The following is a 111,940-nucleotide window of genomic DNA, read 5'->3' as shown; positions in this document are numbered from 1 at the left end:
GCCGGGCACAGCCTGCCCCGGCTGCTGCGGCTGGTCGACGACGAGCCCGTACCCGCGGTGCGGGCGACCGCGATCGTCGCCGCCGGGCTCCTGGCCGACTCCGACACCGACGCCGTCGTCGTGGACCGGCTGCGGGCCCACCTCACCGACGGGGAGCCGGTGGTGCGCTGGGCGGCGGCCACCGCCCTCGCCCGGCTCGACCACGGCGGCGACCCCGCCGTCCTCGCCGAACTGGCCGCCACGGCGGCCGCCCCGCCCGAGCCCGGCCCGCCCGGCATCCCCTTCCACGAAGGCGACCTGCGCGGCTTCGCGACCCGTTCCCTGACCCAGCTCGCCGAGCGCTTCCCCGACGAGGCCCTGGACGCCGTGACCGACGGCCTGGCCGCCACCTCCGGCCCGGCGAGCTTCGCCGTCACCGCGGCCGCCCTCCGGCTGGCCTTCGGCCCGAAGCGCCCCGACCCGCTCCCGGCCTACGCCGACCTCGACACCCGTCGGCAGCGCCTCATACGGGTCCTCGCCGACCTGGACGAGGACACCTGGCGGTGGGGGAACTTCCTGTCCATCCTGCGCGATTGGGGCCTCCCGGCCGATCGTGAGGCCCTGCGCGCCTACGCGGGGCGGCGGCTCACAGATCGCTGAACGACCCGTGCCGCCCCGCCCCGCCCGCGAACCGGGCGGCGCCCTCCAGGCTCTCCGCCAGCACGCCCATGCCATGGCGGAGTTCCGTCCGCAGCGCCGCGCTCTCGTCGAGGCCCTCCTGGTCGAGGGCCGAGGCGCGGTCGGCGCGCAGACAGGCCTGGGGGAAGCGGGCGACGGCGGCGGCCAGCTGCTCTGCCTCGGCGCGGGCGCGGCCGGGCGGGACGAGGCGGTTGGCCAGCCCGATCCCGTATGCCTCGCGGGCCGGGACCGGGCGGCCGGTGAGAATCAGGTCCATGGCGCGGCTCGCGCCGATCAGCCGGGGCAGCCGCACCGTGCCGCCGTCGATCAGCGGCACGCCCCAGCGGCGGCAGAACACCCCGAAGACGGCGTCCTCCTCGGCGACCCGCAGATCGCACCAGAGCGCCAGCTCCAGCCCTCCGGCCACGGCATGCCCAGCGACGGCGGCGATCACCGGTTTCGACAGCCGCATGCGGGTCGGCCCCATGGGGCCGTCCCCGTCCTCCGCGACCCGGTTGGCCCGCTCCGTGCCCATCGACTTCAGGTCGGCACCCGCGCAGAACGTGCCGCCCTCGCCCCACAGCACCGCCACCCGCGCCTCGTCGTCCGCCTCGAACTCCCGGAACGCGGCGGCGAGCGCGGCGGCGGTCGGACCGTCCACCGCGTTGCGGACCTCGGGGCGGGAGAGGATCACCGTGGTGACGGGGCCCTGGCGCTCGACGCGGACCGGCATGGCGGACACTCCTTTTTCCGTACGGTGCCTTGGTGACCGAGGGAGGGGCAACACCCTAGGGGCGCGGGGCTGTGGCGACATGCGGCCACCGCCGCGTGGGCGCGACCAGCCCCGACGGTCCCGCACACGGCAGATCACCCGAACCCCCGGCTCCGACCCGGCCCTCAGATCACCTTCAGCCGCACCAGCGCCCCGAGCGTCAGCGCCCCCGGCAGCAGCGGCAGCCAGAAGGTGATGATCCGGTACCCCAGCACCACCGCCGTCGCCACCGCCGCCGGGCCGCCCGCCGCCACCAGGGCCACGATCAGCGCCGTCTCCACCGAGCCGATCCCGCCCGGCGTCGGGATCAGCGCGACCGCGACGGTCGCCGCGAGGTACGCGACCGCCATGTGCCACAGCGGCACCGGCAGCCCCAGCGCCCGCCCCACCGCGACCAGCCCGGCCGCCTGCAACGCGGGGAAGGCCAGCGAACCGCCCCACAGCGCCAGCGCCCGCGACGGGCGGCTGTGGATCGAGCGCGCCTCGCCCAGCGCGGTGCGCAGGAAGGAGCCGGCGGCCGTGCGCAGGCGCCGTACGCACAGCAGGGCCGCCGTCGCCAGCACGGCCGCCGCGCCGAGGGTGAGCAGCAGCGGGCCGACCGCGCCCTCCGGGACCAGCGAGCCGAGCCGCAGCGCGCCCGGGAAGGCGATGAGCAGGGCGGCCAGCAGACCCACCCGCCCGATGCTCTCCGCCAGCAGATAGAGCGCCAGCGCGGCCGAGGAGCGGGCGAGCGGCAGCCCGCACACGGTCATGAACCGCAGATTGACCGCGCTCGCACCCAGCCCGCTGGGCAGCAGATGGTTCGCCGCGCCCGCCGCGAACTGGGTGGCGAGCAACCGGCACCGCGGCAGCCGTTCGACGACCGCGCCCTGCCGGGTGACGGCCGCCGCCACCCAGGTCAGACAGGTCGCGCCGACGGCGGCCAGCAGCCAGGGCCAGCGGGCCGTCGCCAGATGACCGAACCCCTCGGCGAGCACGGCCCGGTGCCGCACGGCCAGCACCGCGACCAGGGCGAGCGGGAGCAGGCACAGGACCGTGCGGAGGGGGACGCGCCGGGAGAGCCGTATCGCTGTCACACCGGGAGAGGCTCTCCGTACCGCCTCAACTGCGGGTTGCGCACGCGGGGACGCCGGCTTACGGACATCCGTCCGGCCGGGTCTCGACCTCTTGACCTCAATATTGGTCGAGGTTCTACCGTCGGCCTCATGAGCATGGAGACCACGGCGTGGACGCAGTTGCACAGCGTCCTCCACGCCCAAGAGGACCGCCGCCCCTTCGCCCGCGCCACCCTGCGCCGCATCGGCGCCTTCGCCCGCCCGCACCGCCGCCGTATCGCGCTGTTCGTGCTGCTCGGCGTGGCGAGCGCGCTGCTCGCCGTCGCCACCCCCGTGCTCGCCGGGCGGGTCGTCGACGCGATCGTGTCGGACGGCGACGAGGGCACCGTCGTCCGGCTCGCCCTGCTCATCGCGCTGATCGCGGTCGTGGAGGCGGCGCTCGGCATCCTCGCCCGGAGGCTGTCGGCGACGCTCGGCGAGGGGCTGATCCTCGATCTGCGGACGGCCGTGTTCGATCATGTGCAGCGCATGCCCGTCGCGTTCTTCACACGGACCCGTACGGGAGCGCTCGTCAGCCGTCTCAACAACGACGTCATCGGCGCCCAGCGCGCGTTCAGCAACACCCTGTCCGGGGTGGTCAGCAACCTGGTCACCCTGGTGCTCACACTCGCCGTGATGCTCACCCTGTCCTGGCAGGTCACCCTGCTCGCGCTGGTGCTGCTGCCGGTGTTCGTGGTGCCGGCGCGCCGGATGGGCCGCCGGATGGCCCGGATGCAGCGGGAGGCGGCCGCGCTCAACGCGGCGATGGGCACCCGGATGACCGAGCGGTTCTCCGCGCCCGGCGCCACCCTGGTCAAGCTGTTCGGGCGCCCCGAGGAGGAGTCCCGCGAGTTCGCCGACCGGGCCCGCCGGGTCGCCGACATCGGCGTCCGCACCGCGACCGCGCAGGCCGCCTTCATCACCGCCCTGACCCTGGTCTCCGCCCTCGCGCTCGCCCTCGTCTACGGACTCGGCGGCACCCTCGCCCTGCGCGGCACCCTCGAACCCGGCGCCGTGGTCTCCCTCGCCCTGCTGCTCACCCGGCTCTACGCCCCGCTCACCGCGCTCGCCGGCGCCCGCGTGGAGGTGATGAGCGCCCTCGTCAGCTTCGAGCGGGTCTTCGAGGTGCTGGACCTGAAGCCGCTCATCGAGGACCGCCCCGACGCCCGGCCGGTGCCCGACGGACCGGTCACGGTCGAGTTCGACGACGTCCGCTTCGGCTACCCGTCCGCCGACAAGGTCTCCCTCGCCTCCCTGGAGGAGGTGGCGACCCTCGACACCCGGGGCGGCGCCGAGGTGCTGCACGGCGTCTCGTTCCGCGCCGAACCCGGCCAGACCGTCGCCCTCGTCGGCTCCTCGGGCGCCGGCAAGTCCACGATCGCCCAGCTGCTGCCCCGGCTGTACGACGTCGACGCGGGCGCCGTGCGGGTCGGCGGCGTCGACGTACGCGACCTGAGCGCCGAATCCCTGCGCGGCACGCTCGGCATGGTCACCCAGGACGGCCACCTCTTCCACGACACGGTCCGCGCCAACCTCCTCCTCGCCCGCCCGGACGCCACCGACGACGACCTGTGGGACGCCCTGCGCCGGGCCCGCCTCGACGCCCTGGTGCACTCCCTGCCCGACGGCCTGGACACGGTCGTCGGCGAGCGCGGCTACCGCCTCTCCGGCGGCGAACGCCAGCGGATGACCATCGCCCGGCTGCTGCTGGCCCGCCAGCGGGTCGTCGTCCTCGACGAGGCCACCGCCCACCTCGACAACACCTCCGAGGCGGCCGTCCAGGAGGCGCTGACCGAGGCGCTGCGGGACCGCACCGCCATCGTGATCGCCCACCGGCTGTCCACGATCCGGGCCGCCGACCAGATCCTGGTCCTGGAGGAGGGCCGCATCGTCGAGCGCGGCACCCACGAGGAACTGCTGGCGGCGGACGGCCGGTACGCGGAGCTGTACCGCACCCAGTTCAAGGAGCGCGGCCCGGTCGCGGCGGCGGCGTGAACCGCGCTCCGTTCACCATGTCGACAGGCTGCGCAGCGCCCACTCGCTGGTCGCGTACGCGACGGGGCAGTGGGCGGTGAGCGCGGCGGACGAGCCGACGTCGACGACGGCCGACCCCGGCGGCGTCAGCGGGGCCAGGTGCCGGATGCCGGGCAGCGGCCCGGTGACGCTGACGGCGTGGACGCGGGCACCCTCCCGGGCGGGCGGGTCGGCCTCGGTGGCGCCCTGCCCGCGGGCCGCGCCGGTGACGACCACGACCTTGCCACGGAGCCTCACGGCCGCTCCCGGGACCGGCGCCGTCCGGGGGCAGCGGTAGGGGGTCGACGGCCGGCACCACGGTGGTGGAGACCGTACCGATGCCCTCCACGGTGAGGGTCACCGTGTCGCCGGGCTTCAGCGGCGGCGGAGTCCGCTCTGCGCGTACGCAACCGACCGCCCGTCCAAGATGGACCGCCCGCCCGGATCACGTGTCACGTGCCGTCGGGGGCTTACGGGCGTAGCGTCCCCCTATGGGCGGCATCACTGACGAACCGGCCACGGAGCACGACGAAGCCACCGAGCACGACGAACTGGATACCGCGTTCGCGGAGACGGTCCGCCACATCGGCGCGTCCATCGGCGCCCTCTACCTCCTCGCACCGGACGAGCGGGTGCTCTGCCTGGACCTGCTCTGCGGGGCGTCGGCCGAGCTGGCCGCCCCGTGGGCGAGGGTGCCGCTCGCCGCGCCCGCCCCCGTCGCCGAGGCGGCCCGCCGGAACCGCCTGGTGTGGGTGGGCAGCCAGGAGGAGATGGTCCACTCCTACCCGCGCACCGCGATGGCGCTGCCCTATCCCCTGGCCCTGGCCGCCGCCCCGGTCACCGGCGTCCGCCGGTGGGGGACCCTGCTGCTGATGTGGCCGGCCAACCGCCCCGCGTACATGACCGGACGGGAACGCCGGTACATCCAGGCCAGCTGCCGGAAACTGGCCCGGCTGCTGGAAGAGGGCAACGAGCGGGGCAGGGCCCCGGTGCGCCGCGGCGGTCCCCGCGTGGTCCCCGCCACCGCCCGCCGCGGCTCCGCCGGCCCGGTCATGGCTGCCGCCGACTTCATCGAACGCCTGCCCGGGGGCAGCTGCTCCCTCGACCTGGAGGGGCGCTTCACCTACCTCAGCTCCGGCGCCTGCGAGCTGCTGGGCCGCGACGCCGACCAGCTGCTCGGCACCCGGCCCTGGCAGTCCCTGCGCTGGCTCGACGACCCCACCTACGAGGATCGCTACCGGGCCGCGGTGCTCAGCCGCGAACCCGTTTCGTTCGTCGCCTGCCGCCCGCCGGACACCTGGCTGGAGCTGCACCTCTACCCGGACGCCAGCGGCATCAGCGTCCGTATCGTGCCCAGCGGCGCGCAGCCCCCGCCCGCCCCGGCACCCCGCCGGTCCACCCGCACCGTCACCCCGACCCGGGTCGGCCAGCTCTACCAGCTGATGCACCTGGCCGCCGCGCTCACCGAGGTCGTCGGCGTCCAGGACGTCATCGACCTGATCGCCGACCAGATCATGCCCAACTTCGGCGCCCAGGGACTGGTGCTGTCCTCCGCCGACGCAGGCCGGCTGCGCATCACCGGCTACCGCGGCTACACCCCGGAGGCCATCCAGCAGCTCGACGCCCTGCCCCTCGACACCACCCTCACCCCGGCCGGGCGGGCCGTCGGCACCGGCATCCCCGCCTTCTTCGCCAACCAGGAGGAGATGCGGCGGACCTATCCCAATGCCCCGATGATCAGCGGCAAACACGCCTGGGCCTTCCTGCCGCTGGTGATCTCCGGCCGCCCGGTCGGCTGCTGGGTCCTGTCGTACGACCAACCGCACGAGTTCCCGGCCGAGGAACGCGCCGTCATGACCTCCCTCGCCGGGCTCGTCGCCCACGCCCTCGACCGGGCCCGGCTCTACGACACCAAGCACGAACTCGCCCACGGCCTCCAGCAGGCGCTGCTCCCGCGCACCCTGCCCGCCGTCGACGGCCTGCGGGTCGCCGCCCGCTATCTGCCCACCACCCGCGGCATGGACATCGGCGGGGACTTCTACGATCTGATCCGGCTCGGCGACACCGCCGCGGCCGCCGTCATCGGCGACGTCCAGGGCCACAACGTCGCCGCCGCCGCCCTCATGGGCCAGGTCCGCACCGGCGTCCACGCCCACGCGACCGTCGGCACCGCCCCCGACCAGGTCCTCGCCGGGACCAACCGGCTCCTCGCCGACCTCGCCCCCGACCTGTTCACCAGCTGCCTCTACGCCCACCTCGACTTCGCCGGCCGGCGCGCCACCCTGGCCAGCGCGGGCCACCCGCCCCCGCTGCTGCGCCTCCCCGACCGCACCACCCGGCCCGTCGACGTCACGCCCGGACCGCTCCTCGGCATCGACCCCGACGCCGTGTACCCGGTGACCGAGATCGCGCTCACCCCGGGCCTGATGCTGCTCTTCTACACCGACGGCCTCATCGAGAAGCCCGGCGCCGACCTCGACGACTCCATCGCCCGCCTCGCCCGCCATCTCGCCGAGGCCGACGACCGGGACCTGGACGCCCTCATCGACGAACTCCTGCGCAGAGAGGGCACCACCGGCCAACGCGCCGACGACATCGCCCTCCTCGTGCTGCACCACGGAAGCCGCTGACCGGCCACCGCTCACGCACGCCGACTCACCCGCCGCCACCGCGGCCGCGCCTCACCGCCCCGCCGCCCCGCGACGCGGCACAGCGCGGACACACCCTCCGCACCCGGTCCGCCGCGCCGCCGGGCTCGGGAGAGATGCCGTACGACGTGAGGCGTGCCATGACGGCGACGGCCCGCGGATCAGCCGGCCGGGTTGTCGACCCGCAGCCGCACCTGCTCCTCCAGCCGGCGCAGACTGCTGTCCAGGGCGTCGCGCACGACCTGCTCGCCCGGATCATGGCTGTCGTCGAAGAACGACAGGTGCACGGTCACCTCGCTGGCCCCGCTGCCGATCCCCGCGACCTGGAGCCAGCCCGCGTAGCTGCCCTGGTCACGTGTGCCCCACTCCAGCCGCATCTGCTCGGGCCGGGTCCGCAGCAGCGCGGAGGTGTCCTCGTCGGTACGGTCCTCGTGCACCGTGACCGCGGGCAGCTCCTCCGCCGCCACATGCAGCTCGGACGGCAGCCAGGTGTCCAGCTGCCCGACATTGGCGGCCTGATCGAAGACCTGCTCCGGCTGCGCGGGCATCGTGCGGGAACGTTCGTACTCGGTCATCGCGGCACCGTCCTCGGCTCGGGGTCGTACAGCGGACCGCGTGCCCGGCTTGCCCGGAAATAAGCGTGGGAGGGCCCGAGGAGACCCGAAGGTGCGGAACGCGGGCGGCGGACGCAGCATGGAAGAAGGGAGGGAGAGGGGCCGGGGGACTTCCATCCGCAGCTGAGGAGTCGTCATGCCCATGCTGCTCATCCAGGGCTTCTACGATGTCAAGGACTCGCAGCCGGACGGCGACACGGTCCATTTCACGGCCGCCGACCCGGCCGAGTGGACCCTCGTCGGCGGCGGACGCGGACGCGCGGTCGAACACAGCGCGACGGGCCGCGCCGCACTGCGGCTCGAAGCGGTCGACGCGCTGGAGACCCACTACGGCTCGAACCGTGACCACCAGCCACTTCCCTTCGCCCACGCGGCACGTGACGAGCTGTTGAGCTGGCTCGGCTTCGCCGACGTCCAGCGCCGCCCCGACGAGACGGTCACCGCCACCACACCGGCCACGGTCCCCGGCTTCGTCCTCACCCGCGGCGCCGACGTCCACGGCCGCTGTGTGGCCCTGGCGGGCCGCGGTGCGCCGCCCGGCACCAGCGGTATGGAGATCGACGTCGACGAAGGCGTCCTGCAGACGACGGTCAACCACCGCCTGGTCAGTTCCGGCCTGGCGTACCCGACGTTCTATCGCAGCCTGTTCACCAGCCTGCGCAGGGAGTTGACCAGGGTCGCCCAGGAGGCCCGGTCGGCGGGTCGGGGCCTGTTGCCGAACGATGTCACCACGACCGGAGCCAAGATCACCGGCCCGGCCTCGCTCACCGACGACGTCGTCATCCTGCCCAAGCTGTTCCGCCGGCTGGTGGACTACCTCAGGCTCGGCACCATGCCCCTCACCTGCTTCCCCGCCTACCTGGCCGGCGTGGAGGACCGCTTCTCCGTGCTGTCCACGGGCGAGCGCTGCACCGGCCTGCACCGCATCGTCGAGGTCTCCAACGGCGAGACGGTGAGGATGACCCATCGGGCCGAGGACCTGCTCTTCGAGGACGCCTGACCCCGCGCCACCCGACCTCTTCCGGAGCCGCACCATGCCCAGGGCGTACCTCCTGATCGACGTCGACCCCGCCCACCCCGACGCGGCGACCCGCCTGGCCCAGCACAGCCTGCGCAACTGCCTTCTGCTCGTCCACACCTTCCACCCGGACGAAGTCGTCGCCCACCTGGCCGCCCAGGAGGCGGCCGACCTCAACGTCGCGCTGACGGAGCTGATGTCCGAGGTGGCCGGCGTACGCCGCATCACGGTGCTCGGTCTGGCCACGCCATGAAAGAAGGGGCGTGCTGTACCGCGCACTTCGCGGGCCGGCCGACTGAGGGGCACCGATGGAGCCGTATCTGATTCCGGTCGTGTTCTTGGCGGTGGCTGCCGCTTTCACCCTCTCCGCCTCCGCGGGATTCGGCGGCAGCCTGATTCTCGTTCCCACCCTGGCGCTCGTGCTCGGCACCAAGTCCGGGGTGGCGCTGGCGGCGCTGCTGCTCGCCGCCAACAACCTGGTCAAGGTTTTCGCGTATCGGAAGACACTGCCGTTCCGGAAGGCCTTCGTCGTCATCGCGCTGGTCGCCGTGGGCACGTATCTGGGGGCCAGACTGCTGGTTTCCGCGCCCGAGCGGGCGGTGACCATCGCCGTCATCATCGGCTTCGCCGCAGCGTTCGTGGTCGAATCGCTGGATCTCACCCGCTGGCGCCGGGTGAGTTCCCCGGTCATGGCGTTCGCCGCCGGGGCGACCTCCGGGTTCAGCGGCACCTCCGGACCCCTCAAGGGGCTGGCCGTCCGCGGGCTCGGCCTGGACCGTCTGCACCTCGTCGGCGCGCTCTCCCTGACCTCTCTCGTCGGCGACGCCACCAAGACCGCCGTATGGACGGACGCCGCACTGCTGACGGGCGGCGATTACCTTGTCGCTCTGGCATGTGTGCCGCTGATGCTCTCCGCCACATTTCTCGGCAGGAGATTCAACGCGGAAATCGGCGAGCGCGGTTACACCGGACTATTCTGGACCGTGATGGTGGGATACACGGGGCGTCTGGTGGCAGGCCTTTGACGGTGGGCACCGTTGACGGCGCAATAACTGAAGCACCAACCTGTGAAATGCGAATCAATCACATATTCGCCGAAAATTTCAAAGATTTCCGCATGCCGGCGAATAGTCCAGAATTGAGGAGACGGCACATGTCGAACGAACAGCGCGGCACGGGCCCTGAGTACACCGCTCAGGACGCCTCGGTGGCCCACGCCGGACCGGCCCAGTCGCTGCCCGAGGGGCTGACGGACGAGGCGGCCGGCGAGACGCCGACCGATGAGCAGCTCGACAGGCGCGAGAAGAGGTTCACGAAGCCTCGCAAGCCGATGGGCCCCACGCAGGGCCAGGCGCCCGAGACCGTCCCCGAAGAGCCGTGACCGGCGGCCCCGCGTGACTGCGGGGCGCACCGACGCAGCTCGCCAAGGAGCGCAGCAACGATGGCGAACGTTCAACTCATCAACAACATCGGCCTCGACGACTCGGTCACCGGCACCCGGACGAGCACGGTCAACGAACCCACGGTCGCCTCGGCCAACAGCAACATCTTCTTCACCGGCAACTGGATGGCCGCCGGCAGCGCCGACGACGGCAAGAACTGGACGACCATCGACCCGTTCACCGCACTGCCGTCGGCCGCCGCGGGCTTCTGCTGCGACCAGATCGTCCTCCACGATCCCAGCCGCAACATCTGGATCTGGATCCTTCAGTACATCGCGCACCCGGGCGGCAACAACGTCTTCCGGGTCGCCGTCGCTCCCGGTACGAGTCCGACGACCTGGCACTGGTGGGACTTCAGCCCCGTCGACCTCGACCCCACCTGGACGAACCTGTGGTTCGACTACCCGGACGCGGCGTTCAGCAACAACCACCTGTACGTGACCTTCAACGTGTTCAACGCGTCCGACAGGTTCGAGCGCGCGGTGGCCTTCAAGATGCCCCTCGACGCGCTGCGCGCCGGATCCGGCCTGACGTACCAGTGGTGGACGACGGTGCAACACGGTTCCCTCCGGCTCACCCAAGGGGCCACGGACAGCATGTTCTTCGCCAGCCACGACCGGGCCAGGACGCTGCGGGTCCACGGCTGGCCGGACAACTCCAACACGGTGGGCTCCTTCGACGTCCAGGTGAGCCCGTGGAGCTCCGGTCCGTACAGCGCCCCGGGACCCGACGGCGCGGACTGGATCGCCCGCGTCGACTCGCGGATCACGGGCAGTTGGGTCAGCGGCACCCGTGCGGGCTTCCTGTGGACCGCGGCGGCCAAGACCGGCCGGCCGATGCCCTACGTCAAGGGCGCGGTCGTCGACGTCACCACCCAACTGCTGGTGGAGGAACCCGAGATCTGGAACGCGGAGTCGGCCTTCGCCTATCCCGCGGCCTGCCCGAACGCCGCGGGTGTCGTCGGTGTGTCGCTGGCCTTCGGCGGCGGCCCCCGGCATCCCTCGCACGTCGTGGGCTTCCGCGACGGCGGCGAGTGGCGCCTGGTCGTCGCGCGCGCGGGGACCGACGGCCCGGCAGACGACGCGTGGGGCGACTACGTCAGCTGTCGCCGGCACCACCCGAACTCCGCCGAATGGGTGGCCGCGGGCGTCACCCTGCAGGGCGGCAGGGACCGGCGTCACGTCGAGCCGCAGTACGTGCACTTCGGCATCAGCTGAAGCCCCCGCCCCCCGGTTTCCCGCGGCCGTCAGCTCCCCAGCCTGCGCGCGCTGACGGCCAGCCCGGCCAGCGCCGGCAGCATCCAGGCCGCCAGATACGCGAAGGCGACGGTCGGTGAGACGGCCGTCCAGAGGACCCCGGCCACCGTGGAGGCGGCGAGGTTGCCGAAGGACTGCACGGCGGCGAGCATGCCGAAGGCGGAGCCGCGCAGCCCCTCGGGGGCGAGGGCGGCGACCGCCGAGTGCTGGGCGGTCTCGACCGCGCCGATTCCGGTCCCGGCCAGGACGAACGGGACGGCCAGGAACACGACGGCGGCGGCGTCGACGGCCAGCAGGCCGTAGGAGAAGGCGAAGGCGGCCACCCCGGCGGCGAGGACCAGCACCGGGCCGCGCCGGCCCAGACGGTCGGCGAGCCGGCCGGCGGGTACGGAGGCCAGTGACGCGGCGATGTTGTACGCGGTGTAGAGGCCGAGCGCGGTCGTGGTCGCCGCCTTCGCGCCGTGCTCGGGTTCGAGCAGCTCGGAGGCGCGCAGGATCAGCAGGGTCGCGGCGACGTTGCCGAGCTCGAAGGCCGCCACCGCGGCCATCAGCCGGCCGAGGTCGCCCCTCAGCACCGGCCTGATCCGGATCCTCAGCGGCACCCGGGCCCGGCTGGTGGGGCGGGGGATCCGGCGGATCGCGTAGACGATCGCGGCAGCGGCCAGCAGGCCGGGGATGACGGAGAGGGCGATCGCCCAGGTGACGCCGAGCCAGGCGACCAGTCCGAGGGCCACCAGGGGGCCGAAGATCGCACCCAGGTTGTCCATCATCCGCTCGAAGCCATAGGCACGTCCGTACGCCCCCGCGGGGACGATGTCCGCCAGGAGCGCGTTGCGGGAGGGCACGCGCAGGCCCCGGGCGGTCCAGGCCGCCGCCCGCAGCACACCGACCTGCCAGACGGCGGTCGCCCCGGCGGTCGCGGCGCCGAACACGGCGGTGGCCGTGTACCCGCCGACGGCGACCTTGCGACGCCGCGACGGATCGTCCGCCAGCGCGCCCCCGCCGAACCTGGCCGCACCGGCCAGGGCGTCGGAGACCCCCTCGATCGCACCCAGCGCCGCCGCCGGGGCCCCGAGGGAGGTCAGCAGCGACGGCAGCAGGGCGGTGGGGATCTCGTGACCGACGTCGGCGAGCAGGCTGGCGGAGCCGATGCCCCTGACACCTGGGGTGAGCCAGCGGCTCCCGTCGGGCGGCACGATGTCGTTCATGCCCGGCAGTCTGCCGGGTCCGCCCACTCCTCCGTCACCTCGCCCCCGGCGACCGCGTGTCCGCCGATCCGCTGACCACGACGGAATCCTCGTCGGCGCCTGCCCGGGGCGATGGCCCGTGCCACCGACGCCACGACAGTGGTGCGCACCGCCGCCGAGCGGCCGAGAGCCGTCCTTCGACGTGGACGATCTCGACGGAGAGGAGAAGCGAGCGCTCTCCCTGGGCGCGACGTGCTGGAGCGGACGGACCAGCTCCGCCCGGAGGCCAACTGGCGGGTCTACGCGGACCCGGCCGGCCATCCGTTCTACCTCTGCCTCCACTGAGTCCATCGCGGGCGAACCGCCCGCCGGCGGGGGCCAGCGGTGGCGGCGCGCCGATCCGCGACCTCGGCACCCGTCCGGGCCGCCCGGCGAAGAAGCCCGCAGGACCGCTGAGGCCCGCAAGATCGCGGCGGCGCGTGCCGCGGCCCGGGTACGCAGGGGCCGCTGAACAGGTCGGTGGATCACCGCTTGCCGCTCTCCGAGGCACGGCTGCGCAGGACGTGTGTGGCGGCCAGTTCGCGGTAAGCCGGGCTCGTGGCGAGAAGTTCGTCGTGCCGGCCGGAGGCCACCGTACGGCCGTCCTCCAGGACGACGATCCGGTCGGCGTGCTGCACGGTGGAGAGGCGGTGCGCGATGACGAGGACCGCGCAGTCCTGGGTGACGGCGCTCAACGCCTGGGTGAGCGCCTTCTCGTTGACGGCGTCCAGATGCGAGGTGTGCTCGTCGAGAAGGAGCAGCCGTGGACGGGCGAGCAGGGCGCGGGCCAGGGCGACGCGCTGGCGTTCCCCCGCGGAGAGGGTGCCGCCGTGGTCGCCCAGTCTGCCGTCCAGGCCGCCGGGCAACCGCTGCACCACGTGGTCGAGCCGGGTCAGCCGTACGACGCGGAGGATGTCGTCATCGGTGGCGTCGAGGGCGGCGTAGGTGATGTTCTCCCGGAGTGTGCCCTCCAGTACGTGGGTGTTCTGGTCCACGAGGGCGATGCCCGCGCGGCACTCCTGGCGGCTCAGGGTTGTCGCCGGGCGGCCGTCGAACCGGATGGTCCCGGCGTCGGGGTCGTAGAGACGGGCGACCAGTGAGAAGAGTGTGCTCTTGCCGGCTCCTGAGCGGCCGACGATGGCCACGAGTCCGTGGCGTGGCACGGTGAGGGTCGCCCCGCGCAGGACGGGCCGGTTCGGTACGTAGGCGAAGCGGATGTCCGTCAGTTCCAGCGCGGGCGCCGGACGTTGCCGCGTGGCCGGCGATGTGCCGGGGACCGCGTGGCGGGGCTGCTGTGCGGGTTCCTCGGGGAGGGCGAGGGCTTCCTCGATCCTCAGGTACGCGCCCGTGCCGCGCTGGATCAGGCCGATGGCGCGGAACACCGACGACAGGGGCATGACCAGGTACGACGCGTACAGCAGGAAGGCGACGAGGTCCCCGAGGGAGTCCGTTCCCCCGCTCCCCACCCGCATGCCCCCGACGACCAGGACGAGCAGGAACGAGCCCTGGACCGCGAGTTCGACGGCGCTGCTCATGACCGCGGCCAGCTTCGCGGCCCGTACGCCCGACCGGTAGGCCGAGTCCACCCGCTCGCCGATGCGGCGCGCCTCACGTTCCTCGGCCCGGTACACCCGTACCACGGGCAGTGCGCCGAGGGCTCGCTCCAGTTCCGCGGCGATGGCGCCCACGGAGGACTGCATGTGCTCCGACGCCACCCGCATGCCTTTCAGGAGGGTGGTGACGACGGCTGCGGCGAGGGCGACCGTCGCGACGACGAGGAGCAGCAGCAGTGGGTCCAGCCACAGCATCAGCAGCAGCGCCCCGGCCGAGACGAGACAGCCGGTGAGGAGGTCGACGAGTGCCTGCGACACGACGTCCCGCAGCAGGGTGGTGTCCGCGGTGACGCGGGAGACCAGGTCGCCGCGGCGGCGCCGGTCCACCTCGCGCATCTCCAGCCGCAGCAGCCGCGAGACGAGTCCGTGACGCACCATGCGGACCACGCCCTCGCCCATGCGGTCCAGCAGGAACCGGCCGGTCGCTCCCGCGGCGGCCTCGGCGACGAAGAGTCCGGACAGCAACAGCAGGAACGGCCACAGCACCTCACCGCGGGCGCTGGAGTCCACGACGTGCTTGGCGACGAGCGGCTGGGCGAGTCCCAGAGCCGACGCGGCCAGGGTCAGCCCGGTTGCCACGGCGATGCTGGGCCGGTGGCCGGACGTCAGACGGAACAGGGCGGCGACCGAACCTCCCGTCGTCCGCTCCGCGGGCGGTACGGGCCGCCCCGCTTCGTCGCCCGGCCGGATACCGGCCGGGGTGTCGTCCGAGATGACCGTGTCGCTCACGTCCCCGCCCGCCGCGCCGGGGCCACCGTCACCAGCCGCGCGAAGTAGTCGTCCGGGACGCCTTCCCCCACGGGGCGGCCGTCGGCCTCGATCCAGGCATGGGCGGAGAACGGCGGTACTTTGCGCACCCCGGTGCACCAGGTGGGCCAGGCACCGTACATCCGGCACAGCAGGGCGGCCCCCAGCGAGCGCGGCAGGCAGCCGCGTGGCCCCGCGCAGCGCAGGCTGACCGCGCACATCGCCTCACGGGCTGCCGCGGCTTGTGCGGGGGTGGCGGGCCGAGCGCCGCGGCGTGCCAGCTCCAGTACGGCACGGATGTGACGCGGCGGCAGGAACGACAGGGCCAGCGCGGGTACCAGGACGAGGCGGGCAGCCAGCCGCCGGGCGAGGGGGACTCCGGTGGGCCGGTCCAGGGCACTGGGCGTGGTCATGAGATCAGCCCCGCGTCCCGGAGGTCACGTACCAGTGCCGTCACGTCCTGTGCCGCGCGGTCGCGGTCGATGTCGAACTGCGCGACGAGCGCGGCGACGGCGGCTGTCTCGTCGCCGCCGTCCATGAGTGTCCTCACCACCAGCGCGCCCGTGGGGTTGAGTTCCCAGTACTCGCCGGTGCGTTGGTCGAGCAGTACCGTTCCGTACTGGGTGTCCGCGGTGGAGACGTCGGAGTTGAATCGGAGCTTCATACGGTCGGCGCCTTTCTGCTGTCGTCCGTCATCCGACGGCGGATCCCGGTTGCGGTGCGCGGTCCCGGGAGCGCAGCCACACCTCGCACGCGATGGTCGAGTAGAGGATCGCGTCGCGCAGGCCGGGGGCGGAGGGCCGCTGCGCGAGCCGGCGCAGTTCCTCGCCGTCCACCAGGCCGAGGCGTTCGAGCCGGGAGTCGGTCCACAGGGTCATCAGGTCGCCCCGGTGGCGACGCAGCCCGTCCGACGCGTCCATCGACGCCTCGGCCTTGTTGGCACGCCGCAGGCACTCGTCCGGGACGACTCCGCGCATCGCCTCGGTGAGCAACGGTTTGTACTGCCACGGGGTGACGCGTTCGTCCGGACGGACCGCCAGGCACGCCTCGATCACCCGGTCGTCGAGGTACGGCGACGCCATCGGAAGTCCCGCTCGGGTCGCCATCCGCTCCCACTGACGGATGATGCGCGTGCAGGTGCGGATCAGCTCCAGGTCGGTGTGCAGGCCACGGTCCGGGTGCAGCGGCTCGGCTTGCGCGGCCGAGTCCAGCAGGGCTTGGCGGGCCAGCCGTTCCGTCTCGGGGGTCATCCAGGGAAACAGGCGGGGCGACATCCCCCAGCCGAGGCTCCCGGTCACCGAGGACGCCGGCATCGGAGTGCGCAGATGGTGGACGGAGTGCGCCAGCCAGTCCCGGTACGTGCGGGAATCGGCGAGGGCACGCGCCGTCGCGCCGAGCGGCCAGTTCCACAGGGCGCGGAAGCCGCGCAGTTGGCGCAGTGCGAACAGCGGGTGGGTGCGCAGCAGCCGGTGGTAGTACGCCTCCGAGCACCAGGCGACGTGGTCGCCGCCGATGCCGGTGAGGTGCACCCGGCTGCCGCGTTCGGCCAGCCAGGGCAGGTGCTGCAGGACACGGGAGCGGTCCATCACCCCGATGGTCGGCTCGTCGAGCAGGTCGTCGATGCCGAGCAGGTCCGAGTAGACCAGGGCCGACGCGTCCGCGTCCCAGACGACGTGGTCGACCTTGGGCAAGTGGTCCGCCGCCTGCCGGGCCCAGGCCAGGTCGGTGTCCGCGGGGTCCCGTCCGGGCCAGGTCGCCGCCACTACGGAGGCGGTGGAGCGGGCGGCCAGGAAGCAGACGGAGGTGGAGTCCAGTCCGCCGGACAGGTCGCAGCTGACCACGCCGCCCTGCCGGGTCCGGACGTCCACGGCCTCGGCCAGTGCTTCGCGCACGGCCGGCGCGCCCTGTGTGAGGGTGCGGGTCGGCTCCGGGGGCTGCCACCAGCGTGATCTGCGGACCCGGTGTCCGTCCGCCGAGATGAGCAGGGCGTCCTCCGGGGAGACCGCGTCGACTGCCTGCCAGACCGAGGTCTCGTACAGCGGATGCGGCACGGGCCACAGGAGCCGGACGGCCAATTGGCCGGTGTCCGGCCTGCTCCCCAGGGCCGTGGCGAGCAGGTCCGCGCTCGTCGCGGCCACGTGGACACCGCCGATCCGCGCGTGGAAGACCAGCCGCAGACCGGAGGCGGTGCCCTGCACCCTGAGCTGCCCGTCGTGGGTGGCGACCAGGTGGAAACTGCCCGGCAGGGACCGGGCCAGGACGTCGAGTTCGGAGAGGTCACGCATGCGGGCGGCCTGGCGTTCGAGCTGCCGCCGGTCGGCCGCACACCAGCCGATGGCGGCGAGGGCCGTTGTGCCGGCCCGGACCGTGGTCATCTCCGTGCCGGACCAACGGCCGATGAGCCAGGGCCGGCCCGAGGCGTGGGCCAGGACGCGGGTACCGGGGTGGCGGAAGAAGCGGGCCGCGGCGGCCGCCTCCGCGCAGTCGGGAAAGACCGCGAAGTGGGCGTCGCCACGGCCCGGTTCCGCGCTCTCATGCATTCCGGACATGGAGTCGCGTCACGTGCCGGTCGCCGTCAGTTCTTGCTGAGGATCAGACGGTCGTTGCCGCTGCGCTGCAGCAGCCCGGTCTTCTCGCGGAACGACCCCAGCCGGACGAGCGTCGGGGCCTCATACGCCTTCTTCATGTCATCACCTCGATGTGAGCGGTGCCGTCGGCCTCCTTGCGGCCGGCGGCTGTGTCACCAGCTAGCGGGGCGGCACGTGACACGAGCAAGACGCGCGGCATAAGTCATATCAGCAGACCTTATGGGCTTGATGTGGCGACATTCGCCCTGCCGGAGGCCTCTGTCGCATGCGAAGGGGGGTGGCGTAGGGAGGCGATTGAGCAGCGGAGACCTTCTGACCTGCACAGGCGGTCGGCGTACCGGCCAGGGTGGTGGAGGGCCGTGCACCCTCGGTGTGAGGGCGCCGCCCGGCGCACTGCATGCCGGGAATGCAACAGCCCGCAGGGCGCGGGTGCAGTGCGTCGGTGCCGCAGGGGGAGGCGAGCGCCGCCTCCTGCTGCGGTGCAGCTGCGCTCGGTCGGCGGAGCGGTCAACGACACACCACCCATGGCCTTCGCAGGCCGTGGTCGGCCGACCACGGGACCGACCGGGTCAGTCGTGATCTCCTGGCGCGGATCGAGGCGGCGGAGTGACGAGAGCAGCCTTCACGGGTGTCGCCGGTCCATGGTCCGCCCCCCTCACCCACTGGGCCCGCGCCGAATTGCCCACGCAGCCTCCGCGGCGAGACGCTGAAGGAGTTCCGGCACGGCGCCGAGTCCGCGTGACATCAAAAGGGCGGCCGCCCGGAGGCCTGCATGCCGCGCCTTCCGCACGGCCGGGTACGCACCGACTGCCGCCGATTCGGAGCTCCACCCACCGGAACGCCGCGCAAGGACACGTGGCGCCCCAAGTGATCAGCGAAGGACTGCCATGAACCTCAGCACCTCAGCGACCGGCGTACTGGGGCCGGACGAGGGCGAAGCACTCTGGGCCTTCGGATGCCTGCTGACCTTCAAGGCGACGGCGGGGCAGACCGGAACGCACGCCATCGTGGAACTGCTCGGCCGCCCGGTGTTCAACACGCCGCTGCATATCGCACCGCAGGACCCCGCCAGCGTCTACGTAACCCAGGGAGTCCTCACGTGCGTCGTCGGGGACCAGCCGCCGCGTGCCATGCCGGCCGGCTCGTTCGTCCACATTCCCGCCGGGGTGCCCCACGCCCTCCGTGTCGAGCCGGACACGGCACGAGTGCTCATCGTGTGCACGCCGCAGCACGAGAAGTTCTACCGCGCCGCAGGAGAACCCGCGCCGGCCCGCACACTCCCTCCCCTCGACGACCCGCGAAGCCAGATGGACATGGAGCGGGTCGGCAAAGCCGCGGAGCAGTACGGAGTCGAGATCATCGGGCCGCCCATCAGCTGACCGCCTCGCCCGCGCCCCGCCACCTGTGGGTCGTATGACGTGGCGAGCGTCACGAAGGTCTGCCAGGGCAGTTGCGTACGCTGGTCCCGGCCGTTCGCGAGGGCAGCCCGCTGGGCGTGAGGACGTCATCGAGCACCGCAGCTGCCCGGACACGCCACTCGCTGTAAGGTGTGGAAACAGCCCTTGACCTGCAAAAACGCAGGCAGGGAGCCTAGATCCGGGAGTATCTCGATGCTGCGCACCATGTTCAAGTCCAAGATCCACCGCGCCACCGTCACCCAGGCCGACCTGCACTACGTGGGATCGGTGACCATAGACGCGGATCTCCTCGACGCCGCCGACCTGCTCCCCGGTGAGCTGGTGCACATCGTCGACATCACCAACGGCGCCCGGCTGGAGACGTACGTCATCGAGGGCGAGCGCGGCTCGGGGGTCGTCGGGATCAACGGGGCCGCGGCCCACCTCGTCCATCCCGGAGACCTGGTGATCATCATCAGTTACGCTCAGGTCACCGACGCCGAGGCGCGGGCGCTGAAGCCCCGGGTGGTGCACGTGGACCGCGACAACCGGATCGTGGACCTCGGCAGCGACCCGGGGGAGCCGGTGCCGGGCTCGGACCAGCAGCGCAGCCCGCAGGCCGTACGGGCCTGACGGCCTGACCGAGGACCAGGAGCGTGCCCATGGGTGACATCGAGATCCGCGACGACCGGGCGGCGGGCCGCCTGGAGGCCCTCGGGGAGGGCGAGGTCGTCGGGCATATCGAGTACTTCGTCCTCGACGCGCCGGCGCGCGCCCTGGTCCCCGTCCACACCATCGTGGAACCGGCCCACGAGGGGAAGGGCATCGCGGGCTCGCTGGCGCGTGAGCTGTACGTCATTGCCGCCCGCGAGGGCGTTCCCGTCGCCCCCCTCTGCCCGTACGTCGTGAAGTGGGCCGAACGCCACCCCGACGAGGCGCCCCCGGCCGACCCCGAGCTGCTGCACGCGGCGAAGAAGTGGCTGGCGGCGCACCCCGAGCGGTTCTGAGCCGGGGCAGCCGTCACGTGCTCGCTCTGCTGCACACCTCGCCCGTCCACGTCCCGGTCTTCGACGCCCTGCGCGACGCCGACCGGCCGGGGCTGGAGCTGCGCCACCTGGTCCGCGAGGACCTGCTGGACCGGGCCCGGCGGGACGGCCCCGCGGCGGTGGCCGACGAGGTGCGGGACGTGGTGGCGCGGGCCGCCGGTGACGGGGCCCGCGCCGTGCTGTGCACCTGCTCGACCATCGGCGGCGTCGCGGAGGCGGCCGCCGCCGGGGCCGGGGTGCCGGTGCTGCGGGTCGACCGGCCGATGGCGGCCGCCGCGGTGGCCGCCGGCCCGCGCGTCGTGGTGCTCGCCGCACTCGAGAGCACGTTGCGGCCGACCGCCGAGCTGATCGAGGAGGAGGCTCGCCGCGCCGGACGTCCCGTCGCGGTGCGGACCGTGCTCGTCGACGGCGCCTGGGAACGCTTCGAGGCCGGCGACACCGACGGCTACGTACGACGGGTGGCGGCCGCAGCCGACGCGCTGACCCCCGCCGACGCCGACGCGATCGTCCTCGCCCAGGCCTCCATGGCACCGGCCGAGCGGCTGACGGCGACCTCCGTGCCGGTCCTGTCCAGCCCCCGTCCGGGCCTCGTCGCGGCCGCCGAGGCGGCGCTCGCCGGGTGAGGCCACCTGGACCGGCCTATTGACGCCCCTGGGTGAGTGCCGGACCGGACGCCGGGTAGGTGGGGGAGTAGTCCAGAGCCACCGTTCACCGACTGGCTGGAGGACACCGTGACAAACCCCTACCCGGATCCCGTACAGCCCCCGCCGACCCCGGGCCCGGATCCCACGCACCCGGAGCCGCCCCCCAACCCGGTGCCGACCCCCGAGCCGCCGCCCGGCCCGGAGCCGACCCCTCCGCCGCCGGCCCCCGGACCGCCGCCGGGACCCAGCCCCGTCCCCGAACCCAACCCCTCCCCGATCCCTCCAGGCCCGGAGCCGGTCCCGAACCCGGAGCCCGGCCCTCCCCTGAGCTGAGCAAGAGAGACGAAAGCGGTGGGCACGTCCTGAAGGACACGCCCACCGCACCCACCTCAGGCTAGGCGGACACCTCCGACCGATCCCCACCCCACAGCGTGTGGAACGAACCCTCCCGATCCGTCCGCCGATACGTGTGCGCCCCGAAGAAGTCCCGCTGCCCCTGCGTCAGCGCCGCGGGCAACCGCTCCGCGCGCAGCGCGTCGTAGTACGCCAGCGCCGCCGCGAACCCGGGCGTCGGCACGCCCTGCCGGGTCGCGGCGACCAGCACGTCCCGCCAGTCGTCCTGCGCCGCCGCGATCTCCTGCGCGAACGTCTCGTCGGAGAGCAGGCTCGGCAGGTCGGGACGGGCGTCGTAGGCGGCGCGGATCCGGTCCAGGAACGCCGCGCGGATGATGCAGCCGCCCCGCCAGATGGAGGCGACCTGGCCGAGGTCGATGCTCCAGCCGTACTCCTCGCTGCCCGCGGCGATCTCGTGGAAGCCCTGGGTGTACGACACGATCTTCGAGGCGTAGAGGGCCTGCTCCACCCGGTCCGCGAAGGCCGCCGCCTCCGCCTCGCCCAGCGGCGACGGCGTCGGGCCCGCCAGCCCGCGCGAGGCCTCGCGCAGCGCCCCGTGGCCGGACAGGGACCGCGCGAAGACCGCCTCCGCGATGCCGGAGACCGGGACGCCCAGGTCGAGGGCGATCTGGACCGTCCAGCGGCCGGTGCCCTTCTGCTCCGCCTGGTCCACCACCACGTCCACGAACGGCTTGCCCGTCGCCGCGTCCACGTGCGACAGCACCTCGGCGGTGATCTCGATCAGGTAGGAGTCCAGGCGGCCGGTGTTCCAGGTGCGGAAGATCTCCGCGATCTGCGCGGGGGAGTACCCGGCGACATCGCGCAGCAGCTGGTACGCCTCGCCGATCAGCTGCATGTCGGCGTACTCGATGCCGTTGTGCACCATCTTCACGAAGTGCCCGGCGCCGTCGGGACCGACGTGCGTCACGCAGGGCGCCCCGTCCGCCGCCTTGGCGGAGATCTTCTCCAGCATGGGGCCCAGGGACTCGTACGACTCCTTCGAGCCGCCCGGCATGATGCTCGGGCCGAGGAGCGCGCCCTCTTCGCCGCCGGAGATGCCGGTGCCGACGAAGTGGATGCCCCGCTCGCGCAGTTCGCGTTCCCGGCGCCGGGTGTCGGCGAAGTGCGCGTTGCCGCCGTCGATGATCATGTCGCCCGGCTCGAGGAGCGGGGCGAACTCCTGGATCACGGCGTCGGTCGGCTCACCGGCCTTCACCATGATGACGAGACGGCGGGGCCGCTCCAGCGCCGCCACGAACTCCTTGGCGGTCTCGGCCGCGATGAACTCACCCTCGCCTCCGAACTCCTCCACCAGCGCGTGGGTGCGCGCCGAGGTCCGGTTGTGCACCGCGACCGTGTAGCCGTTGCGCGCGAAGTTGCGGGCGAGGTTGCGGCCCATGACCGCGAGTCCCGTGACGCCGATCTGGGCTGACGTGCTCATACGCTTGGCTCCTAGCTGTCCGGATATCGGGTGGTGCCGGTTGTGCTCGGCGTGGTGCCTGCGGCCATCCTGACGTGCCGGTCCGTCGATCGCACACCCGGGTTCCCCGTGCAGGGGGTGTCGGCAGATACGGGCGGGGAGGGCGGGGTGCTCAGTTCGCCGGGGCGGCGGCCGGCCAGACACTCTCTGACGTCCTGTCAACGTCCTTTCATCCGGGGTCACAAGCCCGGCGCGAGGCGGCTGATTGCTGTCTTGTCATGGCCTGTTCCGCGCGCTTACTTTTGGCCCTCCTGACGCATGTCGAGGGGGCTCTTCATGGCCGTACGCGGCCGGCACCGCCGGTATCAGCCGAACAGGATCAACCGCGCCTCACTCACCGTCACGGCGGGCGGGGCCGGGATGGCCCTCCCGTTCGTCGGTACCGGTGCCGCCCAGGCGGCCGACGTGGCGACCTGGGACAAGGTCGCCGCCTGCGAGTCGAGCAACGACTGGAACATCAACACCGGCAACGGCTACTACGGCGGACTCCAGTTCAGCCGGTCCACCTGGGAGGCCTACGGCGGCACGGCCTACGCGCCGCGCGCGGATCTGGCCACCAAGGACCAGCAGATCGCCGTCGCCGAGAAGGTGCTCGACGGGCAGGGCCCCGGGGCCTGGCCGGTCTGCTCGCAGGAGGCCGGGCTCAGCCGGGGCGGCGACAGCCCCGGCGTCCGGCCGGACGCCGGCACGTCGGCCCAGCCCGCTCAGGCCCAGCCCGCTCAGACCCGGCCCGCGCAGCGCCCGGTCGCGGACGTCCAGCCGCAGACCACACCCCAGTCCCGGGCCGGCCAGGCCGAGATGTACACCGTGGTGCGCGGCGACACGCTCTCCGCGATCGCCGAGGAGCAGCGCGTCAAGGGCGGCTGGCAGGGCCTGTACGCGGCGAACCGCACGACCATCGGGGCGGATCCCGACCTGATCATTCCCGGGCAGCGGCTCAGCCTGCGCGGCAAGCCGTCCGGCACCACGACGACGACCGCGTCCGAGCCGAAGAAGGAGCCCGAGGCGGCGTCCTCCGGCGCGACGTCCGGTTCCCACACCGCCGCCCCGGAGCGGGACGAGGACACGCTGGTCGCCCCCGTGAGCGGGTCCCTCGGCACGCCGTACCGGGCCACGGGCTCCAGCTGGTCCAAGGGCTACCACACCGGTGTCGACTTCCCGGTGCCCACGGGGACCTCGGTGAAGGCCGTCGCGCCGGGCCGGGTGGTCAGCGCGGGCTGGGGCGGCTCGTTCGGCTACGAGGTGGTCATCCGGCACGGCGACGGCCGCTACACCCAGTACGCCCATCTGTCGGCGATCGCCGTCAAGGCCGGGCAGACCGTGGGCGGCGGCCAGCGCATCGGCCGCGCGGGCTCCACCGGAAACAGCTCGGGCCCGCACCTGCACTTCGAGGTGCGGACCGGGCCGGGGTTCGGCACGGACGTCGACCCGGTCGCCTATCTCCGGGCCGGCGGCGTCAGGATCTGACCCGCGCGCGGTGCCGGTCCAGGACGGGCAGCGGCACGTAGGAGGCGCCGTACAGGGCGGTGTGGTACGGCGTGTACGGGAGCGGACCCACGCCGGCCGGCGCCCGGTTCTCGTGCCCGCCCTCCGTCCCGGACACCGTCTCTTCCCGGAGAGGCGCGGGCTCGTCGGGGAGGCCGGTGCGCGGCTTCGGCACGGGCACCGGGGCCGCAGGGGCGGGCTCGGGCACCGGTGCGGGCACGATCGCCTCGGGAGCGGGCATCCCGGCAGCCTCGGGCAGCGCCTCGATGCGGGTCTCGTCGTGGGCGATGCGCTCGGTGGTCAGCAGGATCAGGCCGCCCGCCGCGACCACACCGCAGCTCAGGGCGAGCACGGTGCCCGTGGTGCCGTAGCGGAAGGTTTCGCCGAACATCGTGATGCCGACCGCGGCGGCCACCACCGGGTTCACCACCGTCAGCGTGGCCAGCGGGGCGGCGAGCCCGGCGCCCCGGTAGGCGGCCTGGGACAGCAGCAGACCGGCCGTGGCGAGCACGCCGATCGCGGCCAGGGACGGCACATCCGCCGCCGACACCCCGCCGGTCCAGTCGACCGCGACCGTCTTGGTGAAGACCGAGGAGATGCCGAACGCGATACCGGACGCGGTCGCGAGGAGCATCGCGCGCACCGCCGGGTGCCGGTGCGCGGCGCGGCCCGCGATCATCAGGGCGACCACCGCGCCGGAGGTCACCAGGAAGACGGCGAGCTGCTGCGGCCCGCCCAGCGACTGGGTGTCGGCCGCGCCCACCAGGGACAGCAGTCCGGCCAGACCCACGGTCGCCATGACGGCGCCCCGCCAGGCGGTCGCCCCGGCCCTGCGGCCCACGAACAGCGCCGCCATGGGCAGCGCGAAGACGATGGTGAGCGCGCCGAGCGGCTGCACCAGGCTCAGCGGGCCGTAGGCCAGCGCCACCACGTGCAGCAGCCCGCCCAGGCCGTTCAGCGCCACCGCCGCCCACCAGCCCGGCCGGCGCAGCGGCGCGTACTGCTGCCCGCCCGGCGAGGACACCGCGACGCGCTCCTGCACGATCGCCCCGCCCGCGTAGGCGACGGCGGACACGAGCGAGAGCAGGACGGACAACGCGAGGGCGCTCATGAGCTGCTCCTCTGCGTGAGGCGGGGGCGCGGGGCCCGGCGCGGCAAGCGGTCGGCTTCCATGCCAACACGATGCCCCGCCGACCTGTTCCGCGTCGTCGTACTTGAGCACGCAATGCGTACTACTGCCGATGGAGTACGCACCGCGCGCAGTCATCCCCAAGGGGGGCGCCGACCGGCGGGGCCCCCGGGAGCGCATCCCCGGGGGGCTTGGTAGTACTGCTCCTCGTGGACCTCGACCCCGGACTCGCCGCCCTCCGCCCGCTCGGCGGCTTCTTCCTCCTGCGTGCCGCCGTGGCCCCGCCCCGACCGCTGCCGACCCTCGCGGAGGTATACGCCGGCGGGGCCTCGGACGTTCACGGCGATCCCCTGGAGTTCCGCGTCCGGAAGGTCGCCGGAGCGCTGCGCGCCCCCGAGCCGCGGATCGCCGCCTCCGTGGCCCACCTGGGGCTCGCCGCCCGCCTCTGGTCCGCCGCCCTCGGCTGCGCCGCGCTGTACGGCCGCCTCCCCGACCTCGACCCGGGGCTGCTCCACTGGGACCCCGACGGCAGCGCCCCGGACGACCTGTGGCTCCCCGAGGTCCGCCCGGCGGAGCGGGCGGCCGACGCGACCGCACTCGCCGACGCCGTGCTGCACGGGCACCTCGTCCCGCTGGCCGCCGCCCTGCGCGCCCGGCACCGGCTCGCACCCGGCCTGCTGCGCGGCAACGCCGCCTCGGCGCTGGCCGGCGCCGCCCGTACGCTGGACCGGTGGGCGGGGGAGCGCGGCCGTACGGACGCCGCCGACCGGGCCCGCGCCCTGACCGCCGAGCTGTTCGCCCACCCGTTCCTCGCGGACACCGGCACCCTCACCGGCACCGCCTTCCGGCGCCGCAGCTGCTGCCTCTACTACCGGGTGCCCGGCGCCGGAGTCTGCGGCGACTGCTGCTTCACCCGGCCCCCGCGGTCTTCCCCGCGCGCCGCATCTGGGTGACCATGAGGGAACCAGCCGCTGAGACAGGGGGTCGCGGGTGCGTGTGGGACTGCTGACCCGGGAGTACCCGCCGGACGTCTACGGCGGCGCGGGCGTCCATGTGGAGTTCCTGGCCCGGGAGTTGCGGTCCCTGGTCGACCTGGAGGTGCACTGCTGGGGCGAGGTCTCCCGCGCGGAGCGGGCGGCGGGCGTCGTACGCCACCGCCCCTGGTCCGCCCTCGACGGCGCCAACGACGCGCTGCGCACCTTCTCCGTGGACCTCGCCGTCGCCGCCGCGCTGGAAGGCCGCGACCTCGTCCACTCCCACACCTGGTACGCCAACCTGGCCGGCCACCTCGCCAAGCTCCAGTACGGCGTCCCGCACGTGCTCACCGCCCACTCCCTGGAGCCGCTGCGGCCCTGGAAGGCCGAGCAACTGGGCGGCGGATACGCCCTGTCGAGCTGGGCCGAGCGCACCGCGATCGAGGCCGCCGACGCGGTGATCGCCGTCTCCGGCGCCATGCGCGAGGACGTCCTCGCCTGCTATCCGGCGCTGGACCCGGCCCGGGTGCACGTGGTCCACAACGGCATCGACACCGAGCTGTACCGGCCCGACCCCGGCACCGACGTGCTGCACCGCCTGGGCGTGGATCCCGCCCACCCCTATGTGCTCTTCGTCGGCCGCATCACCCGTCAGAAGGGCGTGCCCCACCTGCTGCGCGCGGTCCGGGACATCGACCCGGCCGCCCAGGTCGTGCTGTGCGCGGGCGCGCCGGACACCCCCGAGATCGAGCGGGAGTTCCGCGAGCTGTACCAGGAGCTGAGCCGGGCGCGCGAGGGCGTGCACTGGATCCCGCGGATGCTGCCGCGCCCGGAGGTGATCCAACTCCTCACCCACGCCGCCGTGTTCGTCTGTCCGTCGGTCTACGAGCCGCTCGGCATCGTCAACCTGGAGGCGATGGCCTGCGGCACGCCCGTCGTGGCCTCCCGGGTCGGTGGTATCCCGGAGGTCGTGGCGGACGGCAGGACCGGCCTCCTGGTGCCCGTGGACGACGACTTCGAAGGGGGCCTCGCCCGGGCCCTGGACGGGGTGCTCGGCGATCCGGAGGGCGCCCGGCGGATGGGCGAGGCGGGGCGGGAGCGTGCGGTCGGCGAGTTCGGCTGGGACACGGTCGCCCGGCGCACGGTCCGGCTCTACGAGCGGGTCGTCGACGGGACGTAGTACGCCGGAACGATCCTCCAACAGGATTGTTCCGATCAGTGCACGGGCAGGCATGCGGCAACCAGCGTGAGGGGAGCGGCCATGCGTCGTGGGGGACCTTCGGTGCTCGGAATCGTCCTGGCGGGCGGCGAGGGCAAGCGCCTGATGCCGCTGACCGCGGACCGCGCGAAACCCGCGGTCACCTTCGGCGGGACCTACCGCCTCGTCGACTTCGTGCTGTCCAACCTCGTCAACGCCGACATCCTGCGCATCTGTGTGCTGACGCAGTACAAGTCGCACTCCCTGGACCGGCACATCACCACCACCTGGCGGATGTCCAGCCTGCTCGGCAACTACGTCACCCCGGTCCCCGCCCAGCAGCGCCTCGGCCCGCGCTGGTACCTGGGTAGCGCGGACGCCATCCTGCAGTCCCTGAACCTGGTGTACGACGAACGGCCCGAGTACGTCGCGGTGTTCGGCGCCGACCACGTGTACCGCATGGACCCGCGGCAGATGCTCGCCCAGCACATCGAGTCCGGGGCCGGTGTCACGGTCGCGGGGATCCGTATCCCGCGCGCCGAGTCGTCGTCCTTCGGCGTGATCACGCCCGGCTCGGACGGCCGGACCGTGGAGCGGTTCCTGGAGAAGCCGGCCGACCCGCCCGGCCTGCCGGACCGCCCCGACTGCGTCTTCGCCTCGATGGGCAACTACATCTTCACCACCAAGGCCCTGATCGAGGCCCTCCAGCGGGACGCCGAGGACGAGAACTCCGTGCACGACATGGGCGGTTCGATCCTGCCCCAGCTCACCGAGCGCGGCGAGGCGCGGCTGTACGACTTCGGCGACAACCACGTGCCCGGCGAGACCAGCCGCGACCAGGGCTACTGGCGGGACGTCGGCACCCTCGACGCGTACTACGACGCGCACATGGACCTGATCGCCGAGCGGCCCGCGTTCAACCTCTACAACCGCAGCTGGCCCATCTACACCCACTCCAACCAGCTCTCCCCGGCCCGCTTCAACGCGGGTGGCATCGCCGGCGAGTCGATCATCAGTGCCGGCTGCCTGATCCGCGGGCAGGTCACCCGGTCGGTGCTCTCGCCGGGTGTGGTGGTCGACCCGGGGGCGGTGGTGCAGGGGTCGGTGCTGCACGACAACGTGCACATCGGCCGGGGCGCGGTGGTGCGCGGGGCCGTCCTGGACAAGAACGTCGAGGTGCCGCCGGGCGCCACGATCGGGGTCAACCCGGACCGCGACGCCGAGCTGTACACCGTGTCCAAAGGCGGGGTGATCGCGCTGGGCAAGGGGCAGCGGGTTTCGTAACTTAATCCGCTGTTAACTGAGCGTAATCCGGCAATCCTTGACCGTAATCGTTCACGGAGGATTGACTGCTTGCCCACCCGTCGTCGACGCGAGGCAAGCCATTGACTTCTGACGACCTGCTCGCACCCCTCGACCTGGCGTTCTGGAACATCGAGTCCGAGCGGCACCCCATGCACCTGGGCGCCCTCGGCGTCTTCACCGCGCACTCGCCCACCGCGGGCGCCCACGCCGCGGACCTGCTCGCCGCCCGGGCCGCGGCCGTGCCCGGACTGCGCATGCGGATCCGGGACGTGTGGGGGCCGCTCGACGTGAGCCGGCCCTTCCCCCTCGACCTCAGACGGTCCCTGGCCTTCGGCGGCGCCGCCCGCGAGCCCGACCCCGGCTTCGACCCGCTGCACCACGTCCGGCTGCACGCCCCCACCGCCGACTTCCAGGCCGCGGCCGGCCGGCTCATGGAGCGGCCCCTGGAGCGCGGCCGGCCGCCCTGGGAGGCCCATGTGCTGCCCGGCGAGGACGGGGTCTCCTTCGCCGTGCTGTTCAAGTTCCACCACGCCCTGGCCGACGGGCTGCGGGCGCTCACCCTGGCCGCGGCGGTGCTGGATCCGATGGACCTGCCCCCGTCCCGGCCCCGCCGCCCCGAGCCCCCGCGCGGCCCGCTGCCGGACGTCCGCCGGCTGCCCGCACTCCTGCGCGGCGCCCTGTCCGGCGCGAGCCGGGCCGTCGGCATCGGCGCCTCGGTCGCCCGCTCCGGTCTGAACGTCCGCTCCTCCCCGGCCCTGGCCGCCGCGCCCTCCGGCACCCGCCGCACCGCCGGAGCGGTCGTCGACCTCGACGACGTGCACCGGGTCCGCAAGGCCGTCGGCGGCACCGTCAACGACGTACTGATCGCCGTCGTCGCGGGCGCCCTGCGGCGCTGGCTCGACGAACGCGGCGACGGCAGCGAGGGCCTCGCGCCCCGCGCCCTGATCCCCGTCTCCACCCGCCGCCCGCGCACCGCGTCCCCGCAGGGCAACCGGCTCTCCGGCTATGTGATACGTCTCCCCGTCGGCGAGGCCGACCCGCTGTGCCGGCTCGGCGCGGTCCGCACCGCCATGGACCGCAACAAGGACGCCGGACCCCACCGCGGCGCGGGCGCCGTCGCCCTGCTCGCCGACCATGTGCCGGCCCTCGGCCACCGGCTCGGCGGCCCGCTGGCCGCGCAAGCCGCCCGGCTCTGGTTCGACATCCTGGTCACCAGCGTGCCGCTGCCCTCGCTCGGCCTGAAGCTCGGCGGCGCCCCGCTCGCCGAGGTCTACCCCTACGCCCCGCTGGCCCACGGACAGTCCCTCGCGGTCGCCGTCTCCACCTACCGGGGCACCGTCCACTACGGGCTCGTCGCCGACGCCGAGGCCGTCCCCGACCTCGACCGGCTCGCCCAGGCCCTCACCGACGAGGTGCGGACGCTGATCACGGCCTGTACGCCCTGATCGGGACGGGTTTGGCGAGGGGGCCCGGCGCTCCGTAAAATCCGACGTTCGAATGCGGGCGCGAGTCGGAGCGCCGCCAGGGCAGAAACAGGGAACGCAGCGGCGATGACGGTCACACAGGACGGCACCCAGACCCCGGACGAGGTGGTCTACGGGCCCGGCATCGACCCCGAGCGTCTGGCGATCTGCCTCAGCGTGCTCGAAGAGCTGGACAAGCTCGAGGTCGACCACCCCGACGCGATCAAGGTGCGCCGGGCCACCTCGCACATCTACCGGACGGTCAAGCAGCGCCGCCGCCAGGAGCGCCGCGCCGCCAAGACCGCCCACGACCGGCAGGTCACCGAGGCCACCGCGACCGGCTCCGCCGAGCGCATCGACGACGAGACCGAGGGCATCCTGCCCTCCTCCAAGATCGAGGCGGGCCGGATCGCCGGGATACTCCAGCGGCCGCGCTCCTGCTACGTCTGCAAGACGCGGTACGTCGAGGTCGACTACTTCTACCACCAGCTCTGCCCGGACTGCGCCGCCGAGAACCGGGCCAAGCGCGACGCCCGCGCCGACCTCACCGGCAGGCGCGCGCTGCTCACCGGAGGCCGCGCCAAGATCGGCATGTACATCGCGCTGCGGCTGCTGCGCGACGGCGCGCACACCACGATCACCACCCGGTTCCCCAAGGACGCCATCCGCCGCTTCAAGGCCATGGACGACTCGGCGGACTGGATCCACCGCCTGGAGGTCGTCGGCATCGACCTGCGCGACCCCGCCCAGGCCGTGGCCCTCGCGGACCAGGTCGCCGAGGCCGGCCCCCTCGACATCCTGATCAACAACGCGACGCAGACCGTGCGCCGCCTGCCCTCCGCCTACGCCGCCCTGGTCGAGGGCGAGAGCGCCCCGCTGCCCGCCGGCGAACTGCCCGCCCATCAGGTCATCGGCGCCTTCAACTCCGGCGCGGTCGACGGTCTCGCCGCGCTGCCCGTCGGCGTCAGCGGGCTCGACGCGCAGAAGGTGGCCGACCTCGCCCTGGTCGCGGGCAACGCCAGCGTCGCCCGCCACCTCGACGGCACGGCCATCGACGCCGGCGGCCTGGTGCCGGACGTCGTCGACACCAACACCTGGGTGCAGACCATCGAACAGATCTCCCCGGTGGAGCTGCTCGAGACCCAGCTGTGCAACTACACCGCGCCCTTCATCCTGATCAGCAAGTTGCGGTCGGCGATGGCCGAGGCCGCCCGGAAGGCGCCCAGCGGGCGCTCCTACGTCGTCAACGTCTCGGCGATGGAAGGCGTCTTCAGCCGCGGCTACAAGGGTGCGGGGCACCCGAACACCAACGCCGCGAAGGCCGCGATGAACATGGTGACGCGGACCAGCGCCCAGGAGATGTTCGAGACCGACCGCATCCTCATGACCTCGGTCGACACCGGCTGGATCACCGACGAGCGTCCGCACTTCGACAAGCTGCGCCTGGCCGAGGAGGGCTTCCACGCCCCGCTCGACCTGGTCGACGGCGCCGCCCGCGTCTACGACCCGATCGTGCGCGGCGAGGCGGGCGAGGACCTGTACGGCGTCTTCCTGAAGGACTACGCGCCGGGCAAGTGGTAGTCGTCCGCACATCAGTTCAGCCGGATAGGCCGAGCGGGTGAATCGCGAACGGCGCATCACGGAGCAAACGGGTGCAAGGGGTTGTGCGGTGCAGGCGGGGTGACTTGGCAGAGTCACCCCTAATCTCCCCCTAGTTCCAAACCCCATCGAGCGGAGGCCCGCTCATTTGGTTAGTCTGGAGCGGACGGACAGCAGCACGGGTCCCTACCCACACCCACCGTCCGTCCCGGGATGAGCCGGTGCACAACGGCCTGCCCTCCCGCGAGTTGTCGACGCCACCGCGTCCGGACGGTTTTCGACCCAGACCCGAGTGTGCGTCGCGCCGCGGACCGCGGACCGGCCGGCGAGCCCGAGGGTGACCCGACACATAAGGAGTGCGCGGTGACACCGGAGAAGAAGAATCGCGATCAGCGCCCCAAGGAACGCAGCGAGCGCGCGGGCCGGCGCCCCGGAGAGATCGGCAGCCTCGACGTGTGGGCCCGTTCGGCCCCGATCCGCCTGGCGGGCTACGAGGACGACCTCGCCGAGCCGCACATCCTCCCCAGCGTGGACTGACCCCCCGGGCGGTCCGCCGCGATCAGGTCAGCTGGGCGTGCGAGACTCACGCCCATGCTGATCAGAGAAGCCACCGCCGACGACTGGCCGCGCATCTGGCCCTTCTGGCATCGCATCGTCGCCGCCGCCGAGACCTACGCCTGGGATCCCGACACCGGCGAGGAAGCGGCCCGCGCCCTCTGGATGAGCCCGGCCAAGCGCGTCTACGTCGCCGAGGACGCCTCGGGAGCCGTCGTCGGCTCCGCCTATCTCACGCCCAACTACGGCGGCCCCGCCGCGGGTATCGCCAACGCCGGCTTCATGGTCGACCCCGACCAGGGCGGCCGGGGCATCGGCCGCGCCCTCGCCGAGCACATCCTCGCCGAGGCCGCCGCGCACGGCTACCGGGGCATGGTGTTCAACGCGGTCGTCGAGACCAACCCGGCGGTGAAGCTCTGGACGTCCCTCGGCTTCACGATCCTCGGCACGGTGCCGGAGGCCTTCGACCACCCCCGGCACGGACGCGTCGGCCTGCACATCATGTACAAGGCCCTCCAACCGGCCGAGCAGGCGCCCTAGTCGAGCGGCGCGGTCCGCTCCCACGGGCGCAGCCGCTCCAACTGCCCGGCCAGTTCCAGCAGTTCCGCCTCCGACCCCGGCCGCCCCACCAGCTGTACGGCGCACGGGGCGCCCGACGGCAGTGTGCCGAGCGGGACGGCCATCGCGGGCCAGCCGGTCAGGTTCCACGGCGGAGTCATCGGCGAATAGGCCGAGTTGGCCGCGATGTTGCGCAGCCAGCCTCGCTCGTGCCATGGCACCGACCGCGGCGAGCGGCGGGCCAGCGCCGGCGTGAGCAGCACGTCGTATTCGGCGAAGAACGGCTCCAGCCGCCGGCGCAGCGCCTCCCGGCTCGCCCCGGCGCGCACCCGCCCGACGAACCGCCGTCCGACGGCCGCGTGGACGCGGGTGCGCCGGGTCAGCAGTCGCGCGTCGAGGCCCTGCGCGTCGACCGACGTGCCGGCCGTCCAGTGCGTCAGCGCGGTGACGCCCAGCGACTGCGGATACGGCGGGTCGGCGCGCCGCACCTGGTGCCCCGCCTTGATCAGCAGCCCGGCCGCCTCCCGCGCGGCCGCGGTGTACGGCTTGCTGAGGGGCACTCCGGCGAGCGGGCTGCGCAGCGACAGGGCGACCTTGCGGGTGGCGGAGGCGTCCGGCCGTACGGCGTCGATCTCCCGGTCCGCGAGGACGGACAGCATCAGCCGCGCGTCCGCCACGGTCGTGGCGAGCGGGCCGTTCTCCGCCATGCCGAACCAGTCGCCCTCGCCGATGCCCGCCGGGACCACCCCGTGGCCCGGCTTGATGGTGACCAGGCCGCAGTTGGCCGCCGGGATGCGCAGCGACCCCATGCCGTCGTTGCCGAGCGCGATCGGCACCATCCCGGCGGCCACGGCGGCGGCGCTGCCGCCCGACGAGCCGCCCGCCGTACGGGAGGTGTCCCACGGGTTGCGGGACGTGCCGTGCACCCCCTCCGTCGTACCGAAGACACACAGCTCCGGCACGTTCGTCAGCCCCACCACCACCGCGCCCGCCGCCCGCAGCCGGGCCACGGTGACATGGTCGTGTTCGGCCCGTGTGTCCGAGGTCGCCGCCGAGCCGTTCCGGGTGGACTCGCCGCGTACCGCCAGATTGTCCTTGACGGCCACGGGCACCCCGGCGAGCGGCAGTTCGCCCAGATCCCCGCGCGCCCCGACCTCGTCGGCCTCCCGCAGCGCCGCCTCCGCCCGGACCGTACGGAAGGCGCCGATCCGCCCGTCCAGCCGCTCGATCCGCGCCAGATGCTCCGCCACCACCTCCCGTGGCGTGACCTGCTTCTCCCGCACGGCGACGGCGATCTCGACGGCGGTCCGTCCGACCCAGTTGGTCACGGGCGCTCCTCGGCGATGAGTGGGCTACTGGCGAGTACGTAGGGAGCACTCTGCCCAACGGAACGGGGGCGCGTCGAGAGGCACGGAACAGGCATGGTTCGAACCGGCCGCCGCAGGGGAGCTGTATCCCATGCATGACGACCGCAGCCTCGTCGAAGGGCGTCTGAGGCGCGTCCTCGACGAACGCGTCCGGCCCGCCGTGTACCCCGAGACCGTGCCGCTGGAGGTGACCGTGTGGCACGCCCCCGACGAGCCGGTGCCGGTCGAGGAGGGGCTGGCGGCCGAGGGGCAGCCGATCGCGGCGGGGGAGCGGTGGGGCGCGCCCTGGGGGACCAGCTGGTTCCGGGTCACCGGGACCGTACCGGAGGAATGGGCCGGGCGGACCGTCGAGGCGGTGCTCGATCTCGGTTTCGAGGCCGGGCTGCCCGGCTTCCAGTGCGAGGGACTGGTCTACCGGCCCGACGGCACCCCGGTGAAGGGCCTGCACCCGCAGAACCAGTGGGTGCGGATCGGCGCGCCCGTGACCGGCGGGGAGGAGGTGCGGCTGCACATCGAGGCCGCCTCCAACCCCGTCGTCCTCGGCTTCCCGCCCTTCCGGCCGACCCCGCTCGGCGACAAGAAGACCGCCGGGCGCGAGCCGCAGTACACGCTCGGGCGGATGGAGCTGGCCGTCTTCGACAAGCCGGTGTGGCAGCTGGTGCTCGACCTGGAGGTGCTCGGCGAGCTGATGGCCGAGCTGCCGGTGGAGTCGGCGCGCCGCTGGGACATCCTGCGAGCCGTGGAGCGGGCCCTCGACGCCGTCGACCTCCAGGACGTTGGGGGTACGGCGGAGCGGGCGCGGGCCTGCCTCACGGACGTCCTCGCCGCGCCCGCCGCCCCCTCCGCGCACCGGATCAGCGCGGTCGGGCACGCCCACATCGACTCGGCGTGGCTGTGGCCGCTGCGCGAGACGGTGCGCAAGGTGGCCCGCACGGCCGCGAACATGACGGCGCTGATCGACGACGAGCCGGAGTTCGTCTTCGCCATGTCCCAGGCCCAGCAGTGGGCGTGGATCAAGGAGCACCGGCCCGAGGTGTGGGCCAGGGTGAAGAAGGCCGTGGCCGACGGGCGGTTCGTGCCGGCCGGCGGGATGTGGGTGGAGTCGGACACCAACATGCCGGGCTCGGAGGCGATGGCCCGCCAGTTCACCCACGGCAAGCGCTTCTTCCTCGACGAGTTCGGCATCGAGAACGAGGAGGTCTGGCTGCCCGACACCTTCGGCTTCGCCGCCGGGCTCCCGCAGATCGTCAGGGCGGCCGGCGCCAGGTACCTGCTGACGCAGAAGATCTCCTGGTCCCGTACGAACGCCTTCCCGCACCACACCTTCCGCTGGGAGGGCATCGACGGCACCCGGATCTTCACCCACTTCCCGCCCGTCGACACGTACAACTGCGCCATGCGCGGCGCCGAACTCGCCCACGCCGCCCGCAACTTCCGCGAGAAGGGCCGCGCCCGCCACTCCCTCGCCCCCACCGGCTTCGGCGACGGAGGCGGCGGGACCACCCGCGAGATGGTCGCCCGCGCCGCCCGGCTGCGCGACCTCGAAGGCTCCCCGACGGTCCGGTGGGAGACCCCGGCGGCGTTCTTCGCCCGCGCCGAGGCCGAGTACCCCGAGCCGCCCGTCTGGGTCGGCGAGCTGTACCTCGAACTCCATCGCGCCACCCTCACCAGCCAGGCCGGCACCAAACAGGGCACCGCCGCAGCGAACACCTGCTGCGCGAGGCCGAGCTGTGGGCGGCGACGGCCGCCGTACGGACCGGATTCCCCTACCCCTACGAGGAGTTGGACCGCCTCTGGAAGACGGTGCTGCTGCACCAGTTCCACGACATCCTGCCGGGGTCCTCCATCGCCTGGGTGCACCGGGAGGCGCGGCAGACGTACGAGCGGGTGGCGCGCGAGCTGAACGACATCATCGGCGCGGCTCAGCGGGCGCTGGCCGGGGAGGGGGAGCGGGAGCTGGTGTTCAACTCCGCGCCGCACCGCCGGCACGGGGTCCCCGCGGGCGGGGCGGGCCCGGCGGACCTGCCGCGCCCCGCCCGGCTGTCGCCGCGCGCCGACGGCGGATTCGTCCTGGACAACGGCCTGCTCCGGGTCGAGATCGACGCCCGCGGTCTCGTCGTCTCCGCCCACGACCTCGAGGCCGACCGCGAGACCGTCGCGCCGGGCCGGGCCGCGAACCTCCTCCAGCTGCACCCCGACTTCCCGAACATGTGGGACGCCTGGGACGTCGACGAGTTCTACCGCAACACCGTCACCGACCTGACCGACGCCGACGAGGTCGCCGTCGGCGAGGACGGCGTCTCGGTCCGCGTCGTCCGTACCTTCGGCGCCTCCCGCGTCACCCAGCTGCTGACGCTCGCGCCGGGGGAGCGGCGGCTGGTGCTGGACACGGAGGTCGACTGGCACGAGACGGAGAAGTTCCTCAAGCTGGCCTTCCCGCTCGACTTGCACGCCGAGCGGTACGCCTCGGAGACCCAGTTCGGCCACCTCTTCCGCCCCACGCACGCCAACACCTCCTGGGACGCCGCCAGGTTCGAGGCCTGCAACCACCGCTTCGTCCACCTGGCGGAGCCCGGCTGGGGCGTCGCGCTCGTCAACGACTCGACGTACGGCCACGACGTGACCCGGACCGTCCGCACCGGCCCCGACGCCGGTACGACCACCACGGTCCGCGTCTCCCTGCTGCGCGCCCCGCGCTTCCCCGACCCCGAGACCGACCAGGGCGTCCACCGCTTCCGGCACGCCCTGGTGCCGGGCGCGGACATCGGCGACGCGGTGCGCGAGGGCTGGTGGATCAACCTTCCGGAGCGGCGGCTGAGGGGCGCGCGGGAGGTCGCCCCGCTGCTCTTCGTCGACCACGACGCCGTGGTCGTCACGGCAGTGAAACTGGCCGACGACGGCAGCGGCGACGTCGTCGTCCGCTTCCACGAGGCCCACGGCGGCCGGGCCCGCGCGACCCTGACGGCCGGTTTCGCGGTCGCCGGGGTCACGGTCACCGACCTGCTGGAACGCCCGCTGCCGGACGCCCCGGCGCCGATGGTCGACGGCGAGCGGATCGCCGTACGGCTGCGGCCGTTCGAGCTGATGACGCTCCGGTTGCGGCGGGCCTGACGGCGGGGCCGGGCGCGGCACGGGCGAGGGTGGTCACGCCGGGGTGGTGGCGCGTCCGTCCCAGTGCCGCTCCCACCAGCGCAGCAGCTGGGGGTACACGACGAGATACCGGAACGGCTTGATCGCGGCCATGTAGGCGCTGCCCCAGCGGCCGTTGGGCCGGACCAGGACGGCCATCTGGCCGCGATACCCGCCGTGGCCGTCGGGCACCCAGGCGAGGTGCAGGATGCCGTGCACCGTCCGGTTGGCCATCTCGGCGGCCCACTCGTTCTCCCGCCTGTACAGCGTCGAGAAGGGCGGGCCCGCCTCCGGCACCGTGGGAAGGTCCCGCGCCTCGGCGGGGAGCCGGTCGCGCAGGGTTCGCACCCGGGTGCCCAGACCGTCCTTGTCCTTGTCCCAGCCGAGCAGCGCGCCCAGCTTCCAGCGCGCCGCCCACAGGAACCGCGTGGGGAGGTTGGCCTGGCTGACGAAGTCCCGCTCGGAGAAGGTCGAGAGCAGGCGCGGGAAGTCGTCGGGGCCGCCCGGTGTGGGCAGGGCCCATACGTCTTCCAGGCGGAAGTCGTGGGAGATGGCGTGGAGGAGCCAGTCCTGGGAGGTGTGTGCGGTCCGGGGCAGCTTCATGAGGAAGGCCTCGCTTCCATACGCTGGTGTATGGATGACAGCGTAGCCCCTTCCATACGGCGGCGTATAGAAAATCCATACGGTCGCGTATGGACGATGTGGAACAGAAGGAGACCGACCGTGGCCCAGGCCCGCACCCCGCGCGGCAAGTGGATCGAGGAGGGCCTGCGCGCACTCGCGGCCGGCGGCCCCGACGCGGTCCGCGTCGAACCGCTCGCGCAGTCGCTCGGCGTCAGCAAGGGCGGCTTCTACTGGCACTTCGGGGACCGGGAGACCCTGCTCGGCGAACTCCTCGACACCTGGGAGCGCGACGTCACGGAGCAGGTCATCGAGCGCGTCGAGAGCGAGGGCGGGGACGCCCGGGAGCGGCTGCGGAGGCTGCCGGAGGCCATCGTGCCCAAGGTGACCACCGACATCCGCACCGACCTCGCGATCCGCGAGTGGGCGCGACGCGACGAGCGGGTCGCCGAACGGCTGCGGCGGGTGGACACCCGGCGCATGGACTATCTGCGGTCGCTGTTCGCCGCGTTCTGCGAGGACGACGACGAGGCCGAGGCCCGCGCCATGCTCGCCTTCTCGGTGTGGCTGGGCGGCCATCTCATCGCCGCCGACCACCACGGCCGCGACCGCGAGGAGGTACGGGAACTGGTGTGGCGGCGGCTGCTCCGGTGAGACCCGGCTACCGCCCGAGCCGCCCCCGCAGCCACTGCTCCACCTCGCCCACGTGCGCGGCCGCCGCCGCGCGGGCCGCCTCCGGGTCGCGGGCGGCCAGGGCGCGGTGGATGGCGGCGTGTTCGCGGCGGGTGCGGGCGATCGCGTCCTCCTCCTGGTAGCCGCGCCAGACCCGGGCGCGGAAGGTCCGCGTCGACAGGCCTTCCAGGATGGCGGCCATCGTCTCGTTGCCGGCCGCGACGGCGATCACCCGGTGAAAGGCCAGATCGTGGGCGAGGATCCGGTCCGGGTCGTCGGTGGCCTCCATCGCCGCCAGGTGCTCCTCGACCTCCGCCAGCTGCTCAGCCGTGATGCGCGCGGCGGCCAGCGCCGTCGCCGTCGACTCCAGGACGCGGCGGATCTCGAGGAGTTCGACCAGCCGCTCGCCCTGGGAGAGGTCGGCCACCACGCCGAAGGTCTCCAGCAGATCGGCGGCCTGGAGCCGGGTGACGTAGATGCCGGAACCGTGCCGTGCCTCCAGCACGCCGAGCACGGTCAGCGCGCGGATCGCCTCGCGCATGGAACTGCGGGAGATGCCCAGGCCGGCCGCGAGTTCGCGTTCGGTCGGCAGCCGCTGGCCGGGTTCCAGTCGCCCCTCGGCGATCATCGCCTTGATCCGCTCGATGGCGCGCTGCGTCACCGTGCCCTTCTGCGGGGCCGCTTCCGTCTCCGTCACGCCGTCGCTCCCCTCCTCGGTGCGCCGCAGTCTAGCCAGCGAAGTGGTCCGACCACATTGGGTCAATCGGCCGTCATGGCCGTGCACAGGGGTGTCGGTGCGGCCAAGTGGTCTGATAAATAAGCGACATGGCGTCCCAGACTCCCGCCCGCGTCACCGTCCTCGACACCTACGACATCCGCTTCCCCACCTCGCGCGAGCTGGACGGCTCCGACGCGATGAACCCCGACCCGGACTACTCGGCCGCCTATGTGGTGCTGCGCACCGACGCCGCCGACGGACACGAGGGCCACGGGTTCGCCTTCACCATCGGCCGGGGCAACGACGTCCAGGTCGCGGCGATCGAGGCGCTGCGCGGACACGTGGTCGGACGCTCCGTCGACGCGCTGTGCGCCGACCCCGGCACGCTCAGCCGGGACCTCGTCGGCGACAGCCAACTGCGCTGGCTGGGTCCGGAGAAGGGCGTGATGCACATGGCGATCGGCGCCGTCGTCAACGCCGTCTGGGACCTCGCGGCCCGGCGCGCCCGCAAGCCGCTGTGGCGGCTGCTCGCCGACGCCGACCCCGAGTGGCTGGTCGGCCAGATCGACTTCCGGTACCTCACCGACGCCCTCACCCCCGAGGAGGCGCTGGACCTGCTGCGCCGCGGCCGCGAGGGCGCAGAGGAGCGGCGGGCCCGGCTGCTGGCGGGCGGCTACCCCGCCTACACCACCTCCCCGGGCTGGCTCGGCTACGACGACGAGAAGCTCACCCGGCTCGCCCGCCAGGCCGTCGCCGACGGCTTCACCCAGATCAAGCTGAAGGTCGGCGCCGACCTCGACGACGACATCCGCCGCTGCCGGACCGCCCGCGCCGCCATCGGACCGGACATCCGCCTGGCCGTCGACGCCAACCAGCGCTGGGACGTCGACGAGGCGATCCGCTGGACCACGGCCCTCGCCGCGTTCGACCCGTACTGGATCGAGGAGCCCACCAGCCCCGACGACATCCTCGGCCACGCGGCGATCCGCCGGGCCGTCGCCCCGGTCAAGGTCGCCACCGGCGAGCACGCCCAGAACCGGATCGTCGTCAAGCAACTGCTCCAGGCCGGCGCCATCGACGTCCTCCAGCTCGACGCGGCCCGGGTCGGCGGCGTCAACGAGAACCTGGCGATCCTGCTGCTCGCCGCCCGGTTCGGCGTCCCGGTCTGCCCACATGCGGGCGGCGTCGGACTGTGCGAACTCGTCCAGCACCTCGCGATGTTCGACTATCTGACGGTCTCCGGGACCACCGACGACCGGGTGATCGAGTACGTCGACCACCTCCACGACCACTTCCTCGACCCGGTGGTGATCCGGGACGGGCACTACACCGCACCCACCGCGCCCGGCTTCTCGGCCGCCCTGCGCCCGGAGTCGATCGCGCGGTACACGTTCCCCGGCGGCACCTTCTGGGCCGCCGACCTCGCCGAGCGCACGCGGAAGGGGCAGGCGGAATGGGCGACTTCGAGGGACTGAGGGCCCTGGTGACGGGCGGGGCCTCCGGGATCGGCCGGGCCACCGCGGAGCTGCTGGCCGAGCGCGGCGCCCGGGTCGCCGTCCTCGACCTGGACCCCACGACGGTCGAGAAGCCGCTGCTCGGCTACCGCGCGGACGTCACCGACGACACCTCCGTACGCCGGGCGGTCTCGGCCGCCGCGGACGACCTCGGCGGACTCGACATCCTCGTCAACAACGCCGGCATCGGCGCCCAGGGCACCGTCGAGGACAACGACGACGCCGAATGGCACCGCGTCCTCGACGTCAACGTCGTCGGCATGGTCCGCACCGCCCGCGCCGCACTGCCGTACCTGCGCCGATCCGCGCACGCCGCCATCGTCAACACCTGCTCCATCGCGGCCACCGCGGGCCTGCCGCAGCGCGCGCTCTACAGCGCGACCAAGGGTGCCGTGTACTCCCTCACCCTCGCCATGGCCGCCGACCACGTCCGCGAGGGCATCCGCGTCAACTGCGTCAACCCCGGCACCGCGGACACCCCGTGGATCGGCCGCCTCCTCGACGCCGCCGCCGACCCGGCCGCCGAACGCGCCGCCCTGGAGGCCCGCCAGCCCACCGGCCGCCTGGTCGGCGCCGCCGAAGTCGCGGGCGCCATCGCCTACCTGGCGAGCCCCCTGTCCGGCGCCACCACCGGCACCGCGCTCGCCGTCGACGGCGGCATGCAGGGCCTGCGGCTGCGCCCGGCGGCCCGGTGAGCGCCGCCCTCGCCTTCGGCGCCGCCGCCCTCGGCAACCTCTACACCGAGGTCGGCGACGAGCAGGCGTACGCCGCCGTGGCCGCCGCCTGGCGGCAGGGCATCCGCGCCTTCGACACCGCGCCCCACTACGGCCTCGGCCTGTCCGAACGCCGCCTCGGCGCCGCCCTGCGCGCACACCCCCGCACCGCGTACACCGTCTCCACCAAGGTCGGCCGCCGCCTGGAACCCGCCGACGGCACCGGCGACGACCTCGCGCACGGCTTCGCCGTCCCCGCCACCCACCGCCGCGTGTGGGACTTCACCGCCGACGGCATCCGCCGCACACTCGACGCCAGCCTCGAACGGCTCGGCCTCGACCACGTCGACACCGTCTACCTCCACGACCCCGACGACCACGCCGAACAGGCCTTCCGTGAGGGCTATCCGGCGCTGGAGCGACTGCGCGCGGAAGGCGTGGTCGGCGCGATCGGCGCGGGCATGAACCAGACCGCGATGCTCACCCGGTTCGTCCGGGACACCGACGTGGACGTGGTGCTGTGCGCCGGCCGCTACACCCTCCTCGACCAGAGCGCCCTCACCGACCTCCTGCCCGCCGCGGTCGAACGCGGCACGGCCGTCGTCCTCGGCGGCCCCTTCAATTCCGGCCTGCTGGCCGACCCGAAGCCGACGGCGACCTACGACTACGCCCAGGCGCCCCCGGAACTGCTGGAGCGCGCCCTGCGCCTGAAGACGCTCGCCGAGGAGCACGGTGCCACCCTGCGCGCCGCCGCCCTGGCCTTCTGCGCCGCCCACCCGGCCGTCACCGCCGTCCTCGTCGGCGCCCGCTCCGCCGCCGAGGTCGACGACTGCGCCGCGCAGTTCCGCAGCCCCGTACCGGCGGCCTACTGGCAGGAGCTGCGGGACACCGGCCTGCTGCCCGCCGACGCCCCCCTGCCCGCCGAGGACCGGCCGTGATCGTCGACGCCCACCACCACGTCTGGGACCTGTCCATACGCGACCAGGACTGGATCACCGGTCCCGAACTCGCCCCGCTGCGCCGCGACTTCACCGTCGACGACCTCCGGCCGGAGACCGAGGCCGTCGGAGTCGGCCGCACGGTGCTCGTCCAGACGGTCACGGTCCCTGAGGAGACCCCCGAGTTCCTGGCCCTCGCCGACCGCCACGACCTGATCGCGGGCGTCGTCGGCTGGACCGACCTCACCCGCCCCGGCGTCGCCGACGAACTCGCCCGGCTGCGCGCCCTCCCCGGCGGCCGTCACCTCAAGGGCATCCGCCACCAGGTCCAGGGCGAACCCGACCCGGAGTGGCTGCTGCGTCCGGTCGTACGCCGCGGCCTGGCCGCCGTCGCCGACGCGGGGCTCGTCTACGACCTCGTCGTCCGGCCCCACCAGCTCCCCGCCTGCCTCCGGGCCGCCGCCGAGCACCCCGGGCTCACCTTCGTCCTCGATCACCTCGGCAAACCGCCCATCGCCACCGGCGACCTGGAACCGTGGACGACGTCGATCCGGGCCCTCGCCGCCCTGCCCAACACGGTGTGCAAGCTGTCCGGCATGGTCACGGAGGCCGACCTGACGTCCTGGACGGTCGACGACCTGCGCCCGTACGCCGACGTCGTCCTGGACGCCTTCGGACCGCACCGGCTGATGTTCGGCTCCGACTGGCCGGTGTGCACACTGGCGGCGACCTACGGCGAGGTGCTCACCGCCGCCGCCGAACTGACCTCGGGGCTGAGCGAGGCCGAACGCACCGAGGTCTTCCAGGGGACCGCCACCCGCGTCTACGACCTCTGAACCGCCTCCGCCAGCCGCGTCGGCGGCATGTAGTCGCGGACGTACGTCCGGTGCCAGCACGCCCCGGTCTCGCGCAGCTCCCGCCAGGTGGTGTAGCGGTAGCGGAACAGACGGGCGCGGATGTGGCGGGGCGGCTCGTCGGGTGGGAAGGGGGAGCGGCGGAGCAGTTTCAGGGTGTCGCGGTCGTTCTCCAGGAGCCGCTCCACCAGCGCGCCGAACCAGGACCCCGCGTAGGCCGGCGACAGCGCGGCGAACCACATCAGCCAGTCGAGCCGCAGATGGTACGGCGCGAACTGGCGCGGCCAGTGCCGGGGATCGCCGGGTTTGCCCTTGAACTCGTACTCCCGCCAGTCGGAGTCCTGGCGCGGCACGGCCTCCGCGGTGCCCTCGATCACCACCTCGTACCGCACCCGGCTGATGCTGCCGAACGCGCCGTAGGTGTTGACCAGGTGGAGCGGGTCGAAGGAGCGGTTCATGATCTGGCGGCGGGAGACCATGTTCGCCACCGGGCGGTAGCTGAGGAACAGCAGCAGCGCGGCCACCGCGAGCACCACGACCACGTACCAGAGCGGGGCGTCGGGCACCGACGGCGGGTCGGCGGGGAACCGGACCGCGGACAGGGCCAGCACGATGGTGATCCAGTTCAGCCAGGAGAAGTTGCCGGACAGCACCAGCCACAGCTGAGTGACGATCATCAGCGAGGCGGCGGCGGTGGCGATCGGCTGCGGGGTGAACAGGAGCACCGGCACCGCGAGCTGGGTGACGTGGTTGGCGGCGACCTCCGCCCGGTGCAGCGGCTTCGGCAGATGGTGGAAGAACCAGCTGAGCGGGCCCGGCATCGGCTGGGTCTCGTGGTGGTAGTCCAGGCAGGTCAGTTTCCGCCAGCAGGCGTCGCCGCGCAGTTTGATCAGACCCGCGCCGAACTCGACCCGGAACAGGATCCAGCGCAGCAGGAACAGCACGACGATCGGCGGGGCCACCTCGTCGTTGCCGAGGAAGACGGCGAGGAATCCGGTCTCCAGCAGCAGGGACTCCCAGCCGAAGCCGTACCAGGTCTGGCCGACGTTGACGATCGACAGATACAGCAGCCACGGGACGAGCCAGAGCAGCATCGCCGCCCACAGCGGCAGCCACCCGTCGAGCCCCGCGAGTAGCGCCGCCGACACCGCGACGCCCGTCCAGGCGCATCCGGCGAAGAAGCGGTCCGAGTAGTGCAGATGGAACAGGCTGGGCGCCTGCCGGAAGGGCACGCGCGCGACGAAGCGGGGGATCGGCAGCATCCCGCGCGTGCCGAGCAGCGCCCGGAACTGGAGGGCCGCGGTGAGAAACGCGACCAGGTAGACGGCTGCCAGCGCTCGTTGGAAGACCAGCCGGCTCAGCCAGTAGTCGGATGCGGTGAACCAGTCCACGGCCGTTGCACTCCTCTCCCTCCATTCTGACGTCGGAGGCGATGGCGACCTTCCGTAGTCACCTGCTCCGCTTGCGTAACCCATGTGAGTGAAGCAGACAATGGTGCACGAGTTGCCCCGAACAGGGTCATGGGCCCGGACAAGGCGGGAGAACGTGGTGCGCAGATCCACCGGAACCCTCGCCACGGCCTGTGCGCTCTCGGCGGCGCTCCTCGTCGCCGGCTGCGGCGGCGACGGCGGCACGGACAGCGGGGCCGGCGACGAGCTCGTGCTCCGTCCGGCCGCGGCCCGGGGGCCGGACCCCTTCACCGCGTCCACCGTGGCCTCCACGACCACGGCACCGCCCGTCACCCGAACGCCGGACACCGCCCCGGCCGCACCCGGCCCGCGCGCCTACCCCGGCTCCACGCCCGGCCTGTACGGCGGCACCCAGCGCCGGGGCAGCTGCGACGTCGAGCGGCAGATCGGATACTTCCAGGCCGACCGGACCAGGGCGGATGCCTTCGCCCGCATCGCCGGCGTCTCCCGGGACGCCGTCCCGGCCTATCTGCGCGGGCTGACCTCGGTCGTGCTGCGCGCCGACACCCGGGTCACCAACCACGGCTACCGGGACGGGCGGGCCACCGGCTACCAGTCCGTGCTCCAGGCGGGCACCGCCGTCCTGGTCGACGACCGGGGCGTGCCCCGGGTCCGCTGCGCCTGCGGCAACCCGCTCGCCCCGCCCGCACAACCGCGCGGCACGGTCCGCCACAGCGGCACGGCGTGGTCCGGCTACCGGCCCGCCGAGGTGGTCGTCGTGACCCCGGCGCCCCAGGTGATCACCAGCATCACGATCGTCAACGTCGGCGACCGCACCTGGATCGAGCGGCGGATCGGTCACGACGCCCGCCACGACAAGGCCGTTCCGCGCCCAGACAAGCCTGACAAGGGAGACAAGTGGACGAAGGTGCCCGCGCCGGCGAGCGAGAGCCCTTCCAGCGCGTCTCCGTCCACGCTGTCGAGCAAGAACCCCTCGCTCGCCCCGTCCGCGCCGTCGGGCAAGAACCCCTCGCCCGCCCCGTCCACGCCGTCGGGCAAGAGCCCCTCGAAGCCCAGCCCGGACGGCAGCGAGCCCGGTGCCCTGCCGCACGAGCACACCGCCGCACCGCACGAGCACACCACCGCGCCGTACAAGGACCCCGCCGCACCGGACACCGCAGCGCCGGACAAGGACACCGCTGCCACACCGGGCGAGTCCACCCGCGAGGAGTCCTCGCCCGAGGACCCGTCCCCCGCCTGCGCCACCCCGACCGTGACGGTCACCCCGAGTCCCGACCCGGAGGCGGGCAGGCCCGGCTCCGCCCGCTGCCCCTCCGGCACCGTCACGGCGAGCCCGCCCACCGTGGGGTCGGAACCCGAGTCGCCCCTCGACTCCTCGGAGGCCGCCGAGAGCATCTTCGGCAGCCCGACGGACGTGTTCCTGAGCTGAAGTCGAAGAATCGGTCGATTCCTGGCAAGGTGGGCCCATGGCTGATCGGGGAGCGAGCGCCCTTTCACTCCCGGACGACTGGCCCTCCCACCCGGATGCGATCCTGGCGCTCAACCGCATGGGCAGCTTCGACTGGGACCTGGACTCCGGTCTGTTCCACATGGACGCCCAGGCCCACGAGATCTTCGACGTGCGCCCCGACGAATACGACGGCCACCCCGAGTCGCTGGGCATCCGGGTCCCGCCGGACGAGGGGCGGCGCCTCGACACCCTGGTCGCCCAGGCCATCAAGGACGGCAGCGAGAACTACGGCGCCTACTTCCGCATCCGCCGCCGCGACGGCCGTCTGCGCTGGACCCACACCCAGGGCTACATCCGGCGCGACGCGACGGGCCGCCCGCGCCGGATCGTCGGCATCGTCCGCGACGCCACCCAGGAGCTGAACGAGATCGAGGCCCGGGGCGCGCAGGGCGGACCGGAGGACGGGCCGCGCGACCAGGGCAGCGTCGTCCAGTCCACCACCGCCGCCCTCGCGCACGCCCGCACCGTCCAGGACGTCATCGACGTGCTCAAGGACTCCGACGGCGTCACCCATCTCGGCGCGACCAGCCTGGTGATGGGCCTGGTCGAGGCCGGCCGCATCCGGCTGATCGCCGAGGGTCCCAAGGGCAGCCGGGTGCCCGGCACCGACATCACCCGGATCGACGAGCCCTACCCGATGAGCGAGGTCGTGCGCACCCTCAGCCCCCGCTTCATCGAGTCCCCGGAGGAGTTCGCGTCCGGCTACCCCATCCTCTGGCCGCACATCACCGACCTCGGCATCACCTCGGCCGCCTATCTCCCGCTCATCGTCCAGGCCCGGCCCATCGGTGCCATGGGCCTGCTCTACGACGACCGGCGCGGCTTCAGCAGCGAGGAAAGGGACATCCTCGTCGCACTCGGCAGCAGCATCGCGCAGAGCCTGCAACGGGCCATGTTCTATGAGCAGGAGAAGGACCTCGCCACCGGCCTTCAGCAGGCCATGCTGCCGCGCACCATCCCCAGCGTCCCCGGCGCGGACGTCGCCGTGCGCTACCGCTCCGGCAGCGCCACCGGCACCCTCGGCCGGGACATCGGCGGCGACTGGTACGACCTGATCCCGCTGCCGGGCGGCCGGGTCGGCGCCGTCATCGGCGACGTCCAGGGCCACGACACCCACGCCGCCGCCGTCATGGGCCAGCTGCGGATCGTGCTGCGCGCCTACGCCGCCGAGGGCCACACCCCGGCCACGGTGATGGCCCGCGCCTCCGTCTTCCTGCACGAACTGGACACCGACCGCTTCGCCACCTGCCTGTACGCCGAGGCCGACCTGGCCACCGGCGTCGTCCAGGTGGTGCGCGCCGGGCATATCGACCCGGTGCTGCGGTCCGCCGACGGCAGCTGCCGCCGGGTCAGCGTGGAGGGCGGCCTGCCGCTGGGCCTGTCCGCCGAGTTCGGCAGCCTCGACTACCCCGTCGGCACCCTCGAACTCGACCCCGGCCACACCCTGCTGCTGCTCACCGACGGTCTCGTCGAGACGCCCGGCGCCGACCTCGACGACGGAATGCAGGCCCTCACCGGGATGATCGCCTCCGGCCCCTCGGACGTGTGGAAACTCGCAGACCGGCTGATCGAGGTGGCCGAGCAGCGCGGCGGCGACGACGACGTGGCCCTGCTCCTGCTGCGCCGCCGCGGTATGGACGCCCCCAAGACCGGGGGCCGCCTCCAGCAGCACGTCGCGCCCGGCGACCCCGAGGCCCTGACCGGCGCCCGGCACATGATCCGCGCCGCCGTCCGCGCCTGGGGCGCCGGGGACCGCGCCGACGAGATCGAACTGGTCGCCGACGAGCTGATCACCAACGCCCTGATGCACACCGAGGGCGCCGCGATCGTCACCCTCAGGGTCCTCACCGGGCCGGAGCGCCGGCTGCGGGTCGAGGTCGAGGACTCCTCCAGCGCCCTCCCGCGCCGCCGCGAGGCCGGCGAGTCCGGTGTCTCCGGCCGCGGCCTGCTCCTGGTCGACCTGCTCTCCGAGGTGTGGGGCGTGGAGGCGCGGGGCGGCGGCAAGTGCGTGTGGTGCGAGTTCTCCGTGCCCGAGCGGGCCGAGGCGGCCGCGCGGAGCTGATCCGGGGTGAGGCTGTCAGTGCCGGGTGGCAGTCTGGACGTATGCCGGAACTGCCCGAGGTCGAAGCGCTCAAGGACTTCCTGACCGACAACCTCGTCGGACACGAGATCGTCCGGGTGCTGCCCGTCGCGATCAGTGTCCTGAAGACGTACGACCCTCCCCTCTCCGCCGTCGAGGGCCACGAGGTCACCGCCGTGCGGCGGTACGGCAAGTTCCTCGCCCTCGCCACGGACGGCGGCCCGCATCTCGTCACCCATCTGGCCCGCGCGGGCTGGCTCCAGTGGAAGGACCGCCTGCCCGACGGCCCGCCCCGCCCCGGCAAGGGGCCCCTGGCGCTGCGGGTGGCCCTGGAGACGGGCGCCGGCTTCGATCTGACGGAGGCGGGCACCCAGAAGCGGCTCGCGGTGTACGTGGTCCGCGATCCGCAGGAGGTCCCCGGCGTGGCCCGGCTCGGCCCGGACCCGCTCGCCGACGACTTCGACGAGGCCCGCCTGGCCGCCCTGCTGGCCGGCGAGCGGCGGCAGCTCAAGGGCGCGCTGCGCGACCAGAGCCTGATCGCCGGCATCGGCAACGCCTACAGCGACGAGATCCTGCACGCGGCGAAGATGTCCCCGTTCAAACTGGCCGGGGCCCTCACCGCCCAGGAGACCACCCGGCTGTACGAGGCGCTGCGCACCACCCTCACCGAGGCGGTCGAGCGCTCCCGGGGCCTGGCCGCCGGCCGCCTGAAGGCCGAGAAGAAGAGCGGCCTGCGGGTCCACGGCCGCACCGGTGAGCCGTGCCCCGTGTGCGGCGACACCATCCGCGAGGTCTCCTTCAGCGACTCCTCGCTCCAGTACTGCCCGACCTGCCAGACGGGCGGAAAGCCCCTGGCGGACCGCAGGCTCTCCCGCCTGCTGAAGTAGACCTGCCGAAGGAGCGGGCGGGCGCCGGGCTCAGCCGGTCGGCGGCCACCACTCGATCAGCACGATCGTCGCGTCGTCCCGCAGCCGCCCCGGCTGGGCGTCGAGGATCGAGTGGATCAGCCGGCGCAGCGTCTCGGGCGCCAGCTCGCCCGCGGCGGTGGCGCGGATGACCTCGTCGACGAAGCGCTCCAGGCCGAACTCCTCGCCGTCCCGGGTGCGCGCCTCGGTGACCCCGTCCGTGTACAGCAGCACCCGGTCGCCGGGATGCAGGTCGATCTCGTGGGTGAGCCGTGACCGCTCCGCGAGGAGTGACGGCAGTCCCATCGGCGGATCCGGCTCCCGCTCCATCGCGTCGACCAGCAGTCGCTGGTCCCGGATGAGCAGCGGCGTGGGATGCCCGCAGTTGCACCAGCGCAGCGCACCGCTCGCCAGGTCGAGCTGGGTGAGCACCCCGGTGCAGAACTGGTCCGGCAGCCAGTGCGACAGCGCGTCGTCGACGCACTTCACCAGCTCCGGCAGATCGGCGCCGGTGCGCCGGGCGTTGCGGCACGCGGCCAGCGTCACCGCCGTGGTCAGCCCGGAGGCGAGGTTGTGGCCCATGGCGTCGAGGACGGACGCGTGCAGTGTGCTCTCGGTGAGCGAGTGGTCGAAGGCGTCGCCGCCGATCTCGTACGCGGGCTCCAGCACGGCCGTGGACACCACGTGCGTGGTGCCGATGGTGCGGGGCGGCAGGAAGGCGCGCAGCATCTCCGCGGGCAGCCGCATCGGCTCGGTCCTGGTCCGCCGTACGAAGGAGTCCTTGTAGGCCCGCTTCGAGGTGACCATCATCGCCAGCAGGGTCGCGAGGCTGCGGCTGCGGCGCAGGGTGACGGGGGTGAGCGCGGGCTGGTGCACCGCGAGGACGCCCAGCCGCTCGGCGCCGTCCACCAGCGGCAGCCAGGCCGTCATCCCGCCGGTGTCGGACTCCTCCACGCGCAGCGACTGGGTGCGGTAGGTCCAGCCGGCCAGCGACTCGTCGATGGGCAGGGCGGAGACGACGTCGGTCAGCGGGACGAGCTGGCGCTGCTGGAGGTCGGCGAGATAGACCACGGAGTGCTGGAGGCCGAGCGCCTTGGAGCAGCGGGCCACCGCGGTGGACAGGTCCAGTGCCGGGGTCTCCGGGTCGGAGAGGAACTCCTCCAGCAGACCGTCACCGGTCTCTGCCGTCGCCAACCGTCTCTCCCCTCGTCGGGACCGCGGGAGCGGTCGTCTCGCCTCCCTCAGCAGTCTCACACCGTGGCCCGCGGCCCGCCCGGCGGCCGGGGAGGCGGGACCGACGGCACCGCCGCACGGGTGAGAGGTCCCCTACATAAAGGGCCGAAAGTCCCGAATACGGCAGAGCGGACAGAGGGCACGTACCAGGGCAGAACATCTGACCGAGCCGACGTCGAGGACATCGACCATGCCGACCGAAGCCATCGCACGGACGGACCGCACCGCCCGCCCCGCTCCCGTCACCCCGCACGAGCCCGCGTACCCTTCGCACCCCGCACACCCCTCCCACCCCGACGCTCCCGACACCACCGCCGGTTTCCGCCTGCTGGTCACGCTGCCGGACGGGCCGGAGCGGGAGCGGGTGCAGGAGGAGGTGCTGCGGGCGTGGCTGCCGATGGCGCACCGGCTCGCGGGGCGGTTCCGCGACAAGGGGGAGAGCGTGGAGGATCTGCGCCAGGTGGCCGCGCTGGGACTGGTGAAGGCGATCCGCCGGTTCGACCCGGCGCGGGGACCGTTCGAGCCGTTCGCGATCCCCACGATCAGGGGCGAGCTGCGCCGCCACTTCCGGGACCGGATGTGGGACGTGCGGGTGCCGCGCCGGGTGCAGGACCTGCGCAACAAGGTCCGTACGGCCTGTGTGGAGCTGGCCCACACGCCGGGCAGCCCCCGCCCCACCGTGGACCGCCTCACCCGGCACACCGGACTCTCCGCTGCCGAGGTCCGCGAAGGCCTGGAGGCCCTGGAGAGCTACCGCGCCCTGTCCCTGGACGCCCAGAACGCCGAGCCCGACGCCGACGGCACCAGCCTGGCGGACCTCCTCGGCGAACCGGACCACGGCTTCCAGCTCGTGGTGGACCGCGAGAGCGTCAAGGAGGCGGTGCGTCGACTGCCCCACCGCGAGCGGGCCATCCTCTACCTGCGCTTCTTCGAGGACTGGTCGCAGGCCCGGATCGCCGAGCGCCTCGGCATCTCCCAGATGCACGTCTCCCGGCTGCTCGCCCGGACCTGTGACCGGCTGCGCCACGAGACCCTGCACCCGGGGGCGCGGGAGACGGGTCACGGCGGGTCGAGCACCACCAGCCGTTCACCGGTGGCCGCGCGCACCTCGTAGCGGTCGATCTGGTCGGGGTGCAGGGCCGCCGAGCCCTCCACGGTGGTCTCGCGGGCGTCGTGCCGGGGGACGGCCCAGGTGGCCAGGGTCTCCTCCGAGCCGTCGTGACCGACGGCGACGAGCCGGCAGACGCGGGGCCCCGCCCCGTGCCTGACCCTCAGCTCCACCCGGCTGCCCGACGCCGCGTCCTCGGCGGTGACCTGCGCCCACACCCCGGACCGCGCGTCGGTCGCCGCGATCCGCGCCGGGGTGTCCCCGCCCTGGGCCGCGAGCGTGATCCACGGGCCGGCCACGGCCGCCGCGACCGTCGCCGCGACGGCGAACAGCAGGCGCCGGCGCCGGGCGCGGTGCCGGGCCCGCACCTCGCCGAGCAGCCGGTCCAGCAGGCGCGGACCGGGCCGGGCCGCCGGGTGCACCGAGCGCGGGGTCGCCCGCCGGTAGAGCATCAACTGCCGTGTCACCGGCCCGAACTCGGTGACATGGGACGTACAGCGGGGGCATTCCATGAGGTGGTCCTCGAAGTGGAAGGCCTCCGCCTCGTCCAGCACGCCGAGCGCGTACGCGCCGGCGTCGCGATGCCTCTCCAGGGACATGCCGCATCCTCGTGCCGTGGGGTGGGGGTGGGGTCACTCCGTGCACCCACCGGTACGCACAGCGCGGCCGAATCACTCAAGCCAGGCCGCAATCGCGGCCGAGTGATTCGGAGCCGCCGGGCCCGAGGATTGGTCGGACCGGAAAAAAATCCGGAAGTCGAGAAGAGGCGCGCGCCCAGACCGAAGTCGAGAACAGGCGCAGGCCCGGAACAGGACGAGAGGTGCAGCTCCGGAACGAGGACGAGCAGAGGCGCAGCTCCGGAACGAGGACGAGAAGGAGGCGCAGCCCCGGAACGACGGCTAGAACAGGTGGATGGCGAGATGCCCCAGCGGCAGCCCCAGCTGCCACGCCGGCGTCCACACCTTCGGCCCGTCGTCCTCGCCCATCACCGGCACGCCGCCCGGCACCGCGTCCAGATCCGGCGCGAGGAGTTCGGTCTCCTCCAGCCAGCGCCAGGCCGCCCGCGCCAGCTCCAGGTCCGGTGCCGGCCCGCCCGCCTCGGCGGCCTCCGCGGCGAGCTGCGCCATGCGCTCGCGCACCCAGTCCTGCCAGGGCTGGTCGTACGCCGTGAGGGACAGCCAGGTGTCCAGCTGGGAGACGACCCGGATGCCGGACAGCTCGCGGCCGGTGTCGGCCAGGAAGACGGTCAGCGCCAGCGCGTCCCGGCCCGCCCGGAACTCGAAGGACGTCGGCGGCATCAGATCGCCGCTGCGCAGCAGTTCGTCGGCGATGTACTCGGCGTACAACCAGGCCATGGGGACGGTCAGTTCACCGCCGTCGGCGCCGTCCGTGCTCTGATGACCTCTGTGCAGCATCCCTTCCTGCCTTCCTCCGGTGCGTGCGCGTCGCCCGACCCCGGGCCCGGGGGACCTTTCCCCGTCCGGAAGCACGGATGAGGACAGCCGATTACTCAACGGGGGTCATCGGCAAGGCGCTTTACGGAGGTTTGACTCGGCCGTCGGTTTCACCGCAGGTCGGGTGCGTATCCCGGAAGCACCCGACGCAGGGCGCGCAGCGCGTAGTACGCGCGGGACTTCACGGTACCGGGCGGAATCCCCAGCGTTTCCGCCGCTTCCGCCACACTCGCCCCCTGGAAGTACACGAGCACCAGGACTTCACGGTGTTCCGGAGTGAGTGTCTTCACAGCCTCGCGGACGTCGAGCATCGCCGCGGCCCGCTCGGCGTGATCGGAGATCACCCGGGCGTTCTCCAGGACCGCGTCCCCGACCTCCGCCGGGCGCGCCTGCCGGGCCCGCCGGGCGTCGATCGCGAGCCGCCGGGCCACGGTCAGCAGCCAGGGCCGTACGGAGTCGAAGTCGGCGGCGCGCAGTGCCTCGGGATGCTGCCAGGCGCGCACCAGCGTCTCCTGGACCAGGTCCTCGGCGCGCTGCCGGTCGCCGTCGCAGAGCCGGAGCAGCAGCGCGAAGAGGGGCCGGCCGTGCTCCCGCTGCAGTGCGGCGAGCTCGTGCTCGGCGGTCGTCGTCCCGTGGGTGAGGGTGGTTCCGGCCGTCATGGCCGTATGGCATCGCAGGGCGCCGCCGCGGGACAGGGCACGCACACGGATCTGCGACGGACGGTCGAACCCGTCGGCGAACGGTACGACGAACGGTCCGCGGCCGCCGATCGCGCACACCGGACGGGTTAAAGGGACCCCTGGGGCTGTTTGCCGTCCCGTACAGCTTCGTACCTATTTGTGGGTAAATGCGACCGCACTGGGGAAGCTGATGATCGTACGCATCGCATGCAGACGGCTGGTGGCCCTGGCCCTGACGGCCCTTCTCGCCGCGGCCGCCGCCTGGCAGGCCCAGCAGCATCAGGAACAGCAGACGCGGTCCGACCGCCCCGCGCGCACCGCCGCCGCCCCCCGCGGATTCACCCTTGTCGCCTCCGGGGGCGTCGTGCCGCACGGCTCGATCACCGACCGGGCACGGTTCGACGCGGGCGGCCGGGGATACGACTTCGGGCCCATGCTCTCCGGCATCCGCCCCGTCGTCGTCGGCGCCGATCTGGCGCTGTGTCACATGGAGACCGTCTACGGCGCGAACGACGGCTCCTCGACCCACCCCGCCTTCACGTCCCCGCCCGAGATGGCCCAGGGCCTCGCCGTCACCGGCTACGACGGCTGCTCCACCGCCTCCGACCACAGCCTCGACGACGGCGCCGAGGGCATCCGCCGCACCCTGGACGCCCTCGACATGGCGGGCGTACGGCACGCCGGGTCGGCGCGCACCGAGGGCGAGGCGCGCACCGTCACGATCCTGTACGCCGGTGCGGCGAAGGTCGCCCATCTCGCCTACACGCAGGGCACCGACGGCCGTCCGCTGCCCGCCGGGCAGCCCTGGGCGGTGGACCTGATCGACAAGGGCCGGATCCTGGCCGACGCGCGGGCCGCCCGCGAGGCGGGCGCCGACGTGGTCGTCGTGTCCCTGCACTGGGGGACCGAAGAGCAGGAGGCACCTGACCGGCAGCAGCTCTCGCTGGCCGAGTCGCTCACCGCGTCCGCCACCCGGGGCCGCCCCGACATCGACCTGATCCTCGGCACCCACGCCCATGTCCCGCAGGCGTACGAGAAGGTCAACGGCACCTGGGTGGTCTACGGCCTGGGCACCCAGATCGCCGGCCAGATGTACGACCGCGAGGGCACCCCCGACCCGCGCGGCAACCAGTCCACCCTCGGCCGCTTCACCTTCACGCCGCCCGCCCGGCCCGGCGAGCGCTGGAAGGTGACCCGGGCCGAGTTCGTCCCCCTGCTATTCGACCTCGACGCCGGCCGGGTGGTCGACCTCAACCAGGCCCTCGCCCAGGGCGCCGACGTGCGCGGGGTGCGCGACCGCATCCGGGACGTGGTGCTCAGCCGGGGCGCCGCCGAGGACGGGCTGGTGATGGGGGAGTAGGCCCCCGCGGTCCGCTCAGTTCACGTCCACGTGATCGAAGACTTTCAGCATCTCGCCGAGCACGCGCAGGCACGCCGCCACCTCGGCCTCGGTCAGATCGCCGCCGACCTCCCGCAGCACCGTGTGCTCGCGGCCGAGGACGGCGGTGATCGCCGCACGGCCCTCGTCCGTGAGCCGGATCAGTGACGACCGCTGGTGCGCGGGGTTGGGGATGCTCTCCACCAGGCCGCGCGCCGCCGCGTCGTTGACCATGCGCTGCACGAACTGCCGGCTGATCGCCTGCGCGCGGCCCATCTGGGGGACGGTCATGGGCCCGTGCTTGTGCAGCAGGTCCAGCACGGCCCGGACGCCGACGGAGAGGCCCTCGATGGCCTCGCCGTGCTCGACCTTGCGCTGCACACGCCGGTACAGCGGGCCGACCAGATCGAACACCTCGGTGAGGCGACGGCCGAGTTCGTCGGGCGGAAGTGGCTTGCCGGTGTCGTTCACCCACCCATCATGACATCTCGGTTGTCAAATTCTCGCGAAGATGACACCTTGGTTGTCATGAATGCTCCTGCGGACCTCCGCTTCTTCCCGTCTGCCGACGGCGACCTCGCCTACCTCGACACGGGCTCCGGGGAACCCGTCGTCCTGATCCACTGCGGGTTCGTCGACCACCGCTACTGGGAGGCCCAGCTCCCGGTTCTCGCCGCCGAATACCGGGTCATCGCCCCCGACGTACGCGGCCACGGCTGGTCCGCCAACGCCACCCAGCCGTTCCGCTGGGCCGACGACCTCGCCGCCCTGCTGCGCCACCTCGACACCGGCCCCGCGGTCCTGGTCGGTGTGTCGATGGGCGGGGTGGTCGCCACCGACACCCTGCTGGAATACCCGGAACTCGTCCGCGCGGCGGTCGTCAGCGGCTCCGCGACCGGCGACTGGCAGTACACCGACCCCTGGCACCAGGACATCCAGGCGGAGTACGCCCGCACGCTGGGCGCCGGCGACATCGAGGGCTGGCTCGACGCCTTCCTGCGGGTCGCGCACGGCGAGCACCGGACCGCCGACGACATCGACCCGGACATCCGGCGCCGGTTGCGCGAGATGGCCCTGCACACGATCTCGAAGCACACGCCCGACGAGAAGGACTGGCACGTCCACTCCACCGACAACTGGTCCCGCGTACCCGGAATCCGCGTCCCGGTGCTCACCGTCAACGGCAGCCTGGAGCCCGCCGACCTGCTCGCCGCGGCGGAACGGCTCGCCGGTGCCGCACCCGGCGGCCGTTCCGTGACCATCGAGGGCGTCGACCACTACCCGAACCTGGAGAAGCCGGAGGAGTACAACCGCGTCCTGCTCGACTTCCTGCGCGCCCTCTAGGCCCCGCGACGCCGGCATGATCCGGAAGGGAGGCCCTAGCGACGGCCGAGCACCGAGTGCCGGTATGAGTAGGCGAAGTAGATCACGAGCCCGAGCGCGAACCACACGGCGAACCGCGCCCAGGTCTGCCACTGGAGGAACGTGATCAGCCAGATGGAGAAGACCACGCCCACGGCCGGCACGAACGGCATCCAGGGCGTACGGAAGGTGCGGGGCAGCTCGGGCTGCCGGTAACGCAGCACGATCACCGCCACGCACACCACCACGAAGGCCAGCAGAATCCCGATGTTGGTCAGCTCGGCCGCCTCGCCGATGGGCAGGAACCCGGCGATGGCGGCCGACGCCACCCCCACGATCCAGGTCACCCGGGTCGGCACGTGCCGGGTCGGGTGCGTCTTGGCGAACCACGGCGGAAGCAGCCCGTCGCGGGACATGGCGAACCACACCCGGGTGACGCCGAGCATGAACGTGAACATCACGGTGAGGATGCCGATGATCGCACCCACCGCGATCACATCCGCCAGCCCGCTCAGCCCCACCGACTTGAACGCGGTGGAGAAGCCGCTCTCCTTGTCGATCTCGCTGTAGTGCTGCATCCCGGTCAGCACCAGACAGGCCGCCACGTACAGCACCATCGAGATCACCAGCGAGTAGATGATCGCCTTCGGCATGTGCCGCTGGGCGTCCTTCGACTCCTCGGCCGCGGTCGACATCGCGTCGTAGCCGAACACCGCGAAGAACACGGTCGCCGCACCGGTGAACGCGCCGCTGATCCCGTAGGGGAAGAACGGGTCGTAGTTGGCGGTGTTGATGTGGAACACGCCGACGCCGATGACCAGCAGCACCACCAGCACCTTGAGGACCACGACCACCGTCTCGAACCGGGCCGCGTTCCTGATGCCCAGGGTGAGCAGATACGCGATCAGCAGACACAGCAGCGCCGCGAACAGGTCGATCCGGTGGCCCTCACCGGTGCCGGGCGCCCCCAGCATCCAGTCCGGCAGATCGGCGCCCATCTCGCCGACGAGGAAGCTGAAGTAGCCGGAGATGCCGATCGCGACCACCGCCACGATCGCCGTGTACTCCAGCAGCAGGTCCCAGCCGATGAACCAGCCCGCCAGCTCGCCCAGCACCGCGTAGCCGTAGGTGTAGGCGGAGCCCGCCTTCGGGATCAGACCCGCGAACTCCGCGTACGACAGCGCCGCCGCGGCACTCGCCACACCGGCGATGAGGAAGGAGACGAGGACCGCCGGTCCCGCCGTACCGTTGGCCACCGTTCCGGCGAGGGTGAAGATACCCGCGCCGATGATGCCGCCGACCCCGATCGCGGTCAGCTGCCCCAGGCCGAGGGAGCGGTCCAGGCGGGTGCCTTCAACGACCTCCGTCTCCTCGATGTGTTCGATGGGTTTGCGGCGGAGAATCCCTTCGCCCGCCCGGAGCCCGGCCATGCGCCTCACCTCTTCGCGATCAGCAAACGGCTGACGGCGGATCATGATGGCCCAGCCGGAGGGCCGAGGGAAGACGCCACGCACAGAGCGCGGTGGGGAGGGCCTGTCGTTTGGATCAGGCGGGCCCGGACACCACCGTCACCGGCCGGCGCCCCGCCCTCACCGGGACCGGCTGCCGGCCGCAGGGCAGCCACCATTCTCGAACGTGCGTCCAGCTCCGGAAAATCACCCGCACCAAGAATTACCTCCTGTCTTTCCGGCGGAATTGGCGGTGTTCAGGCCGTGGCGATCTCCAAGACCCTGATGCTACGCTCACGCCGTTGCCCGAGGCGGCCCTATTCATAAAAGCAGGGGGCGGGGTCCATGAAGGTCGGCGTGACACTGCCCCTGGCGGAATATCCTCGTAAACAGCCCTCATACGAAGAGATCAGAGCCCTGGCCCGGCAGGCGGAAACCTCCGGATTCGACTCGGTATGGTGCTTCGACCACCTGCTCTTCCGGGAAGGTGACGGCCCCGCCGAGGGTATCTGGGAATGCTGGACGGTCCTCTCCGCGCTCGCCGAGGCAACCTCCCGGATCCAATTGGGCACGCTCGTCCTGTGCACCTCCTTCCGGAATCCTGCCGTCCTCGCGAAAATGGCGGTCACGCTGGATTCCGTCAGCAACGGGCGACTCATTCTCGGCCTGGGTGCGGGCTGGCACCGCCCGGAATTCGAGGCATTCGGCCTGGATTTCGGTCACCGGGTGGCCCGCTTCGAGGAGGACCTGCACATCATCGCGTCCCTGCTGCGCACCGGAAAGGCGGAATTCGACGGCCGGCACTCCTGGGTGCACGGCGGGGAACTGCGGCCGCGCGGCGTCCGCGCCTCGGGGCCGCCCCTGCTGGTGGGCGCGTTCGGGCCGCGCATGCTGCGGGCGGCCGCCCGCCACGCCGACCTGTGGAACGGCTGCTGGTTCGGCCCGCCCGCCGGCTTCGCGGACGCCCTCGACCGGGTGCGGGCCGTCTGCGCCGACGTCGGCCGCGACCCGGCGACGCTGAAGCCGACCGCCGGAGTGAACGTCGTGACCCCCGTCCAGGCGGCCGCACGGGACCCGCGCCGGCCGGCGCTCTGCGGCACCCCCGCCGAGATCGCCGAGGGCTTCGCCGGCTACCGCGACCTCGGCGTCGACCACCTCGTGTGCAACCTCAACCCCCACCACGCGGCCGCACAGCGCGAACTGGCCGAAGCCCTCCGGCTCTACCGCACCTACTTCGACCCGACCGGGGAGGGGACCCTCCGATGACCTGGACGATCGACGAGGCCCGTGTGATGCCCTTTCTCAAGGCGGCGCAACGCCGGGACATCCTCGCCCGGCTGTTGCGGCCGATACCCCCCGAGCCCACCGCTGTCCCGGCCGGGACCGTCGGCGCGCCGCACGTGCCGGACGTCCACGCCAAGAGCTTCAAGGACTTCAAGGACGGCAAAGACGGCAAGGACTCGAAGGACGGCAAGGACTTCAAGGACAGCAAGGACTACAAGGACAACAAAGATTTCAAAGACGGCAAGGACATCAAGGACTTCAAGGACTACAAAGACACCAAGGACTTCAAGGACGGCAAGGACGGCCCCGACGGCGCCTGGACACCCCCCGCTCCGGCCGCCCCCCTCGCCGCACGGCCGACCGACCAGGCGGGCCCCGCCGCACCGGACGGCCCAGCGACCGCCGCCGGAGAGGACGACGTCCTGGCCGTGCTGCGCGGCTCCCGCGCGAGCCGCTTCATCAAGGAGCGCGGACTTGTCATCTGACGCTCCGGCACCGGCCGCCGAAACCCTCGCCGCCTCCGGCCGGCCGGAGGCGTTCTCCGCCCCGGCCGACCTCGTCGTGGTCGCCGACCCACAGGACCCCGTGGCCGTCGAACTCGCCGACTATGTGCGCGAACAGGGCCGCTCCGTGGCGGTCCTCGACGTCTTCGACGCGGCGCAGCTGTTCACCGTGTCCGTCCGCGAGGGCACGGCCACCGTCGACCCGGTCGTCCCGCTCGTCCTGCTGCTGCCGCCCCCGCCCGCCCGCCGGATCGGATTCGACGCGGAGTTCCAGCTGGGGGAGTGCCTGGCCCAGCTGTGGGCCGCCGCGGCGCTGATGCCGGCACCCGTCGTCAACCGCCCTGCGGCCGCCCTCGTGGCCGGCCGCACCGCACGCTCAGCCGCGCTGACCGAGCACCGCGCCGGCGAGGCGGGCGGCTGCGAACTCTTCGCCTCCGCCTACCCGCAGCCACCGGACCGACCGCCGTCCGGCAGCCCGGAGGGCGACACCTTCTGGGTGGAGGACCTCGGCACACTCCGCACCCGCCCCTGGCCCGAGCGGCCGCCCGGCGACGGCCCCTACCGGGCCCGCTGGTCGGACGCCGACCCGGCGACGGAGACCGTCGTCGTCCTCGGCGACCAGGCCTGGCGCTGCACCTTCGCCGACCTCGGCCACCTGGACCTGGAGGCCCGCAGCATCGCCGCGGCCGCCGCGCTCGAGCTGGACCTGGCCGCCCTGGTCTGGCGGGTCACCGAGGACGCTGCCGAGGCACGCCTGGTGCACGTCGAACCCTTCCCCGCCGTGGAGCAGTTGCGCATGGTCTGGCTCGGCCTCGGGCCCCGGCTCATGGAGGTGTTGTTCCCGTGATCTACGCGGTCGGGGTCGGCGCGGACGGCACGCTCGACCACTTCGTGACCGAGGCCGGCGCCGACCGGTCCGCCGCGGTCACCCTCATCGACCTCGGCGACCTGGTCGACACCGGCTCCTGGCGCTTCGCCGTCCCCGACAACGGCGACAGCTGGGTGGTCGTCGGCGACCAGCGCCATGACCTCAGCCCCGGCGACGGCTGGTTCTGCCGGCTGGCCGACCTGTCGGCCCTGGAGGAGGACCCCGCCCGCGGCCTGCGCTGGCAGGGCCTGATGGCCGCGCTCCACGCCTGGCTCGACCGGGTGCCCGGCCCCGTGGTGAACCGGCCCGGGGCGCAGAGCGACAACGGGACCAAGCCGCTGCACGAACTCACCCTCGCCCGGCACGGATTCGACGTCCCGGAGAGCCTCATCGGCTCCGCCCCGGGCCGGCTGCGCGCGTTCGCCGCCGCCGGACCCACCATCGTCAAGGCGCTGTCGGGCGTGCGCGCCGACACCCGGCTCGTCGACCCCGCCGAGTTCGACGACTTCATCCCCTGGCAGGGTCCCGTGCACCTCCAGCGGTACGTCGCCGGCAGCGACGTCCGCGTCCACGTCTGCGGAACCGAGGTGCACGCCGAGGAGGCGGTGTCCTCCGCGGTCGACTACCGCACCGCACCCCAGGACGAGGTGACGTACCGCCCCCACGAACTGCCCGCCGCCCTGGCCGAGCGGATCGTCGCCTGCACCCGCGACCAGGGGCTGGCCTTCGCCGGCTGGGACCTCAAACGGGACGCCGACGGCACCTACTGGTGCCTGGAGGCCAACCCGATGCCCGGCTACGACTGGTACGACCGCCGGGCCGGCGGTGCCATCACGGCATCGCTTCTCCGCCTGCTGACGGGAGCGACGGCATGATCACCGAACTGCCCCTGCTCACCGCCGACGACAGCGCCGGCCTGCGGGAGCGCGTGTACGCCCTGCGAGAGCACTGGATCGCCCGCGGCGGCGAGCCGCCCGCCTTCCTCACCCTCGGCACACCGAGCTACCTCGACGTGGCCGAGCGGCCCGAGACCGGCACGTACGAGCGGCACGGCGTGGCCGCCCGGCCGCTGCTGTGGGAGCACTTCCGCGACCTGTACGACCTGGTCTCCAAGACGCTCGAGGACCACCTGGGCGCTCCGGTCCGCTACGCCGACCATCTGGCGCTGCCCGGCTTCCACATCTGGCTGGAGGCCGCCATCTTCACCAAGCCGCAGGCACCCATCCACTTCGACCTCCAGTACCAGGCGTTCGACTGGCCGCCCGGCACCGACACCGACCGGCTGCTGTCGTTCACCCTGCCGCTGCGGGTGCCGGCGGCCGGCGGCGGACTCAACCTGTGGGACGTGACGTACCAGGAGTTCCGCCTCGCCATCGACCGGGGCTGGGCGGAGAGCGCGGCCGACCTCCAGCGGTTCCACGCCCGGCAGTACGTCCCTTACACGCCCGGCCGCATGTACGTGCACTCCGGGCACACCCTGCACCAGGTCGCCCCCAGCAGCAGCGTGCAGCCGGGCGACGAACGCCTCACCCTCCAAGGCCACGGCGTCTGGTGCGACGGCCACTGGCTGCTGTACTGGTGATCCGATGACGGTCCTCGGTCGCAGCGACCTGGAGCACTTCACCGACCGCGGCTACTGCGTGCTGCGCGGCGCCTTCGACGAGCGACGTGCGGCCAAGGTCCGCGACCTCGTCTGGCGGCGCATGCACGAGAAGGCCGGCATCGACCGCGACGACCCCGCCACCTGGCCCGCCGTGTACGACATCGAGGAGCGCGTGGACACCCCCGAGGTGCGCGCCTGCTTCCCCGACGTGCTCGCCCGCGCCGTCGAGGAACTGGTGGGCGAGGGCCGCTGGCGCGGCGACCGGACCTGGGGGTTCTGGCCGGTCAACTTCTCCCACGGCGCCGACCGGCCGCCCGGCACCCTCAGCCGGGACGGCTGGCACATCGACGGCAACTGGTTCCGCCACACCCTCGACGCGCCCCACCAGGGGCTGCTGCTGATCGGCCTGTTCTCCGACATCGCCCCGGGCGGGGGCGGCACCCTCCTCGCCGAGGGCAGCCACCGCCGCACCGCACACGTCCTCGCCCGGCACCCCGAAGGGCTCCACCACCGCCGGCTCTTCGACCTGGTGCTGGCGGAGCCGCTGGGCGACATCACCGAACTCACCGGCCAGGCCGGGGACGTGGTCCTCGCCCACCCCTTCCTCTTCCACACCCGTGGCTTCAAGCACAACGGGCCGCCCCGCTTCATCAGCAACACAGAGGCCGGGCTCACCGCGCCGCTGCGCCTGGACCGCGCGGACGGCAGCGCCCGCTCGGTGCTCGAGGAATCCGTCCTCGCGGCCCTGGCGCAGCCTCCGCCGGTCTATGCCTCACCCCTCCGGTGCCGCTTCTGAAGCCGGGCGGGCACCGGGTACCCGACGTACGTGACCGGCCCGAGGTGCCGCGGCGACTTGGACAGGGACCGGAGCGGCTACGGCACCACCGTCACCGGCCAGCGCCCCGCCTTCACCAGACGGACCGCGACCGAGCCGACGAGCCGGTGGCCCGCCTGCTCGGAGGCGCCGACGACCACCGCGTCGGCCTTGAGTTCGTCCGCGGCCTTCACCAGGCCGTTGTACGGGTCGCCGCGGAACGTGTGGAACTCCCACCGGACGTCGAATATCCCCTTGACCCGTTCGGCCGCCTCCCGGATCTGCGCCACCAGGTCCTCGGCGATCTCCTCGGTCGTCCCGGCGACCGGCGCCCCGAGCACCGCGCCCGCCGCCAGCACCGGCTGCACGTACACCACGGCCAGCAGCGCGTGCTGCCGCCGGGCCAGACCGCCGGCGTAGGCCGCGGCCCGCAGCGACGAGTCGGAGCCGTCGACGCCGACCAGGATGACCTTCGGCCCGTCCGTCCCGCGTTCGAACCGGTGCGCGTGCTGTTCCGTCACGGCCCGAGGCTATCGGAACCGGCGGTTCCCGCCGCCGGCCGCGGGGCCGCCTGACCGACGGCCGTCCGTCTGGGCCGCACGGGTGGATTCGTGCCTCCGCACCGGTGTCGCTGTGGTGCGTCGGGGCCGGGGCGGGCGACTGATGAGTCATGAAGAAGGATCAGTTGCTCACCCGGCGCGGGGCGTTGCTCGCCGGTGCCGCCGCCGTGGGCGCGGCCGGCACCGCCGGACTGTTCACTCTGGGCCCGGGCGAGAAGGCCGTCCGCTCCGCCGCTCCCACCCCGGCCGCCGGCCCCGCGGCCCGCCGCCCGCTGAAGCCCTCCGCCTACCGCCTCCAGCCCCTGACCGGCTACGGCCCGCCGCGGGCAGCCCCCGGCCGCACCCCGGTCCGGCGCAGGCCGCTGCTCAGCGTCTCCGGCCTCGGCCGCACCATGGTGCTGACCTTCGACGACGGACCCGACCCCCGCTACACCCCGGACATCCTGAACACCCTGCGCGCCTACGACGTCCGCGCGATGTTCTTCGTCTGCGGCGAGATGGCCGCCGCCCACCCCGACCTGCTCGAGCGGATGGCCGACGAGGGACATGTCGTCGGCAACCACACCTGGTCCCACCCCCTGCTCACCGGGCTCAGCCGGTCCGGGATCCGCTCCGAGATGGAACGTACCTGCGAGATCATCGAGGAGACCTACGGCGACTGGCCCCGCTGGTTCCGCGCCCCCTACGGCGCCTGGAACCGCGCGGCCTTCCGGATCGGCGCCGAACTCGGCATGGAACCCCTCGCCTGGACCCTCGACACCCTCGACTGGACCGAGCCCGGCACCGGCACCATCGTCGACCGGGTGCAGGACGGCGCCGCCCCCGGCGTCGTGGTGCTCTCCCACGACGCCGGGGGCGACCGTTCGCAGAGCGTGCGGGCGCTGCGCCGCTATCTGCCGGACCTGCTGGACGCCGGCTACCACCTCACCGTGCCCCGCCGCCACCAGGTGTGACAGCCCGCCGCCCGCCGGGCCGGGGCCCGTTCAGCGGACCTCGACCAGGCGGGCGAAGGCCACGACGTTCCCGTCGTAGCCGTTCTGCCGGGAGAAACCGCCTCCGCAGGTGATGACCCGCAGTTCCGGGGCGCCCTTGGAGGCGTACACGCGGTCTCCGGGGAAGTTGTTCTTGTCGAAGACCTCGATGCCGTAGACCTCGAATACGGCCGTCTTTCCGTCCGCCCGCGCGATATCGACGCGATTTCCCTTCTTCAGCGCGCCGAGCCCGTAGAAGACGGCGGGCCCCTGCTGGTTGTCGACATGGCCGACGACGACGGCGGTGCCCTTCTCGCCGGGCGTGACCGCGCCGGTGAACCAGCCCGCCAGATTCGGGTCCGCCGCGGGCGGCGCGTCCACCCAGCCCTCGGCGTCCAGGCCGACCGGGACCACCGGTGCGTCCACCTGGATCGCCGGGATCCGCACCCGGTCCGGCACGGCGTACGGCAGCGGCTGCACGGCCTGGCCGAAGACGCCGCCCGTGGCGGAGCTGTCCGCGGCCGCCGCCGACGCTGGCTGCGGCGGGCCCACGTCGAACTCCCCCGAACCATTGCGAATGAGCGCGAGACCGGTCAGCAGAACAAGCGCTATCACGCCCCAGGGGGCGCGCTTTCTGCGCCGCTCCTCCTCTTCCGCCAGCTCGGACAGCTCGGATGCAAACATTCGCCATCCCCTCTCGACGCGGCCGTCGCCACGTCAATCGCGCATATGAGAACGCTAAATGCCGTCCGCGCAACCGGCGACGGGGGCAGTGGCGAACGGGTGGCCCGCGAGAAGGGCCGGTGCGCCATCCGTGTTGCCGTGACCAGGAAATTTTCCGACGGTCCGTGACCTGCGGCAATATCCGATTGTGTGGTTTTCGCCCGGCGTGTTGCCTCACCAGGACGGACCATCGCCGACATGCGCGCACGGGCAGCGCCACTGAGGGTCTATTCCGGGAGGCGCTTTCTCGCCGATCGACCGGGGACGGGCTCCGGGGCGTCTTCCGCGGAGGATCACATGCGCAACTATCGTGCCCTGGCGGTCTCCGCCGCCGCGGTCGCCGCCCTCGGCCTCGCCGCCCCCGCGGCCGTCGCCCGGGATGGCATGGGCGGCAATGGCGACCTGGGCCTCATTCAAGGGGGCGACGGCCAGGGCTTCGTTCTGGGGGGCAACGGCCACCAGGGCTTCAACCAGGGGGGCAACGGTCAACAAGGCTTCGGTCAAGGGGGCAACGGCCACCAAGGTGGGGGCGGTGGGGGGAATGGCAATCAGGGCGGGAACGGGAACGGTCAGGGCTGGAACTGGAACAACCAGGGCGGCAACGGGAACGGGAACGGGAACGGTCAGGGCGGAAACGGCAACAACCAAGGCTGGGGCGGGAACAACCAGGGCGGCAACGGGAACGGAAACGGGAACGGTCAGGGCGGAAACGGCAACAACCAGGGCGGGAACGGAAACGGGAATCAGGGGGGCAATGGTCACCAGGGCGGCAATGGTGGCGGAAACGGCAACCAGGGCGGGAACGGGAACGGCCAGGGCGGGAACGGCAACAACCAGGGCGGAAACGGCAACCAAGGGGGCAACGGCCACCAAGGCGGGAACGCCAACCAGGGCGGCAACGGCCAGTTCGGCGGCACCGCGAGCAACATCGTCGCGGTGCCCAGTGTGATCGCCCGCGGCGGACAGAACACGATCACCGTCGACGGCTGCCCCAACGGAGGCACGGCCTCGTCGGGCGCGTTCCGGACGATCAGGCTCACCCCGGTCAGCGGAGCCAACCAGACGGCCAGGGGCACGGTCGTGATCGACAGCAACGCCCGCCCCGGCCAGTACGACATCACGGTCAACTGCAACGGCAGGCCCCTGACGCGTCCCGCCGCCTTCACCGTCCTCGGCGGAGTGCGCGGCGGCATCGGCGGCAGCAGCTCCACCGGCGCCACGCCGGCCGACATCGCCATCGGCGGCGGACTCGTCGCCGCGGCCGTCATCGGCGGCGGGGTGTTCTGGATGCGGCGTCGATCCGAGAAGCGGATCTGATCCGGGCAGCGGGTCCGGCCGCCGTCCCCTCGGCCGGCACCGCCCGGACAGCGCGCATGTGCACAGGCCTTCGCCCCGGTCCCTGAGGGATCCGGGGCGAAGGCCTTGAGCTGTGCAAGCGTGTGGGCCGCTCAGGGGACGGCGGTGTTCCCGCCGTCCCCTGGTCCCGGGCCGTTGCGGGGCCGTCAGCCCTTGGCGTCGGGGAAGAGGGCCAGGAACGGGTCCGCCGTCGCCGTGATGCCCCGGCTGTACGGCGCGTCGAAGTCCCAGATGAGGAAGAGCAGGAAGGCGATCAGCGCGGAGAACAGCACCGCGAGGACCAGCTCCCGGGGGGTACGCCGGATCTGGAGGGCGAGGATCATGCCGATGGTGATCACGGCCCCGATGATCAGCCCGAACCACACCACGCCCGGCATGGTCGGCGCGGTCGCGTCCGCGCGCGCGTTGCGCGCCTGGTCGGCGGTGGCGACCTGGTCGAGGAGCGGCTGGTAGGCCTGGGCCTCGAAGTCGCTCCGCGGCTCGTAGTCGGTGACGTCCGCGCGGATGCGCCGCAGCAGCTCGTCGCCGCGCTCGGTCATCTTGCCCTGGTCGGACATCGCCTTCCACTCGGTGGTGACGACGTGTCCGACGTAGGTGTTGACATCCTCCCGGATCCGGTCGCGGATCTCGGGCGGATAGACCCGCACCCGCTCCGAGATCTCGTGCAGTGCCTGGGCCTCGGCGCGGACGTGATCCTGCGCGGCGCCGCGCGCCTCCCAGACCCCCGCGATGGCCAGGCCGAGGACGATGGCGTAGACCACACCGATCCACATCGTCATGTACTCGATGACGTCCGGGGTCTCGGTGGGGTCCTCCTCGTCGCTGGCGGTGCGATCGCGGAGGAGGGTGATGATGACCACCACCACGCAGGCGGCCACCATCGCGAGGGTGAGAACAAGCCATTCCGGCAACGGATTCCTCCAGGGATCAGCGCGGACGCAGCGCGGCGACGGCGACCACCGCGGGGACGGTGATGAGCAGGACGTAGGTGACCGGCCTGGGAGCGTGCCGGGTCTGCCGCGGGCGCGGCTTGGTGCGGTACTCCGGGTAGCTCACCGGGGTCGCCGAGGGACGCGGGGTGGGCGTCGGGGTCGGAGTGGGGGTGGGCGGGGGAGGGGGTGCCGGAGCCGGAGTGGCGCGGGGAGGCGCGGGCCTGGGGGCAGGCGGTGGCGGTGGTGGCGGGGGCTCCGGGGTGGGCGTCGGCTTCGGAGGCGGCTTCGGGGCGGGCTCCGGAGGCGGACTGGGGGTGGGGGTCGGCTTCGGCGGGGGCGGCGTGGGGGTGGGTGTCGGAGTGGGCGTGGGGGTCGGGGTGGGTGTCGGTGTCGGGCACGTGAGACTTCCCGCGACCGACACCGCCTCCGTGCCGCCCGGCCCGGTCGAGGCCCAGGCGCAGGCATCGGCGACCACCACGCCGGCCGGTGCGCCGACGAGGGCCCACGTCAGTGCCGTGAGGGTCAACACCCTTGCGGCCACGGGGAAATGGGTCGGTTCGGATCCATGCACGCCGAAGATCATGAGCTCTGCTCGCAGCCGACACGCCCGAGCACCGGGGGAATGCCCCGAAGGAGGGAACCGCCCGCGCCCAGGTTTGATCCCCGACCCCACCGCACGTTCGAACCCCTCGAATCCCCCGAACGCCGCGCCGCCTGTCCAGGCGGGGGGACGTCACACGTACGGTTCGGCCCACCTCCTCCGGGGTGCTGCGTGCCCCCCCCCGCAAAGAAATCCGTCCCCCGTTGAACACACCCCCCACCCCCGCCCGTACCCCTTGTCGAGCGGCGGCGCAGCAGAGAGCTGTGGCTGCAACAGCCTTGTATGTATGGGGAGTTGACGATGAAGACCTCCTGGCGGAGCGCCTCACTCGCGGTGGGTGCCGTGGTCGTGCTGGCGTTGACGACGGCGTGCGGCCAGGACGGCGGCGGTACTCAGCCGGCCAGCCAGAACGTGGGCGCCACGGCCGCGGCCGGTGACTACGGCGGCACGGGCATCGGGAACGGCGCGGCGGGTGCCGGAGCGGAGGCGGGGGCGCCGGAGCAGCAGGACGCCGCCGCCCAGGCCGCACCCGCCGGCAAGCTCGGCGTCACCGTCAACGCGGAGCTCGGCCGCGTCCTCACCGACGCCGACGGCCGCACCCTGTACCGCTTCGACGAGGACACCGCCGAACCCCCCAAGTCCAACTGCGACGGCGACTGCGCCACCGCCTGGCCCCCGGTCCCGGCGAACGACGCCTCGGCCGGCGCGGGCATCGACAAGAAGCTGCTCGGCGAGGTCACCCGCACCGACGGCACCAAGCAGCTGACGATCGGCGGCTGGCCCGCGTACCGCTACGCCAAGGACGTCAACGCCGGTGACACCAAGGGCCAGGGCGTCGGCGGCACCTGGTACGCCCTCGCCCCCGACGGCAAGAAGGCCACCCTCGCCGATCTGCCCGGACTGTCCACCCGTGAGGACCCCAAGCTCGGCGAGATCGTCGTCGACAAGAACGGCATGACCGTCTACCGCTTCATGAAGGACGAGGCCTGGCCCAAGCCGGTCTCCAACTGCACCGGCGCCTGTCTGCAGAACTGGCCGGTCGTCTCGCCGGTCGAGGCCGACGACACGGAAGGCGTGCAGAAGAAGGGGCTGATGAGCTTCACCCGCCCGGACGGGACCAAGCAGCAGACCGTCAACTGCTGGCCCATCTACACCTTCAGCGGTGACAACGCCCCCGGCGACACCAACGGCCAGGGCGTCGGCGGCACCTGGTTCGCCGTGGCACCCGACGGAAAGCCGGTCGGCGCCCCGGAGAAGGAGTAGCCGCACCGGCTCCCCCGGGAGCACGTCCGCCCCCTTCCGCTCCTCGCGGCAGGGGGCGGACCGGTTTGCCTCGGAACTCTCCGGAATGCCGTCGATACGTCGCGTAGAGGATTGCGGGCCCCCAACGGCCCCAATTCGGCACGTGCCGCTGGCAGTGACCGGGAACGGATGCTCAATTTCCGTTTCGGCTCGCTCCTTTGGCGGGCGATCAGTAGCCTCAGCTCGAACACCGGATCGCCTATGCCTTGGAGAGATAGATGGAGCGTCCCGCCTGGGCCCCACGGAGCATCGACATCTCGGTGCCGAGCGTTTCGCGAATCTACGACTACTACCTGGGCGGTTCGCACAACTTCGAGGTCGACCGGGAAGCGGCCCGCCGGGCCATGGAGTTCATGCCGGGACTCCCCAAGATCATGCAGGCGAACCGCGCCTTCATGCGCCGCGCGGTCCGCTACGCCGTGGACCAGGGCATCACCCAGTTCCTGGACATCGGCTCCGGCATCCCGACCTTCGGCAACGTCCACGAGGTCGCCCAGGCGGCCAGCCCCGGCGCCCGCGTCGTCTACGTCGACCACGACCCGGTGGCCGTCGCGCACAGCCAGGCGGTGCTGGAGGGCAACGCGCACGCGGACGTGGTCGCCGCGGACCTGCGCAAGCCGCAGGACATCCTGACCAGTCCCGAGGTCTCCCGGCTGCTGGACCTCGACCGCCCGGTGGCCCTGCTCCTCGTCGCCATACTCCACTTCGTGGAGGACACGGACGACCCGTACGGCGCGGTGGCGCAGTTGAGCGACGCACTGGCGCCCGGCAGCCTGCTGGTACTGACGCATGCCTCGTACGAGGGAATCCCGCTGTCACCGGAGCGGGCCGGGGGCGCGGTGGACGTATACAAGGACATTCGCAACCCGCTGATCATGCGCTCGCGCGAGGAGATCGCGCGGTTCTTCGAGGGGTACGACATGGTGGAACCCGGACTGGTGCCGATGCCGCACTGGCGGCCGGACACCGCACCGGAGGACGAGGATCCGTATGCCTTCTCCGGTTTCGCCGGCGTGGGGCGTACGGCGTGAGCGCGGAGCCGGACGGGCCGGAGGACAGACTGCGCCGGTTCGCCACGATCTGGAGCCGGGCGGTCTTCCCCGTGACCGTGACGTCCCTGACCCGACCGGAGTTCGAGGCGCAACTGCTGCCGCTCGCCCGGCGGCTGAGCCGGGCACTGCGGGCCAGGACCTTCGACGCGGCCGAGGGCCGGGCGGTCGGCGCCGCGCTCGTCGCCGCGCACTGCACCGACCCGGAGACGCTGAGCCGCACGCTGGACTGCGTGGACGCCTACCTGGTGCTCTACTGCGGCGAGGGCGGCGACCGGGAGGATCTGCGGGCCCGCTCGTCGCGGCTCCAGCACGCCATGGCCGCCGGGTTCGCCCAGGCGCTGCGCGAACGCACCCTTGCCGAGCAGGAGTCCATCGCCCAGGCCGCGCTGCGCGCCCAGGGCGTGGTCGCGCAGGCCCTGCACGCCAGCGAGGCCCGGTTCCGCGCGGTGTTCGAAGGGGCCGCCATAGGCATCGGCATCGCCGACCTGGACGGCAACGTCCTGGAGGTCAACGGCGCCCTGCTGCGGATGTTCGGCGGCGGCGAGCAGAACGTGCGCGGCCGCAACGTCCGCGACTGGACGCACGCCGAGGACGCGCCCCAGGTGTGGCGGCTCTACGAGGAGCTGGTGCGCGGCGAACGCGAGCACTACCACGTGGAGAAGGCCTTCTACCGGCCCGACGGAACGGTCCTGTGGACCAACCTCACGGTCTCCCTGCTGCGCGACGCCGACGGCAACCCGCAGTACCAGCTCGCGCTGATGGAGGACACCACCGAGCGCCGGCTGCTCAATCTGCGGCTGCGCTACGAGGCCACGCACGACGCCCTCACCGGCCTGCCCAACCGCACGCTGTTCTTCGAACGCCTGGAGAAGGTGCTGAACTCGGGCCCCGGCCAGCGTTTCGGTCTGTGCTATCTGGACCTGGACGGCTTCAAGACCATCAACGACAGCCTCGGCCACGCGGCCGGTGACCGGCTGCTCGTCGAGGTCGCCGACCGGCTCCAGTCCTGCGCCACGGCGCCCGGCGAGATGGTCGCCCGGCTCGGCGGGGACGAGTTCGTGGCGCTGACCACCGGCCCCGACACCCAGCGCGAGGTCGACGAGCTGGCCTCCCGGATCATGAACGCGCTGGTCGCCCCGATCAGCATCGACGGCCGGGAGCTGACCGTACGCGGCAGCATCGGCATCGTCGAGGGCCCGGCGGGGGAGCGCAGCGCCGCGGAGGTGCTGCGCAGTGCCGACATCACCATGTACCGGGCGAAGTCGGCGGGCGGCAACCGCTTCGAGCTGGCCGACGCCGAGGCCGACGCCCGCGCCATCACCCGCCACGGGCTCACCACGGCGCTCCCGACCGCCCTGGAACGCGGCGAGTTCTTCATCGAGTACCAGCCACTGGTCCACCTCGGTGACGGCAGCGTGCGCGGCGCCGAGGCCCTGGTGCGCTGGCTGCACCCGCAGCACGGCGTGCTCGGCCCCGACCGGTTCATCCCGCTCGCCGAGCACACCGGCCTGATCGTCCCGCTGGGCCGCTGGGTCCTGGAGCAGTCCGTACGGCAGGCCAAGGAGTGGCGCGAACGCTACGCCGGCACCACGACCGCCCCCCTGCGGATCAACGTCAACCTGTCACCCTGCCAGCTCACGCACCCCGGTCTGGTCCAGGACACCGTGGACATCCTGGAGGCGGCCGGCGTCGACCCGGACGCGCTCTGCCTGGAGGTCACCGAGTCCGCCCTGATCGGCGCCGACGACGACCTGCTCAAGCCGCTCCGACGGCTCGCCGAGATGGGCGTCGACATCGCCCTGGACGACTTCGGCACGGGCTACTCCAACCTCGCCAACCTGCGCCGCCTCCCGGTGAGCATCCTCAAACTGGACCGCTCCTTCACCCAGAGCATGCAGCAGTTCCCGGCGGACCCCGTCGACCTCAAGATCGTCGAGGGCATCGTCTCCCTGGCCCACAGCCTGAACCTCGCGGTCACGGTCGAGGGCGTGGAGACGGCCGCCCAGGCCGAACAACTCCGCATACTCGGCTGCGACACGGCCCAGGGCTGGTACTACGCCCGTCCGGGCCCGCCGGAGAGGCTGCACGAACTGGCGCTGGCGGACGCGACGTCCTGAGTCATGCCTTCGTGACGCGGCCGGCGGCAGGTTGTCTGCTGGGGTGGACATGGGCTGGGCGTACGCCCTGACCGCCGGCCGACACCGCAGGTGAAGAGCTGGGCCGTACTCATCGGATCATGCCTGGAACCAGGGCCGCGGCGCGGAGGGGGACACGTGGGATGCCTCTCCCGTCATGATCGCCGCCACCTGTCAAGTCCCGAGATGCAGCGGCGTGACGCCCCTCGCCTGCCCGGGGCTTACTTGAGACGTGGGTTCACGCAGAACCGGTGGCCGCTGAATCGCCCGGAACAGTTGCCGGCGGTCCACATTCACCGGTCAGGCGCCCCACTCTCCAAGGCCCGTGACTCGTCGGCCGACACCCTTCGCCCTTCACCTCAGAGGAGAATTCCCATGCACACCACCTCCCCCACCACTCGCAAGCGGCGTGTTCTGATGCTCGTGGCCTCGACCGCCCTGGCCGCAGGAGGCGCACTGGTGCCCACCGGCGCATTCGCCGCCTCGGCGACGCCACACACGGCAACCACCATCACAGCCGACTGGGACGACCGAGATCACGAGGACAGTGACAGCACGGACGAGGGCTCCGAGACCGCCCCCGAGTCCACGGACGGCACCGAGACCGCCCCCGAGTCCGGTGTGGTCCCGGAGAGCTACTGCAGCGACCCGATGCGGGCTCCGGGACTGTGTGTCGACGGCAAGCCGCTCCCGAAGGGCGACGGCACTGTCGTGGTCCCGCAGGGAACACTCGTGCAGAGCCCCACCGGCAGCCCGACCGCTGAGCTCGCAGTGTGACCTGCCCGCCTCACCGCTCCAGCAGCATCCGCTGAAGCTCGCGCGCGGCCCGAGGCGGCGCCACATCACTGCGATGCGCCAACGCGATCGTCCGATGCAGTCCGGGCCGGGCCAGCGGAGTGACCCGCAGGCCCCGCCCGGACCGCGCGGCGACCATGCGCGGGACGACGGCGACCCCCAGCCCAGCCCGGACGAACCCCAGCACCGCGTCCATCTCCCCGCCCTCCACCGCGAAATCCGGCTCGAACCCCGCGGAGCGACACGCCGCGACGGTCAGCTCCCGCAGGTCGTATCCGTGCCGGAACATCACCAGGCGTTCGCCCTCCAGATCGGCGACGCGCACGGTGCGCCGGCCGTTCCCCGGCCGGGGCGCCTCCGGGGAGGAGACCACGACCAGGTCCTCTCGCAGCAGCTCCACCGTGGTCAGCGCCGGGGACGGCGTCGGCAGCGGCAGCACGACCAGGGCGAGGTCGAGGGCGCCGCGGGCGAGGTGGCGTACGAGATCGTGGGAGCCGCCCTCCTCGATCAGCAGCTGAATGCCCGGGTAGCGGTCGTGGAAGGCCCGCAGCACGTCCGGCAGCAGACCCGTGCACAGGCTCGGCGTCGCGCCCAGCCGCACCCGGCCGCGCCGCAACTGCACCAGCTCCTGCACTTCGTGCCGCGCCGTGTCCGCGTCGGCGAGGATGCGCCGGGCCAGCGGCAGCAGGGCCTCCCCGGCGTCGGTGAGGGTGATGTTGCCCCGGGCGCGCAGGAACAGATCCGCACCCAGCTCCCGCTCCAGCGCCCTGATCTGCTGCGACAGCGAGGGCTGGGCGACATGCACGAGATCGGCGGCCCGGGTGAAGTGCCGGGTCTCCGCGACGGCCACGAAGTACTGGAGCTGCTGGAACTGCACAGGGGAATCATAGGCGTGCCCTATGGAAACGAGCCGGACCATGTCTTGGACCGATGAGGGGTGGCGCGCCTAGCGTGCTGTGACATGGCTCTGGCAACGCGGACGGACCGACGGCCGTCCATGGCACGCACGATGTGGGACAGCTCCGTCGGCAAGAAGACAGTGATGGCCGTCAGCGGCGTGATCATGCTGCTGTACCTGGTCGCCCATGTGATCGGCAATCTGAAGATCTTCTTCGGCCCGGAGGAGTTCAACCGCTACGGCCACTGGCTGCGCACGGTCGGCGAGCCGTTCATGCACTACGAGTGGACGCTCTGGCTGATCCGCGTCGTGCTGCTCGCCGCGGTCGTCGCTCACGCCGTCTCCGCGTACCAGCTCAGCCGCCGCGACATCAGGGCGCGGCCCAGCAAGTACGTGCACAAGAAGCCGCGCGCCTCCTACGCCACGCGCACCATGCGCTGGGGCGGGATCATCCTCGGCCTGTTCATCGTCTGGCACGTCCTGGACCTGACCACCGGCCACACCCACCCGGGCGGCTTCCAGGAGGGCCACCCCTACGAGAACGTCGTCGACACCTTCTCCACCTGGTACGGCAACGTCATCTACATCGTCGCGATGCTCGCCCTCGGGCTGCACATCCGGCACGGCTTCTGGAGCGCCGCCCAGACCCTCGGCGTCGGCAGCCGTACCCGTGACCGCGCCCTGAAGACCATCGCGAACGTCCTCGCGCTGCTGCTCACGGTCGGCTTCATCGCCGTACCCGTGGGCGTCATGACCGGAGTGGTGAGCTGACATGACAACCTACGCCGACTACACGACCGGAGCGCCGGTCACCGACACCAAGGCCCCGGCCGGGCCGGTCCACGAGCGCTGGGACAAGCGCCGCTTCGAGGCCAAGTTGGTCAACCCCGCCAACCGGCGCAAGCACACCGTGATCGTCGTGGGCACCGGTCTCGCGGGCGGCTCCGCCGGCGCCACCCTCGCCGAACAGGGCTACCACGTCGTCCAGTTCTGCTATCAGGACTCCCCGCGCCGCGCCCACTCCATCGCCGCGCAGGGCGGCATCAACGCCGCGAAGAACTACCGCAACGACGGCGACTCCATCCACCGGCTGTTCTACGACACCGTCAAGGGCGGCGACTTCCGCGCCCGCGAGTCCAACGTGCACCGCCTCGCGCAGATCTCCGTCGAGATCATCGACCAGTGCGTGGCGCAGGGCGTGCCCTTCGCCCGCGAGTACGGCGGTCTGCTCGACACCCGATCGTTCGGCGGCGTCCAGGTGTCCCGTACGTTCTACGCCCGTGGCCAGACGGGCCAGCAGCTGCTGCTCGGCGCCTACCAGGCGCTCAGCCGGCAGATCGCGGCGGGCAACGTCGAGATGCACCCGCGCACCGAGATGCTGGACCTGATCGTCGTCGACGGGCGGGCGCGCGGCATCGTCGCCCGGGACCTGATCACCGGGAAGATCGACACGTACTTCGCGGACGCCGTCGTGCTCGCCTCCGGCGGCTACGGCAACGTCTTCTATCTGTCGACGAACGCCATGAACTCCAACGCGACCGCCATCTGGCGGGCACACCGGCGCGGCGCCTACTTCGCCAACCCGTGCTTCACCCAGATCCACCCCACCTGCATCCCGCGCACCGGCGACCACCAGTCCAAGCTGACGCTGATGAGCGAGTCGCTGCGCAACGACGGCCGGATCTGGGTGCCCAAGGCCAAGGGCGACACCCGGCCGCCGCACCGGATCCCCGAGGACGAGCGCGACTACTACCTGGAGCGCATCTACCCGTCCTTCGGCAACCTGGTCCCGCGTGACATCGCCTCGCGTGCCGCGAAGAACGTCTGCGACGAGGGGCGGGGCGTCGGCCCCGGCGGACAGGGCGTCTACCTCGACTTCGCAGACGCCATCAAGCGGATGGGCCGCAAGGCCGTCGAGGCCAAGTACGGCAACCTCTTCGACATGTACCAGCGGATCACCGACGAGGATCCGTACGAGGTGCCGATGCGGATCTACCCCGCCGTGCACTACACGATGGGCGGTCTGTGGGTCGACTACGACCTCCAGACCACCATCCCCGGCCTGTTCGCCATCGGCGAGGCCAACTTCTCCGACCACGGCGCGAACCGGCTCGGCGCCTCCGCCCTGATGCAGGGCCTGGCCGACGGCTACTTCGTGCTGCCCGCCACCCTCAACGACTACCTGGCCCGCAACCCGCACCAGGAGCCGCTGACCGACGGCCACCCCGCCGTGCGCGAGGTGCTGACGGAGACCCGGGACCGGCTGGAGCGGCTGCTCTCCGTCGACGGCGACCGCACCCCCGACTCCTTCCACCGCGAGGTCGGCGAACTCATGTGGGAGTTCTGCGGCATGGCCCGCAGCGACGCCGGGCTGCGCAAAGCGCTGGAGCGGCTCCCGCAGATCCGCGAGGAGTTCTGGCGGCGGATCAAGGTGCCCGGCACCGGCGAGGAGTTCAACCAGTCGCTGGAGAAGGCCAACCGCGTCGTCGACTACCTGGAGCTCGCCGAGCTGATGTGCCTCGACGCGCTGCACCGCACCGAGTCCTGCGGCGGCCACTTCCGCGAGGAGTCCCAGACCCCGGACGGCGAGGCCGCCCGCAAGGACGACGAGTTCGCCTACGCCGCGGCCTGGGAGTTCACCGGCACCGGCGAGGCGCCCGTCCTGCACAAGGAAGACCTGGTCTTCGAGTACGTCCACCCCACCCAGCGGAGCTACGCATGAAGCTCACCCTGCGCGTCTGGCGGCAGAAGAACGCCGACGCCGACGGCGCCATGTCCACGTACGAGGTGGACGGCATCTCGCCCGACATGTCCTTCCTGGAGATGCTGGACACCCTCAACGAGGAGCTCATCCTCAAGGGCGAGGATCCCGTCGCCTTCGACCACGACTGCCGCGAGGGCATCTGCGGCGCGTGCAGCCTGGTGATCAACGGGGATGCGCACGGACCGGAGCGCACCACGACCTGCCAGCTGCACATGCGGTCCTTCCAGGACGGCGACACGATCGACATCGAGCCGTGGCGGGCGTCGGCCTTCCCGGTGATCAAGGATCTCGTGGTGGACCGGTCGGCGTTCGACCGGATCATCCAGGCCGGCGGTTACATCACCGCGCCGACCGGTTCCGCGCCGGAGGCGCACGCCACGCCGGTGCCGAAGCCGGACGCCGACTACGCCTTCGAGCACGCGGAGTGCATCGGGTGCGGGGCGTGTGTGGCGGCCTGTCCCAACGGCGCGGCGATGCTTTTCGCGTCCGCGAAGATCAACCACCTCAACGTGCTGCCGCAGGGGGCGCCCGAGCGGGAGACTCGGGTGCTGGACATGGTGGCGCAGATGGACGAGGAGGGGTTCGGGGGGTGCACACTGACCGGTGAGTGTGCGACTGCCTGTCCGAAGGGTATTCCGCTGATGTCGATCACCAGTATGAACAAGGAGTGGTTGCGGGCTGTGCGGAAGGTGAAGCGGTAGCGCCGTGGGGGGGCTCTGCCGTCGGGCGGCTGCGGGAGCGTCGTGGTTGATCGCGCAGTTCCCCGCGCCCCTCGAGGGAGTCCCCACGCCCGGCATTCAACAGTTCTGCACTCTCGCTCCTGGTGGCGGTCACTCACTCGCCAACCGGCGTCGGAAGAAACGGGGGGTACCGCCTCCGTCCCCCTTCCGGCCGTACCAGGAGTGAGCCATGACCGGCGTGTCCACCCTCGACCGTCCCCCGCAGCCCGCGGCACCCACCCGCTACACCGTCGCCCTCGCCCGCGACGAGGACGACGTGCGTGCCGCGCAGCGGCTGCGGCACGACGTGTTCGCGGGGGAGATGGGCGCCCTGTTGACCAGCCCGCAGCCCGGCCTGGACATCGACGCCTTCGACGCGTACTGCGACCACCTGCTGGTCCGCGACACGCTGACCGACCAGGTCGTCGGCACCTACCGGCTGCTGCCGCCCGAGCGGGCCGCGGTGGCGGGCCGACTGTACTCGGAGGGCGAGTTCGACCTCGCTCCGCTGGACGCGATCCGGCCGGGGCTGGTCGAGGTCGGCCGGTCGTGTGTGCACCCGGACCACCGCGACGGCGCCGTCATCGGGCTGATCTGGGCCGGGATCGCCCGCTACATGGTCGACCGGGGCCACGAGTGGCTGGCGGGCTGCTGCTCGATCCCGCTGGCCGACGGCGGCGCCCTCGCGGCGGCCACCTGGGACCGGGTGCGGGAGCGCAACCTGGCCCCCGAGGAGTACCGGGTGCGCCCGCTGCTGCCGTGGCGCTCCGAGGGCGTGGACCGGCCCGCCGGGCGCACCGAGCTGCCGGCGCTGCTGCGCGGCTACGTCCGCCTCGGCGCCTGGGTGTGCGGGGAGCCCGCGCACGACGCGGACTTCGGCGTCGCGGACCTGTACGTGCTGCTGTCGATGCGCCGGGTCAACCCGCGCTATCTGCGGCACTTCCTCTCCCTCGTCCCGGCCTGATGAGCGCCTGGCTGCCCAGCGCGCCCTGCACCCCGCGGGCCTGCGTGGAGGCGACGGCCCACGCCCGTGCCGTACCGAGGGCCGTGCTGCGGCTCACGGCGGTCACGGTGCTGCTGCTCGCCGGGATCGTGCTGTCGCCGCTCGGCGGCCGGATCCCGGCGGACCTGGTGCGCCGGTGGTGCCGGGCGATCGTACGGGCCGCGGGGGTGCGGGTCCGGATCACGGGGGCCGCACCGCCCGACGGCGGGGTGCTGCTGGTCGCCAACCACATCTCCTGGCTGGACATCCCGCTGCTGGCCGCCGTCCGTCCGGCCCGGATGCTCGCCAAGACCGAGATACGGCGCTGGCCGGTCGCCGGGCCGCTGGTCGCGCGCGGTGGGGCGCTGTTCATCGAACGGGACCGGCTGCGCGCGCTGCCGGAGACGGTGGCCCACATCGCGGGGGCACTGCGGGCCGGCGCGGCGGTCGGGGTCTTCCCCGAGGGCAGCACCTGGTGCGGGCGGGCGCAGGGCGAGTTCCGGCGGGCCGTCTTCCAGGCCGCGCTGGACGCGGGCGTGCCGGTGCAGCCGGTCCGCCTCCGCTACCGCCTGGCCGACGGCTCCGCCGGCACCGCCGCCGCCTTCGTCGGCGACGACTCGCTCCTCGCGTCGCTGTGGCGGGTGGCGTCGGCCCGGCATCTGGTCGCCGAGGTGGACATACGTCCCCTCATCCCGCCCGGCACCCATCGCGACCGCCGCAGCCTGGCCCGGGCCGCCCAGCCGACCCGCACCCCGGAGCCGTGCTGGACACACGCAGCCCTGGTGGCCTGAGGAGGCCTTACGACAGGGCGCGGGCCAGATAGGGCGCCGTCCGGCTCTCCGTGGCCCGCGCCACCTCGGCCGGCGGACCCGCCGCCACGATCCGTCCGCCCTCCGCCCCGCCGCCGGGGCCCAGGTCGATCACCCAGTCCGCGCCCGCGACCACCGACATGTCGTGCTCGACGACGATCACGGTGTGCCCGGCGTCCACCAGGCCGTGCAGTTGCCGCAGCAGGACCTCGACGTCGGCCGGGTGGAGCCCGGTCGTCGGCTCGTCCAGCAGGTACACGGTGTGGGCGCGGCGCCCGCGCTGCAGCTCGCTCGCCAGCTTGATGCGCTGGGCCTCCCCGCCGGACAGCTCGGTCGCGGGCTGCCCCAGCCGGAGGTAGCCGAGGCCGACGTCGAGCAGGGTGCCGAGACTGCGGGCCACGGCCGGGGTGTCGGCGAAGAAGTCCGCCGCCGACTCGACGGTCAGGTCCAGTACCTCGGCGATGGTGCGGCCCCGGTAGGTCACCTCGAGCGTCTCGGCGTTGTAGCGGGCCCCGCCGCAGTCGGGGCACGGCGCGTACGTGCTCGGCAGGAACAGCAGCTCCACGCTGACGAAGCCCTCGCCCTGGCAGGTCTCACAGCGTCCTCCCGCCACGTTGAAGGAGAACCGGCCGACGCCGTACCCCCGCTCCCGCGCCGCGTCCGTCGCCGCGAACACCTTGCGCACCACGTCGAAGAGCCCGGTGTAGGTGGCCAGGTTGGAGCGCGGGGTGCGGCCGATCGGCTTCTGGTCGACCGACACGAGACGCCCGACGTCCGGCAGCTCCTGGGTGATCTCGCCGATCAGCGTGGACTTGCCGGACCCGGAGACCCCGGTGACCGCCGTGAACACCCCGAGCGGGAACTCGGCCGTGACCCCGCGCAGGTTGTGCCGGGTGACCGGCCCGACCTTCAACTGCCCGCGCGGCTCCCGCACGTCGCGCGCCGGGACCGGGGAGCCGTCGAAGAGGAAGCGGGCCGTCGCCGAGCCGGTGACCCGCGCCAGCCCGGCCACCGGGCCGCTGTACAGCACCCGGCCGCCGTGCTCGCCCGCCCGCGGACCCACGTCCACGATCCAGTCGGCGCCCCGCACCACGTCCAGATGGTGCTCGACCACGAACACCGAGTTCCCGGCCGCCTTCAGTCGCTCCAGCACCGTGAGCAGGGACTCCGTGTCCGCCGGGTGCAGTCCCGCGGAGGGTTCGTCCAGGACGTACACCACCCCGAACAGCCCCGAACGCAGCTGGGTGGCGAGCCGCAGCCGCTGCAGCTCGCCCGCCGAGAGGGTGGGCGTCGCGCGGTCCAGGCTCAGATAGCCGAGGCCCAGCTCGACGACGGGTGCGATCCGCGCCTTGAGATCGTCGGTGAGCACCCGCGCGGTCTCCGTGGTGCCGTCGAGCACGTCCGCCAGCTCCGCGAGCGGCAGTGCCGCCAGCTCGGCGATGGTGCGGCCCGCGAAGGTCACCGCCAGCGCCTCCGGGCGCAGCCGGCTGCCCCCGCACCCGGGGCAGGGCGCACTGGTCAGGAACCGCTCCGCCCTGGCCCGCAGGGTGGGGCTCTTGGAGTCCGCGAAGGTCTTCATGACGTACCGGCGGGCGCTCGTGTACGTGCCCTGGTACGGCCGTTGGATCCGGTCCGCGTCCCGCACCGGGTGCACCGTGACCACCGGCTGCTCGTCGGTGAACAGGATCCACTCCCGCTGCTCGGCGGGCAGTTCGCGCCACGGCCGGTCGACGTCGTAGCCGAGCGTGTCGAGGATGTCCCGCAGGTTCTTCCCCTGCCAGGCGCCCGGCCAGGCGGCGATCGCGCCCTCGCGGACCGACAGCGAGGGATCGGGGACCAGCAGCTCCTCGGTCGTACGGTGGACCCGCCCCAGGCCATGGCACTCCGGGCACGCCCCGGCCGCCGTGTTGGGGGAGAAGGCGTCGGAGTCCAGCCGCTCGGCGCCCGGCGGATAGTCGCCCGCCCGGGAGAACAGCATCCGCAGGGAGTTGGACAGATTGGTGACCGTGCCGACCGAGGAGCGCGAGGTGGGCGCCGAACGGCGCTGCTCCAGCGACACGGCCGGCGGCAGACCGGTGATCTCGCCGACCTTTGGCGCGCCGACCTGGTGGATCAGCCGGCGGGCGTACGGGGCGACCGACTCGAAGTAGCGCCGCTGCGCCTCCGCGTAGACCGTGCCGAACGCCAGCGACGACTTCCCCGAGCCCGACACGCCCGTGAACACCGCCACCACGTCCCGGGGGATGTCGACGTCGACACCCTTGAGGTTGTGCTCGCGGGCACCGCGGACGCGGACGTACGGGTCGTGCGGGCTGGTCGGATTGGTCGGGCTGGTCGGGCTGGTCGGGCTGGTCATGCGGGGAACTCCGGGGCTGCGACCGAGGGCGGACAAACCCCGCGATTCTACGCCGGTGCCAGCCCCGCGATCCGCGCCAGCCGCCGGTAGGAGTCCAGCAGCGCCGTACGGTCGTACGTACTGGTCGTGACCAGCACCTCCTGTGCGCCGGTCTCCTTCAGCACCGTCTCCAGCTCGTGCGCGACCTCCTCCTCGGTGCCCGCGAGCTGCCCGGTGAGCCCGGACTCGTAGAAGCCGCGCTCCTTCTCCGTCATCGCCAGCGACTCCACCCGCTCGGCGGGCGGCAGCGGCGGGAAGGTGCCGTGGGTGCGGGAGTACGCCATGGACCAGGCCTCCGGGACCAGTAGCCGCCGGGCCGCCTCGCGGGTCGCGGCGACCGCGATCGTGCCGGAGATCACCACGTACGGCTCGCTCGCCCACGGGGAGGGGCGGAAGTGGGCGCGGTAGTGGTCGACGCCGCGCCGCATCTTCTCCCGGTCGCGCAGATCGCCGATGACCATCGGCAGGCCCGCGCGGGCCGCGATGGCCGCGCCCTCGCCCATGGCCAGCACGAACGGCGGCACGGTCAGCCCCTCGGCGGGGCGCGCGTGCACCCCCGTCGGAGAGGTGCCGCGGAACCAGCCCAGCAGCTCCTCCAGCTGGGCCGCGAAGTCCTCGGCGTCCCCCTTGTCCCGGCCCAGCGCCTTGCGCACCCCGTCGGTGAAGCCGACCGAACGGCCGAGTCCCATGTCGATCCGTCCCGGGAACAGCGACTCCAGCACCCCGAACTGCTCGGCCACGACCAGCGGTTGGTGGTTCGGCAGCATCACGCCTCCAGTCCCCACCCGGATCGTCCGGGTCGCCCCGGCCACGGCCGCGGCCAGCACGGTCGGCGCGGAGCCGGCGACACCGGGCACACCGTGGTGCTCGGAGACCCAGAACCGGTGGTAGCCGAGCTCTTCGAGCCGCTGAGCCAGCCGCACGGTGTCACGCAGCGCCTCGGCGCCGGTGTGGCCCTCGCGGGTGCGGGAGCGGTCGAGGACGGAGAAGCGCGTCTGCGCGATCACGGAACTCACACAGGGTTCAACACCCGGGAGCGCTCAGGATTCCGCGCGGCGCGAGGCGCCGGGTCTCAGGGCGCGATGTTGTGGTTCAGACGGAACACGTTCCGCGGATCGTAGCGTCGCTTGAGCGCCGTCAGACGGGCGTGGTTCCCGCGGTAGTTGGCCTGGACGCGGTGCTGGTCGTCGCGGTCCATGAAGTTCACATAGCCGCCCTCCATGGAGTGCGGGGTGAGCGCCCGGTGGAAGGCGCGCACCCAGTCCTTCTGTGCCTCGCACTCCTCGCGCGTGGTGAGGACGGGGCTGAGCGCGGTCGAGAAGTCGGCGTCCCGGTAGGAGAAGGCGGTGTCCTCGGGGCCGACCCGGTGGCAGGCGCCGTCGATGGGGAAGACGACGGTCACGCTCTGGACGGACGGGGTCCGGGCTCCGTACTCGACGTACGCGTCGATGGCACCGTCCAGCAGGCCCCGGCTGAAGGAACCCTTCCAGTACTGGTAGAGGCCGGCGGGCACCAGGTCGTCGAAGAGCGTGTTGATCACCGGGTACGGCATGCGCTGCAGGTACTGGCCCAGCACCGGTCCCAGGCCGGTGATCCGGGCCCGGATCCGGTCGTCGTCCTCCGGAGGTCCGGTCCAGCAGGTGACCACTCCGCACAGCGGGCGGCCGTGCCAGCGCTCGGGCAGGAACGGCACCGGCGGGCCGAGCCCGACGACGAGGGTGGCGCCGAGCGTCTCCTCGGACGTGGCGATCAGCTCCCGGTAGCGACGCAGCACATCGCCGTCGAGCGGGAAGAACGTCGGCCCGCCGAGGATGTCGGCCACGGGGTGCAGCCGGAAGGCGAAGGAGGTGACGACCCCGAAGTTGCCACCGCCCCCGCGCACCGCCCACAGCAGATCGGCGTGCTGGTCCTCCGCGCAGGTCACGAAGGACCCGTCGGCCGTCACCAGGTCCACCGCGAGCACGTTGTCGCAGGCCAGACCGCAGCGACGGGCCAGATAGCCCATGCCGCCGCCCGTGGTCAGACCGCCGACACCGGTGGTGGAGACCATCCCGCCGGTGGTGGCCAGGCCGAAGGCGTGCGTGGCGTGGTCGACGTCCGCCCAGGTGCAGCCGCCCTCGACCCAGGCCGTGCGGGTCGCGGGGTCGACGCGGACGCCGCGCATCCGGCCGAGGTCGAGGACGACACCGCCGTCGCAGGTCCCGTATCCGGGGACGCTGTGACCGCCGCCGCGCACCGCGAGGGCCAGGCCCTGCTCACGGGCGAAGTCGACGGTGGCCATGACATCGCCCGCGTCGACGGCGCGCACGACCAGCGCGGGCCGCTTGTCGTGCATCGCGTTGTAGACCCTGCGCGCCTGGTCGTAGTCCGGGTCGCCCGGCTCGACGACGGCACCGCGCACCGCCGTCCGCAGCCGGTCCAGCAGCCTGTCGTCCAGGGTCGGGGTGTAGGTGGTCATGGCCCTCACCGGCTCTCGCGGTCTCGGTCACAGTGGCGGTTCACTTCCGGTGTACGCCTGGTGCGCGGTGCGGCTCATCGCCGGAACAGCCCATCGCGGACGGCGGCGGCATGGGTGAAACGGCCCATGCGGGGCCCATGCGGGCGGCTACGCGAGGCCGTGCGTGTAGGCGTACGCCGTCGCCGCGGCGCGCGAGGACACGTCGATCTTGGCGAAGATGTTGTTGAGGTGCCGGGCGACCGTGTGCTCGCTGATGACCAGCTCGGCGGCGATGGACCGGTTCGTCGCACCTGCCGCGACCAGCCGCAGCACCTGGATCTCGCGCTCCGTGAGCCCGCCCGGCCGCCCGTCGCGCATGCTGGCGAGCAGGGCCGCCGCCCGCCGCTCGTCCGGTGTGGCGCCCAGCCGTGCGAAGGACCGCCCGGCCGCCCGCAGCTCCATCCCGGCCGCCTCGTCGTCACCTGCGGCGCGGGCGGCGGCCGCCAGAGCCATCCGCACCTGGGCCGCCTCGTACGGCACACCCAGTTCCAGCCAGAGAGCCAGCGCCCGGTGCAGCAGCGGCAGCGCGCGGTCGTACTCACCGGCGGCGGACGCCACCGCGCCGCCCGCCGACGCGGCGCTCGCGTGCAGCAGGGTCGTCGCCGAACCGCAGCGCCGCTGCCAGACCCGGGCCAGCGCGTCCAGCGCCCCGGCCGCCGCGCGCGCCTCGTCGAGCCGGCCGAGCGCGAGGCAGGCCTCCACCTCCGCCGCGAGCAGCCGGCACCGTCCGAGGCCGTCGGCCCCGGGATCGTCCGCGTGGCGGGACAGCGCCGCCCGCAGCGCCGTGGCGGCGGTCTCCGCCCTGCCCTGGGCCAGCCGCAGCAGGGCGAGACCGGGCTGCGGGTCGCGGCCCAGCTCGTGCGCCCGGCCGTACGACTCCTCGGCCGCCGCCGGCTCGCCGCGCCGCCGCTGGATCTCCCCGGTCAGGTAGAAGGTCTCGGCGGCGATCCGCGGCTCGTTGGGCAGCAGCTCCTCGCAGGTCCGGACGGCCTCGGTCAGCGCCCGGGGCCACTCGCCGCGCAGCTCCAGCACCTCCACCCGGTGGACCCTGCACAGCCCCCGGTAGTTGTTCTCCGCCGGCATCGACGCGCACCACCGCATGGCCGCGTCGGTCCATTCGGCGGCACGCTCCAGGTCGGCGCAGGCCATGCACTGCTGGAGGCCGAGACAGTAGACCCACCCGGTGAAGAAGCTGCTCAGCTCGCCCGCCATGGCCGAGCACATCGCGTCGTCGAGGAGATCGAGTCCGTCGGCGACCCTGCCCTGCGCCACCAGGACGCCCGCCTGTGCCTGGACGGCCATGGCGTGCAGATCCGCACTGCCGCGGCGCAGCGCGATCTCCGCCATGCGCCGGGCGGCGGCCGTCGCCTCGTCGAACGCCCCGCGCCGCCGTGCCTGCTCCGCGTCGACCCACGCCAGATAGCAGTGCTCGACGCACTCGGGCTCGCCGCGCAGATGGCGTCGGGCCCGGTGCAGCCAGCCGGCCGCCGCTCCCGTACGTCCCGCCAGCTGGTGCTCGTAGAACAGCAGCCAGGCCATGAGGCCGGCCTGTCGGGCGGCGCCCGCCGCCAGGTATCCGGAGTGGGCCCGCATCCGGTGGACGATCGACTCCTCGACGTGACTCGTCCACCAGGCGGCGTCGGCGAACGCGGCCCAGTCGTCCGGGGTCAGCCGGGCGGCGTCCACGCCGTGCAGCAGGCGGTACGCCTCGCCCCACGCCTCCCGGGCCATGGCGCGGCGAGCCGCGCGCAGCGCGTCCACGGCTGCCGGCGGGAGTGCCTGCCCGGCGTCGGCGTTCACATCGGTCACACCCGGCTCCTCTCGCTCCGCGCGAGCGGGACCGTCTCTCTCAGCATAGGCAGCGGCCGGGGCCCGGGCCCGGGAGCCGCCGGGGCGCCTCTAGGGTGGACGGCGTGACCGAGACCACGAAGGCCCCGCTGGCCGTGTTCGACCTGGACAACACCCTCGCCGACACCGCGCACCGGCAGCGGTTCCTGGAGCGCCGGCCGCGGGACTGGGACGCCTTCTTCGCGGCCGCGCCGCAGGACCCGCCGCTCCCGGAGGGCGTCGCACTGGCGCTGCGGAGCGCCGAGGAGTGCGAGGTGGTCTACCTGACCGGGCGGCCCGAGCGCTGCCGGCGCGACACGCTGGACTGGCTGGCCGCGCACGGGCTGCCGGAGGGGCGGGTCTACATGCGGCGCAACGACGACCGCAGGCCCGCCCGCCACACCAAGCTGGGCATCCTGCGCCGCCTCGCCCGGACCCGGGAGATCCGCGTCCTCGTGGACGACGACGAACTCGTGTGCGAGGACGCCGAGCGCGCCGGCTTCACCGTCGTCCGGGCCCGCTGGGCCACCCCCTCGGCCGAGCTGAAGGTGGCACAGGAGCGGGAGGGGCGGACCTAGGTCCTGTCGTCCGGTCGTCCCGGCGTCGCGGGGTCCGGACCGCGCGGAGCCGTGTGCGTCAGCCCGCGTCCTCCAGGCGGAAGCCCACCTTCAGGCCGACCTGCCAGTGGGCGATCTGCCCGTTCTCGATCTGGCCCCGCACCTGGGTCACCTCGAACCAGTCCAGGTTGCGCAGGGTCTGCGAGGCGCGGGTGATGCCGTTGCGGATGGCCTGGTCCACGCCCTCGGGGGAGGTGCCGACGATCTCGGTGACCCGGTAGGTGTGGTTCGACATGGGGTGCTCCTCTCCGCCGTGACTGCTGTGTCACGCGTCACTCCACCGTGCCCCAAGCTGCGGCGGTCCGCGAGACGTCGGGCTCTCGCCCGGAATCCCTTGACCTCCGCATTGGTCCATACCAAAATCCAGCACACCCGTACGAGCCTCCGGCTCGTCCCCCCACGTCGGGCTTCCTCCCCCTGTCCGCAGACAGAACAGGACCCCTCGTGAGACGTCGCCGCCTGCTCGCCCTCTGCTGCGTCATGACCGCCTCGCTCCTCACCGGCTGCGGCCTGGTGCCGGGCGACACCGGGCCGCAGCGGCGCACCGTCACCGTCTGGCTGATGAAGGACAGCGCGTCCAAGGAGTTCCTGGACCGCTTCACCGAGGAGTTCGAACGCACCCACGGCGACCTCGACCTGGACATCCGCATCCAGGAATGGACCGGCATCGGCGCCAAGGTGCACGCCGCGCTGGAGTCGGACGCCGCGGACGCCCCCGATGTGATCGAGGTCGGCAACACCCAGGTCCCGCAGTACATCGAGGGCGGCGGACTGCTCGACCTGACCCTGGAGTCGATGCGGGACTGGGGCATGGACGACTGGCTGCCCGGCCTCGCCGAACCGGGGCAGCAGCTGTCGGCGCAGTACGGCATCCCCTGGTACGCCGCCAACCGCGTCGTCGTCTACCGCAAGGACCTCTTCGCCCAGGCCGGTGTCACCGCCCCGCCGAAGACCCGCGAGGAGTGGCTGGAGGTCACCGAGAAGCTGAACTCCGGCGGCAACCAGGGCATCTACCTCGCCGGTCAGGACTGGTACACGCTCGCCGGGTTCATCTGGGACGAGGGCGGTGACCTGGCCGAGGAGAACGGCGGCGGCTGGCGGGGCAGCCTCGACACCCCGGCCGCCCTGCGCGGCATGGACTTCTACCGCCGCCTCCAGGCCCTCGGCGACGGCCCCGTCGACGCCGACGAGGAACACCCGCCGCAGGCCGGGGTGTTCGCCCGGGGGAAGGTCGCGCAGATCGTCGCGGTGCCGGGGCTCGCCCGGGCCGTGGTCCGGCAGAACCCCGACCTGGAGGGCGAGATCGGCTTCTTCCCGGTGCCCGGCCGCAGCGCCGCCAAGCCCGGCGCCGTCTTCACCGGCGGCTCCGACCTCGTCGTACCGAAGAACACCGACGTCCGCGACGGCGCGATCGCCGTCGTCGAGGCCCTCGCCGGCGCCGAGTGGAACACCGAACTGGCCCGCACCATGAACTACGTGCCCAACAAGACGACCCTGGCCGACAAGGTCGCGGCCGAGGAGGGCGTCGCCGCCATGGCCGCCGGCGCGGCACAGGGGCGGGCGACGCCCAGCACACCCGAGTGGGCGAACGTCGAGGCGGACAACCCGATCAAGGAGTACATGACGAAGGTGCTCACGGGCGCCGACCCGGCGACCGAGGCCCGCCGCGCCTCACGCCGGATCACCGAGGCACTGACGGCGCCCGCGAGCTGACCTCCTTCTACGGCACGACGCTGAGCGACAGCGCGAAGCGGCCCTCGCCGTCCGTCCACCAGTGGGCCAGCTCCAGCCCGGCGTCGGCCAGTTCGGCGCGCACCCCCTCCTTCCGGAACTTCGCCGACACCTCGGTGTACAGCTCCTCGCCCGCCGCGAACTCCACGGCGAGATCGACGGCCGGGATCTTCACGGTCTGCGCGTGACGGGAGCGCAGCCGCATCTCGATCCACTCCTGCTCGGCGTCCCACAGCGCCACATGGTCGAAGGCGCCGGGATCGAAGTCGGCGCCCAGCTCACGGTTGACGACGGCCAGGACGTTCCGGTTGAACGCGGCCGTCACCCCGGCCGCGTCGTCGTACGCCCGGACCAGCACCCGCTCGTCCTTCACCAGGTCGGTGCCGAGCAGCAGGGCGTCGCCCGGGGAGAGCAGGGTGCGCACCGAGGCCAGGAACACGGCCCGTTCGGCGGGCAGCAGATTGCCGATGGTGCCGCCGAGGAACGCCAGCAGCCGCGGCCCCGGCGTGTCCGGCAGCTCGAGCCGGGCGGTGAAGTCGGCGATCATCGCGTGCACGGCCAGGCCGGGCCGCTGTGCGACGAGCGCCTGCCCGGCCTGGGTGAGGGCGCTCTCGCTGACGTCGACCGGCACATAGACGCGCAGGCCGCCGAACGCGTCGATCAGGTGCCGGGTCTTCTCGGAGGAGCCGGAGCCCAGTTCGACCAGGGTGCGGGCGCCGGTCGCGGCGGCGATGTCGGCGGCCCGGGCGATCAGGATCTCCCGCTCGGCGCGCGTCGGGTAGTACTCGGGCAGCTCGGTGATCCGCTCGAACAGCTCGCTGCCCTGCGCGTCGTAGAACCACTTCGGCGGCAGTGTCTTGGGCGTCGCGGTGAGGCCGTGCAGGACGTCCGCGCGCAGGGCGGCGTCCGTGGCGTCCTCGGGGAGGGTACGGGTGACGAGGAACGGGCTCACGTGTGGGGCTCCTTCGGTGGTGCTGCGGGTGCCGGGGCGTGGCTCGGCTCCTTGAGCGGGGCGAGGCGCACCTCGGCGGGGCTCGCCGTGACCAGCGTGCGGTCCGGGACCTCCGTCCAGTGCGGGTCGTCGTCGTAGGGCTCCGACGCCACGACCGTGCCGCCGCCCGGGCGGGCCAGGTACCACAGGGTGTCGCCCCAGGTCGTGGCGGTGATGGTCGTGCCGTCGGTGAGCAGCAGGTTGAGCCGGGAGCCGGGCGCCGCCGCGGCGACCTCCGGGACCGTGTCGGCGAGCGCCCGGCCCGGATCGTCCCCGGCGCGCAGCCGGGCCAGGACCAGCGCCCACACCAGCGCGGAGTCGTTGCGGGCCTCCAGGGACAGCAGGTCCTCCGGCGGCAGGCTCCGCGAGAGCGCGGCCAGGGACCCCGGCCAGCCCCGCACCGCCCCGTTGTGGCTGAACAGCCACCGGCCCGAGGCGTACGGCGCCGCCGCGGCCTCGGCGTCCGCACCCGCGAGCGTGGCGTCCCGCACCGCGGCGAGCAGCGCCCGGGTGCGCACGACCCGGGCCAGGTCGGCGAAGGACTGGTCCGCCCAGATGGGCCCGGCGCGCCGGTAGCGGGCCGGCACCGGGTCGCCGTCGGCGTACCAGCCGACTCCGAACCCGTCGGCGTTGACCGTCCCGTACCGCTGGTGCCGCGGCGCCCACGACTGGCGGTACAGCGCGTGCGGCGGCGCGACCAGCAGGGCGCCGAGCGGCTCGGCGGGCCCCAGATAGGCGAGGTGACGGCACATCAGACGTCCTGCGAGCGGGCCGTGCGGAAGCCGGAGAAGATCTGCCGCCGGATCGGATAGTCCCAGTTGCGGAAGGTGCCCCGGCAGGCCACCGGGTCCACGGCGAACGAGCCGCCGCGCAGCACCTTGTAGTCGGGCCCGAAGAACACCTCCGAGTACTCCTTGTACGGGAACGCCCGGAACCCGGGGTACGGCAGGAAGTCGCTCGCCGTCCACTCCCAGACGTCGCCGATCAACTGCCGTACGCCCAGCGGCGATTCACCGGCCGGGTAGCTCCCGGCGGGTGCCGGGCGCAGATGCCGCTGGCCGAGGTTGGCGTGCTCGGGGCCCGGGTCGGCGTCGCCCCATGGGTAGCGCCGCGAGCCGCCGGTCGCCGGGTCGTAGCGGGCCGCCTTCTCCCACTCCGCCTCGGTGGGCAGCCGCCGCCCGGCCCAGCGGGCGTACGCGTCCGCCTCGTACCAGCACACGTGCAGCACCGGCTCCTCCGGCGGTACGACCTCCGTCACCCCGAACCGGCGCCGCAGCCACTGCCCGCCGTCCCGGCGCCAGAACAGCGGGGCGGTGATGGAGTGGCGGCGGATGTGCGCCCAGCCGTCGGCCGCCCACCAGCGCGGGTCGGTGTAGCCGCCATCCTCGATGAACGCCTGGTAGGCGGCGTTCGTGACCGGCGTGGTGTCGATGTGGAAGGGGGGTATCTCGCGGCGGTGCGCGGGTCGTTCGTTGTCCAGCGCCCAGGGCTCGGCGGAGGTGCCCATGGTGAACGGGCCGCCCGGGACGAGGACTTCAGTTGGTCCGGTGAACAGCGGCACGGGCTCCGGGTCCGGGGCGGTGAGCGCCTGCGGGCCCTTGCGCAGCTGATGGGTGATCAGCATGGTCTCGTCATGCTGCTGTTCGTGCTGCGCGATCATCCCGAAGGCGAACCCCGCCTCGGTGAGCCGGGTGCCGTGCAGGGCGGTGCCGTCCAGCACGTCCAGGACCCGGCGGCGCACCTGCGCGGCGTACGCGCGGGCCTCGGCGGGCGGCAGCAGCGGCAGCGACGGCCGCTCCGCGCGCGGGTGCTCGAAGGCGTCGTACAGGCTGTCGATCTCGGGCCGGATCGCCTCCTGCCCGGCGACCGCCCGCAGCAGCCACAGCTCCTCCTGGTTGCCGATGTGCGCGAGGTCCCACACCAGCGGGGACATCAGCGGCGAGTGCTGGGCGGTCAGGTCCGGGTCGTCGACGCAGGTGGTCAGCAGGGTGGTGCGGTCCCGGGCGGTGGTCAGCGAGTCCAGCGCCCGCTCGCGGAGGGCGTCGGTGTCCACGTCCGTGGCGGTGTCGGGGGCGGTGTCGGTCATGAGCGCAGGTCCTTCCCGTGCAGCCGGTCGAGCAGGTCGTCGGCGGGGCAGCGGCCGTGGACGACATAGCGGTCGCGGTACGCCGTGACGGCGTCCGTCACCCGGGGCGTGGCGCCCAGCCGGGGCAGCGCGTCCAGCGCCGCCGCGAAGCAGCCCAGGGCCGCCTCCCGCAGCTCCGGGTCGGCGAGGCCGTGGCGGGCCGCGTCGGACCACAGCGGGTTGTGCGGCGCGGGCAGCCCGAGAGCGCGCTCGGCCAGCGGTTTCACCGTGCGGTAGGCGGTCTCGGCGGCCTCCGGATCGTCGAAGAGGGCGGTCGTCACGGCGACCGGCACGATCCAGCCGTCGTCGCCGGGCTGTGCGTCGATCATCCGCAGCTCCAGATGGCCGCGTGGCCTGACCGGCGGGAACAGCGTCGTCAGGTGGTAGTCGAGGTCGTCGGAGGTCGGCGGCCGGGGCCTTCCCGACCGGGTCCACTCGCGGAACGTCAGCCCGTTGGGCACGTCCCACGGGCTGTCCTCGCGCCGGACGCACATCACCGGGGCGTCCAGCACCCGCCGGGCCCAGGCGCCGCGCGGATCGGCGTCCAGCACCGGCGCGCCCGCCCGTCCGGCGCCGATCTCCGCCCACCGCAGCTGGCGGGTGGACACCCAGCCCGTGGGCCGGTGTCCGGCCACCGGGGAGTTGGCGAACGCGGCCACCAGGACCGCGCCCAGCTGGTGGGCGAGCCACCAGCGCCGCACATGCCCGAGCGGGCCGGGCTCCTCGTACCCGGCGTCCAGACAGACCTGCACGGAGGCCGAGGCGCACATCATGGCGCGGCCGGCGGGTCCGGTGCGGTCGAGGGAGGTCTCCATCGCGTCGTAGCGCGGCTCGTGCAGGAACCGGCGGGGCGCGTGCCAGGGGTCGTGGCCGATGCCGACGAGGCCGAGACCCCGCTCGCGCAGGACCGCGCGGACGGTGTCCAGGTCGGCGGAGACGGTGTGCACGCACTCCATGAGGGAGGCGGCGGGCGGCGAGCTCAGCTCCAGCTGGCCGCCGGGTTCCACGGTGAGCGCGGACGCCAGGGGCGTGGCGCGCAGGGCGGCGTAGGCCGCTTCGAGTCGTTCGGATGTCACGGGGAGCCGCGGCTGCCGCAGCTCGTGGACCAGCCACTCCAGCTCGACACCGACGGAGCGGGGCGGTCCGGTCTTGAAGCAGATGCCGCGGACCAGGGCCTCCACCTCGGCCTCGGTGACGGCGGTGCGGTTCTCCGTACAGTGCGCTTCCGTACAGTCGCTTGCCGTATCGGACATGTCGGGATCCCTTCTGAGGTTCCTCCATGCCGCCGGTCCGGGCCGGTGGGCTCCGGGCCGGCACACTCGTCCCACCCAAGACCTTCGCGCCCGTTCCCACAAGGGGGCAAATCGGGGCGTTGGGGACGGGGTGCCGGGTCTCTCCATGGCCGAAACCGCGCGTTTGCGGGGCGGATGTCCGCCGTTTTCGGGCCGGGAAACTCTGTTGCACCGCAGGACCAGGATCGCTCACGATGCGTGCATGAGCACGACGGGGGAGGCCGCGCGGCGCGCGGCCACGGCGCCGACGGGGGTGGCGCCGTGAGCGCGCGCCTGCGCGGCCTCGCACGCGAGACGGAACAGATCGTGGCGGCGGGGGTCTACCGGGCGGCCGACGGCCGTGAGGTGCCCCTCGCGGACGCGATCGAGGCGGCCCGGGCGGGCACGCGGATGTACGGACCGGACCCTCTGCCGGTGCCGCCGGCGCCGACGGCGGACACCCGGGTCGAGGTGACCGGGGAAAGCAGCCTGGAGGCCGCCCGCCGCTTGGGCGCCGGAACGGCGGTGCTCAACTTCGCCTCCGCCCGCAACCCGGGCGGCGGCTATCTGAACGGCGCCCAGGCCCAGGAGGAGGCCCTGTGCCGGGCCTCCGCGCTGTACGCCTGCCTGCTGCGGGCCCCGGAGTTCTACGACCACCACCGCGCCCACCGCGACCCGTTCTACACGGACCGTGTCATCCACAGCCCGGCCGTCCCGGTCTTCCGCGACGACCGGGGCCGATTGCTGGACCAGCCCTTCACCGCGGGATTCCTGACCGCGGCGGCCCCCAACGCGGGAGTGGTCCGGCGCACCGCCCCGGACCGTGTCGCCGAGCTGCCGCAGGCCCTCGCCACCCGCGCCGAGCGGGTCCTGGAGACGGCCGCCGCCCACGGCTACCGGCGCCTGGTGCTGGGCGCCTGGGGCTGCGGAGTGTTCCAGAACGACCCGGCGCAGGTGGCGGGCGCCTTCCACGGGCTGCTGGGCCCCGGCGGCCGGTTCGCGGGCCGCTTCGAGCAGGTGGTGTTCGGGGTGCTGGACCGCACCCGCGGCGCGGTGGTCCGGGAGGCGTTCGCCCGGACCCTGCTCAGCCCGTCGGGAAGTCGTCGGGCGTCCTGATCCGGTCGCGGATCCAGACCCCGGCCGGCTTCAGCGAGGCGGTGCCCGCCCAGGGCCCGCCGGCGTTGCAGGTGCCGGTCTTGAAGACCGCCCCGGAGCGGTGGTCGTCGGAGAAGTTCCAGTTGACCCAGCTGATCTTCTTGCGTGCCATCAGGTCGAGGTACTGCTGGGTGCGGCTGAAGTTGTTCGGGCCGTCCCCGGTGGCCTCCTGGGTGCCGAACTCGGTGACGAAGACCGGTATCCGGTCGGAGGCCCGGTCGAGGGCGCTCAGGTACTCCTGGCCGTGCGACGCCGCGTAGAAGTGGAACGTGTACATGATGTTGCTCGCCCGGACCGGGTTGTTGATCACATCGGTCTCGTCGCGGCCGTCCGAGATGCCGAGCGAGCCCCACCCGTGGGTGCCGATCAGGATCGGCGTGTGGGGGTCCTGGGCGCGGATCACGGGGATGAGCTGCTCGGCGTACGACTTGATCCGCGACCAGCTGACGCCGTTGGGCTCGTTGGCGATGTCGTAGAGCAGGTTGGTCTTCCCGCGGTGGCGCCGGGCGATCTCGGTGAAGAACGTCTTGGCCCGCTCCAGGTTGTGGTGCGGGTCGCCGGGGGTGAGCTGGTGCCAGTCGACGAGGGCGTACATGCCGCGGGCCGTGGCCATCTCGATGAGCTGGTGCACCCGGTCGGTGAACTTCCGCGGGTCGGTCTCGTAGCCGCCCTCCTGCACGTAGAGGGAGATGCGCAGGACGTCGGCGTTCCAGTCACCGGCGAGCGCGTTCAGGGAGCCGTCGGTCAGACACTGGCCGTACCACTGCAGGCCGTGGCTGCTCATGCCGCGCAGCTGGACGGGCTTGCCGTGCTGGTTGCAGAGCTTGACGCCGCACACCTTCAGCCGGCCGTTGATCGAGGCGGGGGTCGCCGCGGCGGCGGAGGCGGCCGCGGGGGGCGGGGTGAGGGTGAGGCCGAGGCCGGCGAGCGCGGCGCCGGCGAGGAGCGTGGACAGGGTTCTGCGCATGACATCCTCCGGTGGGGGTCACTTGATGCCGCACAGCTGTTAGGAAAGTTTCCTTACAGTGACGGGCAACGTAGCGCCCTGACGGAACACGGTCAATAGCGGAGCCGGAACACGGTCAGTGGCGGAGCACGGTCAACAGGCGAGTGCTCCGCCGGGCGAACCTCAGCTCCAGCCGTAGCGCTCCCGCAGCCGGTGCCGCACCAGGTTGAACCGCATGCGGTCGAGCGCGCAGGCCTCCCGTCGCATCCCCTGCTCGTGCAGCCGCAGCACCCGGTCCACGTCCACCCAGGAGTCCCGCCCCGACCGGTCCCAGGGCCCGTGCCCGATCGGCACCCACTCCCGCCGGCCGTCGTGCCGCTTGCTGGTCAGCTGCACGGCGAGGAAGGTCCCCGCCGCCTCCCGCGCCACGACCAGCACCGGGCGGTCCTTGCCCCGCCCGTCGTTCTCCTCGAAGGGCACCCAGGTCCAGACGATTTCCCCGGGATCGGGGTCACCGTCGTGTGCGGGCGAGTACTCGGTCCGCACCCGGCCGACCTCGCGCGGATCGGCCTCGGTGGTCGCGAACGGGCCGTGGCGGCCGGGGGTGGTGTCATCGGTCAGCGTCACGGGGTCACGTTAGCGGGGCGCCCCGTCGCCGGGTCACGCCACTGGAGACTCCGTCACCGACCGCTCCGGCGGCCGCAGTTCGTGCCAGCGCAGCTCCGCCTCCAGCTGGGCGGCGAGCGACACCAGCAGCGGTTCGCTGTGCGCGGGGCCGAGCAGCTGCGCACCGACGGGCAGTCCGCCGTCGACGAAACCGGCGGGGACGCCGACGCCGGGCCAGCCCAGCACGTTCCACGGCCAGGCGTAGGGGCACGCGGCGATGATCGCCCGGTCGGTGGCCAGCGGGCCCAGGCCGAGCAGGGCACCGATCCGGGGCGGGGGAGTGGCCGTCGTGGGCGCGAGGATCACGTCGTACGACGTGAAGAATCCGCCGATACGGCGGTGCAGCACCGCCTCCGCCCGCCGTGCCGCCTTCAGCGGGGCCCCGCCGAGCAGCCGGCCCAGCCGGGCGGCGCCCCGGGTGCGCGGGTCGAGCAGGGCCGGGTCGGGGGCCTCGCGCACCCACTCGGCGACCCCTATGGTGGCCCGCGGGACGAAGGTCAGCCCGATCTGCCCGTAGGGCGGGTCCGCCTCCTCCACCACGTGGCCCAACGCGGCGAGCTTTTCGGCGAGTTCGGTGACCCGGGCGCGGATCGCCGGGTCGAGCCGGGCCGGCAGCGCGGTGAACGGCGGCTTGAGGGAGAGGGCGATGCGCAGCCGGCCGGGGTCGCGGCCCGCCGCCTCCGCGATCTTCAGGGCCGGGGGCCGGTGCGGATCCCGCTCGTGGTTGCCGCTCGCCGTGTCCAGCAGCAGCGCCGCGTCCGCCACCGTGCGGGCCAGTGGGCCATTGACCGTGATGCCCTGGAACGACTCGCCGCGCGGCCAGGTCGAGATGCGCCCGCGCTGCGGCTTGATGCCGATCAGATGGGTCCAGGAGGCGGGGATGCGGACCGAACCGGCCCCGTCGGAGCCGAGCGCGGCCGGCACCAGGCCCGCCGCGACCGCGGCGGCGCTGCCACCGGAGGAGCCGCCCGGTGTGTGGTCCGGGTGCCACGGGTTGCGGGTGGCGCCGAACGCGGGCCCCTCGGTGAACGGCCACTGCCCCAGCTCGCAGGTGTTGGTCTTGCCGACGATCACCGCGCCGGCCGCGCGCAGCCGCCGTACCGCCTCGCCGTCCTCGGCGACCGGCGGGAACGTGCCCCGGCAGCCGAAGGCGGTCGGCTCGCCCGCCACGTCCATGTCGTCCTTGACCGCGACGGGCACCCCGAGCAGCGGCCGGCGCCCGCCCGCGGCCAGTTCCCGGTCCGCCGCCTCGGCCTCGGCGAGCGCCGCCTCGGCGCGGACGATCCGGAAGGCGTTGACCGACCCCTGGGTCGCCTCGATCCGGGCCAGGGCCTCGGCGACGACGGTCCGGGACGTCACCTCCCCGGCGGCCAGTGCGCGAGCGGTCTCCGCCAGGCCTGCGGCAGGGGCGAGCGTCATGCGGGACACCTCCGGGAGCACGTGGTCTACCGAACGGTAACCTCTTGCGGCCCCGCGCGGAACGCCCCTGCGGAGAACGGCCGTTCACGCCGGGCCACGGACTTCACGGTAGGCGCGAACGGCCCTGCGTAAACCATTGACGCGCCGGTACCTCACCCCTACCTTCTGATCGACTTTCCGAACTCCGTTCGGCATATCGAACCTTTGAGTGGAGAGAGAGCCGCACCATGCCCCCACGTCCCCCCGCCACGCCGTCCCGTCGCACCCTGCTCAGAACCCTGGCCGCACTGCCCGCCTCGGTGGTCGTCCTCGGCCAGACCCCCGGCCTCCTCGGTACGGCCACGGCCGCCGCCCCGCCGTCCGGCTCCGCCACCCGCTACACCATCGTCCCGTTCCTGAACAGCAACGACGGCACGGTCAACGTCTACCAGTCCGACGACGCCACCGACTTCCGCCTGGCGAAGGCCTCCGCCTACACCCCGCCGAGCAACCGCATCCGCGACGCGAGCATCTTCAAGCACACCAACGGCTACTACTACGTCACCTACACCACCCACACCTGGCAGGACCCCAGCACCACCATCGGCTTCGCCCGCAGCGCCGACCGGGTCAACTGGACCTTCCTGTACGACTATCCGGTGCCGATCGCGAACCTCTCCCGGGCGTGGGCGCCGGAGTGGTTCGTCGACAGCGACGGCAGCGTCAACGTCATCGTGTCCTGCTCCACCGCCGACGACGAGTGGATCTTCACGCCGTATCTGCTCCGCGCCACCAACTCCGCGCTCACCGCCTGGACCTCACCCGTGCCCCTGGCCGGGATCGGCGCCAACCACATCGACACGTTCATCGTGAAGATCGGCTCGACCTACCACGCCTTCCCGAAGAACGAGACGACCAAGTACATCGAGTACGCCACCGCCACCAGCCTCACCGGCCCCTACACCATCCGCCGCACCGGCGACTGGGCGGGCTGGGGCAGCTACCGCGAGGGACCCGCGCTCGTCCAGCTCGACAACGGCGCCTGGCGGATCTTCTTCGACGGCTACGGCGACGGCAGTTACCACTACAGCGACAGTTACGACACGTTCGCCACCTGGAGCGCCCCGGTCAGACTGCCCGCCATCTCGGGAACGGCCCGCCACTTCACGGTGGTCAAGGAGACCGTCTCCGGCGGCCCGGCCCTGGCGAAGAACGTCACGCGGTCATTCCGCTCGGTCAACTACACCACCCGCTACTGGCAGGAACAGTCCTCGCTCCTCAACCTCCCCGTGGTGAGCGCCTCCAGCACCACCGCCGAGAAGCAGGCCGCCACCTTCACCGTCGTCGCCGGCCTGGCCGACCCGAACGGCTACTCCTTCCGCGACCCGGCCGGCCGGTACCTGCGCCACTGGGACTTCCGCGCTCGCTTCGACCCGAACGACGGCACCTCCACCTTCGCCAAGGACGCCACGTTCGTCCTCCGTGCCGGCACCGCCTCGGGCTCCGTCCGCTTCGAGTCGTACAACTATCCCGGCCGCTACCTGCGCCACTACAGCCACCAGCTCCGCGTCGACCCCTCCGACGGCACCGATCTGTACCGCCAGGACAGCTCCTTCACGCCGGTCACGGCCTGGTCGTAGCGGAAGGAGGCCATCCGCGGAGGTGGCGAGCGATGGCGCGGTGTGACCGGTTGATCCCAGAATGGTGTCGAACCCGTCAGACGGAGGCCGAAACCCATGCCACAGGACGCCACCTCCCCGAGCAAGCTGCGCAGCAACCGCGCCGCCCTGCCCCACAAGGTCGGCTACGCCCTGCGCCACCCCGGCCGGATAGCCCCCTACGTCCGCCGGGCCGGCCGGGACGCCTGGCTGCGCCTGAAACATCCCGACCACGTCGGCTACTACCGGGCGGTGATGGCCTACGACACCCGCCGCGACCCGGAGGCGGCGGTCGGCAGCCGAAGCCATGACCGGTGGCTGGCGCTGGGGCAGATGCAGTTCGACTACCTGCTGGAGCACGGACTGCGCCCCGAGCACCGGATGCTCGACATCGGCTGCGGCAACCTGCGCGGCGGCTGGCGCTTCATCGACTATCTCGACGCCGGGCACTACTACGGCATCGACATCTCCCCGGACATCCTCATCGCGGCGAAGAAGACCCTCGCCGAGCGCGGCCTGCAGGACAAGCTGCCGCACCTGACCATCACCGGCGACCTGACGCTGGACTTCCTGCCGAGCGACCACTTCGACGTCGTCCACGCCCACAGCGTCTTCTCCCACTCGCCGCTGGAGGTGATCGAGGAGTGCCTGGCCCACGTCGGCCGCGTGCTGACGCCGACCGGCTTCTTCGACTTCACCTTCGACCGCACGGAAGGCACCGAACACCAGGTCCTGCGCGAGGACTTCTACTACCGCACGGACACCCTCCTCACCCTGGCCCGCCGCCACGGCCTGGAGGCCTGCTTCATGGAGGACTGGGAGCAGCGGCCCCACGGCCAGTCGAAGATCCGCGTCAGCCGTTCGCCGCTGCCCCGTGGATGTCGACCATCCAGGTGACGCCGAAGCGGTCCGTGCACATGCCGAACACATCGCCCCACATCTGCTTGTCCAGCGGCACGGACACGGAGCCGCCGGCGGACAGCTTCTCCCAGTAGCCGCGCAGCTCGGCGTCGTCGTCACCGCTCACGCTCACCGCGAAGGCGTTGCCCGGCGTGTACGCGGACCCGGGCGGGGTGTCGGCGCCCATCAGGGTGAAGCCGGCCGGGGTCTCCAGCATGCCGTGCATGATCTTGTCGGCCTCCGGTGTGTCCGGCCGGCCGAAGTCGCCGTAGGTGTTGAGCTTCAGCGTGCCGCCGAACACCTCCTTGTAGAACTCCATGGCCTGCCGGGCATCGCCGCCGAAGCTGAGGTACGGGTTCAGACGCGAGGGCATGAAACCTCCCAAAACCGGATGAAGGGTCAGACCGGCGCAGCGTAACCCGGACTACGGCCGTACGCTTACCGCCGCGACGCCGGAGCGCCGCCCACCAGGCACCGCTCCGCACGGCGAGCCGTCGTACCCGACGCCGAAGGAGCTCGATGAACCCCGGCCCCACCGCCCCCTGTGCCGTGCGCACCGCGCTGCTGGAGGACTTCTCCCTGGAGATGACCGGCAAGGACGTGCCGCATCTGGAGGAGGCGCGGCACCTCATCCCGCCGGGCACCCGGATCAACGTCACCTTCCTCGGCAACGAGGACCTGCGGATGCGCCTGGAGGCCGCGCGGGCCGTCAAGCGGTTCGGCTTTCTGCCGGTCCCGCATCTCTCCGCCCGGCGTATCGCCTCCCAGGCCGCCCTGGAGGAGTTCCTGGAGGGGCTGAGGGCCGACGGCACCGCGGAACACGTGTTCGTCGTCGGGGGTGACCCGGTCCGGCCGCACGGCCCCTACGAGGACGCGCTGGCCGTCATCCGCACCGGACTGCTGGAGCGCTACGGCGTCCGCCACGTCGGCGTCAGCGGCTACCCGGAGGGCCATCCCGCCATCTCCGAGCGCGTGCTGTGGGCCGCGCTCACCGACAAGAGCGCGGCGCTCGCCGACAGGCGGCTCGGCGGCCATGTCATCACCCAGTTCGGCTTCGACGTCGACCCGGTGCTCGCCTGGGTGGCCGAAACCCGCAAGCGCGGGATCGACCTGCCGATCCGGATCGGCGTGCCCGGACCGGCCGGGGTGCGGCGGCTGATGTCGTACGCCACCCGCTTCGGGGTCGGCACCAGCGCGTCCATCGCCCGCAAGTACGGGTTCTCCCTGACCAACCTCATGGGTACGGCGGGACCCGACCGCTTTCTGCGCGCGCTCGCCGCGGGTTACGACCCGGCGATCCACGGCGATCTGAAGGTGCACTTCTATACGTTCGGCGGACTCCGGGCGACGTCCGAGTGGGCGGCGGAGTTCGGTCGAAGCCTCTGACGGCGCGCGGGCGGCCATACCGGTTCATGACCTGTTCTTCACTTCCAGAAGACCGGTTGTTCACCTCGGAAAGGTGGAGGCGGCCGAGGTCTGTGACCATGCTGTGAGGTCCCGCAAGCACCAGGAGCACCACCGTGAACGTCACCCTGACCGTCTGGCTGCTGACCGTCGCGGCCCTCTGCGTCCTCGTCGCCGTCGACTTCTTCATCGGCCGGAAACCCCATGAGGTCTCCCTGCGGGAGGCGGGCACCTGGACGGTGGTGTGGATCGTGCTGGCCTGCGCCTTCGGTATCGGGCTGGGGTTCACCGGGGGCTGGACACCGGCCGGGGAGTTCTTCGCCGGGTACATCACCGAGAAGTCGCTGAGCGTCGACAACCTCTTCGTCTTCGTGCTGATCATGGCGAAGTTCGCGGTCCCGCCGCAGTACCAGCAGCGCGTGCTGATGGTCGGCGTGCTGATGGCGCTGGTGCTGCGCGCGATCTTCATCGCCGCGGGCGCCGCGATCATCTCCGCCTTCTCGTGGGTGTTCTACCTCTTCGGCGCCTTTCTGATCTGGACCGCCTGGAAGCTCATCCAGGACGCCCGCAAGGAGGAGCACGAGGAGGAGTACCAGGAGAACAAGCTGCTCAAGTCCGTCGAGCGCCGCTTCGGCGTGGCGGACCGGTACCACGGCACCAAGCTGTGGATCGAGCAGAACGGCAAGCGCGTGATGACGCCGATGCTGGTCGTGATGCTCGCCATCGGCTCCACCGATGTCCTGTTCGCCCTGGACTCCATCCCCGCGATCTACGGACTGACCCAGGACCCGTACATCGTGTTCACGGCCAACGCCTTCGCCCTGATGGGCCTCAGGCAGCTGTACTTCCTCATCGGCGGCCTGCTGAAGAAGCTGGTCCACCTGTCGTACGGCCTGTCGGTCATCCTGGGCTTCATCGGCGTCAAGCTGGTGCTCCACGCCCTGCACGAGTCCGGGGTGCATGTGCCCGAGATCAGCATCCCGGTCTCCCTCGGCTTCATCGTGCTGGTGCTCGCCGTCACGACCGTCACCAGCCTGCGGGCCGCCAGGCGGCAGGACGCGGAGGAGCGGCGCCCGGTCAGCTAGCCGGCTCGGGAGCCGCCTTCGGGCGCATCATCACGCAGTCGAACTCGACGACCCGCCCCGTGGCCGCCTCCCGCGTCACCGGATACATCCCGGTGATCTCGAAGCCGCCCGCCTCGTACGTGGCGATGGCCTCGCTCATCCGCGGGCTGCCCTCGTACAGCCGCAGGACGGCGACCTCCGACTGGAGCCCCACGAAGTCGGCGACGCGCTCCCCGGCGCCGGCGAACACCTCCAGGTCGTAGCCCTGGGTGTCCATCTTCAGATAGGGGCGCGGCTCCGCGATGCCGTCGAGTGCCTCCTCCATCACCCCGTCCAGCCGCCGGATCTCGATCTGCTCGGTGCGGGTGGTGGAGAACCTGCGGTAGCGGTCGCGGCCGTAGTCGCTGGGTGGCAGCAGCGAGTTCATGGTGTTCCAGCCGGTGTGGATGGTGCTCACCGTGTCCTCGCGGCCGAGCCCGCAGTGGTGCACCCGCCAGTCGGGGTCGTCGCGGGCGGCCTCCCGCAGGCGCGCGAAGGCGTCGGCGGTGGGTTCGAAGGAGACGATCCGGCCCGTGTAGCCGAGCCGGCGCAGCCGTCTGGCGTACTGCCCGGCGTTGGCCCCGACGTCGAAGACGCAGTTCACTCCGTACAGGTCGAGCATGGCGGCCACGTGCTGGGTGCACAGATACTCGGCGGCGGCCAGCTGGAGCCGGCGCTCGTCCTTCTGGGCCCGCCGGTCGAGGAGCAGTCGCGCGCCGGTGTCGCCGAGCCGGACGCCGGTCCACTTCCGGGCCCGCTCGCCGGCCCGCGCGGTCCGGTCCCGCAGCACGACCCAGGTGTCCTTTCCGGCGCTCGTCACCGTGTACTGGCCGTTGTCCCGGGCCACCAGGTCCGCCCCCGGTTCCAGGGGGATCCGGGCGCGTCCGCCGCGCCGGGAGACCACGGCGGCCCCTGGGCCCAGGTCGGTCACCTTCACTCCGAGACGGGGCATCAACGTGAGCAGTCTTCTGTAGAGGGTCTGCATTGGCCCACCCTGGCAGAGCTGGCGGGAAAACGTCCCTGGTTTGAACAAGCTTCAACGAACATATGTCGGACGAGGGCCACCCCGGTCGCCGGACACGGCCAGGGGGCCGGAGCGGTGTGCTCCGGCCCCCTTGGCGTGGGTGCGGCGCGGGTCAGGCCGCGACCGCCTGGCCGTGCAGCCGGGCGACGACCTCGGTGAGCTGCGCGGCGACCTCGGTGTCGTCGGCCGGGTGGGTCTCGGCGAAGCGGTGCGCGGAGCCGGGGATGGAGAGCTTGACGTCCTCGAGCACCTTGCCGCCCGCGACGCCGACCGACTTGCGGGTGTCGTCGTGCGCCCAGACACCGCCGTACTGGCCGAGCGCGGTGCCGACCACGGCGACGGCCTTGCCGACGATGGCACCGGAGCCGTACGGGCGGGACAGCCAGTCGATGGCGTTCTTCAGCACGGCCGGCATGGTGCCGTTGTACTCGGGCGTGAACAGCAGCAGCGCGTCGGCGGCGGCCACGGCCTCGCGCAGCCGGACGGCGGCGGCCGGGACCGAGCCCTCGACGTCGATGTCCTCGTTGTAGAACGGGACCTCGGCCAGCCCGTCGAACAGCTGGACGTCGGCGCCCTCGGGAGCGTGCTTCACGGCGGCTTCGGCGAGCTGGCGGTTGTGCGAACCGGCGCGGAGGCTGCCGACGAGCGCGAGGATGCGAACGGACATGGGGTACTCCCGATGACTCAAGAAACGGCGGTTGGGTGGGCCGAGGTCCTATCCGGACCGGGGTCCGTTTAATGTTGTAGCAGTTAACCGGACCGCGGTCCAGTTTCATTCCCGATGCTTTACGCTGTCTTCATGTCCGCCTCCGTGCCGCCCCTCCCGCCGCCTCAGGAGTCCGTCGCCGCACCCGAGTTGCTGGAACTCGGCGTCCCCGGGCAGGAAGACCCCTGCCTGCGCGCCGACGCCGCGCGCAACCGGGCCCGGCTGCTGGAGGCCGCCGCCCGGCTGATCGCGGAGCACGGCGCGGCCGGCGTCACCATGGAGGCGGTGGCCGCGGCGGCCCAGGTGGGCAAAGGAACGGTCTTCAGGCGCTTCGGCGACCGCGTCGGCCTGCTCACCGCGCTGCTCGACCACTCCGAGCGCAAGTTCCAGGCCGCGTTCCTCAGCGGCCCCCCGCCGCTCGGCCCCGGAGCCCCGCCCGTGGACCGCCTGAACGCGTTCGGTCACGCGACGCTGCGCCACTCGGTCGAGGCGCTCGAACTCCAGATCGCGGCCGAGCCCACCCCGGACCGCCGCTTCACCGCCCCGCCCCGGCGGCTGCTGCGCGGCCACGTCATGATGCTGCTGCGGCAGGTGGTCCCCGACGCGGACTGCGAACTGCTCGCGCTGACGCTGATGGGCTATCTCGACCCCGTCGCGGTCCAGCACCTGACCCGGCAGTGCGGAATGCCCCTGGAACGCCTGGAGGCGGGCTGGACCGACCTGGTCACCCGCGTCACAGGCGTCGCGCCCACCGCGAGCGAGGGGCACTGACGCAGGGCGCCCGTCGCCGGCCCGCGGGCTTCTGCCAAGATGCCGTACGTCATGGTGCAGATACCGAAAACGCCCGCGCCCGTGCAGCGTTCCGTGCCCACGAGTGCCGATGTGGCCCGTCTGGCCGGCGTCTCCCGGGCGACCGTCTCCTACGTCCTGAACAACACCAGCGCCGTACGGATCAGCGAGCCCACCCGTCGCCGGGTCCACGAGGCCGCGAAGGAACTCGGATACGTACCGCACGCGGCCGCGCGCAGCCTGCGCGCCGGGCACAGCCGGATGGTCCTGATGCCCGCCCCGACCATCCCGGTCGGGCCGCTCTACAGCCAGTTCATCAACGACCTGCAGTGGGCGCTCGGCCGCCTCGACTACACGGTCGTGCAGTACGGCAGCCTCGGCCTGACCGGCGACGACGCCGCCCGCGCCTGGGCCGAGCTGCGGCCCGTGGCCGTCCTGGTCCCCGGCTCCGGCCTCGGCCCGCAGGGCGTGGCCCTGCTCAAGCGCTCCGGCGCCCGTGCCGTCGTCACGCTGGGCCCGGAGCCCGTCCAGGGCGCGCACGCCCTGCTCATGGACCACGCGGCGGTCGGCCGGGTGGCCGGCGCGCACCTGTACGCGCGCGGCCGGCGCCGGATCGGCGTCGTCGTGCCCGAGGAACCCGGCCTGGAGACCTTCTCCCGGCCCCGCCTGGACGGCGTACGCCAGTCCCTGCGCGGCACCGACGCCACCGTGACCGAGTTGCCGCTCGGCTACGAGGAGGAGGCCGCGGTCCGGCTCGCCGCACGCTGGCGGGACCTCGGCCTCGACGGGGTGTTCGCGTACAACGACGAATACGCCATGCTGCTGATGCGCGCGCTCCAGGACGAGGGCGTCGCCGTACCCGGCGAGACGGCCGTGATCGGCGCCGACGATCTGATGGTGGGGCGGCTGCTGCGGCCCCGCCTCAGCACCGTGCACATCGAGCTGCCGTCGGGCCGCGACCTCGCCGAACTCGTCGACCGCGCGGTGCGCGACCCCGGCGCCGCACTGGAGCGCCGCGAGGTGCTGGGAGCCGCGGTGGTGCACCGCGACTCCAGCTGACCACGCGTCACATCACTGACACGGCAAGCGTGACGGGGGAATCACTGCCCGTTCTGCTGGGCCTGCGCCTGCTGCTCGGCGACCGCCTTGCGGACCGCGTCCATGTCGAGCTTGCGGGCCTGCCCGATGACGTCCGCCAGCGCCGCCTCGGGCAGCGCTCCGGGCTGCGCGAACACGGCCACCTGGTCACGGACGATCATCAGTGTGGGGATCGACTGGATGCCGAAGGCCGCGGCCAGCTCCGGCTGCGCCTCGGTGTCGACCTTGCCGAACACCAGGTCCGGGTTGTCCTGCGCCGCCTTCTCGTACACCGGAGCGAACTGCCGGCAGGGACCGCACCACTCCGCCCAGAAGTCGATCAGGACGAACTCGTTGTCCGTGACCGTCTGGTCGAAGTTCTCCTTGGTCAGCTCCACGGTGCTGCTCATGGCGTATCCCTGCTTCCTGGTGGGGGTCCCGGTATGGGGCGAGCCGTCCGGACAACACGGCCCGACGGACGTCTATTCCATGCGTGCACAGTCACGCATCCGCGCGCGTACCCCTGTGGCCACGCCGCACACCACCCACCAGACTGACTCCATGACGGAAACGGATTCCATCGCGTACGACGTCGTGGTCCTCGGGGCCGGGCCCGTGGGGGAGAACGTCGCCGACCGCACCCGCGCGGCCGGTCTCACCACCGCGGTCGTGGAGAGCGAGCTGGTCGGCGGCGAGTGCTCCTACTGGGCCTGCATGCCCAGCAAGGCCCTGCTGCGCCCGGTCATCGCCCGCGCGGACGCCCGCCGGGTACCCGGCCTGCGCCATCTGGTCCAGGGGGCCCTCGACGCACCCGCGGTACTCGCCCACCGGGACGACTACACCTCGCACTGGCGGGACGACGGCCAGGTGAGCTGGCTGGACGGCATCGGCGCCGACCTCTACCGGGGCCACGGCCGGCTGGCCGGACCCCGCACGGTGACGGTCACCGGCCCCGACGGCACCCGCCGCACCCTGACCGCCCGGCACGCCGTCGCCGTCTGCACCGGCAGCCGCGCCCAGCTGCCCGGCCTGCCCGGGCTCGCCGACGTCCGGCCCTGGACCAGCCGGGAGGCCACCAGCGCCAAGGAGGTGCCCGGCCGGCTGATCGTGGTGGGCGGCGGTGTGGTCGCCACCGAGATGGCCACCGCCTGGCAGGCCCTCGGCTCCCGGGTGACCGTGCTGGTCCGCGGCAAGGGCCTGCTCGCCCGGATGGAGCCGTTCGCCGGGGAGCTGGTGGCCGAGGCGCTGACCGAGGCCGGCGCCGAGATCCGCACCGGGACGTCCGTGAAGTCGGTGAGCCGCCAGAACGGCACGGTGGTGGCCGTCACCGACGCCGGCGACCGGATCGAGGCGGACGAGATCCTCTTCGCCACCGGCCGCGCCCCGCGCACCGACGACATCGGGCTCGACACGGTCGGCCTGGAGCCCGGCGGCTGGCTGCCGGTCGACGACAGCCTGCGCGTCACCGGCACGGACTGGCTCTACGCGGTCGGTGACGTCAACCAGCGCGCCCTCCTCACCCACCAGGGCAAGTACCAGGCCCGGATCGCGGGCGCCGCCATCGCCGCGAGGGCCTCCGGCGAAGCGGCGCTGGAAGCCGACCCGTGGGGCGCGCACGCCGCCACCGCCGACCACGCCGCCGTTCCCCAGGTCGTCTTCTCCGACCCCGAGGCGGCGGCCGTCGGGCTCTCCCTGGCCGAGGCGGAGCAGGCCGGACACCGCGTCCGCGCGGTCGACGTCGACCTCTCCTCGGTCGCCGGGGCCGGGCTGTACGCGGACGGCTACCGCGGCCGGGCCCGCATGGTCGTCGACCTGGAGGACGAGATCCTGCGCGGGGTCACCTTCGTCGGCCCCGGCGTCGGCGAGCTGATCCACTCGGCCACCGTCGCCGTCGCCGGCCAGGTCCCGGTCAGCCGGCTGTGGCACGCCGTCCCGTCGTATCCGACGGTCAGCGAGGTGTGGCTGCGGCTGCTGGAGGCGTACCGCGACAGCTGACGAAGGACGTGGACGGCCGGTCCGGGTTCACTCCGGCAGGCCGAACCCCAGCGCCCGCGCGGCCTCATGGGGCGTCGGCTGGGTCCAGCGCTCCGCCATCGCCTGGTTCGACGACAGCGAGCGCGGCTCGGCGCGGTCGAGGTAGAGCACGCCGTCGAGATGGTCGGTCTCGTGCTGCACGATCCGCGCGGGCCAGCCGGAGACCACCTCGTCCAGGGCACGGCCGTGCTCGTCCGCGCCCGTCAGCCGTACCCGCGCGGGCCGGGCGACCACGGCCTGCCAGCCGGGCACACTCAGACAGCCCTCGAAGAACGCGGCCCGCGCCGCGCCGACGGGCTGGTACGCGGGGTTCACCAGCACCCGGAACGGCAGCGGCACCCGCCCGCGCGCCCGCCGCACCTCCTCCGGCACCGGCGCCGGATCCTCGACGACCGCGATCCGCAGCCCGACCCCGACCTGCGGCGCGGCGAGCCCGACCCCCGGCGCCGCGTGCATCGTGCGGCGCAGGGCCTCGATGAAACGGGCCAGCAGCGCGGGCTCCAGCTGCCCGTCGAACGGCTCGGCCGGCCGGCGCAGCACCGGATCCCCCGCCGCGACGATGGGCAACGGCCCGTCCGTGGCCAGAAGTTCCTCGACCTGCTCGGCAAGAGGCGCGCGACGGTTGGGAGTAGACATCCCGCCAGCATGCCACGCACCCCCGGCGTGTGACACAGGTCACTCAAATCCCCGGGAACTCGACGCCGTCACCATCCGACCACTGGTGCACCACGGCCGAAACACCACTCGTCCCCGGAGAAACCCACCGATGACCACCGCTCCCTCGCCCGACACGGACGAGGCCACCCAGCCGGCCACGCCGACCGCGCCGCCCCGCGGCTGGGCGCCCCTGCGCCCGCTGATCCTGCGTCTGCACTTCTACGCCGGAGTGCTCGTCGCCCCGTTCCTGCTCGTCGCCGCGGTCACCGGCCTGCTGTACGCCGCGTCCTTCCAGGCCGAGCGGATCGTGTACGCCGACGAGCTGACCGTCCCCGTCGGTGACACCAAGCTGCCCGTCTCCGAGCAGGTCGCCGCCGCCCGCGAGGCCCACCCCGAGGGCACGGTCACGGCCGTACGGCCCTCACCCGAGGCCGACGCCACCACCAGGGTGCTGCTCTCGGGCGTCCCCGGCGTCGACCCCGACCACACGCTCGCCGTCTTCGTCGACCCGTACACCGCCGAGGTGGAGGGCGCCCTCGAACAGTACGGCGCGTCCGGAGCGCTGCCGCTGCGCACCTGGATCGACGAACTCCACCGCGATCTGCACCTCGGCGAGACCGGCCGGCTCTACAGCGAACTCGCCGCCAGCTGGCTGTGGGTGATCGCGGCCGGCGGCCTGGTGCTCTGGTTCTCCCGCCGCCGCGCCCTGCGCAAGCTGCGCGGCACCAGCGGCCGCCGCCGCACCCTCGGCCTGCACGGCACGGTCGGCGCCTGGGCCGCGGCCGGCTTCCTCTTCCTCTCGGCGACCGGCCTGACCTGGTCGGCGTACGCCGGGGCGAACATCGACGAACTGCGCACCTCGCTCGGCGGCGCCACCCCGACGATCTCGGCGGCGGTGGCGGGGGAGCACGCGGAGCACGGCGGCGCGGCACCCTCCGGCGGCGAGCAGACCGCGCCCGGCGTCGGCCTCGACAAGGTGCTGACCGCGGCACGCTCCGAGGGGCTGACCGACCCCGTGGAGATCCAGCCGCCCGCCGACGCCTCCTCCGCGTACGTCGTCAAGCAGGTGCAGCGCAGCTGGCCCGAGAAGCAGGACTCGGTGGCGGTCGACCCGGCCACCGGCGAGGTCCTGGACGTGCTGCGGTTCGCCGACTACCCGATCCTGGCCAAGCTGACCCGCTGGGGGATCGACCTGCACTCCGGCGTCCTGTTCGGCCTGGCCAACCAGATCGCCCTGATGCTGCTCGCCCTCTCCCTGATCGTCCTGATCCTGTGGGGCTACCGCATGTGGTGGCAGCGCGGCCGCGGCTCCGCCTTCGGCCGCCCGATCCCGCGCGGCGCCTGGGCCGAGGTACCCCCGCAGATCCTCGTCCCGCTGCTGGCCGTGGTCGCGGTCGTCGGCTACTTCGTCCCGCTGCTCGGCATCCCGCTGACGGCGTTCCTGGTCGTGGACATCATCCTCGGCGAGATCGCCCACCGGCGGGGGCGACGGACGTACGCGGCGAAGTAGCCACCCCGGACGAACGACGGGCCCGGCTCCACAGGGGGGAGCCGGGCCCGACGTGTGAACTGCTCTCAGAAGAACTGTTCTGAGATGAACCGTTCTCGGAGGAACTGCTCTCAGAGCTGTTCGAAGTCACCGGCGAGGGCGGAGGCGATGCGCAGATGCGGCTCGGCCTCCTCCTGACGACCCTGGCGCTGGAGCGTACGGCCCAGCATCAGCCGGGCGTAGTGCTCCACCGGATCGCGCTCCACGATGACCCGCAGCTCGGCCTCGGCGCGGCTCAGCTGGGCCGAGTGGTAGTAGGCACGGGCCAGCAGCAGACGCGGACCGGTCTGCTCCGGCTCCTCCTCGACCAGCCCGTCGAGGACCCGCGCCGCGGCGGCGTAGTCCTTGGCGTCGAAGAACATCCGCGCGCGCTCCCAGCGCTCGGCGGGTGTCCCGTGGTCGTAGTACGTGATGTCCACTGGTGACCTCCTTCGGGCGCTACAACCGAGGCGGATCGTCAAAGATTCCACTACTTGCCGGCGCTGGGGGAGTCGGCTGCCCGCTCAGCCGTTCCGCGCCGCCAGCTCCGCGTTCTCGCGCTCGGTGACGAGGGTGAGCACCCGCCCGGTGGTGGCCAGGTCCTCCGCGGGGATCCCGCCGTAGATCCGGGCGGAGATCTCCTGGGTCTCGGCGGCGATCGCGGCGTACAGCTCCCGCCCGGCGTCCGTGATCCGCACGAGGGCCCCCTCGCTCTCGACCAGCCCCTTGCCGGCCAGCTCGGCCACGGTGCGGTGCGCGTCGGCCGGATCGACCTTCAGCGCGTCGACGACCTGCCCGGCGAGGGCGTCCCGGTGCATCGGCGCCTCGGCGACGGCGACCGGCCGGAGGGCCACCGACTGCTGGAAGGCCAGGCCGTGCCGAGCGAGGACGGATTCGAGGACCGCGCGTGCGGCGTAGTGGGCCAGGGCTATGACGCGGCTGTCGACGATGGGTGCGGTGGTGGTCATGGCTGCTCCTGCTTGTTCTCGTCGTGGTCGGTGGATGGATCAAGCGGTGCGTCGAGCAGGGTGAGGAGATCGCGGCTGAACTCCCGGACGCGCGGGCTGTCGGGGCCGCCCAGCGGCTCCAGCAGCTGTCGCATCAACCCCTGGACGACCTCGATGGCCCGCAGGGTGACCTCCCGCCCCCGCTCGGTGAGCGCCAGCTGCATGGCACGCGGGTCGCGGGGATCGCGGGTGCGCTCGATGATGTCCGCGGACTCCAGGGCGCGCGCCAACTTGGACACGTAGAGCGGCTCCAGCCCGGTGTGGTCGGCCAGCCGGCGCTGGCTGGGCCGCTCGCCGGCGCGCTGCATACCGTGCAGCGAGGCCACCAGCGAGTACTGGGCGTGCGTCAGCCCCAGCGGGGCCAGCGCGCGGTCCACGGCCACGCGCAACTTCATGGACAGCCGCCAGACCAGGAAACCGGTCGACGGGCCCTCGTGTGCCGTACTCATGACAGGTACATTACATGGCTACTATAGCCATGGCTACTATCTTTCTTCGGTCCGCCAGCGTCACCTCCCGCCCCGCAGGTGAACCGGGGCGTTGGCCTGCCGCCGGGGCCGTCGGAGGGCTAGGTTGAGCGGCATGAGCAATCTCGACCGTCAGGCGGTGCCGAGTGTGTGCGGGGGACGCGGCTTCGTGGTGGCGGAACCCGTACGTGAACTCCTCAGCCCGCGCCACGTCCAGCTCGGCGAGTCCTCCGAGGTGCGCCGGCTGCTGCCCAACCTGGGCCGCCGC

General features: G+C 72.7%; 105 protein-coding genes and 4 pseudogenes (2 of these 109 running past the window's edge). 61 read left to right on the top strand and 48 right to left on the bottom strand.

The features are described from left to right. Window positions 1-639: the 3' portion of a HEAT repeat domain-containing protein gene (locus ACZ42A_RS29585; RefSeq protein ID WP_468530339.1), read on the top strand. 615 nt of this gene lie to the left of the window's left edge; the window shows 639 of its 1,254 coding nt (coding positions 616-1,254); the start codon falls outside the window, past its left edge; its stop codon occupies window positions 637-639. Here the strand turns inward: ACZ42A_RS29585 and ACZ42A_RS29580 are convergent. Then, window positions 626-1,390 carry a crotonase/enoyl-CoA hydratase family protein gene (locus ACZ42A_RS29580; RefSeq protein WP_468530338.1) on the bottom strand — a complete coding sequence of 255 codons (765 nt, stop codon included), beginning with the start codon at window positions 1,388-1,390 and terminating at the stop codon, window positions 626-628. The genes ACZ42A_RS29585 and ACZ42A_RS29580 overlap by 14 nt on opposite strands. 164 nt (window positions 1,391-1,554) lie before the next feature. After that, window positions 1,555-2,505, bottom strand: a complete 951-nt coding sequence (locus ACZ42A_RS29575) for a lysylphosphatidylglycerol synthase transmembrane domain-containing protein (RefSeq protein WP_468530337.1) — start codon at window positions 2,503-2,505, stop codon at window positions 1,555-1,557. Between the two features lie 135 nt (window positions 2,506-2,640). Here ACZ42A_RS29575 and ACZ42A_RS29570 point away from each other — a divergent pair, with 135 nt between their 5' ends. Beyond that, the gene (locus ACZ42A_RS29570; protein WP_468530359.1) at window positions 2,641-4,518 is read left to right on the top strand and encodes an ABC transporter ATP-binding protein; all 1,878 of its coding nucleotides are present in this window, start codon (window positions 2,641-2,643) and stop codon (window positions 4,516-4,518) included. Between the two features lie 21 nt (window positions 4,519-4,539). Here ACZ42A_RS29570 and ACZ42A_RS29565 read toward each other — a convergent pair. Together ACZ42A_RS29565 and ACZ42A_RS29560 are read right to left on the bottom strand one after the other, a co-directional pair. Next, window positions 4,540-4,794: pseudogene (locus ACZ42A_RS29565) on the bottom strand (hypothetical protein); the annotation flags it as partial. Further along, window positions 4,791-4,942 (bottom strand): annotated as a pseudogene (locus tag ACZ42A_RS29560) (fumarylacetoacetate hydrolase family protein); the annotation flags it as partial. The pseudogenes ACZ42A_RS29565 and ACZ42A_RS29560, both read right to left, overlap by 4 nt. Before the next feature lie 85 nt (window positions 4,943-5,027). Between ACZ42A_RS29560 and ACZ42A_RS29555 the strand changes: the two are divergent. After that, window positions 5,028-7,166: a SpoIIE family protein phosphatase gene (locus tag ACZ42A_RS29555; protein ID WP_468530336.1), complete on the top strand. Its 2,139-nt coding sequence runs from the start codon at window positions 5,028-5,030 to the stop codon at window positions 7,164-7,166. A gap of 179 nt (window positions 7,167-7,345) precedes the next feature. Here ACZ42A_RS29555 and ACZ42A_RS29550 read toward each other — a convergent pair whose 3' ends face one another. Further along, window positions 7,346-7,759, bottom strand: coding sequence for an SRPBCC family protein (locus ACZ42A_RS29550; protein ID WP_468530335.1), 414 nt, complete (start codon window positions 7,757-7,759; stop codon window positions 7,346-7,348). A gap of 175 nt (window positions 7,760-7,934) precedes the next feature. Between ACZ42A_RS29550 and ACZ42A_RS29545 the strand changes: the two genes are divergently transcribed. The 5 genes from ACZ42A_RS29545 to ACZ42A_RS29525 all read left to right on the top strand — a co-directional run bounded on the left by ACZ42A_RS29545 (window position 7,935) and on the right by ACZ42A_RS29525 (window position 11,475). Next, the gene (locus tag ACZ42A_RS29545) at window positions 7,935-8,798 is read left to right on the top strand and encodes a nuclease (protein ID WP_468530334.1); all 864 of its coding nucleotides are present in this window, start codon (window positions 7,935-7,937) and stop codon (window positions 8,796-8,798) included. A 34-nt stretch (window positions 8,799-8,832) separates the two neighbouring features. Continuing rightward, window positions 8,833-9,069, top strand: coding sequence for a hypothetical protein (locus ACZ42A_RS29540; RefSeq protein WP_468530333.1), 237 nt, complete (start codon window positions 8,833-8,835; stop codon window positions 9,067-9,069). Between the two features lie 55 nt (window positions 9,070-9,124). Further along, on the top strand, window positions 9,125-9,841 hold the full coding sequence (locus ACZ42A_RS29535; protein ID WP_468530332.1) for a TSUP family transporter: 717 nt from the start codon (window positions 9,125-9,127) through the stop codon (window positions 9,839-9,841). A 128-nt stretch (window positions 9,842-9,969) separates the two neighbouring features. Beyond that, entirely contained in the window at window positions 9,970-10,197 is a 228-nt protein-coding gene (locus ACZ42A_RS29530; protein WP_468530331.1) for a hypothetical protein, read from the top strand. 60 nt (window positions 10,198-10,257) lie between these two features. Continuing rightward, window positions 10,258-11,475, top strand: a complete 1,218-nt coding sequence (locus ACZ42A_RS29525) for a hypothetical protein (protein ID WP_468530330.1) — start codon at window positions 10,258-10,260, stop codon at window positions 11,473-11,475. A 29-nt stretch (window positions 11,476-11,504) separates the two neighbouring features. Here the strand turns inward: ACZ42A_RS29525 and ACZ42A_RS29520 are convergent, their stop codons facing one another. The 6 genes from ACZ42A_RS29520 to ACZ42A_RS29495 all read right to left on the bottom strand — a co-directional run bounded on the left by ACZ42A_RS29520 (window position 11,505) and on the right by ACZ42A_RS29495 (window position 17,786). Next, entirely contained in the window at window positions 11,505-12,722 is a 1,218-nt protein-coding gene (locus ACZ42A_RS29520) for an MFS transporter (RefSeq protein ID WP_468530329.1), read from the bottom strand. Between the two features lie 503 nt (window positions 12,723-13,225). After that, window positions 13,226-15,043, bottom strand: coding sequence for an ABC transporter ATP-binding protein (locus ACZ42A_RS29515; protein ID WP_468530358.1), 1,818 nt, complete (start codon window positions 15,041-15,043; stop codon window positions 13,226-13,228). A 35-nt stretch (window positions 15,044-15,078) separates the two neighbouring features. Next, complete coding sequence (locus ACZ42A_RS29510; protein ID WP_468530328.1) at window positions 15,079-15,513, bottom strand: lasso peptide biosynthesis B2 protein; 435 nt, start codon at window positions 15,511-15,513, stop codon at window positions 15,079-15,081. Next, window positions 15,510-15,764 (bottom strand): lasso peptide biosynthesis PqqD family chaperone, encoded by a 255-nt coding sequence (locus tag ACZ42A_RS29505; protein WP_468530327.1) that lies wholly within the window; start codon window positions 15,762-15,764, stop codon window positions 15,510-15,512. Before ACZ42A_RS29505 ends, ACZ42A_RS29510 begins: the two co-directional genes overlap by 4 nt. 28 nt (window positions 15,765-15,792) lie before the next feature. Continuing rightward, window positions 15,793-17,649 carry a lasso peptide isopeptide bond-forming cyclase gene (locus ACZ42A_RS29500; RefSeq protein ID WP_468530326.1) on the bottom strand — a complete coding sequence of 619 codons (1,857 nt, stop codon included), beginning with the start codon at window positions 17,647-17,649 and terminating at the stop codon, window positions 15,793-15,795. Between the two features lie 26 nt (window positions 17,650-17,675). Next, a complete protein-coding gene (locus tag ACZ42A_RS29495; RefSeq protein ID WP_468530325.1) occupies window positions 17,676-17,786 on the bottom strand; it encodes a keywimysin-related RiPP in 111 nt (36 codons plus the stop codon). 789 nt (window positions 17,787-18,575) lie between these two features. Between ACZ42A_RS29495 and ACZ42A_RS29490 the strand changes: the two genes are divergently transcribed. The 4 genes from ACZ42A_RS29490 to ACZ42A_RS29475 all read left to right on the top strand — a co-directional run bounded on the left by ACZ42A_RS29490 (window position 18,576) and on the right by ACZ42A_RS29475 (window position 20,754). Continuing rightward, window positions 18,576-19,067 carry a cupin domain-containing protein gene (locus ACZ42A_RS29490; protein WP_468530324.1) on the top strand — a complete coding sequence of 164 codons (492 nt, stop codon included), beginning with the start codon at window positions 18,576-18,578 and terminating at the stop codon, window positions 19,065-19,067. A gap of 231 nt (window positions 19,068-19,298) precedes the next feature. Next, window positions 19,299-19,718, top strand: a complete 420-nt coding sequence (gene panD, locus ACZ42A_RS29485) for an aspartate 1-decarboxylase (protein ID WP_073944462.1) — start codon at window positions 19,299-19,301, stop codon at window positions 19,716-19,718. Between the two features lie 29 nt (window positions 19,719-19,747). Then, a complete protein-coding gene (locus ACZ42A_RS29480; protein WP_468530323.1) occupies window positions 19,748-20,092 on the top strand; it encodes a GNAT family N-acetyltransferase in 345 nt (114 codons plus the stop codon). A gap of 17 nt (window positions 20,093-20,109) precedes the next feature. After that, complete coding sequence (locus ACZ42A_RS29475) at window positions 20,110-20,754, top strand: aspartate/glutamate racemase family protein (protein ID WP_468530322.1); 645 nt, start codon at window positions 20,110-20,112, stop codon at window positions 20,752-20,754. Between the two features lie 415 nt (window positions 20,755-21,169). On the opposite strand, the gene gndA is transcribed toward ACZ42A_RS29475, so the two are convergent. Next, window positions 21,170-22,609, bottom strand: a complete 1,440-nt coding sequence (gene gndA / locus ACZ42A_RS29470; protein ID WP_468530321.1) for an NADP-dependent phosphogluconate dehydrogenase — start codon at window positions 22,607-22,609, stop codon at window positions 21,170-21,172. Window positions 22,610-22,924: 315 nt separating this feature from the next. Here gndA and ACZ42A_RS29465 point away from each other — a divergent pair, with 315 nt between their 5' ends. Continuing rightward, on the top strand, window positions 22,925-24,115 hold the full coding sequence (locus ACZ42A_RS29465) for a transglycosylase family protein (protein WP_468530320.1): 1,191 nt from the start codon (window positions 22,925-22,927) through the stop codon (window positions 24,113-24,115). On the opposite strand, the gene ACZ42A_RS29460 is transcribed toward ACZ42A_RS29465, so the two are convergent. After that, window positions 24,105-25,244: a DMT family transporter gene (locus ACZ42A_RS29460; RefSeq protein WP_468530319.1), complete on the bottom strand. Its 1,140-nt coding sequence runs from the start codon at window positions 25,242-25,244 to the stop codon at window positions 24,105-24,107. The two genes, ACZ42A_RS29465 and ACZ42A_RS29460, sit on opposite strands and share 11 nt — an antisense overlap. A gap of 209 nt (window positions 25,245-25,453) precedes the next feature. Between ACZ42A_RS29460 and ACZ42A_RS29455 the strand changes: the two genes are divergently transcribed. From ACZ42A_RS29455 to ACZ42A_RS29425, 7 genes are all read left to right on the top strand, one after another. Next, window positions 25,454-26,215, top strand: coding sequence for a (2Fe-2S)-binding protein (locus tag ACZ42A_RS29455; protein ID WP_468530318.1), 762 nt, complete (start codon window positions 25,454-25,456; stop codon window positions 26,213-26,215). A 37-nt stretch (window positions 26,216-26,252) separates the two neighbouring features. Beyond that, window positions 26,253-27,416, top strand: coding sequence for a glycogen synthase (glgA, locus tag ACZ42A_RS29450; RefSeq protein WP_468530317.1), 1,164 nt, complete (start codon window positions 26,253-26,255; stop codon window positions 27,414-27,416). An 81-nt stretch (window positions 27,417-27,497) separates the two neighbouring features. After that, window positions 27,498-28,718 carry a glucose-1-phosphate adenylyltransferase gene (gene glgC / locus ACZ42A_RS29445; RefSeq protein WP_468530316.1) on the top strand — a complete coding sequence of 407 codons (1,221 nt, stop codon included), beginning with the start codon at window positions 27,498-27,500 and terminating at the stop codon, window positions 28,716-28,718. Window positions 28,719-28,819: 101 nt separating this feature from the next. Continuing rightward, a complete protein-coding gene (locus ACZ42A_RS29440; protein ID WP_468530315.1) occupies window positions 28,820-30,184 on the top strand; it encodes a wax ester/triacylglycerol synthase family O-acyltransferase in 1,365 nt (454 codons plus the stop codon). Window positions 30,185-30,289: 105 nt separating this feature from the next. Then, window positions 30,290-31,783, top strand: a complete 1,494-nt coding sequence (locus tag ACZ42A_RS29435; protein ID WP_468530314.1) for an SDR family NAD(P)-dependent oxidoreductase — start codon at window positions 30,290-30,292, stop codon at window positions 31,781-31,783. A gap of 381 nt (window positions 31,784-32,164) precedes the next feature. Beyond that, window positions 32,165-32,338, top strand: coding sequence for a hypothetical protein (locus ACZ42A_RS29430; protein WP_468530313.1), 174 nt, complete (start codon window positions 32,165-32,167; stop codon window positions 32,336-32,338). Window positions 32,339-32,392: 54 nt separating this feature from the next. After that, complete coding sequence (locus tag ACZ42A_RS29425; RefSeq protein ID WP_468530312.1) at window positions 32,393-32,896, top strand: GNAT family N-acetyltransferase; 504 nt, start codon at window positions 32,393-32,395, stop codon at window positions 32,894-32,896. On the opposite strand, the gene ACZ42A_RS29420 is transcribed toward ACZ42A_RS29425, so the two are convergent. Further along, complete coding sequence (locus ACZ42A_RS29420) at window positions 32,893-34,242, bottom strand: amidase (RefSeq protein WP_468530311.1); 1,350 nt, start codon at window positions 34,240-34,242, stop codon at window positions 32,893-32,895. The two genes, ACZ42A_RS29425 and ACZ42A_RS29420, sit on opposite strands and share 4 nt — an antisense overlap. 130 nt (window positions 34,243-34,372) lie before the next feature. Between ACZ42A_RS29420 and ACZ42A_RS29415 the strand changes: the two are divergent. After that, window positions 34,373-37,392 (top strand): annotated as a pseudogene (locus tag ACZ42A_RS29415) (alpha-mannosidase). A 33-nt stretch (window positions 37,393-37,425) separates the two neighbouring features. On the opposite strand, the gene ACZ42A_RS29410 reads toward ACZ42A_RS29415, so the two are convergent. Then, window positions 37,426-38,013 (bottom strand): DUF2867 domain-containing protein, encoded by a 588-nt coding sequence (locus ACZ42A_RS29410; protein ID WP_468530310.1) that lies wholly within the window; start codon window positions 38,011-38,013, stop codon window positions 37,426-37,428. Between the two features lie 120 nt (window positions 38,014-38,133). On the opposite strand from ACZ42A_RS29410, the gene ACZ42A_RS29405 reads away from it, so the two are divergent. Then, on the top strand, window positions 38,134-38,685 hold the full coding sequence (locus ACZ42A_RS29405) for a TetR/AcrR family transcriptional regulator (RefSeq protein WP_468530309.1): 552 nt from the start codon (window positions 38,134-38,136) through the stop codon (window positions 38,683-38,685). Window positions 38,686-38,692: 7 nt separating this feature from the next. Here ACZ42A_RS29405 and ACZ42A_RS29400 read toward each other — a convergent pair whose 3' ends face one another. Further along, on the bottom strand, window positions 38,693-39,400 hold the full coding sequence (locus ACZ42A_RS29400) for a FadR/GntR family transcriptional regulator (RefSeq protein WP_468530308.1): 708 nt from the start codon (window positions 39,398-39,400) through the stop codon (window positions 38,693-38,695). Between the two features lie 128 nt (window positions 39,401-39,528). Between ACZ42A_RS29400 and ACZ42A_RS29395 the strand changes: the two genes are divergently transcribed. From ACZ42A_RS29395 to ACZ42A_RS29380, 4 genes are read left to right on the top strand one after another with little or no spacing between them, the layout of a single operon-like run. Next, entirely contained in the window at window positions 39,529-40,896 is a 1,368-nt protein-coding gene (locus tag ACZ42A_RS29395) for an L-fuconate dehydratase (RefSeq protein WP_468530307.1), read from the top strand. Continuing rightward, complete coding sequence (locus ACZ42A_RS29390) at window positions 40,875-41,630, top strand: SDR family NAD(P)-dependent oxidoreductase (RefSeq protein ID WP_468530306.1); 756 nt, start codon at window positions 40,875-40,877, stop codon at window positions 41,628-41,630. Before ACZ42A_RS29395 ends, ACZ42A_RS29390 begins: the two co-directional genes overlap by 22 nt. Further along, window positions 41,627-42,586, top strand: coding sequence for an aldo/keto reductase (locus tag ACZ42A_RS29385; RefSeq protein ID WP_468530305.1), 960 nt, complete (start codon window positions 41,627-41,629; stop codon window positions 42,584-42,586). Before ACZ42A_RS29390 ends, ACZ42A_RS29385 begins: the two co-directional genes overlap by 4 nt. Next, on the top strand, window positions 42,583-43,422 hold the full coding sequence (locus ACZ42A_RS29380; protein WP_468530304.1) for an amidohydrolase family protein: 840 nt from the start codon (window positions 42,583-42,585) through the stop codon (window positions 43,420-43,422). The genes ACZ42A_RS29385 and ACZ42A_RS29380 overlap by 4 nt, the downstream gene beginning before the upstream one ends. On the opposite strand, the gene ACZ42A_RS29375 is transcribed toward ACZ42A_RS29380, so the two are convergent. Next, window positions 43,410-44,831 (bottom strand): lipase maturation factor family protein, encoded by a 1,422-nt coding sequence (locus ACZ42A_RS29375; RefSeq protein ID WP_468530303.1) that lies wholly within the window; start codon window positions 44,829-44,831, stop codon window positions 43,410-43,412. The genes ACZ42A_RS29380 and ACZ42A_RS29375 overlap by 13 nt on opposite strands. Window positions 44,832-44,985: 154 nt before the next feature. Between ACZ42A_RS29375 and ACZ42A_RS29370 the strand changes: the two genes are divergently transcribed. From ACZ42A_RS29370 to ACZ42A_RS29360, 3 genes are read left to right on the top strand one after another with little or no spacing between them, the layout of a single operon-like run. Continuing rightward, window positions 44,986-46,299 carry a DUF6777 domain-containing protein gene (locus ACZ42A_RS29370; protein ID WP_468530302.1) on the top strand — a complete coding sequence of 438 codons (1,314 nt, stop codon included), beginning with the start codon at window positions 44,986-44,988 and terminating at the stop codon, window positions 46,297-46,299. A gap of 37 nt (window positions 46,300-46,336) precedes the next feature. Continuing rightward, the gene (locus ACZ42A_RS29365; protein WP_468530301.1) at window positions 46,337-48,442 is read left to right on the top strand and encodes a SpoIIE family protein phosphatase; all 2,106 of its coding nucleotides are present in this window, start codon (window positions 46,337-46,339) and stop codon (window positions 48,440-48,442) included. Window positions 48,443-48,483: 41 nt separating this feature from the next. Next, entirely contained in the window at window positions 48,484-49,347 is an 864-nt protein-coding gene (locus ACZ42A_RS29360; protein WP_468530300.1) for an Fpg/Nei family DNA glycosylase, read from the top strand. A gap of 30 nt (window positions 49,348-49,377) precedes the next feature. On the opposite strand, the gene ACZ42A_RS29355 is transcribed toward ACZ42A_RS29360, so the two are convergent. Beyond that, window positions 49,378-50,559: a PP2C family protein-serine/threonine phosphatase gene (locus ACZ42A_RS29355; RefSeq protein ID WP_468530299.1), complete on the bottom strand. Its 1,182-nt coding sequence runs from the start codon at window positions 50,557-50,559 to the stop codon at window positions 49,378-49,380. A gap of 229 nt (window positions 50,560-50,788) precedes the next feature. Here ACZ42A_RS29355 and ACZ42A_RS29350 point away from each other — a divergent pair, with 229 nt between their 5' ends. Further along, on the top strand, window positions 50,789-51,712 hold the full coding sequence (locus ACZ42A_RS29350) for a SigB/SigF/SigG family RNA polymerase sigma factor (RefSeq protein WP_468530298.1): 924 nt from the start codon (window positions 50,789-50,791) through the stop codon (window positions 51,710-51,712). On the opposite strand, the gene ACZ42A_RS29345 is transcribed toward ACZ42A_RS29350, so the two are convergent. The 3 genes from ACZ42A_RS29345 to ACZ42A_RS29335 form a co-directional block, all read right to left on the bottom strand. Beyond that, window positions 51,658-52,305, bottom strand: coding sequence for a zf-HC2 domain-containing protein (locus tag ACZ42A_RS29345; RefSeq protein ID WP_468530297.1), 648 nt, complete (start codon window positions 52,303-52,305; stop codon window positions 51,658-51,660). The genes ACZ42A_RS29350 and ACZ42A_RS29345 overlap by 55 nt on opposite strands. Window positions 52,306-52,605: 300 nt before the next feature. Beyond that, entirely contained in the window at window positions 52,606-53,121 is a 516-nt protein-coding gene (locus tag ACZ42A_RS29340; protein ID WP_468530296.1) for a hypothetical protein, read from the bottom strand. 149 nt (window positions 53,122-53,270) lie between these two features. Next, entirely contained in the window at window positions 53,271-53,819 is a 549-nt protein-coding gene (locus tag ACZ42A_RS29335) for a sigma-70 family RNA polymerase sigma factor (RefSeq protein ID WP_468530295.1), read from the bottom strand. 211 nt (window positions 53,820-54,030) lie between these two features. Between ACZ42A_RS29335 and ACZ42A_RS29330 the strand changes: the two genes are divergently transcribed. After that, window positions 54,031-55,200: a CapA family protein gene (locus ACZ42A_RS29330; protein ID WP_468530294.1), complete on the top strand. Its 1,170-nt coding sequence runs from the start codon at window positions 54,031-54,033 to the stop codon at window positions 55,198-55,200. Between the two features lie 15 nt (window positions 55,201-55,215). On the opposite strand, the gene ACZ42A_RS29325 is transcribed toward ACZ42A_RS29330, so the two are convergent. Beyond that, window positions 55,216-55,689 carry a MarR family winged helix-turn-helix transcriptional regulator gene (locus tag ACZ42A_RS29325; RefSeq protein WP_468530293.1) on the bottom strand — a complete coding sequence of 158 codons (474 nt, stop codon included), beginning with the start codon at window positions 55,687-55,689 and terminating at the stop codon, window positions 55,216-55,218. 57 nt (window positions 55,690-55,746) lie between these two features. Between ACZ42A_RS29325 and ACZ42A_RS29320 the strand changes: the two genes are divergently transcribed. Then, a complete protein-coding gene (locus tag ACZ42A_RS29320) occupies window positions 55,747-56,562 on the top strand; it encodes an alpha/beta fold hydrolase (protein WP_468530292.1) in 816 nt (271 codons plus the stop codon). Between the two features lie 35 nt (window positions 56,563-56,597). Here ACZ42A_RS29320 and ACZ42A_RS29315 read toward each other — a convergent pair whose 3' ends face one another. Then, entirely contained in the window at window positions 56,598-58,010 is a 1,413-nt protein-coding gene (locus tag ACZ42A_RS29315; protein WP_468530291.1) for an amino acid permease, read from the bottom strand. Window positions 58,011-58,373: 363 nt separating this feature from the next. On the opposite strand from ACZ42A_RS29315, the gene ACZ42A_RS29310 reads away from it, so the two are divergent. Genes ACZ42A_RS29310 through ACZ42A_RS29285 form a run of 6 tightly spaced genes read left to right on the top strand, consistent with a single transcriptional unit; the run spans window position 58,374 to window position 63,082 of the window. Next, complete coding sequence (locus tag ACZ42A_RS29310; RefSeq protein ID WP_468530290.1) at window positions 58,374-59,294, top strand: LLM class flavin-dependent oxidoreductase; 921 nt, start codon at window positions 58,374-58,376, stop codon at window positions 59,292-59,294. Next, window positions 59,291-59,797: a hypothetical protein gene (locus ACZ42A_RS29305; protein ID WP_468530289.1), complete on the top strand. Its 507-nt coding sequence runs from the start codon at window positions 59,291-59,293 to the stop codon at window positions 59,795-59,797. Before ACZ42A_RS29310 ends, ACZ42A_RS29305 begins: the two co-directional genes overlap by 4 nt. Beyond that, window positions 59,787-60,662 carry a hypothetical protein gene (locus tag ACZ42A_RS29300; RefSeq protein WP_468530288.1) on the top strand — a complete coding sequence of 292 codons (876 nt, stop codon included), beginning with the start codon at window positions 59,787-59,789 and terminating at the stop codon, window positions 60,660-60,662. Before ACZ42A_RS29305 ends, ACZ42A_RS29300 begins: the two co-directional genes overlap by 11 nt. After that, window positions 60,659-61,558, top strand: a complete 900-nt coding sequence (locus tag ACZ42A_RS29295; RefSeq protein WP_468530287.1) for an ATP-grasp domain-containing protein — start codon at window positions 60,659-60,661, stop codon at window positions 61,556-61,558. The genes ACZ42A_RS29300 and ACZ42A_RS29295 overlap by 4 nt, the downstream gene beginning before the upstream one ends. Continuing rightward, window positions 61,555-62,265, top strand: a complete 711-nt coding sequence (locus ACZ42A_RS29290; RefSeq protein WP_468530286.1) for a hypothetical protein — start codon at window positions 61,555-61,557, stop codon at window positions 62,263-62,265. Before ACZ42A_RS29295 ends, ACZ42A_RS29290 begins: the two co-directional genes overlap by 4 nt. A gap of 4 nt (window positions 62,266-62,269) precedes the next feature. Beyond that, complete coding sequence (locus ACZ42A_RS29285) at window positions 62,270-63,082, top strand: phytanoyl-CoA dioxygenase family protein (RefSeq protein ID WP_468530285.1); 813 nt, start codon at window positions 62,270-62,272, stop codon at window positions 63,080-63,082. Window positions 63,083-63,159: 77 nt separating this feature from the next. Here ACZ42A_RS29285 and ACZ42A_RS29280 read toward each other — a convergent pair whose 3' ends face one another. Continuing rightward, window positions 63,160-63,621, bottom strand: a complete 462-nt coding sequence (locus ACZ42A_RS29280; RefSeq protein ID WP_468530284.1) for a universal stress protein — start codon at window positions 63,619-63,621, stop codon at window positions 63,160-63,162. Between the two features lie 149 nt (window positions 63,622-63,770). On the opposite strand from ACZ42A_RS29280, the gene ACZ42A_RS29275 reads away from it, so the two are divergent. Beyond that, window positions 63,771-64,613 (top strand): polysaccharide deacetylase family protein, encoded by an 843-nt coding sequence (locus tag ACZ42A_RS29275; protein WP_468530283.1) that lies wholly within the window; start codon window positions 63,771-63,773, stop codon window positions 64,611-64,613. A 30-nt stretch (window positions 64,614-64,643) separates the two neighbouring features. On the opposite strand, the gene ACZ42A_RS29270 is transcribed toward ACZ42A_RS29275, so the two are convergent. Further along, window positions 64,644-65,315: a class F sortase gene (locus tag ACZ42A_RS29270; RefSeq protein ID WP_468530282.1), complete on the bottom strand. Its 672-nt coding sequence runs from the start codon at window positions 65,313-65,315 to the stop codon at window positions 64,644-64,646. 954 nt (window positions 65,316-66,269) lie between these two features. Between ACZ42A_RS29270 and ACZ42A_RS29265 the strand changes: the two are divergent. Further along, window positions 66,270-66,671 (top strand): annotated as a pseudogene (locus ACZ42A_RS29265) (hypothetical protein); the annotation flags it as partial. A 185-nt stretch (window positions 66,672-66,856) separates the two neighbouring features. Here the strand turns inward: ACZ42A_RS29265 and ACZ42A_RS29260 are convergent. Together ACZ42A_RS29260 and ACZ42A_RS29255 are read right to left on the bottom strand one after the other, a co-directional pair. Beyond that, window positions 66,857-67,621 (bottom strand): bestrophin-like domain, encoded by a 765-nt coding sequence (locus ACZ42A_RS29260; protein ID WP_468530281.1) that lies wholly within the window; start codon window positions 67,619-67,621, stop codon window positions 66,857-66,859. A 16-nt stretch (window positions 67,622-67,637) separates the two neighbouring features. Then, a complete protein-coding gene (locus ACZ42A_RS29255; protein ID WP_468530280.1) occupies window positions 67,638-67,766 on the bottom strand; it encodes a hypothetical protein in 129 nt (42 codons plus the stop codon). A gap of 777 nt (window positions 67,767-68,543) precedes the next feature. Between ACZ42A_RS29255 and ACZ42A_RS29250 the strand changes: the two genes are divergently transcribed. From ACZ42A_RS29250 to ACZ42A_RS29235, 4 genes are all read left to right on the top strand, one after another. Then, window positions 68,544-69,506 (top strand): SCO0930 family lipoprotein, encoded by a 963-nt coding sequence (locus ACZ42A_RS29250; RefSeq protein ID WP_468530279.1) that lies wholly within the window; start codon window positions 68,544-68,546, stop codon window positions 69,504-69,506. A 257-nt stretch (window positions 69,507-69,763) separates the two neighbouring features. Further along, on the top strand, window positions 69,764-70,576 hold the full coding sequence (locus ACZ42A_RS29245; RefSeq protein ID WP_468530278.1) for an SAM-dependent methyltransferase: 813 nt from the start codon (window positions 69,764-69,766) through the stop codon (window positions 70,574-70,576). Further along, window positions 70,573-72,714: a putative bifunctional diguanylate cyclase/phosphodiesterase gene (locus ACZ42A_RS29240; protein ID WP_468530277.1), complete on the top strand. Its 2,142-nt coding sequence runs from the start codon at window positions 70,573-70,575 to the stop codon at window positions 72,712-72,714. Before ACZ42A_RS29245 ends, ACZ42A_RS29240 begins: the two co-directional genes overlap by 4 nt. 393 nt (window positions 72,715-73,107) lie before the next feature. Continuing rightward, window positions 73,108-73,509: a hypothetical protein gene (locus tag ACZ42A_RS29235; protein ID WP_468530276.1), complete on the top strand. Its 402-nt coding sequence runs from the start codon at window positions 73,108-73,110 to the stop codon at window positions 73,507-73,509. Between the two features lie 10 nt (window positions 73,510-73,519). On the opposite strand, the gene ACZ42A_RS29230 is transcribed toward ACZ42A_RS29235, so the two are convergent. Further along, window positions 73,520-74,404: a LysR family transcriptional regulator gene (locus ACZ42A_RS29230; RefSeq protein WP_468530275.1), complete on the bottom strand. Its 885-nt coding sequence runs from the start codon at window positions 74,402-74,404 to the stop codon at window positions 73,520-73,522. 120 nt (window positions 74,405-74,524) lie between these two features. On the opposite strand from ACZ42A_RS29230, the gene ACZ42A_RS29225 reads away from it, so the two are divergent. The 5 genes from ACZ42A_RS29225 (at window position 74,525) to ACZ42A_RS29205 (ending at window position 79,681) form a co-directional block, all read left to right on the top strand. Continuing rightward, on the top strand, window positions 74,525-75,196 hold the full coding sequence (locus tag ACZ42A_RS29225; protein WP_468530274.1) for a succinate dehydrogenase: 672 nt from the start codon (window positions 74,525-74,527) through the stop codon (window positions 75,194-75,196). 1 nt (window position 75,197) lies between these two features. Then, entirely contained in the window at window positions 75,198-77,147 is a 1,950-nt protein-coding gene (locus ACZ42A_RS29220; protein ID WP_468530273.1) for a fumarate reductase/succinate dehydrogenase flavoprotein subunit, read from the top strand. Continuing rightward, the gene (locus tag ACZ42A_RS29215) at window positions 77,144-77,890 is read left to right on the top strand and encodes a succinate dehydrogenase/fumarate reductase iron-sulfur subunit (protein WP_468530272.1); all 747 of its coding nucleotides are present in this window, start codon (window positions 77,144-77,146) and stop codon (window positions 77,888-77,890) included. Before ACZ42A_RS29220 ends, ACZ42A_RS29215 begins: the two co-directional genes overlap by 4 nt. Window positions 77,891-78,098: 208 nt before the next feature. Then, window positions 78,099-78,872 (top strand): GNAT family N-acetyltransferase, encoded by a 774-nt coding sequence (locus tag ACZ42A_RS29210; RefSeq protein WP_468530271.1) that lies wholly within the window; start codon window positions 78,099-78,101, stop codon window positions 78,870-78,872. Further along, window positions 78,872-79,681 carry a lysophospholipid acyltransferase family protein gene (locus ACZ42A_RS29205; RefSeq protein WP_468530270.1) on the top strand — a complete coding sequence of 270 codons (810 nt, stop codon included), beginning with the start codon at window positions 78,872-78,874 and terminating at the stop codon, window positions 79,679-79,681. The genes ACZ42A_RS29210 and ACZ42A_RS29205 overlap by 1 nt, the downstream gene beginning before the upstream one ends. 7 nt (window positions 79,682-79,688) lie before the next feature. On the opposite strand, the gene ACZ42A_RS29200 is transcribed toward ACZ42A_RS29205, so the two are convergent. From ACZ42A_RS29200 to ACZ42A_RS29185, 4 genes are all read right to left on the bottom strand, one after another. Next, window positions 79,689-82,055 carry an ATP-binding cassette domain-containing protein gene (locus tag ACZ42A_RS29200; protein WP_468530269.1) on the bottom strand — a complete coding sequence of 789 codons (2,367 nt, stop codon included), beginning with the start codon at window positions 82,053-82,055 and terminating at the stop codon, window positions 79,689-79,691. A gap of 47 nt (window positions 82,056-82,102) precedes the next feature. After that, window positions 82,103-83,110: an LLM class flavin-dependent oxidoreductase gene (locus tag ACZ42A_RS29195; protein WP_468530268.1), complete on the bottom strand. Its 1,008-nt coding sequence runs from the start codon at window positions 83,108-83,110 to the stop codon at window positions 82,103-82,105. Window positions 83,111-83,166: 56 nt separating this feature from the next. Beyond that, the gene (locus ACZ42A_RS29190) at window positions 83,167-84,552 is read right to left on the bottom strand and encodes an FAD-binding oxidoreductase (RefSeq protein WP_468530267.1); all 1,386 of its coding nucleotides are present in this window, start codon (window positions 84,550-84,552) and stop codon (window positions 83,167-83,169) included. 147 nt (window positions 84,553-84,699) lie between these two features. Then, complete coding sequence (locus ACZ42A_RS29185; protein ID WP_468530357.1) at window positions 84,700-86,322, bottom strand: helix-turn-helix transcriptional regulator; 1,623 nt, start codon at window positions 86,320-86,322, stop codon at window positions 84,700-84,702. A gap of 182 nt (window positions 86,323-86,504) precedes the next feature. On the opposite strand from ACZ42A_RS29185, the gene ACZ42A_RS29180 reads away from it, so the two are divergent. Further along, complete coding sequence (locus ACZ42A_RS29180; RefSeq protein ID WP_468530266.1) at window positions 86,505-86,996, top strand: phosphatase domain-containing protein; 492 nt, start codon at window positions 86,505-86,507, stop codon at window positions 86,994-86,996. 58 nt (window positions 86,997-87,054) lie between these two features. On the opposite strand, the gene ACZ42A_RS29175 is transcribed toward ACZ42A_RS29180, so the two are convergent. After that, a complete protein-coding gene (locus tag ACZ42A_RS29175) occupies window positions 87,055-87,270 on the bottom strand; it encodes a dodecin (protein WP_468530265.1) in 216 nt (71 codons plus the stop codon). 245 nt (window positions 87,271-87,515) lie between these two features. Here ACZ42A_RS29175 and ACZ42A_RS29170 point away from each other — a divergent pair, with 245 nt between their 5' ends. After that, the gene (locus ACZ42A_RS29170) at window positions 87,516-88,748 is read left to right on the top strand and encodes an extracellular solute-binding protein (protein WP_468530356.1); all 1,233 of its coding nucleotides are present in this window, start codon (window positions 87,516-87,518) and stop codon (window positions 88,746-88,748) included. Between the two features lie 7 nt (window positions 88,749-88,755). On the opposite strand, the gene egtD is transcribed toward ACZ42A_RS29170, so the two are convergent. From egtD to egtA, 4 genes are read right to left on the bottom strand one after another with little or no spacing between them, the layout of a single operon-like run. Beyond that, window positions 88,756-89,718, bottom strand: a complete 963-nt coding sequence (gene egtD, locus ACZ42A_RS29165) for an L-histidine N(alpha)-methyltransferase (RefSeq protein ID WP_468530264.1) — start codon at window positions 89,716-89,718, stop codon at window positions 88,756-88,758. Continuing rightward, window positions 89,715-90,509 carry an ergothioneine biosynthesis protein EgtC gene (gene egtC, locus ACZ42A_RS29160; protein ID WP_468530263.1) on the bottom strand — a complete coding sequence of 265 codons (795 nt, stop codon included), beginning with the start codon at window positions 90,507-90,509 and terminating at the stop codon, window positions 89,715-89,717. Before egtC ends, egtD begins: the two co-directional genes overlap by 4 nt. After that, window positions 90,509-91,843 (bottom strand): ergothioneine biosynthesis protein EgtB, encoded by a 1,335-nt coding sequence (gene egtB / locus ACZ42A_RS29155; protein ID WP_468530262.1) that lies wholly within the window; start codon window positions 91,841-91,843, stop codon window positions 90,509-90,511. Before egtB ends, egtC begins: the two co-directional genes overlap by 1 nt. After that, complete coding sequence (gene egtA / locus ACZ42A_RS29150) at window positions 91,840-93,135, bottom strand: ergothioneine biosynthesis glutamate--cysteine ligase EgtA (RefSeq protein ID WP_468530261.1); 1,296 nt, start codon at window positions 93,133-93,135, stop codon at window positions 91,840-91,842. Before egtA ends, egtB begins: the two co-directional genes overlap by 4 nt. A gap of 300 nt (window positions 93,136-93,435) precedes the next feature. On the opposite strand from egtA, the gene ACZ42A_RS29145 reads away from it, so the two are divergent. Then, complete coding sequence (locus ACZ42A_RS29145) at window positions 93,436-94,269, top strand: TIGR02452 family protein (RefSeq protein WP_468530260.1); 834 nt, start codon at window positions 93,436-93,438, stop codon at window positions 94,267-94,269. Here the strand turns inward: ACZ42A_RS29145 and ACZ42A_RS29140 are convergent. From ACZ42A_RS29140 to ACZ42A_RS29130, 3 genes are all read right to left on the bottom strand, one after another. Continuing rightward, a complete protein-coding gene (locus ACZ42A_RS29140; protein ID WP_468530259.1) occupies window positions 94,238-95,275 on the bottom strand; it encodes a glycoside hydrolase family 5 protein in 1,038 nt (345 codons plus the stop codon). The genes ACZ42A_RS29145 and ACZ42A_RS29140 overlap by 32 nt on opposite strands. Window positions 95,276-95,437: 162 nt before the next feature. After that, complete coding sequence (locus tag ACZ42A_RS29135; RefSeq protein ID WP_468530258.1) at window positions 95,438-95,881, bottom strand: type II toxin-antitoxin system PemK/MazF family toxin; 444 nt, start codon at window positions 95,879-95,881, stop codon at window positions 95,438-95,440. A 33-nt stretch (window positions 95,882-95,914) separates the two neighbouring features. Continuing rightward, window positions 95,915-97,339, bottom strand: coding sequence for an amidase (locus ACZ42A_RS29130; protein ID WP_468530257.1), 1,425 nt, complete (start codon window positions 97,337-97,339; stop codon window positions 95,915-95,917). 227 nt (window positions 97,340-97,566) lie between these two features. Here ACZ42A_RS29130 and ACZ42A_RS29125 point away from each other — a divergent pair, with 227 nt between their 5' ends. Both ACZ42A_RS29125 and ACZ42A_RS29120 read left to right on the top strand, forming a co-directional pair. Continuing rightward, window positions 97,567-98,958 carry a glycoside hydrolase family 43 protein gene (locus ACZ42A_RS29125; protein WP_468530256.1) on the top strand — a complete coding sequence of 464 codons (1,392 nt, stop codon included), beginning with the start codon at window positions 97,567-97,569 and terminating at the stop codon, window positions 98,956-98,958. Window positions 98,959-99,054: 96 nt separating this feature from the next. Beyond that, window positions 99,055-99,873: a class I SAM-dependent DNA methyltransferase gene (locus ACZ42A_RS29120; protein WP_468530255.1), complete on the top strand. Its 819-nt coding sequence runs from the start codon at window positions 99,055-99,057 to the stop codon at window positions 99,871-99,873. Here ACZ42A_RS29120 and ACZ42A_RS29115 read toward each other — a convergent pair. Then, a complete protein-coding gene (locus tag ACZ42A_RS29115; RefSeq protein WP_468530254.1) occupies window positions 99,830-100,249 on the bottom strand; it encodes a VOC family protein in 420 nt (139 codons plus the stop codon). The two genes, ACZ42A_RS29120 and ACZ42A_RS29115, sit on opposite strands and share 44 nt — an antisense overlap. Window positions 100,250-100,395: 146 nt before the next feature. On the opposite strand from ACZ42A_RS29115, the gene ACZ42A_RS29110 reads away from it, so the two are divergent. Further along, the gene (locus ACZ42A_RS29110; protein ID WP_468530253.1) at window positions 100,396-101,262 is read left to right on the top strand and encodes a methylenetetrahydrofolate reductase; all 867 of its coding nucleotides are present in this window, start codon (window positions 100,396-100,398) and stop codon (window positions 101,260-101,262) included. A gap of 134 nt (window positions 101,263-101,396) precedes the next feature. Beyond that, window positions 101,397-102,365, top strand: a complete 969-nt coding sequence (locus tag ACZ42A_RS29105; protein WP_468530252.1) for a TerC family protein — start codon at window positions 101,397-101,399, stop codon at window positions 102,363-102,365. Here ACZ42A_RS29105 and ACZ42A_RS29100 read toward each other — a convergent pair. Together ACZ42A_RS29100 and ACZ42A_RS29095 are read right to left on the bottom strand one after the other, a co-directional pair. After that, on the bottom strand, window positions 102,358-103,368 hold the full coding sequence (locus ACZ42A_RS29100) for an FkbM family methyltransferase (RefSeq protein WP_468530251.1): 1,011 nt from the start codon (window positions 103,366-103,368) through the stop codon (window positions 102,358-102,360). The two genes, ACZ42A_RS29105 and ACZ42A_RS29100, sit on opposite strands and share 8 nt — an antisense overlap. Window positions 103,369-103,519: 151 nt before the next feature. Further along, complete coding sequence (locus ACZ42A_RS29095; protein WP_468530250.1) at window positions 103,520-104,074, bottom strand: NAD(P)H-dependent oxidoreductase; 555 nt, start codon at window positions 104,072-104,074, stop codon at window positions 103,520-103,522. Between the two features lie 132 nt (window positions 104,075-104,206). Between ACZ42A_RS29095 and ACZ42A_RS29090 the strand changes: the two genes are divergently transcribed. Both ACZ42A_RS29090 and ACZ42A_RS29085 read left to right on the top strand, forming a co-directional pair. Then, the gene (locus ACZ42A_RS29090) at window positions 104,207-104,884 is read left to right on the top strand and encodes a TetR/AcrR family transcriptional regulator (RefSeq protein WP_468530249.1); all 678 of its coding nucleotides are present in this window, start codon (window positions 104,207-104,209) and stop codon (window positions 104,882-104,884) included. 51 nt (window positions 104,885-104,935) lie between these two features. Further along, a complete protein-coding gene (locus ACZ42A_RS29085; RefSeq protein ID WP_468530248.1) occupies window positions 104,936-105,961 on the top strand; it encodes a LacI family DNA-binding transcriptional regulator in 1,026 nt (341 codons plus the stop codon). Window positions 105,962-106,002: 41 nt separating this feature from the next. Here ACZ42A_RS29085 and trxA read toward each other — a convergent pair whose 3' ends face one another. Further along, window positions 106,003-106,389: a thioredoxin gene (trxA, locus tag ACZ42A_RS29080; RefSeq protein WP_468530247.1), complete on the bottom strand. Its 387-nt coding sequence runs from the start codon at window positions 106,387-106,389 to the stop codon at window positions 106,003-106,005. A 151-nt stretch (window positions 106,390-106,540) separates the two neighbouring features. Between trxA and ACZ42A_RS29075 the strand changes: the two genes are divergently transcribed. Next, window positions 106,541-107,974 carry a dihydrolipoyl dehydrogenase family protein gene (locus ACZ42A_RS29075; protein WP_468530246.1) on the top strand — a complete coding sequence of 478 codons (1,434 nt, stop codon included), beginning with the start codon at window positions 106,541-106,543 and terminating at the stop codon, window positions 107,972-107,974. A gap of 27 nt (window positions 107,975-108,001) precedes the next feature. On the opposite strand, the gene ACZ42A_RS29070 is transcribed toward ACZ42A_RS29075, so the two are convergent. After that, the gene (locus ACZ42A_RS29070; RefSeq protein ID WP_468530245.1) at window positions 108,002-108,649 is read right to left on the bottom strand and encodes a peptide deformylase; all 648 of its coding nucleotides are present in this window, start codon (window positions 108,647-108,649) and stop codon (window positions 108,002-108,004) included. Window positions 108,650-108,779: 130 nt separating this feature from the next. Here ACZ42A_RS29070 and ACZ42A_RS29065 point away from each other — a divergent pair, with 130 nt between their 5' ends. Continuing rightward, window positions 108,780-110,180, top strand: a complete 1,401-nt coding sequence (locus tag ACZ42A_RS29065; protein WP_468530244.1) for a PepSY-associated TM helix domain-containing protein — start codon at window positions 108,780-108,782, stop codon at window positions 110,178-110,180. Window positions 110,181-110,290: 110 nt separating this feature from the next. On the opposite strand, the gene ACZ42A_RS29060 is transcribed toward ACZ42A_RS29065, so the two are convergent. From ACZ42A_RS29060 to ACZ42A_RS29050, 3 genes are all read right to left on the bottom strand, one after another. Then, complete coding sequence (locus tag ACZ42A_RS29060) at window positions 110,291-110,638, bottom strand: tetratricopeptide repeat protein (RefSeq protein ID WP_468530243.1); 348 nt, start codon at window positions 110,636-110,638, stop codon at window positions 110,291-110,293. 84 nt (window positions 110,639-110,722) lie between these two features. Further along, the gene (locus ACZ42A_RS29055; RefSeq protein WP_468530242.1) at window positions 110,723-111,166 is read right to left on the bottom strand and encodes a MarR family winged helix-turn-helix transcriptional regulator; all 444 of its coding nucleotides are present in this window, start codon (window positions 111,164-111,166) and stop codon (window positions 110,723-110,725) included. Further along, the gene (locus ACZ42A_RS29050) at window positions 111,163-111,654 is read right to left on the bottom strand and encodes a MarR family winged helix-turn-helix transcriptional regulator (protein WP_468530241.1); all 492 of its coding nucleotides are present in this window, start codon (window positions 111,652-111,654) and stop codon (window positions 111,163-111,165) included. Before ACZ42A_RS29050 ends, ACZ42A_RS29055 begins: the two co-directional genes overlap by 4 nt. Before the next feature lie 133 nt (window positions 111,655-111,787). On the opposite strand from ACZ42A_RS29050, the gene ACZ42A_RS29045 reads away from it, so the two are divergent. Beyond that, window positions 111,788-111,940 carry the beginning of a pirin family protein gene (locus ACZ42A_RS29045; RefSeq protein ID WP_468530240.1) on the top strand. It continues 813 nt past the right edge of the window, so only the first 153 of its 966 coding nucleotides appear in the window; its start codon is at window positions 111,788-111,790; the stop codon falls past the right edge of the window.

The organism is Streptomyces sp. NPDC030838 (assembly GCF_055572035.1).
Note: the sequence above shows the minus strand (reverse complement) of the source record. Positions and strands in the feature narration are given on the sequence as shown.

Bases quoted from the DNA above. Each gene is read 5' to 3' on its own strand.
- ACZ42A_RS29580 (WP_468530338.1), bottom strand. From the start codon at position 1,390: ATGCCGGTCCGCGTCGAGCGCCAGGGCCCCGTCACCACGGTGATCCTC.
- ACZ42A_RS29570 (WP_468530359.1), top strand. From the start codon at position 2,641: ATGGAGACCACGGCGTGGACGCAGTTGCACAGCGTCCTCCACGCCCAA.
- ACZ42A_RS29555 (WP_468530336.1), top strand. From the start codon at position 5,028: ATGGGCGGCATCACTGACGAACCGGCCACGGAGCACGACGAAGCCACC.
- ACZ42A_RS29550 (WP_468530335.1), bottom strand. From the start codon at position 7,759: ATGACCGAGTACGAACGTTCCCGCACGATGCCCGCGCAGCCGGAGCAG.
- ACZ42A_RS29545 (WP_468530334.1), top strand. From the start codon at position 7,935: ATGCCCATGCTGCTCATCCAGGGCTTCTACGATGTCAAGGACTCGCAG.
- ACZ42A_RS29540 (WP_468530333.1), top strand. From the start codon at position 8,833: ATGCCCAGGGCGTACCTCCTGATCGACGTCGACCCCGCCCACCCCGAC.
- ACZ42A_RS29535 (WP_468530332.1), top strand. From the start codon at position 9,125: ATGGAGCCGTATCTGATTCCGGTCGTGTTCTTGGCGGTGGCTGCCGCT.
- ACZ42A_RS29530 (WP_468530331.1), top strand. From the start codon at position 9,970: ATGTCGAACGAACAGCGCGGCACGGGCCCTGAGTACACCGCTCAGGAC.
- ACZ42A_RS29525 (WP_468530330.1), top strand. From the start codon at position 10,258: ATGGCGAACGTTCAACTCATCAACAACATCGGCCTCGACGACTCGGTC.
- ACZ42A_RS29520 (WP_468530329.1), bottom strand. From the start codon at position 12,722: ATGAACGACATCGTGCCGCCCGACGGGAGCCGCTGGCTCACCCCAGGT.
- ACZ42A_RS29510 (WP_468530328.1), bottom strand. From the start codon at position 15,513: ATGACCACGCCCAGTGCCCTGGACCGGCCCACCGGAGTCCCCCTCGCC.
- ACZ42A_RS29505 (WP_468530327.1), bottom strand. From the start codon at position 15,764: ATGAAGCTCCGATTCAACTCCGACGTCTCCACCGCGGACACCCAGTAC.
- ACZ42A_RS29500 (WP_468530326.1), bottom strand. From the start codon at position 17,649: ATGTCCGGAATGCATGAGAGCGCGGAACCGGGCCGTGGCGACGCCCAC.
- ACZ42A_RS29495 (WP_468530325.1), bottom strand. From the start codon at position 17,786: ATGAAGAAGGCGTATGAGGCCCCGACGCTCGTCCGGCTGGGGTCGTTC.
- ACZ42A_RS29490 (WP_468530324.1), top strand. From the start codon at position 18,576: ATGAACCTCAGCACCTCAGCGACCGGCGTACTGGGGCCGGACGAGGGC.
- panD (WP_073944462.1), top strand. From the start codon at position 19,299: ATGCTGCGCACCATGTTCAAGTCCAAGATCCACCGCGCCACCGTCACC.
- ACZ42A_RS29480 (WP_468530323.1), top strand. From the start codon at position 19,748: ATGGGTGACATCGAGATCCGCGACGACCGGGCGGCGGGCCGCCTGGAG.
- gndA (WP_468530321.1), bottom strand. From the start codon at position 22,609: ATGAGCACGTCAGCCCAGATCGGCGTCACGGGACTCGCGGTCATGGGC.
- ACZ42A_RS29465 (WP_468530320.1), top strand. From the start codon at position 22,925: ATGGCCGTACGCGGCCGGCACCGCCGGTATCAGCCGAACAGGATCAAC.
- ACZ42A_RS29460 (WP_468530319.1), bottom strand. From the start codon at position 25,244: ATGAGCGCCCTCGCGTTGTCCGTCCTGCTCTCGCTCGTGTCCGCCGTC.
- glgC (WP_468530316.1), top strand. From the start codon at position 27,498: ATGCGTCGTGGGGGACCTTCGGTGCTCGGAATCGTCCTGGCGGGCGGC.
- ACZ42A_RS29435 (WP_468530314.1), top strand. From the start codon at position 30,290: ATGACGGTCACACAGGACGGCACCCAGACCCCGGACGAGGTGGTCTAC.
- ACZ42A_RS29425 (WP_468530312.1), top strand. From the start codon at position 32,393: ATGCTGATCAGAGAAGCCACCGCCGACGACTGGCCGCGCATCTGGCCC.
- ACZ42A_RS29410 (WP_468530310.1), bottom strand. From the start codon at position 38,013: ATGAAGCTGCCCCGGACCGCACACACCTCCCAGGACTGGCTCCTCCAC.
- ACZ42A_RS29395 (WP_468530307.1), top strand. From the start codon at position 39,529: ATGGCGTCCCAGACTCCCGCCCGCGTCACCGTCCTCGACACCTACGAC.
- ACZ42A_RS29390 (WP_468530306.1), top strand. From the start codon at position 40,875: ATGGGCGACTTCGAGGGACTGAGGGCCCTGGTGACGGGCGGGGCCTCC.
- ACZ42A_RS29365 (WP_468530301.1), top strand. From the start codon at position 46,337: ATGGCTGATCGGGGAGCGAGCGCCCTTTCACTCCCGGACGACTGGCCC.
- ACZ42A_RS29360 (WP_468530300.1), top strand. From the start codon at position 48,484: ATGCCGGAACTGCCCGAGGTCGAAGCGCTCAAGGACTTCCTGACCGAC.
- ACZ42A_RS29350 (WP_468530298.1), top strand. From the start codon at position 50,789: ATGCCGACCGAAGCCATCGCACGGACGGACCGCACCGCCCGCCCCGCT.
- ACZ42A_RS29345 (WP_468530297.1), bottom strand. From the start codon at position 52,305: ATGTCCCTGGAGAGGCATCGCGACGCCGGCGCGTACGCGCTCGGCGTG.
- ACZ42A_RS29340 (WP_468530296.1), bottom strand. From the start codon at position 53,121: ATGCTGCACAGAGGTCATCAGAGCACGGACGGCGCCGACGGCGGTGAA.
- ACZ42A_RS29335 (WP_468530295.1), bottom strand. From the start codon at position 53,819: ATGACGGCCGGAACCACCCTCACCCACGGGACGACGACCGCCGAGCAC.
- ACZ42A_RS29330 (WP_468530294.1), top strand. From the start codon at position 54,031: ATGATCGTACGCATCGCATGCAGACGGCTGGTGGCCCTGGCCCTGACG.
- ACZ42A_RS29320 (WP_468530292.1), top strand. From the start codon at position 55,747: ATGAATGCTCCTGCGGACCTCCGCTTCTTCCCGTCTGCCGACGGCGAC.
- ACZ42A_RS29315 (WP_468530291.1), bottom strand. From the start codon at position 58,010: ATGGCCGGGCTCCGGGCGGGCGAAGGGATTCTCCGCCGCAAACCCATC.
- ACZ42A_RS29310 (WP_468530290.1), top strand. From the start codon at position 58,374: ATGAAGGTCGGCGTGACACTGCCCCTGGCGGAATATCCTCGTAAACAG.
- ACZ42A_RS29305 (WP_468530289.1), top strand. From the start codon at position 59,291: ATGACCTGGACGATCGACGAGGCCCGTGTGATGCCCTTTCTCAAGGCG.
- ACZ42A_RS29290 (WP_468530286.1), top strand. From the start codon at position 61,555: ATGATCACCGAACTGCCCCTGCTCACCGCCGACGACAGCGCCGGCCTG.
- ACZ42A_RS29285 (WP_468530285.1), top strand. From the start codon at position 62,270: ATGACGGTCCTCGGTCGCAGCGACCTGGAGCACTTCACCGACCGCGGC.
- ACZ42A_RS29275 (WP_468530283.1), top strand. From the start codon at position 63,771: ATGAAGAAGGATCAGTTGCTCACCCGGCGCGGGGCGTTGCTCGCCGGT.
- ACZ42A_RS29270 (WP_468530282.1), bottom strand. From the start codon at position 65,315: ATGTTTGCATCCGAGCTGTCCGAGCTGGCGGAAGAGGAGGAGCGGCGC.
- ACZ42A_RS29250 (WP_468530279.1), top strand. From the start codon at position 68,544: ATGAAGACCTCCTGGCGGAGCGCCTCACTCGCGGTGGGTGCCGTGGTC.
- ACZ42A_RS29245 (WP_468530278.1), top strand. From the start codon at position 69,764: ATGGAGCGTCCCGCCTGGGCCCCACGGAGCATCGACATCTCGGTGCCG.
- ACZ42A_RS29235 (WP_468530276.1), top strand. From the start codon at position 73,108: ATGCACACCACCTCCCCCACCACTCGCAAGCGGCGTGTTCTGATGCTC.
- ACZ42A_RS29225 (WP_468530274.1), top strand. From the start codon at position 74,525: ATGGCACGCACGATGTGGGACAGCTCCGTCGGCAAGAAGACAGTGATG.
- ACZ42A_RS29220 (WP_468530273.1), top strand. From the start codon at position 75,198: ATGACAACCTACGCCGACTACACGACCGGAGCGCCGGTCACCGACACC.
- ACZ42A_RS29215 (WP_468530272.1), top strand. From the start codon at position 77,144: ATGAAGCTCACCCTGCGCGTCTGGCGGCAGAAGAACGCCGACGCCGAC.
- ACZ42A_RS29210 (WP_468530271.1), top strand. From the start codon at position 78,099: ATGACCGGCGTGTCCACCCTCGACCGTCCCCCGCAGCCCGCGGCACCC.
- ACZ42A_RS29205 (WP_468530270.1), top strand. From the start codon at position 78,872: ATGAGCGCCTGGCTGCCCAGCGCGCCCTGCACCCCGCGGGCCTGCGTG.
- ACZ42A_RS29200 (WP_468530269.1), bottom strand. From the start codon at position 82,055: ATGACCAGCCCGACCAGCCCGACCAGCCCGACCAATCCGACCAGCCCG.
- ACZ42A_RS29190 (WP_468530267.1), bottom strand. From the start codon at position 84,552: ATGACCACCTACACCCCGACCCTGGACGACAGGCTGCTGGACCGGCTG.
- ACZ42A_RS29185 (WP_468530357.1), bottom strand. From the start codon at position 86,322: ATGGCCCGGGAGGCGTGGGGCGAGGCGTACCGCCTGCTGCACGGCGTG.
- ACZ42A_RS29175 (WP_468530265.1), bottom strand. From the start codon at position 87,270: ATGTCGAACCACACCTACCGGGTCACCGAGATCGTCGGCACCTCCCCC.
- ACZ42A_RS29170 (WP_468530356.1), top strand. From the start codon at position 87,516: ATGACCGCCTCGCTCCTCACCGGCTGCGGCCTGGTGCCGGGCGACACC.
- egtC (WP_468530263.1), bottom strand. From the start codon at position 90,509: ATGTGCCGTCACCTCGCCTATCTGGGGCCCGCCGAGCCGCTCGGCGCC.
- egtB (WP_468530262.1), bottom strand. From the start codon at position 91,843: ATGACCGACACCGCCCCCGACACCGCCACGGACGTGGACACCGACGCC.
- egtA (WP_468530261.1), bottom strand. From the start codon at position 93,135: ATGTCCGATACGGCAAGCGACTGTACGGAAGCGCACTGTACGGAGAAC.
- ACZ42A_RS29140 (WP_468530259.1), bottom strand. From the start codon at position 95,275: ATGCGCAGAACCCTGTCCACGCTCCTCGCCGGCGCCGCGCTCGCCGGC.
- ACZ42A_RS29130 (WP_468530257.1), bottom strand. From the start codon at position 97,339: ATGACGCTCGCCCCTGCCGCAGGCCTGGCGGAGACCGCTCGCGCACTG.
- ACZ42A_RS29125 (WP_468530256.1), top strand. From the start codon at position 97,567: ATGCCCCCACGTCCCCCCGCCACGCCGTCCCGTCGCACCCTGCTCAGA.
- ACZ42A_RS29120 (WP_468530255.1), top strand. From the start codon at position 99,055: ATGCCACAGGACGCCACCTCCCCGAGCAAGCTGCGCAGCAACCGCGCC.
- ACZ42A_RS29115 (WP_468530254.1), bottom strand. From the start codon at position 100,249: ATGCCCTCGCGTCTGAACCCGTACCTCAGCTTCGGCGGCGATGCCCGG.
- ACZ42A_RS29110 (WP_468530253.1), top strand. From the start codon at position 100,396: ATGAACCCCGGCCCCACCGCCCCCTGTGCCGTGCGCACCGCGCTGCTG.
- ACZ42A_RS29100 (WP_468530251.1), bottom strand. From the start codon at position 103,368: ATGCAGACCCTCTACAGAAGACTGCTCACGTTGATGCCCCGTCTCGGA.
- ACZ42A_RS29095 (WP_468530250.1), bottom strand. From the start codon at position 104,074: ATGTCCGTTCGCATCCTCGCGCTCGTCGGCAGCCTCCGCGCCGGTTCG.
- ACZ42A_RS29090 (WP_468530249.1), top strand. From the start codon at position 104,207: ATGTCCGCCTCCGTGCCGCCCCTCCCGCCGCCTCAGGAGTCCGTCGCC.
- ACZ42A_RS29085 (WP_468530248.1), top strand. From the start codon at position 104,936: ATGGTGCAGATACCGAAAACGCCCGCGCCCGTGCAGCGTTCCGTGCCC.
- trxA (WP_468530247.1), bottom strand. From the start codon at position 106,389: ATGAGCAGCACCGTGGAGCTGACCAAGGAGAACTTCGACCAGACGGTC.
- ACZ42A_RS29075 (WP_468530246.1), top strand. From the start codon at position 106,541: ATGACGGAAACGGATTCCATCGCGTACGACGTCGTGGTCCTCGGGGCC.
- ACZ42A_RS29070 (WP_468530245.1), bottom strand. From the start codon at position 108,649: ATGTCTACTCCCAACCGTCGCGCGCCTCTTGCCGAGCAGGTCGAGGAA.
- ACZ42A_RS29065 (WP_468530244.1), top strand. From the start codon at position 108,780: ATGACCACCGCTCCCTCGCCCGACACGGACGAGGCCACCCAGCCGGCC.
- ACZ42A_RS29055 (WP_468530242.1), bottom strand. From the start codon at position 111,166: ATGACCACCACCGCACCCATCGTCGACAGCCGCGTCATAGCCCTGGCC.
- ACZ42A_RS29050 (WP_468530241.1), bottom strand. From the start codon at position 111,654: ATGAGTACGGCACACGAGGGCCCGTCGACCGGTTTCCTGGTCTGGCGG.